Here is a 115,343-nt window from a genome sequence, read left to right on the forward strand (position 1 = left end):
GGCGATGACGGAGCTGCTCGCCGCCCACCCCGGCGTGGACGCGGTCTTCGCGGGCTCGGACGTGATGGCCGCGGGCGCCCGCCAGGTCCTTCGCGAGGCGGGGCGCCGTATACCCGACGACGTGGCGCTCGTCGGCTTCGACGACTCGGCGATCGCCCGCCACATGGATCCGCCGCTGACGAGCGTGCGCCAGCCGATCGAGGAGATGGGCCGCGCGATGATCGACCTCCTCCTCGCCGAGATCGCCGACGACCGCCCGGCATCGGCCCGCCGCCTGGAACACCGCCAGCTGGTGCTGCCGACGGAACTGGTGGAGCGGGCGTCCTCCTGAGGCCCCGACGGGCCCGCCGGGCGCGGGAGGCACGAAGAAGGCCCGGTCCGCTTTCGCGGACCGGGCCTTGATCATTCAGGGTGAGTGACGGGACTTGAACCCGCGGCCACCTGGACCACAACCAGGTGCTCTACCAACTGAGCTACACCCACCATGTCCGGTCGTTTTTCTTTCTTCCGACCGGCCGAGAAAAAGTGTACAGGGTCCGAAGGGGTGCTCGCGCACGCCTTTTGCGGACCCCGTACACCGGGTGCCCGCGGAGGCTACTCCGCGGGCAGTACGTGCTTGGCCGCGATCGTTTTCGCGGTGTCCGAGTCCGGGCCCGGCTGGGGCACGAAGATCGCCTCGCGGTAGTAGCGCAGCTCGGCGATGGACTCGCGGATGTCGGCCAGGGCCCGGTGGTTGCCGTTCTTGTCCGGGCTGTTGAAGTACGCCCGGGGGTACCACCGCCGGGCCAGCTCCTTGATCGAGGAGACGTCGACGATGCGGTAGTGGAGGAACTCCTCCAGCGTCCCCATGTCGCGCAGCAGGAAGCCCCGGTCGGTGCCGACCGAGTTCCCGCAGAGCGGAGCCTTGCGCGGCTCCTTGACGTGCTCACGTACGTACGCGAGGACCTGCGCCTCGGCGTCGGCCAGCGTCGTGCCCGCCGCCAGCTCGTCGAGGAGCCCCGAGGCGGTGTGCATCTTGCGCACCACCTCGGGCATGGTCTCCAGCGCCGCGTCCGGCGGGCGGATCACGATGTCCACACCTTCGCCGAGCACGTTCAGTTCCGAGTCGGTGACCAGTGCGGCCACCTCGATAAGTGCGTCATCCGTCAACGAGAGCCCGGTCATCTCGCAGTCGATCCACACCATGCGATCGTTCATGCGTCTTACCCTACGGCGCGCTCCTCTGGCCGGGCAGTGGCGGACGTCCTGGCGCGTACAGATCCGAGTACGGCTTTCCCGCGTCCGCCGGCATCGAGGTCGAGGGACCGAACGCACTCGCGGCCGCCGTTCGCCGGGTCTGCGACGGGACGGGCCCGCCGCCCTCGGCGTTCACCGCCTGCACGGCGGGAACGGGCGCCGGCGGTTCCAGCAGGGCCCGATCGCCCCCCTGCGGCCTGCGGGCGCGGTAAGCGGCCCGGTAGGCGGCGGGCGAGGAGCCCAGCTGCCGGCGGAAGTGGCCGCGCAGGGCCACCGGCGAGCGGAAGCCGCAGCGGCCCGCGACCTCGTCCACGGAGTAGTCGGAGGTCTCGAGCAGCCGCTGTGCCTGCAGTACGCGCTGAGTGATCAGCCACTGCAGGGGAGCGCTCCCGGTGAGCGAGCGGAACCTGCGGTCGAAGGTGCGCCTGCTCATGCTACGCGCGCGCGGCCAGGGTCTCCACGTCGAACTGCTCGTGGAGATGTTCCAGGGCCCAGGCGACGACCTCGGCGAGCGGGTCGGCGCCGATTTCCTCAGGTAAAGACCTGTCGAGATAGCGCTCCTGGCCGCCGGCCCTGCGCGGAGGCACGACGAGCCTGCGGGCGAGCGCGCCCGCCGCTTCGTTGCCGTGATCCGTCCGCACGATGTGGAGGCACAGATCAATTCCGGCCGCGGTCCCCGCGCTCGTGAGCACGTCTCCGTCGTCGACGAAGAGCTCGCGCGGGTCCACATGGACGGATGGGTACCGCTTGGCCAGCGTCGGCGCGTACATCCAGTGCGTGGTCGCCGGGCGGCCGTCGAGCAGGCCGGCCGCGGCGAGCACGAAGGCTCCGGTGCAGAGCCCCACGATGCGGGCGCCCTCTTCGTGTGCGCGGCGCAGCGCGTCGAGTGCTTCCGGCGGCGGCGGCGAGGTGATCGACCGCCAGGCCGGCACCACGACGGTGCCCGCGCGCCCGATGGCCTCGAGGCCATGCGGCGCGGTGAGTTCGAGCCCCCCGGTCGTCCGCAGCGGACCCTCTTCACCGGCGCAGACGAGGAGCCGGTAACGCGGGACCCCGGCGTCCTGCCGGTCGATCCCGAACACGGAGAGCGGTATGGAACTCTCGAAGATGGGGCCACCGCTGAACAGCAGCACCGCGACAATCTCCCTGCGGCGGCGTCCGGAAAGCTTCCGCGACGCGGCTTCTTGCACGGCAGTGGAGTCGTGGCTCATGGTGCTAAGCCCCCCTCGGTCGTCGCGGCTCCCTGTTCTTTGCCTGTTCTGATTTTTCTGTGTGATGTGCGGTCTCTGCGTTCCCGGCGCTCTTGGCGTTCCTGTCGGACCTGTCGCTCCTGCACGTTTCCCCTCGGTCCTCCACCAGTCCCCCGCCGTAATACAGTCATGATCGAATCTACTGCGTCCCGTGCTGCCGGGGTGACCAGTTAAGGACCCGGCACTATGTCGACATGGCAACTTGGCGTGAAGCAGTCGATCACGAAGCGTTGCACTCACGGGCGTTGCTGGGAAGTGCGCCTCGCCTCCGTGGCCGGTCCCCGTAGGGTTCAGACGGCCTCCACATGCCTTTCAGCCCTGGTGGGACCGGGGTTGAGTACCCCTTCGGCCAAGAAATGCATGGCCATAGGAAGTTGGCTGAAAAGCAACGGGGGAGTACGTGCGAATCGGTCAGTCCCCCGGCGTAGACCCACCAGCATGCCGACCGCCCCTGTGCGCCCCCGCGCCCGTCCGCCCGTGCCGTCCGCGGCGGCCCTCGCCCGGCGCCCCGCCCGGCCCCTCTGAGAGCCGCACCGCCCCCCGTTCCGACTGCCGCAGCAGCAGCCGGCAGACCCCCGTCACGGCCGCGAGGCCCAGGGCCGCCCCCGCGGCTCCGGCCAGCGACGTCCCGTAGCCCACCAGGACGACGGGCACCAGGACACAGCTGAACGCGGCCCAGCGCACGACATCGCTCGCCGAGTCCTGCGCGGGCGTGAGACGCGACCCTTCGGCGCGCGGCGGCGGGACAGCGCCGCGCGGACGCTCGTGCGCCCCCTGCGGTGCCCGTCGGTGGCTCTGCATCGTGGCGCGTGAGGACGACGTGACTTGTGAGGACACTGACGGCAGTCCAGGCACGGCGGGCTCCCTGTGGCGGTGGCGTACCGGAGTTCAACGCGCGGTCGCCCGGCCGGTCACTGGCGTAGACCTTGTGGCCGATGCGGGCCCACGCGGGTGGCTCATGCGATGGCTCATGCGGGTGGGTGCCCAAACCGCCTGTACGGGGCAGCAACCATTGCCATACGGGCGCCGCTCATGCATGCTCCGGTGAACGCCGTGAGGCTCCCGCAGGGCTGACAGCAAGCTCTGGGCAGGAGAGGAGTGTCGCCGTACCCTTGGGGGTATGGGGTTGGGAAGATGATTCCCGGACACAGCTCCGGTGATTGTCGCCGCTCCCGACTCTGCCTGCCCGATCCTGTCCGATCCTGTCCGTTCTGCTCCCTGCTGCGCCGTACGAACCGAACAGAGCCGACCCTCCCACAGAGGACTCCTTCGCCGAGACACCCATGGCCGGTCACGAATTCTCCGAACCCCCAGCGGACCGCAAGCGGCAGGTCGCCGATCCCACGGCGACCCCCGAGGCGGCGGAAGAGCGACGTCATTCCTGCGATCCGGCCTTCCGGCACGGGGTCGTCGTCGGTTTCGACGGCTCGACCTCGAGTGAGCGCGCCCTCTCGTACGCGATCGGGATGGCCCACCGCTCCGGCTCCGGCCTGATCATCGTGCATGTCGCCAACAGACTCCCCACCACCGTGTGGGCGGGCTGCGAGCCGCCGGTGTTCGTCGACGTGCCGGACCACCGCACGGAAGTGCTCGGCCTCGAACTGGCCTGTGCGGACTATCTGGCCGAGGTGCCGTGGATTCTCGTCGAGCGCGGCGGCGACATCTGCCACGAACTCGAAGAGGTCGGCCGTGAGTACTCCGCGGACGCGATCGTCGTCGGATCGACGCACGGGATCGTGGGGCGCATCTTCGGCTCGGTCGCGGGCCGGCTCGCGCGCCGCGCGCAACGGCCCGTGGTGGTCATCCCGTAACTCCTCTTCGTCCCTGGTGGGGCGAGGGTGACGGGGTGTCGGCTTCTTCCCCGTGTAGATAAATCTACTCGTGCGTAGAGGTGGGTTGTGCCCTTGTGAAGGGTACGTACAAGGGGCACGACCCCCTGCCGACCGGGGAGTGACGGCCACGGACTGAGGCAGGCGTGGGTCGGGGGAATGGGCGCCCCCGCCCCTTGAAGAACGACCCCTCGCACGTTTGGTGGCACGCGCGGGGGGTCGTTCATGCGTCGGTCCCGAACCGGCGCCTATTCGACCGTGACCGACTTGGCCAGGTTCCTGGGCTTGTCGATGTCCCGGCCCAGGGCCAAGGCCGTGTGGTAGGCGAGGAGTTGGAGCGGGATGCCCATCAGGATCGGGTCGAGCTCGTTCTCGTTCTTCGGGACGAGGATCGTCTGGTCGGCCTTCTCCTGCTTCTGGTGCGCGACCGCGAGGATCTGGCCGCTGCGGGCCTTGATCTCTTCGAGGGCGGCGCGGTTCTTCTCCAGGAGGTCGTCGTCCGGGACGATCGCGACCGTCGGCAGGGCGGGCTCGATGAGCGCGAGCGGGCCGTGCTTGAGCTCGGAGGCGGGGTAGGCCTCGGCGTGGATGTACGAGACCTCCTTGAGCTTCAGGGAGGCCTCGCGGGCGACGGGGTAGCCGCGCACGCGCCCGATGAAGAGCATGGAGCGGGCTTCCGCGTACTGCTCGGCGATCTTCTTGATCTCGTCCTCCTGTTCGAGGATCTCGGAGATCTGGCCCGGCAGCTTGCGCAGGCCGTCGATGATCCGCTTGCCGTCGGAGACCGACAGGTCACGGATGCGGCCCAGGTGCAGGGCGAGCAGGCCGAAGGCGACCGTGGTGTTGGTGAAGCACTTGGTCGAGACGACGCAGACCTCGGGACCCGCGTGGACGTACACGCCCGCGTCCGCCTCACGGGCGATCGCCGAGCCGACGACGTTCACGACGCCGAGGACGCGGGCGCCCTTGCGCTTCAGCTCCTGGACGGCGGCGAGCACGTCGTACGTCTCGCCGGACTGGGAGACCGCGATGTAGAGGGTGTCGGGGTCCACGACCGCGTTGCGGTAGCGGAACTCGGACGCGGGCTCCGCGTCGGCGGGGATGCGGGCCAGCTCCTCGATCATCTGGGCGCCGATCATGCCCGCGTGGTACGAGGTGCCGCAGCCGAGGATCTTGACGCGGCGCACCTTGCGGGCGTCGTGCGCGTCGAGGTTCAGGCCGCCGAGGTGCACGGTGGAGAAGCGGTCGTCGATGCGGCCGCGCAGGACGCGGTCCACCGCGTCGGGCTGCTCGAAGATCTCCTTGTGCATGTACGTGTCGTGGCCGCCCATGTCGTACGACTCGGCCTCCCACTCCACGGTGGTCGGCGAGGCGGTCGTGCGGGAGCCCTCGGTGGTGTACGTACGGTAGTCGTCGGCCTTGATGGTGGCCATCTCGCCGTCGTCGAGCGTGACGACCTGGCGGGTGTGCGAGACGAGCGCGGCGACGTCCGAGGCGACGAACATCTCCTTCTCGCCGATGCCGAGGACGACGGGGGAGCCGTTGCGGGCGACGACGATGCGGTCGTTGAAGTCGGCGTGCAGGACGGCGATGCCGTACGTGCCCTCGACGTGCCGCAGGGCCTCGCGGACCTTCTCCTCCAGCTTGTCCGCCTGCGAGCGGGCGATGAGGTGGGTCAGGACCTCGGTGTCGGTCTCGGAGAGGAACTCGACGCCGTCAGCGGAGAGCTTGGCGCGCAGCTCGGCGGCGTTGTCGATGATGCCGTTGTGGACGACGGCGACCTTGTCGTCGCCCGACATGTGCGGGTGGGCGTTCTCGTCGGAGGGGGCGCCGTGGGTGGCCCAGCGGGTGTGGGCGATGCCGGTGGTGCCCTTGAAGCGGGAGGGCACCTTGGCCTCCAGGTCGCGCACGCGGCCCTTCGCCTTGACCATCTTCAGGCCCGAGGCCTTGGGGCTGGTGATGACGACGCCCGCGGAGTCGTAGCCGCGGTACTCCAGGCGCTGGAGGCCTTCGAGGAGGAGGGGGGCCACGTCACGCTTGCCGATATAGCCGACGATTCCACACATAGAGGGTTTCCTAGCCGTAGATGATGCGGCGCAGCTGCCGGAGCGAGAGCTCGGGTGGTGCTACCGCGCGGTATTCGAGGTCCGCCGAGATCTGTTCGAAGATCGCCGCGTTCAGCAGGCCCTGACCCTGCAGCTCGCGGTGGCGGCGACGGACGAACTCTTCGGTCGTCTCGTCGAAGTAGGCGAGCACGTCCTGGACGACCCGCAGCGCTTCGCCCCGCTGGAGCGGGGTGCTGCGGGTCAGGTGGTCCACCAGGTCGTCGTGCATTCGTTGATCCTGGAGGAATAGCCCTCCGGGTGCAACAATCCTGCCCGGAATCGGGCAGGGTCGCGGCGAAAATGAGCCCCGGCGGCGTACCTGCGCTTCGGGGTTGTCCTACATGCGCTTCAGGATCGCCTGCTTGGCGAGGGAGAACTCGTCGTCCGTGAGGACCCCGGCCTTGTGCAGTTCGCCCAGCTCGCGCAGCCGGCGCAGCAGCGCGTCGTGATCGTCCTCGGCAGGCGCCGGCGCCAGAGCCCCGGCCGCCGTCAGGGCCGCCGGGCCCTCCGCGGACTCCGCCTGGCCCGGCGCCCCCGCCGGGTGCGGAAGACGGACCTGCACGGCCGCCGCCACCAGCGCCATCAGCGGGTCCTTCTTGAAGCCCCACAGCTCGACCGAGTTCGGGTCGTACTTCGGCGGGGCCTTGGTGGGCGAGTGCCGTACGGCGAAGCGGAGGTAGCCGTTCTCCAGGCCCACCGCGGGCTGCCACTCCACCGCCGCGACGTCGGCCAGGGCCAGCATGCGGGTGCCGGACGCCGACTTCGCCTCCTCCGTCTTCCAGTTCCACTCCAGGCGTATGTGCTCGCCGTCGAAGCTCGCCGTGCCGTCTCCCGCCGACACCGAGAGCGGCACCGAAGGGCCCGGAAGGAGATAGCTGTCGCAAGGACCCGGCGGCACCTGTTCGATGAGGAGGGCGTTGCGGACCTCGTCCACGACGTACTCCGCGACGCCGTAGCGATCCGACTCCACCGTCAGCTGGTACGGATCATCCGATTCCCCCAGTTTGCCGCCGGCGGCCTGGAGGAGCGGGTCCGCGCCGTCCCGCAGACGCAGTCTCAGACGCCCCGTCTTCTTGCCCTGTTCGAAGGCGATGCCCGCCAACGCGGCCAGCGGCACGGCCAGTTCTCCCAGCGACTTGCGCAGCAGAGACACGTTCTTGTCGCGTCCCGGCACAAGGCGCAGCATCTCTCCGTCGAAGGTCCAGGTCCCGTCGCGCTGGATGATTTCCGCCATGGGACGATTCTTCCATCGGAGGGCGTCCGAAGTGGTCTACACCCTTGACCCGCCTCGGGGCGCAGGGTACGCATGGTGACCGTTCGATTGCGTTGCACCACAGTGACGGCCCGTCGAAGGGACCCGCTCGTGAGACAGCACCACAGATCGACCCGTCTGTTCGGCTCGCTGCTGCTCGTCGCCGCGGCCGGATTCTCGTCCGTGGCCGCTGTGCCGGGCGGCGGCAGCGGCGTGAAGGAGGCAGCCACGGCCACCACCCCGACCCCGCTCGGCCAGGTCATCCCGGCGCCCGCGTCCGCGGAGCCCGGCGGATCCCCGTACGAGATCAACTCCAAGACCCGCATCCGGGTCGGCGAATCGCGCGACGCGCACCGGATCGGTGGTTATCTGGCGGACGTCCTGCGTCCCTCCACCGGCTACTCCCTCAAGGTCACCGACGACGGGGGCCGCGACGGCATCCGGCTGCGGCTCGACTCCAAGGACAAGTCGCTGGGCGGCGAGGGCTACCGCCTGGAGTCGAAGCGCGGTTCCGTCACCATCACGGCCCGCAAGGCCGCGGGGCTCTTCTACGGCGTCCAGACGCTGCGCCAGCAACTGCCCGCGGCCGCCGAGAAGAAGACGAAGCAGAAGGGCCCCTGGCTGGTCGCCGGCGGCACCATCGAGGACGCGCCCCGCTTCGAGCACCGCGGCGCGATGCTCGACGTGTCACGGCACTTCTTCTCGGTCGACAAGGTCAAGCGCTACATCGACCAGATGTCGCTCTACAAGGTCAACAAGCTGCACCTGCACCTGAGCGACGACCAGGGCTGGCGCATCGCCATCGACTCCTGGCCCAGGCTCGCGACGTACGGCGGCTCCACGCAGGTCGGCGGCGGCAAGGGCGGCTATTACACGAAGGCCCAGTACAAGGACATCGTCCGGTACGCGGCATCGCGGCAGCTCGAAGTGATCCCCGAGATCGACATGCCGGGCCACACGAACGCCGCACTCGCCTCGTACGCCGAGCTGAACTGCGACGGCGTCGCCCCGCCGCTCTACACCGGCACCGAGGTCGGCTTCAGCTCGCTGTGCGTGGGCAAGGGCGTGACGTACGACTTCGTGGACGACGTCATCCGCGAGATCGCCGCCCTGACGCCCGGCAAGTACATCCACATCGGCGGTGACGAGGCGCACTCCACCAGCCACGAGGACTACGTGACCTTCATGAACAAGGTCCAGCCCGTGGTCGCCAAGTACGGCAAGACCGTGGTCGGCTGGCACCAGCTGACCGGCGCCACGCCCGCCAAGGGCGCTCTCGCGCAGTACTGGGGCTACGACGCCACCGGCGCCGCCGAGCGCGAGCAGGTCGTGAACGCGGCGAAGAAGGGCACGAAGCTGGTCCTCTCGCCCGCCGACCGCTCCTACCTCGACATGAAGTACGACAAGAACACCCCGCTCGGCCTGTCCTGGGCGGGCTACGTCTCGGTCCAGCGCAGCTACGACTGGGACCCGGGCACGTACCTCGCGGGCGCACCCGAGGATTCGATCAAGGGTGTCGAGGCCGAGCTGTGGTCGGAGACGCTCTCGACCTCGGCGCACATCGAGTACATGGCGTTCCCGCGGCTGCCCGGTATCGCGGAGCTCGGCTGGTCGCCCGCGTCGACGCACGACTGGGACACGTACAAGGAGCGGCTCGCCGAGCAGGGGCCGCGCTGGGACGCGCTCGGCATCGGCTACTACAAGTCGCCCGAGGTGCCCTGGCCCGGCGAGTAAGCGCGTACGCACACGAGAGCGGGCTCCCGGGGACCGTCCCGGGAGCCCGCTCGGCTCATGTGCGACCGCCTACGCGATCGGGTTCTCCAGCGTCCCGATCAGTTGCAGCGCGCCCGCCGGATCGGCGAGGTCCACCATCTGTTCGTTGTCCCGCAGCTGGAGCCGGTTCAGGCAGGACCGGGCGAACTCGGGGGCGAACATGTCGTACTGCTTGAACTTGTCGGCCAGTTGGGGCGTGGCCTCCTGGTACGACGTCACGCATTCGGCGACGGCGTTCCAGAACGTCTCCTCGTCCACCAGGCCCTCGGTGACGAGGTTCGCGGACAGGAAGCGGAAGAAGCAGTCGAAGACGTCCGTGAAGATCGACAGGAGCTTCTGGTCGTCGGGGACCTCGACCCGCAGCCGCTCGACCGCGGGCGGAAGGACCGCGTCCGGGTCCATGACCGCGATCTCCTCGGCGATGTCCTTGAAGATCGCCCGCTGTACGACGCCGTCCTTCAGGACCAGGATGACGTTCTCGCCGTGCGGCATGTAGACGAGGTCGTACATGTAGAAGCTGTGCAACAGCGGCGTCAGGTAGGCGTGCAGGTAGCCGCGCAGCCACTCGGCGGGGGTGAGTCCGGAGCGCTCGATGAGGGCGCCCGCGAAGGACGCGCCGTCGAGGTCCGTGTGCAGGAGCGAGGCCATCGTGGCCAGCTGCTCGCCCTCCGCGAGGGACGGCACGGGGCTTTCGCGCCACAGGGCCGCGAGCATTTTGCGGTACGGGGAGTAGCGGTCGGTCGCGGCCTCGTACTCCAGGTGGCGATAGCCGACGGCCGCGCGCTCGCGGATGATCGTGAGGCCCGTCGACTTCAGGGTCTCGTCGCTGTCGATGAGGCCCGCGAGCCAGTCGTTGATCGCCGGGGTCGCCTCCATGTACGCGGCGGAGAGCCCGCGCATGAAGCCCATGTTGATGACCGAGAGGGCCGTTTTGACGTAGTGCTTGGCCGGTTCGCTCTTGTTGAAGAACGTACGGATCGACTGCTGGGCCAGGTACTCGTCGTCGCCCTCGCCCAGGCACACCAGGTGCCGCTGGGCGACCTCCGCCGCGAACGTCACGGAGAGCTTGTTCCACCACTGCCAGGGGTGGGCCGGGATCAGGAGGTAGTCGTCCGGGTCGAGGCCCTGGTCACGGAGCGTGCGGTCGAAGCGGTCCAGGGTCTCCTGACCCAGCTCGCCGCGCAGGAACGACTCGTAGTCGATGCCGGCGCCCGCGGTGAACGCGGCGCGCTCCTTGCTCGCCGCCAGCCACACGAGCCGTACGGGGCTCGCGGTCTCGGGAGCGTACGAGAGGTACTCGTGCACGCCGAAGCCGAGCCGCCCGTTGTTGGCGACGAAGCAGGGGTGGCCCTCGGTCATGCCGGTCTCGATCTCCTGGAAGCCGGAGCGGGAGAGCTCGGCGGCGGGGATCGCGGGCTTGGTCAGTTTGTAGCAGGTGCCGGAGAGGGTGGAGGAGATCTCCTCCAGGTAGACCGGCAGGATCTCGTCGCTCAGGCCGAGGGCCGTGCGCAGCTCGATGAAGAATTCGAGGGCGTTCAGCGGGAGTTCGGTGCCGTCGCGGTGCCGGGATATGGAGTCGGCGTCGACCTGCCAGTGGTCGAGCCGAAGACGCTTGGCCGTGAAGCGGTAGCGGGTCAGGGCGTCGTCGCTGCGGATGACGTATTTGTCCTCGCCCAGTGGCTCCGGGGTGAAGAGTCGCTCGTGGGAGAACTCGGCGATGGCTTTGCGGATGAGGAGGCGGTTGGCCTGCTCCCAGCGCTCGGGGGAGAGGTGCGCCGTTGCGTCGGACAGGGTCATATCGCCGATTCCCTTTCGCGTACTGCTGTTTCGAACTGTTCGCGGGTGCAGAAGCTCAGCAGAGCTCTTTTCTCCGGCTTCTGGATGACTTGGGAGGCGCGGAACCCGACGGCTTCGTTGAGGGCGTGCACGGCCGTGTTGTCGATGTCGGGTTCGACCACCACGCGGGCCGTCTCCGGGTCGGCGAAGAGCGTCGCCATGACCTTGGTGATCACGGCCCGGGTGAAGCCGGGGACGCGGACGTCGGACGGGGCGGTGAGGAAGTGCATGCCCACGTCGCCGGGCTCGGGGTCGTAGAGGCCGACCAGTTCGACGTACCGCGGGTCGTAGCGCTCCATCAGGAAGGCGGGGACGCCTTTGTGCAGGCCGATGAACGCGTCGTGGTGCTCGTGGGCGGCGATCGCCATGTACTCGCGCTCGACGTCCGGGAGCGTCGCGTCCTGCATCATCCAGAACGAGGCCTTGGGGTGCGTGACCCAGCCGTGCAGGAGTTCGGCGTCCTTCAGGGGGTCGAGGGGGCGCAGGGTCAGGTCTGCGGTATTGCCGGGGGTGCCGGGGGTGCTCGGGTCGGTCATACGGCGAACTCCTGGAACGCGATGGACTTCTCGACGGGGTAGTACTCCGCGCCGAGCAGCTCACCGATGATGTACGCGTTGCGGTAGGGGCCCATGCCCAGGTCGGGGCTGGTCAGGGAGTGGGCGTGCACGGCACCGTTCTGGAGGAAGATGCCGCGCCCCGTGGTGTCGATCGAGTAATTGCGGGCGACCTCGAAGCGGCCCCGGCCGTCCCAGCGGATGCGGTCGCGCACCGGCTCCAGGAAGTCGGGCGTCGCGTACTGGTATCCGGTGGCCAGGATCAGGCCCTCGGACTCCAGCTCGAAGTCCTTGCCCTGCTCGTCCTGGCGCAGGCCCAGGGTGTAGGTGCCGTTCTCGTGACGCGCGCTCTGCAGCGAGGAGTTGGTGAGCAGGCGCGTCGGCACCGGGCCGTCGAGGTTCTTCTGGTAGAGCAGGTCGAAGATGTCGTTGATCAGGTCGCCGTCGATGCCCTTGAAGAGGGTCTTCTGCTGATCCTGGAGGCGGTAGCGGGTGGCTTCCGGCAGCGCGTGGAAATAGTCGACGTACTCCGGAGAGGTCATCTCCAGGGTCAGCTTGGTGTACTCCAGGGGGAAGAAGCGCGGGGAGCGCGTGACCCAGTTGAGCTTGTAGCCGTGGACGTCGATCTCGCTCAGGAGGTCGTAGTAGATCTCGGCGGCGGACTGGCCGCTGCCGACGAGCGTGATCGACTTCTTGCGCTGGAGCTCCGGCTTGCTCTGCAGATAGCGGGAGTTGTGGATGAAGTCGCCGCCGAGGTCCGCGCACGCCTCGGGGATGTGCGGCGGCGTGCCGGTCCCGAGGACGAGGTGGCGGGCGCGCAGGGTGTCGCCGGTGGAGGTGTGGACGACGTAGAGGTCGTCGGCGTACGTCACCTCGGTCACCGTCGTACTGAAGCGGACCGAGGAGAGCTTGGCGGCGGCCCAGCGGCAGTAGTCGTTGTACTCGGTGCGCAGCGGATAGAAGTTCTCGCGTATGTAGAACGAGTACAGCCGTCCCGCTTCCTTCAGGTAGTTCAGGAAGGAGTACGGGGACGTCGGGTCCGCGAGCGTGACGAGGTCCGACATGAACGGGGTCTGGAGGTGTGCGCCCTCCAGGAACATGCCCGAGTGCCACTCGAAGTCCGGCTTGGACTCCAGGAAGAGGCCGCTGAGCTCCTCGATGGGTTCGGTCAGACAGGCGAGGCCGAGGTTGAAGGGGCCGAGGCCGATACCGATGAAGTCCAGCGGTTCCACCGGTCCCGCCGATTCCAGGGGCTCTCGGTGATCAGGAAGCGCGGTCAAGGGTCTCTCCCGGGTACTGCTCGGCGTGGCCGGCGATCAGATCGAGGACGGCCGTGATGTCGGCGACCGTGGTCTCGGGATTGAGCAGGGTGAACTTGAGGTACTGGCGCTCGCCGACCTTGGTGCCCGCGACGACGGCGTCACCGGAGGCGAAAAGCGCCTTGCGGGCGTAGAGGTTGGCGCGGTCGATCGCGGTGGGGTCGCAGATCGATTCGGGGATGTAGCGGAAGACGAGCGTCGACAGCTGCGGCTCCACGACGACGTCGTAGCGCGGGTCGGCGGCGAGCAGCCGCCAGCCCTCCTGCGCCATGTCGCACACGGAGTCGAAGAGCTCGCCGACGGCGTCGGCGCCCATCACCCGCAGCGTCATCCACAGCTTCAGGGCGTCGAAGCGCCGCGTCGTCTGCAGGGACTTGTCGACCTGGTTGGGGATACGTTCCTGCACCATGCGGCGCGGGTTGAGGTACTCCGCGTGGTACGTCGCGTGGCTCAGCGTCGTCCGGTCCCGGACCAGGACGGCGGAGGAGCTCACCGGCTGGAAGAAGGACTTGTGGTAGTCCACGGTCACGGAGTCGGCGCGGTCGATGCCGTCGAGCAGGTGGCGGTTCTTGAGCGAGGCGAGCAGCCCGCAGCCGTACGCCGCGTCGACGTGCATCCAGGTGCCGTACTGCTCGCAGAGTTCGGCGATCTCGGGGAGCGGGTCGATGGAGCCGAAGTCGGTGGTGCCGGCCGTGGCGACGACCGCCATGGGGGTGAGGTCGTTGTCGCGGCAGCGCTCCAGCTCGCGGGCGAGTGCGACGGTCTGCATGCGCTTGTCGTGATCGGTGGGGATGACGATCACGGCGTCCTCGCCGAGGCCGAGCAGCGTCGCGGCCTTCTGGATGCTGAAGTGGCCTACCTCGGAGGCGAAGATGCGCAGCTCGGAGGCGGGCTTGCCGGCTTTGGCGGCCTCTTCGCGGGCGAGCAGCATGGCTTGCAGGTTGGACTGCGAGCCGCCGCTCGTGAAAACGCCGTCGGCGGCCGGGCCGAGCCCGATGCGTTCGGCGGTCCAGTCGATGAGACGGCGCTCGATCAGTGTGCCGCCGGCGGATTGATCCCAGGTGTCGAGGGAAGAGTTGACCGCGGAGAGCACCGCCTCGCCGAGCACGGCCGGAATGACGACCGGGCAGTTGAGGTGCGCGAGGTAGCGGGGGTGGTGAAAGTACACGGCGTCGCGCAGGTAGAGCTCGTCGAGCTCGTCCAGGGCGGCGATGGTGTCGTGCAGGGGTTCGTCCAGGTCGACGGCCTCGATGCGGGGCGCGAGGTCGTCGACGGAGACGCCGGTGAAAGGGCGTGAGGTGGTGGCGATTCTGGCCGCCACCCGCTCGACTCCTTCGGTCACGGAGCTGCGGTAACGCTCCGCGGTGGTGTCGTTGAGCAGGTGCGAGCGCATGGACTTCCTCTGGGTGAGGGGACTTGGGGGAAGTGAGGTAAGCCTAACCTAACTACCCCCCTGCTTAAACACAGGGGGTCCCTCTGGTCACCAAGAGGCAGAAAAACGGAACAGCCCTCTCCGGAATGCGGAGAGGGCTGTGCTGCGAGGCCTCCGGGGAGGCCTTGTGGGGTTGCCTTCGAGGGCCGGGGGTCAGCTGACCTTCTTCGCCTTCTCGATCGCGTCGGCGAGGTCCTCCAGGATCGGGGCGCACTTGTCGTACGAGTAGATGGGCTCGGTGACGCGCGGGATGACCTGGCCGGCCTTGACCGCGGGGAGCTTCGCCCAGGTCGGCTTGGACTTGTCCAGGGCGTCGGGCTGCAGGGCGGAGGTGCGGTTGTCCATCATGATGACGTCCGCGCCGTGCTTGTTGACGTTCTCCCAGCTCAGGTTCTCGAACCAGCCGCCGCTTTCCTTCTTCGAGGCCTCGGACGGCTCGACGAAGTTCACGCCGAGGGACTTGAAGTACTCCAGGTCGGCGGAGAGGTTCGTCCCGGAGACGTAGAAGATGTCCTGGCTCGCCGAGCCGACCATGACCTTGATGTCCTTGTTCGCCTTGGCGACCTTGCGCAGGCGCTCGGCGGCGTCCTCGAAGCGCTTCTTCGCCTTGACGACCTTCTCGGACTTCACGTCCGCGCCGAGCGACTCGGCGAGCGAGAGCAGGCGCTGGAGGGGCTGGGTCATCTGGCGGTCGTAGACGCTGATGCCGACGCTCGGGGCGAGCTTGAGGATCTTGTCCTTGCTCTCCTCGGGCACGTACCAGAGGGTGCCCGCGTCGTCGAACATCGTGGAGACGAGGAGGTCGGGGGCGAGGCCCGCGTACTTCTCGATGTTGAACTGGCCCCATTCGTTGCCGAGGACAGTCAGCTTGCTGACGTCCATGTCGCCGGCCTGGACGTCGGCCTTGCCGTCCTTGGTCTTCGTCGGGCCGAAGACGCCCTTGACCTCGACGCCGTAGTCGAAGAGGGCGGCGGCGACGCCGGTGAAGGCCACGATGTTCTTCGGGGTGCCCTTGCTCTCGGCGGTCTTGCCCCGGTCGTCCTTGAAGCTCCAGGGGCCGGAGTCCCCGGAATCCGCCGCGCCCGAGCCGTCCTTCTTCTCGTCGCCGCAGGCTGCCAGCAGGGCCGTGAGGCCGAGGGCACCGCCTGCGGCGAGGATGCCGCGGCGGGAGGGCTGGGGGAGGCGGGCGTTGGGCATGGGATCTCTGCTTTCGTGAGGACGGCGGCGGGCGGCCACTGGCCGGAATCAGCGCTTAGGCTAACCTAACCTAAGCGGAAGTCCAGCGGCCGTTCGCCGTCGCCTTCCCCGGCGCGGTAGTGGTTATCCGGCCGTTTTCCGGGGCGGTGTCCGCGCAGCCCCCCGGCTATCCCGCGAAGCCCAGCTCCCTGGCGATCAGCATGCGCTGCACCTCGCTGGTCCCCTCGCCGATCTCCAGGATCTTGGAGTCCCGCCACATCCGGGCCACCGGATACTCGTTCATGAAGCCGTACCCGCCGTGGATCTGCGTGGCCTCGCGGGCGTTGTCGACGGCGACCGTGGAGGAGTAGAGCTTCGCGATCGCGGCCTCCTTCTTGAAGGGCTCGCCGCCGACCAGCCGTGACGCCGCGTCGCGCCAGCCGACCCGGGCCATGTGCGCCCGCATCTCCATATCGGCGATCTTGAACTGGATCGCCTGGTTCGCCCCGATCGGCTTGCCGAAGGCGTGCCGCTCACGGGCGTACTTCACGGACTCGTCCACGCAGCCCTGCGCGAGGCCCGTCGCGAGCGCGGAGATGGCGACCCGTCCCTCGTCGAGAATCCGGAGGAACTGGGCATATCCGCGCCCCTCTTCGCCGAGGAGGTTGGCCACCGGCACCCGTACGTCCGAGAAGGAGAGCTCGCGGGTGTCCGAGGCGTTCCAGCCGACCTTCGAGTACGGCGCCGCGACCGTGAAGCCGGGCGTCCCGGACGGCACGATGATCGAGGAGATCAGCGGACGGCCGTCCTCCTTGCGGCCGGTGACGGCCGTGACCGTGACCAGGCCCGTGATGTCCGTGCCGGAGTTGGTGATGAAGCACTTGGAGCCGTTGATCACCCACTCGTCGCCCTCGCGCACCGCGGTGGTCCGCGTGCCGCCCGCGTCCGAGCCGCCGTCCGGCTCGGTCAGGCCGAAGGCGCCGAGCAGTTCACCGGAACAGAGCCGGGGCAGCCACTCGCGCTTCTGCTCGTCCGTGCCGAAGAGATGGATCGGCATGGCGCCGAGGGAGACGCCCGCCTCCAGGGTGATCGCCACCGAGGAGTCGACCCGCGCCAGCTCTTCGAGCGCGATGCCGAGGGCGAGATAGTCACCGCCCATGCCTCCGTACTCCTCGGGGAAGGGCAGGCCGAACAGGCCCATGCGGCCCATCTCACGGACGATCTCGTACGGGAACTCGTGGCGCTCGTAGAGGTCGCCGATCTTCGGGGCGACGACCTCGTGCGCGAACTCCTCGACGGTGCGGCGGAGTTCCTCGTGCTCGGGGGACAGACGGTGGTCCATCGTTCTTCACTGCTCCTGGTGGGAGGTGCCCGTCAGGGCACGGACGGTGCGGGACGGGCTGGGTCGGCCCAGTTGTTCGGCCATCCACGCGCTGGTGGCGGTGAGGCGGCCGAGATCGACGCCGGTCTCGATGCCGAGGCCGTCGAGCATCCATACGAGGTCTTCGGTGGCGAGGTTGCCGGTGGCGCTCTTCGCGTACGGACAGCCGCCGAGGCCGCCCGCCGACGCGTCGACCGTGCGCACGCCGTGCTGGAGGGCGGCGAGGGTGTTGGCGAGCGCCTGGCCGTACGTGTCGTGGAAGTGCACGCCGATGCGGTCCGTCGGCACGCCCGCTTCGTTCAACCCGGCGAGCAGGGCGAGGACGTGGCCCGGTGTGGCGACGCCGATGGTGTCGCCGAGGCTCAGCTCGTCGCACCCCATGTCCAGGAGGGCCTTCGCGGTGCGGACGACCTGCGCGACGGGCACCGCGCCCTCCCATGGGTCGCCGAAGCACATCGAGAGATAGCCGCGCACCCGCACGTCCTGCTCGCGGGCGCGGGTCACGACCGGCTCCGACATCGCCAGGGCCTCGGCCATCGTGCGGTTGAGGTTGGCCTTGGCGAAGGACTCCGTGGCGCTGACGAAGACGGCGACGTTGCGGGCGCCGAGCGCCAGCGCGCGGTCGAGGCCGCGGTCGTTCGGCACCAGGACCGGGAGCTGTGCCTCCGCGTCCTGTTCGAGGTCCCGCACGAGGGGGAACAGCAGCTCGGAGTCGGCCAGTTGGGGCACCCACTTGGGGTGCACGAAGCTGGTCGCCTCGACGGTCGTGAGGCCCGCGGCGGCGAGACGGCGGATGAACTCCGCCTTGATCTCGGTGGGGACGACCGCTTTCTCGTTCTGCAGGCCGTCCCGTGCGCCCACCTCGTAGATCCGGACGCGGGGCGGGAGCGCCGGGGCGGGGACGGTCATCGGGAGCGCCGTGGGGAGCGTCACTTCTCCTCCTGCGGGGTCTCGTCGGGGATCACCACGGCCAGGATCTGGTCCATGGCGACGGTCGCGCCCGGCGCGACGTCGAGTTCGCTGACGGTGCCCGCGTGCGGGGCGGAGATGACGTGCTCCATCTTCATGGCCTCCACCACGAGGAGGCTCTGCCCCCGGTCCACGTGATCGCCGGTGGAGACCTTGACGACCGTGACGGTGCCGGGCATGGGGGCGGCCAGCGTGTCGGCCCCGCTGTGGGCGGCGCCGGTGAGGCTTGCCGCCACGGGGTCGTGGTCCATGACGTGCCAGGCGTCGCCGTCCCTGCCCAGCCAGTCGGCGGCGCGGTGGAAGGTGTGGGTGAGGCCGTCCACGTGGACCGTGACGCGGCCGGGCTCCACGGTGCGCGGGCCCGCGCCCGCGACGTGCGCGACGGGCTCGTGTCCCGGCACTCGCAGGTGGTGCGTCAGCGGGGCCGGGGTACCGCCCATGCGCCAGCCGCGCGGAACCGAGAACGGGTCGCGCCAGCCCTCGCCGGTGGGTTCCAGGGCGGCGGCGCGCACGGCCGCCGCGGCTTCGTACACCTCGTCGGGCACTTTGGCGGGGACGAGGCCTTCCGCCTCGCGCTCCACCAGGCCCGTGTCCAAGTCGCCGGCCACCACCGCCGGGTGGGCGAGCAGGCGGCGCAGGAACCCCGCGTTGGTCGGCACTCCCAGGGTGACCGTCTCCGCCAGGGCGGCCCGCAGCTTGCGCAGGGCGGTGGGGCGGTCGGGGCCGTACGCGATGACCTTCGAGAGCATCGGGTCGTACAGGCTGCCGACCTCCGTGCCCTCGCTCAGCCCGGAGTCGGTGCGCACACCGTCTCCCTGCGGCTCGCGCAGGGCGAGCACGGTGCCGCCGGACGGCAGGAAACCGCGCGCGGGGTCCTCGGCGCAGACGCGGGCCTCGATCGCGTGGCCCGTGAGCGCGATGTCCTCCTGCCCGTACGGCAGTTGCTCCCCGGCGGCGACCCGCAGCTGCCACTCCACCAGGTCGATGCCGGTGATCAGCTCCGTCACCGGGTGCTCCACCTGGAGCCGCGTGTTCATCTCCATGAAGTAGTACGAGGACGGGTCCTTGCCCGGCACGATGAACTCCACCGTGCCCGCGCCCGCATACCCGCAGGAGCGCGCGGCCTGTACCGCCGCCTCGCCCATCGACGCGCGCGTGGCCTCGTCGAGCAGGACGCTCGGCGCCTCCTCGATGATCTTCTGGTGGCGGCGCTGGAGCGAGCACTCGCGCTCGCCGAGATGGATCACGTTCCCGTGGCCGTCCGCGAGGACCTGGATCTCGATGTGCCGGGGGCGGTCGACCCACCGCTCCACGAGCAGCGTGTCGTCACCGAAGGACGACCGCGCCTCGCGTCGCGCGGCGGCGATCTCGTCCGCGAGCAGGGCGGCGTCCCGCACGAGCCGCATGCCCTTGCCGCCGCCGCCCGCGGAGGGCTTGAGCAGCACCGGCATGCCGATCTCCCGCGCCGCGTCGGCCAGTTGCCCGTCGGTCAGGCCGCTGCCCGAGGAGCCGGGGACGACCGGGACCCCGGCCGCCTTCACCGTCTCCTTGGCGCGGATCTTGTCGCCCATCAGGTCGATCGCCGATGCGGGCGGCCCGATGAAGACCAGGCCGGCGTCGGCGCAGGCCTGCGCGAACCCGGCGTTCTCCGCGAGGAAGCCGTACCCCGGATGGACCGCCTGAGCGCCGCTGCGCGCCGCCGCTTCGAGCAGCCGCTCGGCCGACAGATAGCTCTCCGAGGCCGGTGCGGGGCCCAGGCGCACGGCTGTGTCGGCCTCGCGCACGTGGCGGGCGTCCGCGTCCGCGTCGCTGAACACGGCGACCGAGCGCACGCCGAGCGCGCGCAGCGTCCGGATCACGCGGACCGCGATCTCGCCCCTGTTGGCGACCAGAACCGTGTCGAACATCGTCCCTCTCCCGGGAGTGGTCCCTTGCTGGAAGTCGCTCATCGTCCGCCCCTCACATCCGGAAGACGCCGAAGCCGGGCGCTGCGGAGTCCCTTGGGGGAATTGGCGCCTCAGCACACGCGGTCAGGGCGAGGCCGAGGACCTGCCGGGTCTCCATGGGGTCGATCACGCCGTCGTCCCACAGCCGCGCGGTGGCGTAATAGGCGTTGCCCTGCTCCTCGTACTGGGCGCGGACCGGGTCCTTGAAGGCCTGCTCGTCCTCCTGCGACCACTCCTCGCCGCGCGCCTCGAGCTGGTCGCGCTTGACGGTCGCGAGGACCGACGCGGCCTGCTCGCCGCCCATCACGGAGATCTTGGCGTTCGGCCACATCCACAGGAAGCGGGGGGAGTAGGCCCGGCCGCACATGGAGTAGTTGCCCGCTCCGTACGAACCGCCGATGACGATCGTCAGCTTCGGTACGCGGGTGCAGGCCACCGCGGTCACCATCTTGGCGCCGTGCTTGGCGATGCCGCCCGCCTCATAGTCCCGGCCGACCATGAAGCCGGAGATGTTCTGCAGGAAGACGAGGGGGATGCCGCGCTGGTCGCACAGCTCGATGAAGTGGGCGCCCTTCTGGGCGGACTCGGAGAACAGGATGCCGTTGTTCGCGACGATGCCGACCGGGTGGCCGTGCACGTGGGCGAAGCCGGTCACCAGCGTCGTGCCGTACTCCGCCTTGAACTCGGCGAAGCGCGAGCCGTCGACCACGCGCGCGATCACCTCGCGGACGTCATAGGGGGTACGGGAGTCCGTCGGCACCGCTCCATAGAGCCCGAGGGGGTCGACCTTCGGCTCCTCGACCGGGCGGATGTCCCACGGAATTGCGCCGCGCTCCGGGAGCGTGGAGACGATCGTCCGCACGATCCGCAGCGCGTGCGCGTCGTCCTCCGCGAGGTGGTCCGTCACCCCGGAGACCCGCGAGTGCACCTCGCCGCCGCCCAGCTCCTCGGCCGTCACGACCTCACCGGTCGCCGCCTTCACCAGGGGCGGGCCGCCGAGGAAGATCGTCCCCTGACCGCGGACGATCACCGCTTCGTCGCTCATCGCGGGGACATACGCCCCGCCCGCCGTGCACGAGCCGAGTACGGCCGCGATCTGCGGGATGCCCGCCCCGGACATCCTCGCCTGGTTGTAGAAGATCCGCCCGAAGTGCTCGCGGTCCGGGAAGACGTCGTCCTGCATGGGCAGGAAGGCGCCGCCCGAGTCCACCAGATACAGGCAGGGGAGGCGGTTCTCCAGCGCGACCTCCTGGGCGCGCAGATGCTTCTTCACCGTCATGGGGTAATACGTGCCGCCCTTGACGGTGGCGTCGTTGGCGACGATCACGCAGGTGCGCCCGGAGACCCGGCCGATCCCCGCGATGACTCCGGCGGCCGGTGCGTCCCCGCCGTACAACCCGTCGGCCGCGAGCGGTGCCAGCTCCAGGAAGGGCGAACCGGGGTCGAGCACGCCGTCCACGCGGTCGCGGGGGAGCAGCTTGCCGCGTGCGACGTGCCGGGCGCGGGCCCGCTCGCCGCCGCCGAGCCTGGCCGCCGCGAGCTTGGCCCGCAGGTCTTCGACGAGGGCGGTGTGTGCCGCCTCGTTCGTCCGCCATGCCTCGGACGCGGGATCAGCCGCGCTCGTCAGCACCGGTGCCTGCAGCATCAGTCGAGCCCCCTTGCTCGGTTAATGAGCGTTAACGCGTTTCCTTCAGGTTAACGAGCGCTAACCGCTCTGTCTAGAATTGATTCCATGGCCACCAGAACCGACGCCCCCACCCGTCGCGAGCAAATCCTCAGGGAAGCCGCCCGGCTCTTCGCCGAGCGCGGCTTCCACGGAGTCGGAGTGGACGAGATAGGGGCGGCCGTCGGCATCAGCGGGCCCGGTCTCTACCGCCACTTCGCGGGCAAGGACGCGATGCTCGCCGAGCTGCTCGTCGGCATCAGCGGACAGCTCCTGACCGGCGGCAAGCGGTGCGTGGCCGACGCGGACGGGTCGCCGGAACAGGCGCTCGACGCCCTCATCGACGGGCACATCGACTTCGCCCTGAACGACCGCTCCCTGATCACCCTGCACGACCGTGAGCTCGACCGGCTGCGGGACACCGACCGCAAGCTGGTCCGACAGCTCCAGCGGCAGTACGTGGAGATCTGGGTCGACGTCGTGCGCAAGGTCTATCCGGACCTCGCGGAGAACGCGGCCCGCGTCTGCGTGCATGCCGTCTTCGGCCTGCTCAACTCCACGCCGCACCTGAGCCGCCGCGACGTACTGCCCAGCCGCACGGCCATGGCCGAGCTGTTGCACGGCCTCGCCCGTGGGGCGTTCGCGGCGGCCGTGGCGTGACGGGAGCGACAGAACTTCTCTCTGGACGACCCGGTGACCGGCGGGTAACGTTTGTCTGAGCAAGCGCTTAGTCGTGTTGTGTCCGCTTGCGTCCGCCCGAGCCTGGTGTCGTATCGAAGGAGTCCCCCCGTGCGCCGTACCGTTTTCAATGAGGACCACGAGGCGTTCCGGGAGACCCTGCGCGCCTTCATCGAGGCCGAGGTCGTCCCGGTCCACGAGGAGTGGTTCGCCGCGGGTCAGGTGCCGCGCGAGTTCTACTACAAGCTCGCCGAGCTCGGCCTCTTCGGCATCAACGTCCCCGAGGAGTTCGGCGGCGCGGGCCTGGACACCCACAAGTTCGAGGCCATCCAGTACGAGGAGACCGCCCGCGCGGGCGTCACCTTCGGCGGCTCCGGCGTGCACGTGCTGCTCGCCCTGCCCTACATCAAGGCGCTCGCCACCGACGAGCAGAAGAAGCGCTACCTCGAGAAGTTCGTCTCCGCCGAGGAGATGTGGGCCCTGGCGATGACCGAGCCGGGCACCGGCTCCGACCTCGCGGGCATGAAGAGCACGGCCAAGCTCTCCGAGGACGGCACGCACTACGTCCTCAACGGCTCCAAGACCTTCATCACCGGCGGCGTGCACGCCGACCGCGTGATCGTCTGCGCCCGGACCTCCGCGCCCACCGCCGAGGACCGCCGCTACGGCATCTCCCTCTTCGCCGTCGACACCAAGTCCGAGGGCTACTCCATCGGCCGCAAGCTCGACAAGCTCGGCCTGAAGACCTCCGACACCGCCGAGCTGGCCTTCGTCGACGTCAAGGTCCCCGTCGAGGACCTCCTCGGCGAGGAGAACAAGGGCTTCTACTACCTCGGCAGCAACCTCCCCTCCGAGCGCTGGGGCATCGCCTACGGCGCGTACGCGCAGGCCAAGGCCGCCGTCCGGTTCGCCAAGGAGTACGTCCAGGACCGCACGGTCTTCGGCAAGACGGTCGCCTCCTTCCAGAACACCAAGTTCGAGCTGGCCGCCTGCCAGGCCGAGGTGGACGCCGCCGAGGCCGTCGCCGACCGCGCGCTCGAAGCCCTGGACGCGGGCGAGCTGACCGCCGCAGAGGCCGCCTCCGCGAAGCTGTTCAACACCGAGGTCGCGCACCGCGTCATCGACAAGTGCCTCCAGCTCCACGGCGGCTACGGCTTCATGAACGAGTACCCCATCGCCCGTCTGTACGCGGACAACCGCGTCAACCGCATCTACGGCGGCACCAGCGAGGTCATGAAGATGATCATCGCCAAGAACATGGGCCTGTAGGAACACGCGCCTGTAAGAACACGGGCCTGTAAGGACGTGGCCTTGTAAGGACATGGTCCTGTAAAGACCGCCCTGTAGAACTGGATCCATGAACAAGGCACTTGAGTCACTCCTCGATCTGCTCGACCTGGAGCAGATCGAGGAGGACATATTCCGGGGCGAGAGCCGCTCGGCGCTCGTCCCGCGCGTCTTCGGCGGCCAGGTGGCCGCCCAGGCGCTGGTGGCGGCGGGGCGCACCGTCCCCGCCGACAGGCCCGCCCACTCCCTGCACGCGTACTTCCTGCGTGCGGGAGACCCGGGCGCGCCCATCGTCTACACCGTCGACCGGATCCGCGACGGCCGCTCCTTCACCACGCGCCGCGTCGTCGCCGTCCAGCACGGGCAGCCGATATTCCACCTCTCCGCGTCCTTCCAGACGTACGAAGAGGGCCTTGAGCACCAGACGGGGATGCCGGCCGCGCCGGACCCGGAGACGCTTCCGACCGCCGCCGAGATGCTGCCGCGCCATCTGCCGCAGCACGTCGCCGACCGTCTGATCGAGGCCCGCGCGGCCGTCGATCTGCGCTACGTGGACGCGCCGCCCTGGGCCACGGTCGGGCAGCCGCGCGAACCGCGCTCCCAGGTGTGGTTCCGCACGAACGGCAAGCTCGACGTCGACGACTCCGCCCACCACACGGTCGACTCCCTGCTGCACGTCTGCCTCGCCACGTACGTCTCCGACATGACGCTCCTCGACTCGGTGCTGCTCGCGCACGGCCGCGGCGGCTGGGCGGTCGGTGACGTCGTCGGCGCCTCGCTCGACCACGCGATGTGGTTCCACCGCCCCTTCAAGGCGGACGAATGGCTCCTGTACGACCAGGAGTCGCCGTCGGCGTCCGGCGGGCGCGGACTCGGACAGGCGCGGATCTGGACGCAGGACGGGCAGCTCGCGGTGACGGTGATTCAGGAAGGCGTCGTTCGCGTTCCCCGGTGAACCGAGAGGGCGTCGTTCGCGTTCCCCGGTTGAACCGAGAGGGCGTAGTTCGCGTTCCCCGGTGATCGGACATACCGTCAGATACATGAGCGAGCAGGTCGACAGAGTCCAGCCCGAGCCGCCCGGGGGCGGCGGCGAGAGCACCTTCACCGTCATCGTCGCCGCCGTCGCCAACCTCGGCATCGCCGTCGCCAAGGCCGTCGCCGGTCTCATCAGCGGGTCGAGCGCGATGCTCTCCGAAGCGGCGCACTCCCTGGCCGACACCGTCACCGAGCTGCTGCTCCTGACCGCCCTGAAGCGCAGCGAGAAGCCGGCCGACGAGGAGCACCCGCTCGGCTACGGTCCCGAGCGCTACATCTGGGCGATGCTCGCGGCGGTCGCCACCTTCGTCGGCGGCGCCGTCTTCTCGATCTACGACGGCATCCACACGCTGGTGGCCGGCGAAGAGCTCGGCGACCCGCTCATCTCGTACATCGTGCTCGCCGTCGCCCTGCTCCTGGAGGGCTACTCGCTGCGCACCGGCGTCAAGCAGGCCCGGGGCGAGGCGGATCGTTTCGGGGCCTCCTTCGGGCGCTATCTGCGCTACACGCCCGACACCGCCGTGAAGGCCGTCGTCTTGGAGGACTCCGCCGCCATCGCCGGCCTCGTGCTCGCCGCCCTCGGCCTGCTCGGCGGGCAGCTCACCGGCTCCGGGGTGTGGGACGGCGTGGCCTCCCTCTGTATCGGCGCCCTGCTCCTGTACGTCGCCTGGGTGCTCGGCCGCAGCAACGCGCAGCTCCTCATCGGCCGCCCGCTGCCGAAACCGATGCGCGAGGAGATCCGCGACGAACTCCTCGCCTCCGAGCACGTCGAGGCCGTGCTCGAACTGACGACGCTGCTCCAGGGGCCGCGCGAGGCGCTCGTCGCCGCCAAGGTCGACTTCCGGGACGCGTCGACCGCGGCACAGATCGAGTGGGCCTGCGAGCAGGCCGAGCGGCGGGTGCGGGAGCGGTTTCCCGGCGTACGACGGGTCTACCTGGACCCGACGCCGGGGTACGCCCAGCGCCGCGAGGAAGGGCTCAACCCGTGGCCGTGAGGCCCGCGGCGTCCAGGAGGTAGGCCGTCATCGGGTCGTAGTGGCGCGGGCTCGTCACGTGGTCGTCCAGCGGCACCGTCACCTGGACGGTGCCCTCGGCCTCGCCGATGAAAAGGGCGGGGTCGTTGCAGTCCGCGTACCCGACGGAGTCGATGCCGCGCTGGCCCGCCCGGCCGGCCCAGCCGTGGTCGGCGACGACCAGGTCGGGCAGCGGGCGCCCCTCGCGCTCCAGGCCGTCCAGGATCGCGTTCATCGGCTCGGGGGAGTGCGTGTGCCACAGGGTCGCGCCGCGCTCCAGCATCGCCACGTCGGCGAACTGGAAGACCATGCCCTCGTCCGCGGTGAGGCCCTCCGGGATGACGACGATCTCGCAGCCCGCCGCGCGCAGGGCGGCGGCCGTCGCACGGTGCACGTCGAGCAGGCCTCCGGGGTGGCCGGTGGCGAAAAGGACCCTCTCCTTGCCGGCCGCCGCCTTGCGCAGGCGCGCCGCCATCCGCTCCAGGGCGTCGACCGTCAGCTCCGGGTCGATGGTGTCCTGCCCGTAGCGGAACTCCGCGTCGTCGACCACGCCGCACCGCTCGGCCATCACCGCGAGGACGTCCTGCTCGTCGGTCCAGCGGTCGCCGAGCTCCAGGCCGAGCCAGTAGTGGCGGTCGCCGTTCGCGAGCTTCCTGTAGTGACTGAGGTTGTTCTCGCGGGGCGTGGCGACGTCACCGGCGATGCGGGAGCGGACTAGGTGGTCGACAAGTGCGGCACGGCTGGGTATGGGCATGGGTCCCATTCTGCCGTCGGTAACCGGCTGGTGGCGGGCAGTCCCGAAGCCTGGACTGTGAAGTGCGCTGCACTGCGTTTGGCTTGAGCGGCTGGGGCTTGTTTCTCCGGCTGCGGGCCGCCTGTGGCTTGTCGCGCCCACGCGGCGGAGCCGCACATGTCACAGCCCCGCGCCCTTACGGGGCGCCCCCTAGTGCCCGCTGCCCAGTGCGAACCACAGCTCCATCCGTACGTCCGGGTCGTCCAAGTCCGCCCCCAGAAGCCCCGCGCACCGCGTGATGCGCTGTCTGACCGTGTTGCGGTGGACGCCCAGTGCCGTTGCCGTGCGGTCCCAGTTGCCGTGCAGGGAGAGCCAGGTGCGCAGGGTTTCGGTGAGTGCCGTGCTGCCGCCGAGCGGGGCGAGCAGCACGCGCGCGTGGGCGGCGGCCTCCGCGGGCGCGACGAGGGCGGCGATGCCCGTCTCGCGGTGCCGGACGAGCGGTGCGCGGGTGGCCTCGGCGCGGCGCAGGGCGCGGTCCGCGCGGGCGTCGGCCGCGGGGAGGTCGCAGGGGGCCGCGGGAGCGGAGGCGCCGAGGGTCCAGCCGGGCTGTGCGGTGAGCGCGCGATCGGCGGGGAGCAGGAGCCGTACGAGGTCGTGGTCGGGGTCCGTGTCGACCAGGCCGCTGCCCAGCGCGGCGGCGAGCGCGGACGCGGCCACGGAGTGGGCCACCGGGTCGTTGCCCGCGTCCCCGCGCGCGTGCACCACGATCCACTCCTCGGCCCCCAGGAGAGGGGTGACATCGCCCGCCGCCGAACCCAGAAGCAGCCGCACCAGCGCCGCCGAGCGCACGGAGTCGGCGGCCCCCTGGTGTTTACCGGTCAGGAGCGAGAGCAGCACGACGGCCACCCCGGTGATGGTGTGGTCCCCCGGCTCGCGCTGCTCGGCGGCGACCCCGAGCGCGAACCCCTCCCCGCCGCCGAGCCCGTACGCGGTGAGGCGGGTGCCGCCCACGGAGTCGGTCGCCGAAGCGGGGACGGGGCCGGGCCGCCCCGCCGTACGTACGACTCCGGAGAGGTCGTGCACGGCCTTGCGCACCCCCGGACCCGGAGCCGTGCCCGCCGTGTGGAGCACCGCGCCGTCCGGTGCGTAGAGCACCGCCCAGCCGCCCAGGCGGGCCGCGAGCTGACGCAGCACCGCCGGTACGGGATCGGGGCGCGCGGCGGCCGTGGCGAGCCCCTGCTGGGCCTCCGTGACGCGGCGCAGTTCGGCGTGCCTGGCCTCCGCCACCAGCTGCCACACCGCGCGGGCGACCCCGCTGAACGTCGTGCGCGGCGGCACTTCGAGGAGCGGAAGGCCGTGGTGGTCGCAGGCGTTCACCAGGGCGCGCGGCACCGTGTCGTGCACGGGGGCCACGCCGAAGCCCAGGGCCGCGCCGCCCGCCTCGACGATCCGCGCCGCGTAGTCGTCCAGATAGACCCCAGCCCCCGCCGGGTCCGAGATGTGCACGCCCGCCGTCAGGAGCAGCTCGCCTCCCAGGAGGTACGGGTAGGGGTCCGCCATCTCCGAGGTGTGCACCCACTGGACGGCCGCCCCGCTCTCCCCGGCGTCGGGCCCCGCGATCTGACGCAGCCCGAGATCCTCCCGGGCGAGCAGGGCGGTGAGCGGGACCGGTGGCGTCGGCGGGGAGACGGAAGGGCTGAGAGGGTCCGGCACGGTGGATGTTCCATCCATATCGATCACGGGAAGTGGATGAAACGTACACTTCAGCGTTGCTTTCCGGCCACCTAAGGTCGTGCCGATCCCGGGCCGCGGGTACGGGCGGATGTCCCCGCGGCCGATTGCTACCCCCTCACCCCCATCTGCACGACACGCCACCGAGGTGCGCGAAGGAGGGCCCTATGGCCGTCGACTACACAGTGATCGTCGTCTATCTCGCCGGCATGCTCGCCATGGGCTGGTGGGGCATGCGCCGCGCCAAGTCCAAGAGTGAGTTCCTGGTCGCCGGACGCCGCCTCGGACCGTGGATGTACTCCGGGACCATGGCCGCCATCGTCCTCGGCGGCGCGTCCACCATCGGCGGCGTCGGCCTCGGCTACCAGTACGGGCTCTCCGGCGCCTGGATGGTCTTCACGATCGGCCTCGGCCTGCTCGCGCTGAGCGTCTTCTTCTCGGCGCGCATCGCACGCCTGAAGGTCTACACCGTCTCCGAGATGCTCGACCTGCGCTACGGAGGGCGCGCGGGCGTCATCTCCGGAGTCGTCATGTGGGCGTACACCCTCATGCTCGCGGTCACCTCGACCATCGCGTACGCCACGATCTTCGACGTCCTGTTCGACATGAACCGCACGGTCGCGATCATCCTCGGCGGTTCGATCGTCGTCGCGTACTCGACGCTCGGCGGCATGTGGTCCATCACGCTCACCGACATGGTGCAGTTCGTGGTGAAGACCATCGGCGTGCTGCTCCTGCTGCTGCCCATCGCGGTCGTCAAGGCCGGCGGCTTCAGCGAGATGAAGGCCAAGCTGCCCACCGAGTACTTCGACCCGCTGGGCATCGGCGGCGAGACGATCTTCACGTACGTCCTGATCTATACGTTCGGCATGCTCATCGGGCAGGACATCTGGCAGCGCGTCTTCACCGCGCGCAGCGACAAGGTCGCCCGCTACGGCGGCACCGTCGCCGGTACTTACTGTCTCGTCTACGCGATCGCGGGCGCCGTCATCGGCACGGCAGCCAAGGTCATGTACCCGAAGCTGCCGAGCGCGGACGCCGCCTTCGCGACCATCGTCAAGGACGAACTGCCCATGGGCGTACGGGGCCTCGTCCTCGCCGCGGCGCTCGCCGCCGTGATGTCCACGTCCTCCGGAGCGCTCATCGCCTGCGCCACCGTGGCCAACAACGACATCTGGTCGCGGCTGAGGGGCGCCGTGAAGTCCGACGGGGCGGGCGACGAGCCGCACGACGAGGTGAAGGGCAACCGCCTCTTCATCCTGATCATGGGCGTCGCCGTCGTCCTCATCGCCATCGCCCTGAACGACGTCGTGCAGGCGCTCACCGTCGCCTACAACCTGCTCGTCGCGGGGCTTCTCGTGCCGATCCTCGGCGGGCTGCTGTGGAAGCGCGGCACCGCCGAAGGCGCCCTCGCCGCCATCGCCGCGGGCGGTCTCTCCGTCATCGGGCTCATGTGGGGCTACGGAATCCTCGCCAACGAGCCCATCTACTACGGCCTGCTGATCTCCCTGGCCGTGTACGTCCTCGTCTCCCTCGCCACCAAGCCCACGGACGCCGGCGTCCTCGCGGCCTGGCGCGAACGGCTCGCGGGCCGGGGGGCCGCCGAGGCGGAGCCGGATACCCCGGTGGCCGTCTAGTTCTCCCGCGCGGCCCGCTGCCGCCACCACTGTCAGTGGGCCGCGCGACACTTGTCCCAGCAGCACAGCAACACTCGTACCAGCAGGAGGAAACCGACCATGAGCAGCGCCGAGACCCCGACCCCCCGCGGCCCGGTCGACTCCTCCCGCATTCCGAGGTACGCGGGCCCGGCGACCTACGCCCGGCTGCCCCGTCTCGACGAGGTGGGCGGCAAGACGGACGTCGCCGTGGTCGGCGTCCCCTTCGACACGGGCGTCTCGTACCGCCCGGGCGCTCGCTTCGGCGGCAACGCCATCCGCGAGGCCTCGCGCCTCCTGCGTCCGTACAACCCCGCGCAGGACGCCTCGCCCTTCGCGCTTGCGCAGGTCGCCGACGCGGGCGACATAGCCGCCAACCCGTTCAACATCAACGAGGCCGTCGAGACGATCGAGGCCGCCGCCGACGACCTCCTCGGCTCCGGCGCCCGCATGATGACGCTCGGCGGTGACCACACCATCGCCCTGCCGCTGCTGCGTTCCGTCGCCAAGAAGCACGGCCCGGTCGCCCTGCTGCACTTCGACGCGCACCTGGACACCTGGGACACGTACTTCGGCGCGGAGTACACCCACGGCACGCCGTTCCGCCGGGCCGTCGAGGAGGGCATCCTCGACACCGAGGCGCTCAGCCACGTCGGCACGCGCGGTCCGCTCTACGGCAAGCAGGACCTCACCGACGACGAGAAGATGGGCTTCGGCATCGTCACCTCGGCGGACATCTACCGCCGAGGCGCCGACGAGGTCGCCGACCAGCTGCGCCAGCGCATCGGCGACCGGCCGCTGTACATATCCATCGACATCGACTGCCTGGACCCGGCCCACGCGCCCGGCACGGGCACCCCGGAGGCGGGTGGCATGACGTCGCGCGAACTCCTGGAGATCCTGCGGGGGCTCTCCTCCTGCAACCTCGTCTCGGCCGACGTCGTCGAAGTCGCCCCCGCCTACGACCACGCGGAGATCACGGCCGTCGCCGCCTCGCACACCGCGTACGAGCTGACGACGATCATGTCCCGCCAGATCGCGGAGGCCCGCCGGACCACCGAGGGGAGCGCGGCCAAGTGACGCACGACCACGACGTAGTACTGCGGCCCACGGAGGCCCAGACGGAGGCGGCCCTGAACCCGCCCCCGGGGCGCAACGGCGGCGACCTCGTCGTGGAGACCCTCCAGGGCCTCGGCGCGACGACGGTCTTCGGCCTGCCCGGCCAGCACGCGCTCGGCATGTTCGACGCCCTGCGGCGCTCGTCCTTGTCGTACGTCGGCCTGCGCGTGGAGAACAACACGGGCTTCGCGGCGGACGCGTACGGCCGGATCACCGGTGAGGTGGCCCCGCTGCTGCTCTCCACCGGGCCCGGCGCCCTGACCTCGCTCGCCGCGCTCCAGGAGGCGGCGGCCGGCTCCTCGCCCGTGCTCGCGATCGGCAGTCAGATCCCGGTGGCGGGCCTCGGCGGCGGCCGGCACGGCTACCTCCACGAGCTGCGCGACCAGCAGGCGTCCTTCCGCGACGTCGTGAAGTCCGTCCACACGGTGCGCACGGCCTCGCAGATCCCCTCCGCGATCGCGGCGGCCTGGGAGTCGGCGCTCACCGCCCCGCACGGCCCGGTGTGGGTGGAGATCCCGCAGGACGTCCTGCTCGCGGAGACCACCCTGCCCGTCGTCACGGCGATGGACGCGACCCCGGACGAGGTCGTCCCGCGCCCCGAGCTGACCGCCGTGGCGGCCGATCTGCTGATCCACGCCGAGCGCCCGGCGATCATCGCGGGTGGCGGAGTCGTGCGGTCGGACGCGAGCGGCAAGCTCCTCGCCCTCGCCGAGCTGGTGAACGCGCCCGTCGTCACGACCTTCGGCGGCAAGGGTGCCTTTCCCTGGGAGCACCCGCTTTCGCTCCAGTCCTGGCTGGAGGACCGGTACACCACCGACTTCCTTGAGGACGCGGACGTCCTTCTGGTGGTCGGCTCGGGGCTCGGCGAGCTCTCCTCGAACTACCACACGTTCAAGCCGCGCGGCCGGGTCATCCAGATCGAGGCGGACGCCGGGAAGCTGGAGTCCAACCACCCGGCGCTCGGCATCCACGCGGACGCGCGGCTCGCGCTCTCCGCCCTCCTGGAGACGATCGACGGCCCCCGCGAGGACCCCTCGGCCCCCGAGCGGGTGCGCACGGTCCTCGCGAAGGTCAAGGAGCGGATCGCCGCCCAGGAGCTCACCCTGGAGCAGCAGGTCCTCGCCTCGGTGCGCGAGGCCCTGCCGGACGCGGCGCCGTCCTTCTGGGACATGACGATCCTGGCGTACTGGGCCTGGTCCGCGTTCGACGCGCGGCGCCCCAACACGATGCACTCGGCGCAGGGCGCGGGCGGCCTCGGGTACGGCTTCCCGGCGGCCCTCGGAGCGGCGGCGGCCGACCCGACGAAGCCGGTCCTTGCCGTGTCGGGCGACGGCGGCGCGATGTACTCGATCGCGGAACTGGCCTCCGCCAAGCAGCACGACCTGCCGGTCACCTGGCTGATCGTGGACGACGGGGGCTACGGAATCCTCCGCGAGTACATGTCCGACGCCTTCGGCGAGCCCACGGCCACGGAGCTCTCCCGCCCCGACTTCGTCGCCCTCGCGGAGTCCTTCGGGGTGCCGGGCGTCCGGACGACCCCGGAGGCCCTGAAGGACGACCTCGCGAAGGCGCTCGCGGAGCCCGGCCCCTCGGTGGTCGTCCTCCCGGCGGTCCTCCGGATGTTCGAGCCCACGCACCTCTGACCCCCGCCGCTCCCGGCCCGCCCGCACTCACTGCGGAAAAGTCCCGGCGTCACACACTTCACACGGTGTGACGCCGGTACTTTTTTGCGATCAACGGACGATTTCGTGCAACCTCTACCGATGCCCGTGGGTCAAGCGGGGTGAGTGTGCCGGGGGGTGCGCTCGTACGGGCCCTCAAGCGGCTCGTACGGACCAACAGGGATGGGAAGACTCCGTGACACACCCGATATCCGGGATATCCAGGCGTGCCCGCATACTCTCGGCGGGCCTCGCCGCCGGAGTGCTCGTGCCGCTCGGCACCGCAGCTACCGCCACGCCCGCAGTCGCCGCGACGGCACCACAGGTGACCTGCACCTCCGCGCAGGCCGGCCTGGCGACCAAGCTCAAGAAGGACATCACGACCGCGCTGAAGAACCGCAAGGGCACCGTCGCGGTCGGTCTCCACGACCGCACCACGGGCACCACCTGCACCCTGCGCCCGACCACCTCGTTCGACTCGGCCAGCGTCGTCAAGGCGACCGTGCTCGCCACGCTCCTGTGGGACGCCCAGAAGACCGGCCGCGCGCTGTCGTCCCGCGAGAAGTCCCTGGCGACCGCCATGATCACCAAGTCCGACAACAACGCCACCAGCACGCTCTGGCGCCAGCTCGGCGCGGCCAAGGTGAAGGCCTTCCTCAGGGCCGCCAAGATGACGAAGACCGTGCCCGGGTCCGGCGGCTACTGGGGTCTGACCAGGATCAACGTCACCGACGAGCAGAAGCTGCTCGCCCTGTTCACCGGCAAGAACACCGTCCTGACCGACGCCTCCCGCGCCTACGTCCTCAAGCTGATGGGCAAGGTCGTCTCCTCGCAGCGCTGGGGCACCCCCGCGGGCGCGCCCTCCGGTGTCGCGATACACGTCAAGAACGGCTGGCTCCAGCGGTCCACGCACGGCTGGCGGGTGCACAGCATCGGCGCGTTCAAGGGCGGCGGCCACGACTACACGATCTCCGTGCTCACCCACGGCAACAGCTCCATGAACTACGGCGTCGCCACCATCCAGGGCGTGGCCAAGGCCGTACACAAGGACCTGGCGCCCCGGACCTCCGCGGCCGAGCGCTACGCCCCGACGACGGCGCCGCGAGAGGCGTTCGTGTCGGTCCCCGGCAGCTGACGGGGCCCGCAGGGGGGCCCGGATGTTCGGGTCCCCCCACCTCTGGGTGGTCCTAGGACCTGCGACCCGTCTTTGTTGCGGTGGGATGAAAATCTCGTCCCACCGCGTTGGGCCTCTCGGCAGGTCAGGTCGACGGGTCGACGGGATGAGGCAGCACGTGGTGGAGCAACGGGGCGGGGCCGAGCCGGAGAAATCCGGCGGGGCCGAGGGGCGGAAACCCGGTGGGGGCGAGCGGCAGAAATCCGGCTGGGGCAGACGGCTCACCGGGTACGCGTGGCGCTACCCCAAGGACGTCGTGCTCGCGCTCGGCGCCTCGCTCGGCGGCATGGCCGTCATGGCACTCGTCCCGCTCGTCACCAAGGTGATCATCGACGACGTCATCGGCGACAAGACGCGCTCCATGGGTCCCTGGGCGGGCGCCCTGATCGGCGCCGCCCTCCTCGTCTACGTCTTCACCTACATCCGCCGCTACTACGGCGGCCGCCTCGCCCTCGACGTCCAGCACGACCTGCGGACCGAGATGTACGGGACGATCACGCGGCTCGACGGGCGACGGCAGGACGAGCTGTCCACCGGACAGGTCGTCGGCCGCGCCACCAGCGACCTCCAGCTCATCCAGGGCCTGCTCTTCATGCTGCCGATGACCATCGGCAACATCCTCCTGTTCGTGATCTCCCTGGTGATCATGGCGTGGCTCTCCGTGCCGCTCACCCTCGTCGCCCTCGCCGTCGCCCCCGCCCTCTGGTTCATCGCCAAGCGCAGCCGCAGCCGCCTGCACCCCTCCACCTGGTACGCGCAGGCCCAGGCCGCCGCCGTCGCCGGAGTCGTGGACGGCTCCGTCTCCGGCGTACGCGTCGTGAAGGGGTTCGGCCAGGAGGAGCAGGAGACCGGGAAGCTCAGGGAGGTCGGGCGCAAGCTCTTCGCCGGGCGGATGCGCACCATCCGGCTGAACTCGAAGTACACCCCCGCCCTCCAGGCCGTGCCCGCGCTCGGACAGGTCGCGATGCTCGCGCTCGGCGGCTGGCTCGCGGTGCGCGGACAGATCACGCTCGGTACGTTCGTCGCCTTCTCCACCTATCTCGCCCAGCTCGTCGGGCCCGTGCGCATGCTCGCCATGGTCCTCACCGTCGGCCAGCAGGCCCGCGCGGGCGCCGAGCGCGTCCTGGAGCTCATCGACACCGAGCCGACGCTGAAGGACGGCACGAAGGAGCTGCCCGCCGACGCCCCGGCCACCGTCGAGTTCGACGACGTCTCCTTCGCCTACGAGGACAGCCGCCCCGTCCTCGACGGCCTCTCCTTCGAGATCAGGCCCGGCGAGACCCTCGCCGTCGTCGGCACCTCCGGCAGCGGCAAGTCCACCGTCTCGCTGCTGCTGCCCCGCTTCTACGACGTGACGCACGGCGCCGTCCTCGTCGGCGGGCACGACGTGCGCGAGCTGACCACCGACTCGCTGCGGGCCGCGATCGGCCTCGTGCCCGAGGACTCCTTCCTCTTCTCCGACACCATCCGCGCCAACATCGCGTACGGAAAGCCGGACGCCACCTCGGAGGAGATCGAGACCGCGGCCCGGGCGGCCCAGGCCCACGGCTTCATCTCCGAGCTGCCCGACGCTTACGACACCACGGTCGGCGAGCACGGACTCACCCTCTCCGGCGGTCAGCGCCAGCGCGTCGCCCTCGCCCGCGCCATCCTCACCGACCCCCGCCTCCTCGTCCTCGACGACGCGACCTCGGCGGTGGACGCGCGCGTGGAGCACGAGATCCACGAGGCCCTGCGCGGCGTCATGGCGGGCCGCACCACCCTCCTCATCGCCCACCGCCGCTCCACCCTGAACCTCGCCGACCGCATCGCCGTACTCGACGGCGGCAAGCTCGCCGCGATCGGCACGCACGAGGAGCTGACCGAGCGGTCGGCGCTCTACCGGCGCCTGCTGACCGACCCGGACGAGCTCGGCGGCGTCTCGCCGGGCCGCACGGTCCCGGTCGAGATGCCCGAGGACACCTCCGTACGCGAGGAGCTCGACGCCGAGTTCGACGCCGAGCGCGGCATCACTCCGCAGCTCTGGGTGGGCGACCGCGAGACCAAGGCCGCCAAAGATCCAGCCATGTCCGGGATGCCCGCGACGCCGGAACTCCTCGCGCAGGTCGACGCGCTGCCCCCGGCCACCGACACACCCGGCATCGACGAGGCGCGCGCGGTCACCCCGGAGGAGTCGTACGGCCTGCGCCGTCTGCTCGCCGGGTTCGGGAAGCCCCTGCTGCTCGCGCTGCTCCTGGTCGCCGTCGACGCGGGCATGGGCCTGCTGCTCCCCGTGCTGATCCGGCACGGCATCGACGAGGGCGTCTCGCAGCTCGCGCTCGGCGCCGTGTGGGCGGCATCAGGACTCGCGCTGCTCGCCGTGCTCGCCCAGTGGACGGCGCAGATCGGCGAGACGCGGATGACCGGACGGACGGGCGAGCGGGTGCTCTACTCACTCCGCCTGAAGATCTTCGCCCAGCTCCAGCGGCTCGGACTCGACTACTACGAGCGGGAGCTGACCGGGCGCATCATGACCCGGATGACCACGGACGTGGACGCCCTGTCCACCTTCCTCCAGACCGGCCTCGTCACCGCCTTCGTCTCCGTCGTCACCTTCTTCGGCATCATGGTCGCGCTCGTCGTGATCGACGTGGAGCTCGCGCTCGTCGTCTTCGCGACGCTGCCGCCGCTGATCATCGGCACGTTCTTCTTCCGCCGCTCCAGCGTCAAGGCGTACGAGCTGGCGCGTGAGCGGGTCTCGGTGGTCAACGCCGACCTCCAGGAGTCCGTCGCCGGGCTGCGCATCGTGCAGGCCTTTGGGCGCGAGCGCTCGGGCCGCGAGAAGTTCGCCAAGGGCAGCGCCGACTACCGCAGCGCCCGCATCCGCGGGCAGTGGCTGATCTCCGTCTACTTCCCGTTCGTGCAGCTGCTCTCGGCGGTCGCCGCGGCCGCGGTCCTGATGGTCGGCGCCGGGCGGGTCGAGGCGGGGACGCTGACGACCGGCGCCCTGGTCGCCTACCTCCTCTACATCGACCTGTTCTTCGCGCCCGTCCAGCAGCTCTCCCAGGTCTTCGACGGCTACCAGCAGGCCACCGTCTCGCTCGGCCGCATCCAGGAACTGCTGCGGGAGCCGACGTCGACCGAGACCGCGGACGAGCCGCTCGACGTCCTGTCCCTGCGCGGCGAGATCGCCTTCGAGGACGTCGACTTCGCGTACGGCTCCGCAGACGAACCGGAAGAGGCGCTGAGCGACGTGCGCCTGCGCATCCCCGCGGGCCAGACCGTCGCCTTCGTCGGCGAGACCGGCGCGGGCAAGTCGACCCTCGTCAAGCTCGTCGCCCGGTTCTACGACCCGACCGGCGGCCGGGTGACGGTGGACGGCACGGATCTGCGCTCCCTGGACCTCACCTCATACCGCCACCGCCTCGGTGTCGTGCCGCAGGAGGCGTACCTCTTCGCGGGTACGGTCCGCGACGCGATCGCCTACGGGCGGCCCGAGGCCACCGACGCGCAGGTGGAGGCCGCGGCCCGCGCGGTCGGCGCGCACGACATGATCGCCACCCTGGACGGCGGCTACCTCCACGAGGTCTCCGAGCGCGGCCGCAACCTCTCCGCGGGGCAGCGCCAGCTGATCGCCCTGGCCCGCGCGGAGCTCGTCGACCCGGACATCCTGCTCCTCGACGAGGCGACCGCGGCGCTCGACCTCGCCACGGAAGCACAGGTCAACCAGGCAACCGACCGCATCGCGGGCAAGCGCACGACGCTGGTGGTCGCCCACCGCCTCACCACCGCCGCCCGCGCGGACCGGGTGATCCTGATGGACCAGGGCCGGGTCGCGGAGGACGGCACGCACGAGGAGCTGCTCGCGCTCGACGGGCGGTACGCGACGCTGTGGCGGACGTTCGTCGGGGAGACCGAGCCGTCGGCCGCCTAGCCCGGTGAACGAATCGGGGCGGTTTCGCAACCGGGGGCCCTACGGTCGGCGTCCGTACATCAGTACGCTGATGCGGGAGTGTCGGGAGGGAAACCGGTGAGCAGTGGTCGAATACGGCGGAGCCTTGCGCTCGGCGCCGTCGTCCTTGCGGCTGCCGTCCTGCTCGGTGTCGCCGGCGCCGGTGCCGCGCAGGCACAGGCGCAGGCCGGACGCTGCGCCGGGCACAAGGTGCGCACCCTCTCCTTCAGCACGGGCAAGGTCCTCGTCTACAAGAAGCGCGGCTACGTCTGTGCCGTCACCGTCGCCAAGCGCCCCGGTGCCCGCAAGTCGATGTCGGTCAGCGTCCAGGCCCGCGGCAGCCGCCCGGCCAGGGACAAGGGGCGTTACACGCACCACGCGGGCCCGGTGACGGTGCACGCGGGACACCGGTGCGTGTGGGTCAAGGGGAAGGTGGGCGGCGGGAGCACCAGTTCGGGCTGGATCCTGTGCTGAGTCCGATGCCCCGTTTGTGACGTACTGCGTCGTACTGCGTTCTGGTGTGACGCAAGAGCCCCTAGTAGTGAGCGAGTTGCTCCGATAAGTTCCGGCGGACGCAATCGCGAACTTAGGGGAGAGTGCATGCGCAAGGCGCTCAGATGGCTGCTGTCGCTCGTGGTGCTGATAGGCATCGGCACCGCGGGCACAGTGAGTGCGGCAGGGGCGGCCACCGCCGCCGAGCCGCAGGCCACCGACATCAAGGACCGGCTCCTGGCGATACCGGGCATGAGCCTGATCGAGGAGAAGCCGTACACCGGCTACCGCTACTTCGTCCTCAGCTACACCCAGCCGATCGACCACCGGCACCCCTCCAAGGGCACCTTCAGGCAGCGCCTGACGGTCCTGCACAAGGACACCGCCCGCCCCACGGCCTTCTTCACCAGCGGCTACAACGTCTCGACGAATCCCAGCCGCAGCGAACCGACGCGGATCATCGACGGCAACCAGGTCTCCATGGAGTACCGCTTCTTCACGCCGTCCCGGCCCGAGCCCGCCGACTGGTCCAAGCTCGACATCTGGCAGGCCGCCAGCGACCAGCACCGCATCTTCAAGGCGCTCAAGCCGATCTACGACAAGAAGTGGGTGGCGACCGGCGGCTCGAAGGGCGGCATGACCGCCACGTACTACGAGCGCTTCTACCCGCGTGACATGGACGGCGTCGTCGCGTACGTCGCCCCGAACGACGTGGTGAACAAGGAGGACTCGCGCTACGACGAGTTCTTCGAGACCGTCGGCACCAAGGAGTGCCGCGCCAAGCTGGAGGCCGTGCAGCGCGAGGCGCTGGTGCGCCGCGAGCCGCTGGAGAAGAAGTACGCCGCGTTCGCCGAGGCGGGCGGCTACACCTTCAAGACGGTCGGCAACCTGGACAAGGCCTACGAGGCCGTCGTGCTCGACCTGGTGTGGGGCTTCTGGCAGTACCAGCCGGAGTCCGCGTGCGCGGACGTCCCGGACGCCAAGTCCGCCTCCGACCAGGTGATCTTCGACTACGTCGACCAGGTGGGCGGCTGGACCTCCTACACCGACCAGGGCCTGACCCCGTACACGCCGTACTACTACCAGGCCGGCACGCAGCTGGGCTCGCCCGACATCAAGCAGCCCTGGCTCGGCGACCTGAGCCGCTACGGCTACCAGCCGCCGCGCAACTTCGTGCCGCGTGAGATCCCGATGAAGTTCCAGTCGGGTGCCATGGCGGACGTGGACCGCTGGGTGCGGCACAACGCGACGCGCATGCTGTACGTCTACGGCGAGAACGACCCGTGGGGCGCCGAGCCGTTCCGTCCCGCCAGGGGCGCGAAGCACGACTCCCACGTCTTCACCGCGCCGGGCGCCAACCACGGCGCGAACGTCGCGGGCCTCGTCCCCGCCGAGAAGGCCAAGGCCACGGAGCGCATCCAGGCCTGGGCCGGGGTCTCCACCTCCGCGTCCCCGAAGCCGCTGGCTCCGTACGACGCGAAGCTCGACCGCAAGGACGAGCGGAAGGAACTGACCCTGCGCCCGTAGGGACGGTTCAGCGCGCCGGCCGGGCCGCGACTTCAGCCCGGCCGGCGTTCGCGGCGGACCCGCTCACATCCGCACCGCGCACCCCACCGGCTCTTTGCCGCCCAGCGACACGTACAGCTGCGTGGTGGCGGGACACAGGGCGCGCTCCGGGACAGCGGAAGTCACGCGGTACTCCGGGGCCTTGGTCCCCGACCCGTCGCAGGCGGTCTCCCGGACCTCTCCCTCCCCGGCGCCGTAGACGCAGTCGCCCACCACGGTCCGGGGCCCGCCCCCGCCCCCGGGGTCCCCGGGATGCGGCAACTCCAGATTCCGCATGCACGCGTACCCGCGAGGCACCTCACCGTCCCCGTTCTCGTCCCCCGTGGGCCGCCCCTCGCTGATGTGGAGCACGAAGTCCGTGCGGGCGGGGCAGGCGGGACCCTCCGTGACCTTGCCGTCGTAACGCGCGATGACCCGCGCCGCCGCCCGCTCGCTCGTGCACGACACCTCGGTGAAGGTCTCGCGCCCCCGCGAACCGCACTCGTCCACCGCGAGGAAAACGGCTCCGTACCCGGACGGCCCCGACGAGGACGGCTTCCCGTCAGGCGACCGCGATCCGGAGGACGAGGAATCCTGGCAGCCGGCCACGCCGGCGAACACCGCGAGGAGCGCCCCCGCACACCGCAAGCCCAGCATGGCAACCATGGCAGAACCCCCCGAACGTGCACCCAGCGTGACCCGCTGGGGCGGGCGCACGCCAGGTGCGTGGGGGGCTTTGGGCCAGATGGAGGTGGCGCGACGGCGGAGCGCCGGTGGAGCGGCGTAGGGATCAGTACGTCAGGCCGTACCCGACCGGGTACAGCACCTGCGCCGGATCGTCCGCCCGCTGCACCGGCACGGGCAGCTTCCCGTGCGGGTGGACACGCCCCGCGATCACCCGTACCGCGGCGCGCAGTTCGACGTCCGTCCAGCAGTAGGCGGCCAGGGACGCGCCCACGGCCGGGAGCCGCGCCACGTCGTACGGATTGCGGATCGCCAGGGTGACGACCGGGACCCCAGTGCCTACCAGCGCCTCGACCAGCGCGATCTGCGCGCTCCCGGCCGCCACGTTGTACGTGCCCACGAGCACCGCGTCCTTCCCCGCGGCAGCCGCCACCGCCTCGGCGATCTTCGCGGCGGAGGGGGCGGTGCCCGTCGGCAGGACCGTCGGCGTGAAGCCGAGGTCCGTCAGCTCCCGCCCGATGACGGTCGTCGGCGGGCCCGTCGTCCCCGACGGCGACGCGGGATCCGCGCCCACGACGAGCACGTCGCGCCGCGTACGCCGCGAGAGCGGCAGCAGCTCGCCCTCGTTGACCAGCAGGGTCGTCGTCTCGTCGGCGATCCGGTCGGCGGCGGTGAGATGCGCTCGTGTGCCGACGGACCGGTCGACGCCGCGCGAGGTGACGTACGGGTCGGAGAACAGGTCGAGCTTCGCCTTGAGGCGCAGGATGCGCAGGATCGATTCGTCAAGCCGTGCCTGCGTCAACTCCCCGTCGCGCACTGCCTGGAGCACCGCGTTCCAGGCGATCTCCGGCTTCGGCGGGTTCAGGAGCTGGTCGACGCCCGCCTTCAGGGCGAGCACGGGCACACGGTCGTCGCCGTACTTCGTGCGGACGCCCTGCATGCCGAGCGAGTCCGTCACCACGACGCCGTCGTAACCGAGTTCCTCGCGCAGGATGCCGGTGAGGATGGGTCGGGAGAGCGTGGCGGGGTCCTCGGCGGGGTCGAGCGCAGGGACCACGATGTGCGCGGTCATGATCGAGTCGATGCCCGCGGCCACCGCGGCCCGGAACGGCGGCGCGTCCAGGGTCTCCCACTGCTCGCGGGTGTGGTGGATGTACGGCAGCTTGGAGTGGCTGTCGTCCTTGGTGTCGCCGTGGCCGGGGAAGTGCTTGGACGTCGAGGCGATGTCCGTGCCCTGGTAGCCCTTGACCTGCGCGGCGACCAGCTCGGCGACCGCTTCGGGGTCCGAGCCGAAGGACCGTACGCCGATGACGGGGTTGGCGGGATTGACGTTCACGTCGGCCACCGGGGCGTAGTTCTGCCGGATGCCGAGCGCACGGAGTTCGGTGCCCGCGATGCGGGCCGCCTTGCGCGCGGTGGAGCGCGAGCCGGCGGCGCCCAGGGCCATCGCGCCGGGCAGGAGCGTGGCGGGGACGCCCACGCGGGCCACGGCGCCGTGCTCCTGGTCGGTGGAGATGAGCAGCGGGATGCGGGCGGTCGGCGAGTCCTCCGGGTCGAGGGCCGCGTGCTGGATGCCGTTCGAGAGGTCGGCGATCTGGTGCGGGGCGCGGGTGTTGTGGGCCCAGCCGAAGTAGATGATGCCGCCGAGGTGGTACTTGGCGACGGCCTCCGCGGCCGTACGGACGCCGAGTTCCTTGAGGTTGGAGTCGATGTCCGCCTGGTCGGGCTCGGTGGCGGAGTGGCCGTACACATGCATCACGAAGAGCTGGCCGACCTCTCTTCGAGGCTCATGCGGGAGATGAGCTCCCGCAGCTTCCGGTCGCGGCCGCGTTCGCCGCCGCCCGCCGCCCGGGCTGCGGAGGGCGCGGCGAGGGCCGTCGCCGCGACGGCCGTGGCGGTGAGCAGGGTGCGTCTGGAGGCGTTGCGGTGGGACATGTGCGCTCCTTCGGGGACGTCCTTCGCGGACGGATGCCGGACCGGAGCCGGACTGGGGAAACCGGCTGAAGGAAACTTTCCGAGAGTCACGGATATCCCGAAGATTTCTGCCGGTCAAGGGAGTCGGCAGCCACTGTGGAGGAGAGTCGGCAACCGCGGCGCGGCCGAGGGGCCGTCACCGGCGCTGGTGGAGGGGCGCACCGGTGACGGCATGCTGCCGGCCGCGGACGGCAGAGAGGGTGGTCAGCGTTCGCAGCCAGCAGCGATGCCGACACCGTCCCGCGGAGACTCACCCGACAGCACGTCGTTCTGACGGTGGTGTCCGCGCGTGGGTTCCCGGCAGGGGGCGATTTCCGGAAAGTGGTACGAAGGGGATTCCCGGGACTCAGGAGGCCGTCAACGGGGGGCCGCGTCGGGCCAGTGAGCCTGGAGCGTCCGTACGGTCTCGGCGATCGCGGGACGCCGCGAGGCTCCGTCGCGCCACAGTGCGTAGAGCCGCCGCACCGGCAGCGGATCGAGCCGCACGGTCACCGCGCCGTCCGGGAGGGGACCGCGGCCGAGCCGGGGGATCAGCGCGATGCCGAGCCCCGCCGCGACCAGCGCGACCAGGGTCGGGTTCTCCTCCGCGTGGTGCGCGATGTCCGGCTCGCAGCCCGCCTCGCGCAGGGTGCGCACCAGCCACTCGTGGCAGACGAGTCCCGGCGGCTGCGTGATCCACCGCTCGCCCCTCAGCTCCTCGCGGCGCACGGACGCGCGCCCCGCGAGCCGGTGTCCGACCGGCACGATCAGATCGCAGAGGTCGTCGCCGATGACGGCCTGCCCGATGCCGGGAGGCGTCGGCAGCGGCGCGATGTCCCAGTCGTGCACGACGGCCATGTCCACCGCGCCCTTGGCCACCAGGTCGATGGAGAGATGCGGGTCGACCTCCGACATCCGGGTGTCGAGCGCGGGATGCCGGCGGGCGAGGTCCGCGAGGACGCCGGGCAGCAGGCCGCGCGCCGCCGAGGGGAACGCGGCGATGGTCAGCCGCCCCGCGGGCAGCCCGCGCCGCTCTTCGAGCTCCGTCTCCGCGCGCTCCACGATCGCCATCAACTCCTGTGCGGTGGCGGCGAGGTGGCGCGCTTCCTCGGTGAGGGCGACGCCCCTGCCCCGCCGTTCCAGGAGGGTGGTGCGGGTCTCGCGCTCCAGCTTGGCTATCTGCTGGGAGACGGCGGAGGGGGTGTAGCCGAGAGCGGTGGCGGCGGCGCCGACGGTGCCGTGCACGGAGACGGCGTGCAGGGCGCGGAGCCGGGCGAGATCGAGCACGGAAGGGCCTCCTCAAGTACCGGCGGCATCCGCCGGCATTACTCGATCCGTAAGCGTTGCTTCATCCCATCATGCCGATCTCCGCGCTGGTCCTGCATGGTCGGGCCGGGTGACCCCCGCCGCGTGCGGCCCGCGGTCCGGGAGCCGCGGCCGGTGTCAGGCGTGACGGTTCAGGAGGCGGGACAGGAAGTCACTGCCCGCGCCCAGGAGTTCGGGCAGCGGAGCCGCGTTCTCGTACCACCGCTTCTCGTACTCCCAGCACAGCCAGCCGTCCCGGTGCTCGCCGCCGATCAGCGCGTCCACGCACTCGGTGAGCGGCAGCACGCCCTCGCCGAGCCCCAGCGGTGTCTTGTCGTCGGCCGACGCGATGTCCTTCACCTGGACGTAGCCGAGGTACGGGGCGAGCGCCGCGTGGCTCTCGGCCGGGGACTCGCCGCCGAGCCAGGTGTGCATCACGTCCCACAGGGCGCCCGCGTGCCGGTGCCCGACCGCGCCGAGCACGCGGGTCGCCGCGGCGCCCGTGCGGTGCGAGTCGTGGGTCTCCAGGAGGATGCGCACGCCGTGGTCCGCGGCGAACTCGGCCGCCGTGCCGAGCCGCCGGGCGGCCGTCGCGTCGGCCTCCTCCGCGCTCTGCTCGGTGCCGCCGCCGGGGAAGACGCGGATGAAGGGGGCGCCCAGGTCGCGGGCCAGGGTGAGCAGGGAACGTATGTCGTCGAGGACGGGCTCGTCGTCGCCGGGCGCCGCCACGCGCGCGTACCCGGAGATTCCGAGGATCTCGACGCCCGCCGCCTTGAACTGGGCGGCCACGTCGGCCCGTTCGGCCAGGTCGATACCCGGATGGACCGGTTCCTCGGGATGCGCGCGCAGTTCGACGCCGTGATAGCCGTGGGTGGTGGCCAGGTGCAGCACGTCGGCGACGGGGAGGCCGGGCACGCCGAGGGTGGAGAAGGCGAGTTTCATGGGGCAGACCTTAGGGGGTGCACGACGCGGGCCTCAGGGGGTGTCCTCGCCGGCCAGGTGCAACTGCCAGTCCTGCCCGACCAGGTCGACGCCGAAGGAGCGGTGCGGCTTCTCGTCGACGAGGACGAATCCGTGCCGCTGGTAGATGGCGCGGGCGGCGCCGAGGATGTCGTTCGTCCACAGGACCATCTCGCGATAGCCCACGCCGCGGGCGAAATCGATGCACGCGGACACGAGTTGGTCCCCGATGCCATGCCCCCGCGCGTCCGGCTCGACCAGCAGCAGCCGCAGCCTGGCGGTCCCCGGCGCGTCGTCGCGCACGCACATCACGCACCCCACGCGCCGCCCGTCGAGCTCGGCGATCCAGGTCCGCTCCAGGTGGGGGTCGTGGTCCTCGGCGAAGTCGGCGACGATCCGGGCGACCAGGCCTTCGTAGTCGATGTTGAACCCGTACTCGGCGGCGTACAGGGCGGCGTTGCGCTCCACGATCCACCCGAGATCGCCCGGCCCGGGCTCACGGAGGAAAGGGCGCGAGCGCGCTGCCCCGTCCTCGGCCCCGCTCAGGATCTCCCGCACCGTGCGCATCGCCTCCGCGAGGCGGGGCCGCTGGGCGGCCGGGACGTCCGAGAGCAGCGAACCGACGGCCTCGCTGGACCGCTCGTCGAGGAGCGCGGCGGTCTCGCGCCCCCGCGCGGTGAGGGTGATGCGCTGGCGCCGCGGGTCGCGCGTGGAGGGCGCGCGCTCGACGATCCCGTCCTTCTCCAGCTTGCCGAGCAGACGGCTCAGGTACCCGGCGTCCAGGGTGAGTTCGGCGCGCAGATCGGCCGCGTCGAGATGCCGCGCGTGGTTGAGCTCGTAGAGGACGCGGGCCTCGGTGAGGGTGTACGGGACGTAGAGCCGGCGACTGTAGTCGAGGGCGCCGATGAGGTTCGTGTAGAAGCGGTTGAAGGCGCGGATCTCTTGGACGGGCCGGGCGGCGGCGTGCGGCATCGCGGATCACTCCAGGGGGCATCGAGGCGAATTACCCTTGACTGAGTCAACGGTACGCCGGGGCCGCGCATGACCGCCATGCCTTGCGGCGGGAAATCCGTCTGGGGTGGCGCGGCTCAGTCGAGGTCCCCGGCCTTCGGAAAGCCGTCGGTGGTCGAAGGCTCAGCGGCACGGCGGCGCCGTGGACCCCCGCACCATCAGCTCCGCCGCGATCGTCGCCACGCCGCCGGGGGGCGCCTCCTCCGCGCCCGTGGCGAGGCGGCCCGCGCGGGCGCCCGCCTCGTACAGCGGCAGTCGTACGGTCGTCAGGGCGGGGACGGCGTCCACCGAGAAGGGCAGGTCGTCGAAGCCCGCCACCGAGATGTCATCGGGAATGCGCAGGCCGCGGTCGCGCAGGGCAGCTGCCGCGCCCAGGGCGACCGTGTCGTTGGCGGCCACGATCGCGGTCAGGTCGGGGGCGCGGCGCAGGAGTTCGAGGGTGGCGTCGTAGCCGGACGCGCGGGTGTAGGGGCCGTGGACGGTCAGTTCGTCCTGGTCGGCGTCCCCGGCGTGCCCGGTGTTCCCCGCGCCCGCCGCCGCGAGCGCGTCCCGGTGTCCTTCGAGCCGGTGCCGGGTGGTCGTCCGCTCCACCGGGCCCGCCACGTAGCCGATCCTGCGGTGCCCCAGCGCCAGCAGATGCTCCGTGAGCCGCCGACCGCCGCTGCGGTTGTCGAAGGTGAGCGTGGCCACCGCCGCGCCCGAGTCCTCCAGGGGCGGCCGCCCGCAGAGCACGATCCGGGTCCCCGCGTCCGCCAGCCGGGCCAGCTTCGCGGACATCGCGGCGGCGTGGGCGGGGTCCTCCAGGGCGCCGCCGGTCAGGACGAGCGCGGCGGCGCGCTGGCGCTGGAGCAGGGTCAGATAGGTCAGTTCGCGCTCCGGGGAGCCGCCCGTGTTGCAGACCACGGCCATCCGCTCGCCGCCGGCCCGCCCGCCGGGCCCGCCGATCTCGGACTGGACGGCGCCCGCCATGATCCCGAAGAAGGGGTCGGCGATGTCGTTCACGAGGATGCCGACCAGGTCGGAGGTGGCCGCGGCCAGCGAGCTCGCGGGTCCGTTGAGGACGTAGTCGAGATCGTCCACGGCCTTCAGGACGCGCTCGCGGGTGGCCGCCGCCACGGGGTAGTTGCCGTTCAGTACGCGGGAGACGGTAGCGGGGGAGACCTGGGCGCGGGCCGCCACATCCGACAGGGTCACGGTCATCTCGTCGTCCTCCGGTCACGGCTCTGGTCCGAAGCCCTTGTCCGAACCTTGTGCGGCAGGCTAGCTTCTTCCTGGATAGAAAGCGCTTGCTATCCGCTTACCTGCGTACGGAGGGACCCCTGTGACTCGCAAGACGGTGCGCATCGCCATGAACGGTGTGACGGGACGGATGGGCTACCGCCAGCACCTCGTCCGCTCCCTGCTCGCCCTGCGGGAGCAGGGCGGGCTGCCTCTCGGTGACGCCGAGGGCACGGTGCTGTGGCCCGAGCCGGTCCTGGTGGGCCGCAGAGAACACGCACTGCGGGAGATCGCGCGGCGCCACGGACTCGACGCCGAGACGAGCGTCTCGACCGACCTGGACGCGGTGCTCGCCGACCCGTCCATCGACATCTACTTCGACGCGCAGGTCACGTCGGCCCGTGAGGAGGCCATCAAGCGGGCCATCGCGGCGGGCAAGCACATCTACACCGAGAAGCCGTCCGCGACCGGCCTCGCCGGAGCCCTGGAACTCGCGAACCTGGCCAAGGCTGCCGGCATCAAGCACGGCGTCGTCCAGGACAAGCTCTTCCTGCCGGGGCTGCTCAAGCTGAAGCGCCTGATCGACGGCGGCTTCTTCGGCAAGATCCTGTCCGTACGCGGCGAGTTCGGCTACTGGGTCTTCGAGGGCGACTGGCAGAGCGCCCAGCGCCCCTCCTGGAACTACCGCGCCGAGGACGGCGGCGGCATCGTGGTCGACATGTTCCCGCACTGGGAGTACGTCCTGCACGAGCTGTTCGGCCGCGTCCGCAGCGTCCAGGCGCTTGCCGCGACGCACGTACCGCAGCGCTGGGACGAGCAGGACAAGCCCTACGACGCCACGGCGGACGACGCCGCCTACGGCATCTTCGAGCTCGAAGGCGGTGCGATCGCGCAGATCAACTCCTCCTGGACGGTGCGCGTGAACCGCGACGAACTGGTCGAGTTCCAGGTGGACGGCACGGAGGGCTCCGCGGTCGCGGGCCTGCGCAACTGCCGCGTGCAGCACCGCGCAGCCACCCCCAAGCCGGTCTGGAACCCGGACCTGCCCGTCACGCACTCCTTCCGCGACCAGTGGCAGGAAGTGCCGGACAACCAGGAGTTCGACAACGGCTTCAAGGCGCAGTGGGAACTGTTCCTGAAGCACGTGTACGCCGACGCGCCCTACCACTGGGACCTGCACGCGGGCGCACGCGGCGTGCAGCTCGCGGAGCTGGGCCTGAAGTCGTCGGCGGAGGGACGCCGCATCGAGGTGCCGGAGATCGCACAGTGACGCTCCTGCTCCCGCGCGCGGACGGCACGACGTACGTGTACGAACCGTGCCGCACCCCGCTGCCCGCCACCGCCGGAACCTCCCCTCTCACCTCCCGCACGGTCTTCTCGGCGGCACACGTGGTCGCGGACCCTTACGTTGACATCTCCCCGGACTCCCCGGCGGCCGTCGACTGGGACGCGACCCTTGCCTTCCGCCGCCACCTGTGGGCGCAGGGCCTGGGCGTGGCCGAGGCGATGGACACCGCTCAGCGGGGCATGGGCCTGGACTGGAAAGGCGCCGCGGAACTGATCACGCGTTCCGCGGCCGAGGCGAAGTCGGTGGGCGGCGCGATCGCCTGCGGCGTGGGCACGGACCAACTCACGGACGCGGCCGACCTCCTGACGGTCCGGGCCGCCTACGAGGAGCAACTGGCCCTGGTCGAGTCGAGCGGCGCACAGGTCATCCTGATGGCGTCGCGTGCGCTCGCCGCGACGGCGAAGTCGCCGGACGACTATCTGGAGACGTACGGCCACCTCCTGCGGCAGGCGAGCGAGCCGGTGATCCTGCACTGGCTCGGCCCGATGTTCGACCCGGCGCTCACCGGCTACTGGGGGAGCGAGGACCTGGACGCGGCGACCGAGACCTTCCTCGAGGTCATCTCCGCGCATCCGGACAAGGTCGACGGCATCAAGATCTCGCTGCTCGATCCGAAGCGCGAGATCGCCCTGCGCCGCCGCCTGCCGAACGGCGTGCGCTGCTACACCGGCGACGACTTCAACTACCCCGAGCTGATCGCCGGCGACGAGCGGGGCTTCAGCCACGCGCTCCTCGGCATCTTCGACCCGCTGGCACCGCTGGCGGCGCAGGCGGTACGGCACCTCGACACGGGCGACACGAAGGCGTTCCGCGCCTGCCTCGACCCCACGGTCGAACTGTCCCGGCACCTCTTCCAGACGCCCACCCGCTTCTACAAGACCGGGGTGGTGTTCCTGGCCTGGCTCGCGGGCCACCAGAGCCACTTCACGATGGTGGGCGGCTTCCAGTCGGCACGCTCGCTGCCGCACTTGTGCCGGGCGTACGAACTCGCCGACGCCCTCGGTCTGTTCCCGGACCCCGCCCTGGCCGAGTCCCGCATGAAATCCCTGCTCACGGTGTACGGAGTCCAGCAATGAGCAATGACGGCGAGGGCCTGGCGCGCTTCTCCATCAACCAGATGACGGTCAAGCAGCTCCCGCTGCCGGAACTGGCCGCCGCGTGCACGGACCTGGGCGTCCCCGGGGTGGGCCTCTGGCGTGAGCCCGTCCAGGCCTACGGCCTGGAGGCAACCGCGAAGCTGATGCGAGACGCGGGCCTGACGGTCACCACGCTCTGCCGGGGCGGCTTCCTGACGGCGATCGATCCGCACGCGCGCGTGCGGGCCATCGACGACAACAAGGCGGCGATCGACGAGGCGGCCACGCTGGGCACGGACACGCTGGTCCTGGTCTCCGGTGGGCTCCCCGAGGGCAGCAAGGACCTCCACGGAGCGCGCTCCCGCATCGCGGAGGCACTGTCGGAGCTGGGTCCGTACGCGGAGTCCCGCGGCATCCGCCTGGCCATCGAACCCCTGCATCCCATGTTCGCCTCGGACCGCTGTGTGGTCTCCACGCTGGCCCAGGCGCTCGACCTGGCGGAGCAGTTTCCGGCTTCGCAGGTCGGGGTCTGCGTGGACACGTACCACGTGTGGTGGGACGACAGGGCGCCGGCGCAGATCGACCGCGCGGGGCGGGGCGGGCGCCTGCACGCGTTCCAACTGGCGGACTGGGTGACCCCGTTGCCCGAGGGCGTACTGAACGGGCGGGGGCAGTTGGGGGAGGGGTCGGTCGACCTGCGGACGTGGCGGGCCCTGGTGGAGCGGGCGGGCTACGGGGGGCCCATCGAGGTCGAGCTCTTCAACGAGGCCCTCTGGTCGCAGCCCGGCGCAAAGCTCCTCACGCAAACAACCCACAGCTACTTGCAACACGCCTGCTAGCCCCGGCGGAAAATGGATGGGTCACAGGAAAGTCCCGCGGGGGACGCCGCTCGACGGCGTGTCGGCGGGACTTTCCCGCAACTGGTGAGTTCGGAGAGCGAACACGCGCCCACCAGCGGATGGCGAGGACGGACGCTACTTCTTACGGGCAGACCTCCTGGCCCGCTTCGTCACCACCGTCAGCACCACCGGAATCAGCAGCTCGACCCCACGGGCCACAGCAGTCACCGGCAGCCCCGTCTTCTTCGCCACAGCCCTCGCCACCGGCCTGCTCACCTTCGCAAGCACCCCGGACGCCACCCCGCCCGCCGCGAGCCCGCCGAGTCCGCCGAGCCCTCCGAACGCCCCAGTCTTATTGCTCATGACCCAAACGCTACTTCCGCCCCACCGTGGCGGCACCCCGAAAACTCGTGGCGCAACCCGTGCAACCCTTCCCGCCCTACGCGGGTCGTACTTTGCGTCGGGACTTCCGCAGGGGGGATCTGGGGGGATCGCGGGGTACCGGCAGGGGAGGGGGAGACCCGAGGGGGCCCGGTCGTCAAGACCGGGCCCCCTCGAAGTTATCCACAGGCCCCCCCGCGCTGTCGGCGCAGGGCGATAACGTCAGCTCATGTCGAGTCCAGCAGCGGCAGCAAAGACAGCGGCGGCAGTGGTCGAGGGCGTCCTGGAGCGGATCACCTACGCCAACGAGGAGAACGGGTACACCGTCGCCCGTGTGGACACGGGCCGCGGCGGCGGCGACCTCCTCACGGTCGTCGGCGCGCTGCTCGGCGCGCAAGTGGGAGAGTCCCTGCGCATGGAGGGCCGCTGGGGCTCCCACGCGCAGTACGGCAAGCAGTTCACGGTGGAGAACTACACGACCATCCTCCCCGCCACCATCCAGGGCATCCGCCGCTATCTGGGCTCCGGCCTCATCAAGGGCATCGGCCCCGTCATGGCGGACCGCATCACCACGCACTTCGGCGTGGACACCCTCGACATCATCGAGAAGGAACCCAAGCGCCTCGTCGAGGTCCCGGGCCTCGGGCCCAAACGCACCAAGATGATCGCCGCGGCGTGGGAGGAACAGAAGGCCATCAAGGAAGTCATGGTCTTCCTCCAGGGCGTCGGCGTCTCCACCTCCATCGCCGTCCGCATCTACAAGAAGTACGGGGACGCCTCCATCTCCGTGGTGAAGAACGAGCCCTATCGCCTCGCCGCCGACGTCTGGGGCATCGGCTTCCTCACCGCGGACCGCATCGCCCAGTCCGTGGGCATCCCGCACGACAGCCCGGAACGGGTCAAGGCGGGCTTGCAGTACGCGCTGTCCCAGTCCACCGACCAGGGCAACTGCTACCTCCCGGAGGAGCGCCTCATCGCCGACGCGGTGAAGCTGCTCCAGGTCGACACGGGCCTGGTCATCGACTGCCTCGCCGAGCTGGCGAAGGAGGAGGAAGGCGTCGTACGCGAGACCGTCCCCGGCCCCTCCGGCGAAGAAGACGTCACCGCGGTCTACCTGGTCCCCTTCCACCGCGCGGAACTCTCCCTCTCCGCCCAGCTCCTGCGCCTCCTCAGAACCCCAGAGGACCGCATGCCCGCCTTCCAGGACGTGGACTGGAGCAAGGCACTCTCCTGGCTGGCCACCCGTACGGGCGCCGACCTCGCCCCCGAGCAGAAGCAGGCGGTGAAGCTCGCTCTGACGCAGAAGGCCGCCGTCCTCACCGGCGGTCCCGGCTGCGGCAAGTCCTTCACGGTCCGCTCCATCGTGGAGCTGGCCCGCGCCAAGAAGGCCAAGGTCGTCCTCGCCGCCCCCACGGGCCGCGCCGCCAAGCGCCTCGCCGAGCTGACCGGCGCCGAGGCCTCCACGGTCCACCGCCTCCTGGAGCTGAAGCCGGGCGGGGACGCGGCCTACGACAGGGACAGGCCGCTCGACGCCGACCTCGTGGTGGTCGACGAGGCATCCATGCTGGATCTGCTCCTGGCGAACAAGCTGGTGAAGGCCGTCGCCCCGGGCGCCCACCTCCTGTTCGTCGGAGACGTGGACCAGCTGCCGAGCGTCGGCGCCGGCGAGGTCCTGCGCGACATGCTCAGCGAGCAGAGCCCCGTGCCCGCGGTCCGGCTCACCCACATCTTCCGCCAGGCCCAGCAGTCCGGCGTGGTCACGAACGCCCACCGCATCAACTCAGGGGTGCCCCCCATCACCCAGGGCCTCAGCGACTTCTTCCTCTTCGTGGAGGACGAGACCGAGGACGCGGGCCGGGTCACGGTGGACGTCGCCGCGCACCGCATCCCGGCGAAGTTCGGTCTCGACCCGCGCCGCGACGTCCAGGTCCTCGCGCCCATGCACCGCGGCCCGGCGGGCGCGGGCAACCTGAACGGCCTGCTCCAGCAGGCCATCACCCCCGGCAGGCCGGACGTACCGGAGAAGAGGTTCGGCGGCCGGGTCTTCCGCGTCGGCGACAAGGTCACCCAGATCCGCAACAACTACGAGAAGGGGCAGAACGGCGTCTTCAATGGCACCGTCGGAGTAGTCACCTCGCTCGACTCCGACGAGCAGCGGCTCACGGTCCTTACGGACGAGGACGAGGAGATTCCGTACGACTTCGACGAACTGGACGAACTGGCGCACGCGTACGCCGTCACCATCCACCGCTCGCAGGGCAGTGAGTATCCGGCGGTGGTGATTCCCGTGACCACGGGGGCATGGATGATGCTGCAACGCAATCTGCTCTACACGGCGGTCACGCGCGCCAAGAAGCTGGTCGTCCTGGTCGGTTCGCGCAAGGCTCTCGGACAAGCGGTGCGCACGGTGTCCGCGGGCAGACGCTGTACGGCCCTGGACTTCCGGCTCGCCGGAGGCCGCGGATCCGCCCCCGGATCGATACGCGGATCGGCCTCCGGGTCGACCCCCGGAAATTTTGATCGATCAAACGAGTAGGAAAGGTCACACACTACTTCCGCAACCGGGGCGAAGAGGGGCAGGATGAGTAGGTTGGCGGCACTGAGTGCCGCCAATAGGCCCAATGGTCGACCCCGAGTGCACTCTCCAGGGCCAAATGGGGGATGGTAGAGACAGTCAGGGCACCTCGAAGAAGAGGCACAACGTCGGTGAGGGATGACGTGAGCGACAACTCTGTAGTACTGCGGTACGGCGATGGCGACGAGTACACCTACCCGGTGATCGACTCAACCGTCGGCGACAAGGGCTTCGACATCGGGAAGCTCCGCGCCCAGACCGGTCTGGTGACCCTGGACAGCGGCTATGGCAACACCGCCGCCTATAAATCCGCCATCACCTACCTCGACGGCGAGCAGGGCATCCTCCGGTACCGCGGCTACCCGATCGAGCAGCTGGCCGAGCGCTCCACCTTCACCGAGGTGGCGTACCTGCTGATCAACGGCGAACTGCCGAAGGTCGACGAGCTCGCCAGTTTCAAGAACGAGATCACGCAGCACACCCTGCTGCACGAGGACGTCAAGCGGTTCTACGACGGCTTCCCGCGCGACGCCCACCCGATGGCGATGCTGTCCTCCGTGGTCAGCGCGCTGTCGACGTTTTACCAGGACAGCCACAACCCGTTCGACGAGAAGCAGCGTCACCTTTCGACGATCCGCCTTCTCGCCAAGCTTCCGACGATCGCGGCCTACGCGTACAAGAAGTCGCAGGGTCACCCGGTCGTCTACCCGCGCAATGACCTCGGCTACGTCGAGAACTTCCTGCGCATGACCTTCTCGGTGCCGGCCGCCGAGTACGACCTGGACCCGGTCGTCGTCTCCGCCCTTGACAAGCTCCTGATCCTGCACGCGGACCACGAGCAGAACTGTTCGACCTCCACCGTGCGTCTGGTGGGCTCGTCGCAGGCGAACATGTTCGCCTCGATCTCCGCCGGCATCTCGGCCCTCTGGGGCCCGCTGCACGGTGGCGCCAACCAGTCCGTCCTGGAGATGCTCGAGGGCATCAAGCAGGACGGCGGCGACGTCGACACCTTCATCCGCAAGGTGAAGAACAAGGAAGACGGCGTGAAGCTCATGGGCTTCGGGCACCGCGTCTACAAGAACTTCGACCCCCGGGCGAAGATCATCAAGGCCGCGGCGCACGACGTCCTCTCGGCGCTCGGCAAGTCCGACGAGCTCCTGGACATCGCGCTCAAGCTGGAAGAGCACGCGCTGGCCGACGACTACTTCGTCGAGCGCAAGCTGTACCCCAACGTGGACTTCTACACGGGCCTCATCTACCGCGCCATGGGCTTCCCGACCGAGATGTTCACCGTGCTGTTCGCGCTCGGCCGGCTGCCGGGCTGGATCGCGCAGTGGCACGAGATGATCAAGGAGCCCGGCTCCCGCATCGGTCGTCCGCGCCAGATCTACACCGGTGAGGTTCTCCGGGACTTCGTCCCGGTCGAGGGTCGCTGACTCTTCTTCGGAGCCGCGGGCCGGCTGTGGCCGGTCGCGCAGTTCCCCGCGCCCCCTCAGGGGCGCTCCTCACGCAGCGAAAAGCGCCCCGCCGTCGATCCCCCCACGGGTCGACGGACGGGGCGCTTTCCTGTTTCCCGGTGCGGATTCCCCCCACGGGATCCGGCCGGGCGTCTGTGGTGGCAGCGCGCCAGTCGTAGTACTCGTACTGCCGTTGTGCTCGTCGTGCTCATACCGCGATGCGATCTGCCGGGACGCGTACGTATCGGGAGGGCCGCTCAAAGCTCCCCGGTGTACGTGCCCCGGCCAACGCATTCCTAGGAACATCCCCCAAGATGTCCCCGATGTCTAGAGACGTCCCCCAAGACGTCTCTCGCATCGCCTCTTAGACTCGCGAACCCCCCGGATGGTTACGTTGGGATCGCTGTGATCTGCGTCTCTTGCATATGTCCTGTACATGCGCAACAGGCCCGATATGCCGATCGGGACTCATGAGTGAGGATACTGCAACTGGTATGTGAAGGGACTATGTAAACGCTCTGAGACGAAGGCTGTTGGTCACCACGAAGACCGAAGAGAACGCCATCGCGGCCCCGGCGATCATCGGATTCAGGAACCCGGCAGCGGCCAGCGGCAGCGCGGCGACGTTGTAGCCGAAGGCCCAGAAGAGATTGCCCTTGATGACGGCGAGGGTCTTACGGGAGAGCCTGATCGCGTCGGCGGCCCCGCGCAAGTCCCCGCGCACCAGCGTCAGATCGCTCGCCTCGATCGCCGCGTCCGTACCCGTGCCCATCGCGAGCCCCAGATCGGCCGTGGCGAGAGCGGCGGCGTCGTTCACCCCGTCCCCGACCATCGCGACGACCTTGCCCTCGCCGCGCAGCCGCCGTACGACATCGACCTTCTCCTCGGGCAGGACCTCGGCGTACACCGCGTCCGCGTCGATGCCGACGGATTCGGCGACCGCCAGGGCGACGGCCCGGTTGTCCCCGGTGAGCAGCACCGGAGCCAGACCGAGGGCGCGCAGCTCGCGCACCGCTTCGGCGCTGGTGTCCTTGACCGTGTCGGCCACGGCGAGGACGCCGCGCGCGATGCCGTCCCAGGCGACGAGAACGGCCGTACGCCCCGCTGTCTCGGCCTCCGCCCTGAGCGAGGCCACCGCGGCCAGTTGCCCGACTCCCGCGTCCTCGAGGAGCCGCTCACGGCCCACCAGCACGGCATGCCCTTCCACCGTGCCGCGCACGCCGGACCCCGCGACGTTCTCGAAGCCCTCCACGGCGGGCAGAGCGCCCGTCTCGAGCCCCAACTCCGTGGCGGCGCCCTCGGCCACCGCCCGCGCCACGGGATGCTCCGAGGCGCGCTCCAGGGCCCCCGCGAGCCGCAGCAGCTGCTTCTCCTCGGTCTCCCCGACGGCGTACACCTCCCGCAGCGTCATGCGCCCGGTCGTGACCGTCCCCGTCTTGTCCAGGACGACGGTGTCCACCCGGCGTGTGGACTCCAGGACTTCGGGCCCCTTGATGAGGATGCCGAGCTGCGCGCCGCGCCCCGTGCCGACCATCAGGGCGGTCGGTGTCGCGAGGCCCAGGGCGCACGGGCAGGCGATGATCAGGACGGCGACGGCCGCGGTGAAGGCGGCGGTCACGTCACCGGTGGCGCCGAGCCAGGCGCCGAGCGTGGCGGTGGCGATGAGCAGGACCACCGGCACGAAGATCCCGGCGATCCGGTCGGCCAGGCGCTGCACCCGCGCCTTGCCGGTCTGCGCGTCCTCGACGAGCTTGGCCATCCTGGCCAGTTGGGTGTCGGCGCCGACGCGCGTGGCCTCGACGATGAGCAGCCCCGAGACGTTCGTCGTCGCCCCGGTGACCGCGTCGCCCGCGGTCACGTCCACCGGCACGGACTCGCCGGTCAGCATCGACGCGTCGACCGCCGATACGCCCTCGACGACGGTGCCGTCGGTCGCGACGGCCTCGCCCGGCCGTACGACGAAGCGGTCGCCGACTACGAGACGCGCGACCGGAACGCGGACCTCCGAGCCGTCGCGCAACACGGCCGCTTCCTTGGCGCCCAGTTCGAGCAGGGCGCGCAGGGCCGTTCCCGCCTTCCGCTTGGAGCGGGCCTCCAGCCAGCGGCCGAGCAGGATGAAGGAGATGACCCCCGCGGCGACTTCGAGGTAGAGCGTCGATCCGGCGTCCGCGCGCGAGACGGTGAACTCGAAGCCGTGCCGCATCCCCGGCATCCCCGCGTCCCCGAGGAACAGCGCCCACAGCGACCAGCCGAACGCGGCGAGCGTGCCCACCGACACCAGCGTGTCCATGGTCGCGGCGCCGTGCCGCAGGTTCGTGAACGCCGCCCGATGGAAGGGGTACCCGCCCCACACGACGACGGGCGCGGCCAGGGTCAGCGAGAGCCACTGCCAGTTGTCGAACTGCAACGCGGGGATCATCGCGAGCAGCACGACGGGCAGGGAGAGCACCGCCGAGCCGATGAGGCGCCTGCGCAGGGTGTCGGGCTCGGTGATGTCGGCCGTGGTGGCCGGCGCGTCCGGCTCTGGGGGGTCCGGCACGATCTCCCGCGCGGTGTAGCCCAGCTTCTCGACCGTCGCGATCAGCTGCGCGACCTCGACGCCTTCTCCGTACGAGACCTTCGCCTTCTCCGTGGCGAGGTTGACCGACGCTCTCACGCCTTCCACGCGGTTCAGTTTCTTCTCGATGCGGGCGGAGCAGGAGGCGCAGGTCATTCCGCCGACGGCGAGTTCGACTTCGTTCATGGCTCTCTCGTACGACTGGGGTGCAACGGCGGCAGGCCCTGTGACGGTGTCACAGGGCCCGGGGTACCCGGCTGGGGCGGGGTCAGGCCTTGCTGACACCGACGAGTTCGTAGCCCGCCTCGTCGACGGCGGCGCGGACAGCGGCCTCGTCGAGCGGGGCGTCGGAGACCACGGTCACCTGGCCGGTGGCGGCCACCGCCTTGACCGAGCTGACGCCGGCGATCTCGGAGATCTCGCTGCTCACGGCACCCTCGCAGTGACCACAGGTCATGCCGGTCACCTCGTACACGGTCGTCGCCGTCTCGGTCGTCATGTCTTCTCCTCGGTCAGGTGCGGCGTGTGCGGTCGTATTCATGCGTCGTAATGTGCAGGAGGGGTCCCGGTGTCCCCGGGAGGCCCCCTGATACTCACCACACTATACCCCTAGGGGGTACTCCGCCAAGGCGGGGGCCGCGGCGGCGGCCGGGCGTGGTGATCCATCGCGGCGGTCAGTCCGTGCGTCCGCGGTTGCGCGGCCTCGACGCGACCCAGGCGCGGACCGTGTCCGCGTACCAGTAGGGCTTGCCGGACTCCACGTGGTCGGGGTCCGGAAGCAGGCCGTGCTTGCGGTAGGAGCGCACGGTGTCGGGCTGCACCCGGATGTGCGCGGCGATCTCCTTGTACGACCAGAGCCTTCTGTCGGTCATCAGTGGCACCTCCTCGCGGGGCGCCGCAGGGGCGACTCGGGAGGAGTCGTCGGGGGAGCTGCGGCGCGACGCCGGCGATCACTCAGCCTGTGCCCGGTGAACGACGCTGAGTGACCGCGCGGCGGCGGCTGTCGACCGGCTGTTACGGATCACCCGCGTATACGGGACATGTGTGACAAGGGGGTGTTGTTTGTGACGCTTGTGATGCAAGGGTCAGCGGTGAACGAAAGCGAGCTGGACCGCCTGCGCTCGGCGGGACCGCCTACGCTCCGCAGGACTGCCTGGGCTCCGCGGGGCTGCCTGGGCTCCGCGGGGCTGCCTAGGCTCCGCAGGACCGCAGAAACGACCGTGTCCGGCGGGCGATGGGCAGGGGCTGGTCCGGCGGGCACGGGTACATGTCCTGCTCGACGATGGCGAACAGGTCGACGCCCAGCTTCTGCGCCGCCGCGAGGACGGGCTCGATGGCCGGCACGCCGGTCGGCGGCTCGCACATCACGCCGCGGGCGACGGCGGGCCCGAACGGCATCTCCTGCGCGCGCACTTCGGCGAGGACGGCGGGGTCGACCTGCTTGAGGTGCAGATAGCCGATGCGCTCGCCGTACGTCTCGATCAGCTTGACGCTGTCGCCGCCGCAGTAGGCGTAGTGGCCCGTGTCCAGGCAGAGCGAGACGAGCGCGGAGTCGGTCGCGTCGAGGAAGCGGGTGACGTTCTCCTCGTCGTCGATGTGCGTGTCGGCGTGCGGGTGGACGACCACGCGCAGCCCGTACTGCTCGCGCACCTCGTACGCCAACCGCTCGGTCTGGCGCGTGAGCTGGCGCCACTGCTCCGGGGTGAGCGTGCGGTCCTCAAGGACCTCGCCGGTCTTGTCGTCGCGCCAGAAGGCCGGGATGACGACGAGGTGCCCGGCGCCCATCGCCTGCGCGAGCGCGGCGTTGTCGGCCACGTGGGCCCAGGTCTTCTCCCAGACGGAGGGCCCGTGATGCAGGCCGGTGAAGACCGTTCCGGCCGAGACCTTCAGGCCGCGCCGCTCGGTCTCGGCGGTCAGTACGGCCGGATCGCTGGGCAGATAGCCGTACGGGCCGAGCTCGATCCACTCGTATCCGCAGTCCGCCACCTCGTCGAGGAAGCGCCTCCAGGGGACCTGGGCCGGATCCTCGGGGAACCACACGCCCCACGAGTCGGGTGCCGAACCGATCCGGATGCGTGACAGCGTCGTCATGTCCGCCAGCTTTCAGGTCGCCGCGGAACGATGTCAAGCAGTGGTCCGAATGTAAGGACAATGTGTTGACAGGGGTCGTGAGGCGGAATAGACCTAGGGGCTGGGCTCAGGGGTGGGCTCAGGGGGCGAGGCCGGGAGCGAGAGGGAGTGCAGGGTGTCCGATCCGTACGACGTCATCGATCCGTACGACGTCATCACCATGGGCCGGATCGGGGTGGATCTGTATCCGCTGCAGGCCGGGGTGTCCCTCGCCGACGTCAGCGAGTTCGGCAAGTTCCTCGGCGGTTCGGCCTCGAACGTCGCCGTCGCGGCCGCCCGGCTCGGCCGCCGCGTCGCGGTCGTCACGCGCACCGGCGACGACCCTTTCGGGGTCTATCTGCACCGGGAGCTGCGGGAGTTCGGGGTCGACGACCGCTGGGTGAGCGCGGTCGACGGCTTGCCGACCCCGGTGACCTTCTGCGAGGTCTTCCCGCCCGACGACTTCCCGCTCTACTTCTACCGGCAGCCGAAAGCCCCTGACCTGGAGATGTACGAGAAGGAACTCGACCTCGGCGCGATCGCTTCCGCACGGGTGTTCTGGATGACGGGTACGGGGCTCTGCGCGGAGCCCAGCCGGTCGGCGACGCTCGCCGCGCTCCGTGGCCGGGCGAAGGCCGGGCTCACCGTCTTCGACCTCGACTGGCGGCCGATGTTCTGGGAGCGGGCCGAGCAAGCGCGGGGTTTCTACGCGGACGCGCTCGCGCACGCCACCGTCGCGGTCGGCAATCTCGACGAGGTCGAGGTCGCCACGGGAGTGCGCGAACCGGAGGCCGCCGCCCGCGCGTTGCTGGACTCCGGCGTCGGACTCGCCGTCGTCAAGCAGGGCCCCGAGGGGGTCCTCGCCATGAACAGCGAGGGCGAGCGCGCCGAGGTGCCGCCGCTGCCCGTGACGGTGCTCAACGGCCTCGGGGCCGGGGACGCCTTCGGCGGGGCCCTGTGCCACGGGCTGCTCGAAGGCTGGGACCTCGAACGGATCATGCGGTACGCCAACGCGGCGGGGGCGATCGTCGCGTCGCGCCTCGAGTGCTCCTCCGCGATGCCCTTCCCGGACGAGGTCGAGGCGGCGCTCGCCGCGGGAGCCGTGCGGGGCGGGAACCATGACGGCGGGAGCAGGGCGGGCGGGGGAGAGGAATGACCGACCTCGCCGAACTCATCCGGATCCGGGCCAGGCACCCCGAGGCCATCGCCGAGGCCGCCGCCCGGCGGGCCGGACGGCCGCTCCTCGGTGACACGGGGCGGCTGATGATCATCGCTGCCGATCACCCCGCCAGAGGGGCGCTCTCCGTCGGCGGGGACAAGCTGGCCATGGCCAACCGCGGGGACCTTCTCGAACGGCTCTGCCTGGCGCTCTCCCGGCCCCGCGTGGACGGTGTGCTCGCCACCGCCGACATCCTGGAGGACCTGCTCCTGCTCGGCGCCCTGGAGGGCAAGGTCGTCATGGGCTCGATGAACCGGGGCGGGCTCGCGGGGGCCTCGTTCGAGCTGGACGACCGGTTCACGGGCTACCGGGCGGAGGACATCGACCGGCTCGGCTTCGACGCGGGCAAGCTCCTGCTGCGGGTGGACCACGACGACCCCGGCTCCCTGGCCACCCTGCACTCCAGTGCCCGCGCGATCGACGCCATGGCCGCACGGAAGCTCCCCGTGTTCGTCGAGCCCTTCCTCAGCAGACGCCCGCCCGAGGGCGGTCCGCCGCGCAACGACCTGAGCGCGGAGGCCGTCACCACGTCCATCGCCATCGCCTCGGGGCTCGCCGGGACATCCGCGTACACCTGGCTGAAGGTCCCCGTGACCGAGAATCCGGACGACATGGCGCAGGTGATGGAGACGTCGACGCTGCCCGCCGTCCTCCTCGGGGGTGACATCGGGGACGACGGCGACGCCGCCTACGAGAAGTGGCGGGGCGCGCTCCAACTGCCCACCGTGCACGGCCTCGTCGCCGGGCGCACGCTGCTGTACCCGGCGGACGGGGACGTGGCGGGCGCCGTCGACACCGCCGTCGGACTGCTGTAGGAGGGCCACATGACGTACGTACCGAAGGGCAGCGCGGCCGAGGGGCCGTACGCGCTGGAACTCGATCCGAAGCGGTCCGGTCTGGTCTATTCCGCGCTGCGGGTCATCGACATCGAACCGGGCGCCACACACTCGTTCGTCACCGGGGAGAGTGAATGGATCGTGCTCCCGTTGACCGGCGGCTGTACGGTGCACGCGGAAAACGAGATCATCGAACTGCTGGGCCGCGAGGACGTGTTCAGCGGAGTGAGCGACTTCGCCTACGTGCCCCGTGACGCCCATATCCAGATCGCCTCCGGCGCGGGAGGCCGCTTCGCCCTGGCAGGAGCGAAGTGCGAGCGTCGACTCCCCGCCCGCTACGGCTCCGCGCCGGAGGTTTCCGTCGAGCAGCGCGGCAGCGGCAACTGCGCCCGCGAGGTCCGCAACTTCGCGTCCGCCGAAGCCTTCGAGTGCGACCGCCTCATCGCCGTCGAGGTGATCACCCCCGGCGGCAACTGGTCCTCGTACCCGCCGCACAAGCACGACGAGCACCGCCCGGGCGTCGAGGCCGAGCTCGAAGAGATCTACTACTTCGAGATCGAGGCGAGCGCGGAAGGGCGGGAGGGCTTCGGCTACCAGCGGGTCTTCCCCTCCCGGCCCGGCGGTACCGACGTCCTGGCCGAGGTCCGCACGGGTGACGCCGTGCTCGTCCCCGACGGCTGGCACGGCCCGTCGATCGCCCAGCCGGGGCACAGCATGTACTACCTGAACGTGATGGCCGGTCCCGGTCAGGAGCGGGAGTGGCGCATCTGCTTCCATCCCGACCACACGGAGGGGTACCGATGACCGTGCAGGAACAGCGATGACAGCGGAGGCAAAACGATGACCTCGACGATCAGGCTGACCACTGCGCAGGCCCTCGTCCGCTTCCTGTCCCGGCAGTTCACCGAGCGCGACGGCGAGCGGCAGCGGCTCATCGGCGCCACCTGGGGCATCTTCGGGCACGGCAACGTGGCGGGCATCGGTCAGGCCCTCGTGGAGTACGGCGACGAGATGCCCTTCCACCAGGGCCGCAACGAACAGGCGATGGTGCACGCCGCCGTCGGGTACGCCCGCCAGTCGGGCCGCCTGTCCACGCACGCCGTCACCACGTCCATCGGCCCCGGCGCGACCAACCTCGTCACCGGCGCCGCGCTCGCGACGATCAACCACCTCCCGGTGCTCCTGCTGCCCGGCGACACCTTCGCGACCCGCCCCGCCGACCCGGTGCTCCAGCAGCTCGAAGTCCCTTACGCGGGCGACGTGTCCGTCAACGACTGCCTGCGCCCGGTGTCGAAGTACTTCGACCGGATCACCCGGCCCGAGGCCCTGATCCCGGCCGCGCTCGCCGCGATGCGCGTGCTGACCGACCCCGCGGGCACCGGCGCCGTCACCCTCGCGCTGCCGCAGGACGTGCAGGCGGAGGCGTATGACTGGCCGGAGGAGTTCTTCGCGGAGAGGGTGTGGGGCGTACGCCGGCAGACGCCCGATCCGCGGGAACTGGACGCCGCAGCACGGGCCGTGCGCGCGGCGCGGCGACCGCTGATCGTCGCGGGCGGCGGAGTCCACCACAGCGCCGCCGAGGAGGCGCTGCGGGAGTTCGCGGACGCGACCGGCATCCCCGTAGCCTCCACCCAGGCGGGCAAGGGGTCCCTGCGCTTCGACCACCCGGCGGACGTCGGCGGCATCGGGCACACCGGCACCGCCACGGCCGACGAACTCGCCCGCACCGCCGACCTGGTGATCGGCGTCGGCACCCGCTACAGCGACTTCACCACCGCCTCCGGCACGCTCTTCGAGACGCCGGACGTCCGCTTCCTGAACCTCAACGTCACCGCGTTCGACGGCCACAAGATGGCGGGCACGCCCCTGGTCGCCGACGCGCGCGCGGGCCTGGAGGCGCTGGCCGGCGCCCTTGAGGGGTGGCGGGTCCCGCCCGCGTACGTAGCCGAGTACACCGGGGACAAGGCGCGCTGGGAGCGGCGGGTCGACGCCGCCTACGCCACCGACGAACCCGATGTGCGGCCCACGCAGCTCCAGGTCCTCGGCCTGCTCGACGGCCTCGTCACGGACACGGACGTGATCATCAACGCGGCCGGGTCGCTCCCCGGAGATCTCCACAAGCTGTGGAGGACGCGCTCGCCCCGGCAGTACCACGTCGAGTACGGCTACTCCTGCATGGGATACGAGATCCCCGCCTCGATCGGCGTCGCCCTCGCGGCACCCGACCGCCAGGTCTGGGCGCTGGTCGGCGACGGGACGTATCTGATGATGCCCACCGAGATCGTCACGGCGGTCCAGGAGAACATCCCGGTCAAGGTCGTGATCCTGCAGAACCACGGATACGCCTCCATCGGCGGGCTCTCCGAGTCCGTGGGCGGCGAGCGGTTCGGCACCGCCTACCGCTTCCGGGAGCCCGACGGCACGTACACGGGCGCCCCGCTGCCCGTCGACCTCGCGGCCAACGCCGCCTCGCTCGGGATGCGCGTGATTCGCGCCAGAACAGTCGCTGACCTGCGCGACGCGCTCGCCGAGGCGCGCGCCGCCGACGGTCCCACATGTGTCTACGCGGAGACGGAAACGGCAGACACAGTGTCGCCCCCGCCCCCGGCGCAGGCGTGGTGGGATGTGCCCGTGGCCGAGACGGCGGACCGACCGTCCGCGATCAAGGCCAGGAAAGAGTACGACCGGCACGTCTCAGCCCGACGCCGCCACCTGTGAGAGTAGGGATGCTTGTCATGACGAAGACCGTCAATCACTGGATCGGCGGGAAGACGGTCGAGGGTGCGTCGGGGACGTACGGTCCCGTGACCGACCCCGCGACCGGCACCGTCACCACGCAGGTCGCCTTCGCGAACGTGGACGAGGTGGACGCAGCCGTCGCCGCCGCGCGCGAGGCGTACGCCACGTGGGGCAAGTCGTCGCTCGCCAAGCGCACCTCGGTCCTCTTCGCCTTCCGCGCGCTGCTCGACGCCAACCGTGACGCCATCGCCGAGCTGATCACCGCCGAGCACGGCAAGGTGCACTCGGACGCGCTCGGCGAGGTAGCCCGCGGTCTGGAGATCGTGGACCTCGCGTGCGGGATCACGGTCCAGCTGAAGGGCGAGCTGTCGACGGAGGTGGCCTCGCGCGTCGACGTGGCGTCCATCCGCCAGCCGCTCGGCGTCGTCGCGGGCATCACGCCGTTCAACTTCCCGGCCATGGTGCCGATGTGGATGTTCCCGCTGGCCATCGCGTGCGGCAACACGTTCGTCCTGAAGCCCTCCGAGAAGGACCCCTCGGCGTCGGTCAAGATCGCTGAGCTGCTCTCCGAGGCGGGGCTCCCGGACGGCGTCTTCAACGTCGTGCACGGCGACAAGGTCGCCGTCGACCGGCTCCTCGAACACCCGGACGTGGCGGCCGTGTCCTTCGTCGGCTCCACGCCGATCGCCCGCCACATCCACGCCACCGCGTCCGCCAACGGCAAGCGCGTGCAGGCGCTCGGCGGCGCCAAGAACCACATGCTGGTCCTGCCGGACGCGGACCTCGACGCGGCGGCCGACGCGGCCGTCTCGGCGGCGTACGGCTCCGCGGGCGAGCGCTGCATGGCCATCTCGGCCGTGGTCGCGGTCGGCTCCGTCGGCGACGAACTGGTCGCGAAGATCAAGGAGCGGGCCGAGAAGATCAAGATCGGCCCCGGCAACGACCCCGCCTCGGAGATGGGCCCGCTGATCACCGCGGCCCACCGCGACAAGGTCGCCTCGTACGTCACCGGCGCGGCGGCACAGGGCTGCGAGGTCGTCCTCGACGGCACCGGCCACACCGTCGAGGGCTTCGAGAACGGCCACTGGGTCGGGCTCTCGCTCCTGGACCGCGTGCCGGTCACGGCCGACGCGTACAAGGACGAGATCTTCGGCCCCGTCCTGTGCGTCCTCCGCGTCGACACGTACGAGGAGGGCGTGGCGCTGATGAACGCCTCTCCCTTCGGCAACGGCACGGCGATCTTCACGCGTGACGGCGGCGCCGCGCGGCGCTTCCAGCTGGAGATCGAGGCGGGCATGGTCGGCGTGAACGTCCCGATTCCGGTGCCGGTCGGCTACCACTCCTTCGGTGGCTGGAAGGACTCGCTCTTCGGAGATCACCACATCTACGGAAATGACGGGACGCACTTCTACACGCGGGGCAAGGTCGTCACCACCCGCTGGCCGGACCCGTCGGACGCGCCGGCGGGTGTGGATCTCGGGTTTCCGCGCAACCACTGAGGGCACACGGAAGACCCGCGTACCGCGCCTGCGGTACGCGGGTCGTGTTGTCTACTCCCCGGGTAGGCAATCGGGTTCAATCCACCGGCTGCCTCGGATGTCAGCCCTCGCCCGTACGGTTGACGCATGGATCTACGACTGCCGAAGCTGCCCAAGCGCAGACTGCCGGCCGCAGTGGCCGCCCTCGCGCTGCTCGCGGGCGCGGGCACCTGGACGGCGGCGGCGGCGTCGGACGACGGCCCCGCCGTGCACCGCCAGGACCGGATCATGCGGATGACCGGCGCGGGCGGCGCGAAGATCGACACCTCGTACTTCACCGCGGGCGACCCCTCGGTCAAGCGTCCCGCCGTCCTCATCGGCCACGGCTTCGGCGCCAGCAAGGACAAGCTGCGCGCCCAGGCGGAAGACCTGGCCGGACAGGGGTACGCGGTCCTGACCTGGTCCGCCCGCGGCTTCGGCAAGTCCACCGGCAAGATCGGGCTCAACGACCCGAAGGGCGAGGTCGCCGACGCGTCGCACCTGATCGACTGGCTCGCGAAGCGGCCCGAGGTGCAGCTGGACAAGAAGGGCGACCCCCGCGTCGGCATGACCGGAGCCTCGTACGGCGGCGCGATCTCCCTCCTCACCGCCGGTCACGACGACCGTGTGGACGCCATCGCCCCCCAGATCACGTACTGGAACCTCAGCGACGCCCTCTTCCCGAACGGCGTGTTCAAGAAGCTCTGGGCAGGCCTCTTCATCAACACCGGCGGCGGCTGCGAGCGCTTCGAGAAGCAGCTGTGTGAGATGTACAACCGCGTCGCGGTGAACGGAAAGCCCGACGAGGCGGCCCGCAAGCTGCTCACCGAGCGCAGCCCGCAGGCCGTCGGCGACCGCATCAAGGTGCCCGCCCTGCTGGTGCAGGGCCAGACCGACTCCCTCTTCCCGCTCGGCCAGGCCGACGCCACGGCCAAGGCGATCCGCGGCAACCACGCGCCCGTCTCCGTCGACTGGATCGCGGGCGGCCACGACGGAGGCAACGCGGAGACGAGCCGGATCGAGGGCCGCATCGGATCGTGGTTCGACCGCTACCTGAAGGACGACAAGAGCGCGGACACCGGCCCCGGCTTCCGGGTCACGCGCACCGGAGGCATGGACTCCACCAACGGCTCCGCGCAGCTGCGGGGCGCGAGCGGCGACCGGTACCCCGGCCTGGAGAGCGGGCTGCGGGACATCCCGCTCAGCGGACGGGAGCCGCAGCGCGTCGAGAACCCCGCGGGCGCGGCGCCGCCCGCCATCTCCGCGCTTCCGGGTGCGGGCGGCGGCGGGCTCGACCAGCTGTCCTCGCTGGGCGTCGGCGTCTCCCTCGACTTCCCCGGCCAGCACGCCGCGTTCCAGTCGGCGCCGGTCGGGGACGACCTGCGGATCACCGGGTCACCGAAGGTGCGGGTGCACGTCAAGTCCGACAGCGAGGACGCCGTGCTCTTCGGCAAGGTGTACGACGTGGGGCCCGGCGGCGGCCAGAAGGTGCTGCCCTCGCAGCTGGTCTCGCCGATCCGGGTGGAGGGCGCGAAGGCAGGCAAGGACGTCACCCTCACCCTGCCCGCCGTCGACCACGACCTGCAGAAGGGACACCGCCTGCGTCTCGTCCTCGCCTCGACGGACCTCGGCTATGCCTCTCCGGCGCAGCCCGCCACGTACACGGTGTCCGTGAAGAGCGACCTGAAGGTGCCCACGGCGCCCGGCGTGAAGACCGCGGCGACGCCGCTGCCCGCCTGGGTGTGGTGGCTCCCGGCGTCCGGAGCCGTGCTCGCGGTGCTCCTCCTGGTCACCGCGCGGCGGCGGACGGCGACGCCCGCGCCCGACCCGGACCTCGAAGAAGTGCCGCTGAGCATCACGGACTTGAGCAAGCGGTACGCCAAGTCCGTGGACCGGTACGCCGTGCGTGACCTCTCCTTCAGCGTCGAGAAGGGCCAGGTGCTCGGCCTCCTGGGCCCGAACGGCGCGGGCAAGACGACGACCCTGCGCATGCTCATGGGCCTCATCAAGCCCGACGCGGGCGAGATCCGCGTCTTCGGCCAGGCGATCAGGCCGGGCGCCCCGGTGCTCTCCCGGGTGGGCGCGTTCGTCGAGGGAGCGGGCTTCCTGCCGCACCTCTCCGGGCGCGAGAACCTGGAGCTGTACTGGAAGGCCACCGGGCGCCCCGCCGAAGACGCCCGCATGGACGAGGCGTTGGAGATCGCCGGGCTCGGCGACGCGCTCGCCCGCGCGGTGCGGACGTACTCACAGGGCATGCGGCAGCGACTCGCGATCGCCCAGGCCATGCTCGGCATGCCGGACCTGCTGATCCTCGACGAACCGACGAACGGCCTCGACCCGCCACAGATCCGCGAGATGCGCGAGGTGATGATCCGGTACGCGCGGGGCGGACGCACGGTCATCGTCTCCAGCCATCTCCTCGCCGAGGTCGAGCAGTCCTGCACGCACCTGGTGGTCATGGACCGCGGACGGCTCATCCAGGCGGGCCCGGTCGCCGAGATCGTCGGCTCCGGCGACACGCTCCTGGTGGGGCTCGCGGACGACGTCTCCGAGCCGATGGTGGACAAGGTCGCCGCGCTGCCCGGCGTCGCGTCGGCGGTCCGCGCGGACGGCGGCCTCCTCGTACGCCTCGACGGCACGGAGGCGGGCAGCGCCGCACGGCTGCTGCCCGAACTGGTGCGCCTGGAGCTGCCCGTGGAGTCCATGGGCCCGCACCGCCGCCTCGAAGACGCGTTCCTGACCCTGATCGACGGAGGCAACGCATGAGCGCCACAGCCACTGAGCCGGGCGGGGTGCCCGGCAGGGATCCGGGCGGGGTGTCCGGCGGAGATCCGGGTGGGGTGCCGAACAAGCGGCCGGGCACGGAGCGCGTCACGGCCCCCGGCTACCGCCCCGGCCGTACGCTCCCGCTGCGCGTCGAGGCGGTCCGCCAGCTGAAGCGGCGCCGCACGCTCGTGATGGGCGGGGTGATGGGCCTGCTGCCCTTCGTCCTGCTCATCGCGTTCGCCGTCGCCGGTTCGCCGGAGTCCCGCAGCGGCCGGGTGACGCTGATGGACACGGCCACGGCGTCCGGCGCGAACTTCGCGGCCACGTGTCTGTTCGTGTCGGCGGGCTTCCTGCTCGTCATCCCCGTCGCGCTGTTCTGCGGGGACACGGTCGCCTCCGAGGCGAGCTGGTCGTCCCTGCGCTATCTTCTCGCGGCGCCGGTGCCGCGGGCCCGCCTGCTGTGGTCGAAGCTGGCGGTGGCGCTCGGGCTCAGCGCTGCGGCGATGGTGCTGCTGCCGCTGGTCGGCCTGGTGGTGGGGTCGATGGCGTACGGCTGGGGGCCGCTGCACATTCCCACCGGCGGCGTCATGCCCGCGGGCACCGCGGCGCAGCGTCTCGTCATCGTGGTGGCGTACATCTTCGTCTCCCAACTGGTGACGGCCGCGCTCGCGTTCTGGCTCTCGACGAAGACGGACGCGCCGCTCGGCGCGGTCGGCGGCGCGGTGGGCCTGACCATCGTCGGCAACGTGCTGGACGCCGTGACGGCACTGGGCAGCTGGCGCGACTTCCTGCCGGCGCACTGGCAGTTCGCCTGGGCGGACGCCATCCAGCCCCGCATGGAATGGGGCGGCATGATCCAGGGCTCGGCGGTCTCGGTGACGTACGCACTGGTGCTGTTTGCTCTGGCGTTCAGGGGGTTTGCGCGGAAGGACGTGGTGTCGTAGGGGGTTCAGTCCTCAACCTTCGGCCGGGCTGGGTGATCCCAGCCCGGCCGAAGGTATGTCAGCCCGTCCGGCGTTTGAGGACGAACTCGGCGAAGCCGGTGAAAACCCCCGCCCAAGGCCCAGGGGCCCGTACCCGCATTGAGACTCTTCCGCAACGGTTTCGAGCGAGCGTTCGCGGTGCCCCGCGCGTCACAGTCATGTGAACCGACGACGCGAGGGGGCCAGGATGCGGACCTGGAAAATACGGCGGGGGCTGCTCGCCGGAGCCGTGGCCGGTGGGCTGCTGCTCACCGGATGCAGTGGTGGCGGCAACACGGACCGGGCTGTCGACAACAGCGGGAAGGACCGCCGCGGCACCGCCCCGCTGCCCGCGCCGGGCCCCGCCTCGCCCGGCACCGGCGACGCCGCCACCCCTGACGGGCAACAGGAAGGCAGGGAACGCGACTTCGCCCCGCCCCCCGACTACCTCTCCACGTTCGCCCTCGACGTGGACACCGCGTCGTACGGCTTCGCCCGCCGCACCCTCGCCGAAGGCCGTCTGCCGGACCCGGCGACCGTACGCCCCGAGGAGTTCGTCAACAGCTTCCGCCAGGACTACCCGCGCCCCGACGGCGACGGCTTCTCGGTGAACGTGGACGGCGCCCGCACCGACGAGGACGGCTGGTCCCTGCTGCGGGTGGGGCTCGCGACCCGCGCGGAGGGCTCGGACCGCGAACGCCCGCCCGCGGCCCTCACCTTCGTGATCGACGTCTCCGGCTCGATGGCGGAGCCCGGCCGCCTCGACCTGGTCAAGGAGTCGCTCGGGATCATGACCGACAAGCTGCGCGACGACGACTCCGTCGCGCTCGTCACCTTCAGCGACAGCGCGGAGAAGGTGCTGCCCATGACCCGCCTCGGAGGCCACCGGGGCAAGGTGCACTCGGCCGTCGAAGCGATGGAGCCGACCCAGTCCACCAACCTCGAAGCAGGCATCCGTACGGGGTACGACACCGCGGTGGGCGACCGGCGCGACGGGGCCACCAACCGTGTCGTGCTCCTCTCCGACGCCCTTGCCAACACCGGCGAGACCAGCGCCGACGGCATCCTGGAGCGCATCTCCGACGCCCGCCGCGAGCACGGCATCACCCTCTTCGGGGTGGGCGTCGGCAGCGACTACGGGGACGCGCTGATGGAGCGGCTGGCCGACAAGGGCGACGGCCACACCACGTACGTGTCCGACATCGAGGAGGCCCGCGAGGTCTTCTGCGAGCAACTCCCCGCCCACATCGAACTGCGCGCCCGCGACGCGAAGGCGCAGGTCGCCTTCGACCCGGAGACCGTCAAGCAGTTCCGGCTCATCGGCTACGACAACCGCGCGGTCGCCGACGACGACTTCCGCGACGACAGCGTGGACGGCGGCGAGGTCGGTCCCGGACACACCGTGACCGCGCTGTATGCCGTACGGATGAAGCCCGCCACGAGCGGGCATGTGGCGACGGCGAGCGTCCGCTGGCTCGACCCCGACAGCCGCGTCCCGCACGAGGAGTCGAACGAGATCGAGTCGGGTGACCTGGAGGACGGCCTGCCGGACGCCGACCGCGGTCTGCGCACCGCGGCGGTGGCCGCGTACTTCGCGGACGCGCTGCGGCAGGGGCCCTACGGCACCGCTTCGGGGCCCGAGCCGATGTCTTCCGACACATCCGGCGACACCTCCGGCGACAGCTCCACCGCTTCCCCGGTCCGCCGGTTTCTCCCCGGCGCCCCGACGCTGGCCGAACTGGCACAAGAGGCCGAGGTTCTGTCTTCGGCCGGGGACGGCGACAAGGCCCTGAGCGACCTCGCGACAGCAGTCCGCCAGGCGGACCGTCTCAGCGGCGGATACGAGGGGGACGGGGCCGGGGGAGAGGAGGAGGGCGAGCTGAAGGGCTGACAGACCCCCGCTCCCCGAGCGCTAGTCGCCGCAGAGCTGCCGTTCGGCCAGCACCGGGTCATTGGGGAAGCGGAACGTCGTCCGCTCCCACGCCCCGGCGGCATTGCGCAGGAACCGCTTCGGGGTCAACGGGTCCCGCGTCGCCGCCCGCAGCTCGGCCAGCGCCCCGCAGTCGAGCGCACGCCGGGCGGCGGCGACCCCCGCCGGGTCAAGGCCCTCGGGGAGAGGGCCGTGGCCGCGGTCGGCGAAGATCCACGTATCGGGGAGCCGCTTGTCGTGGCCCACCCGGCTGCCCTCGATGCGCTCGGAGTGGGCGGCAAGGGGGTAGGCGAGACCGATCGGGTCGAGGGCGACGCCGCTGAGGGGGACCACCGTGCCGCTGAAGCCGAGGGTGTTGTAGACGCCGGTGACCGTGGGGGAGTTGGTGCCGGCCGGCGTCCTGGCCAGGAAGAGGGTAGGCGTGCCCTCGCGGTCGGCTTCGCGTACGAGACGTGCGTAGTCGACGTTGCTCGGATAACCCGCGAAATCGTGGTGGAGGGGGTGCGGGGCCGCGTTCTGCCGGACGTACACACCGCGCTCGTCCGCGACGCCGCCTGGCCCGATCCGCCCCTCGTACGGAATCCGCAGCCAGCTCGCGCAGGCGACGGCCCAGATGCCGATGCCCACCGCGGCGATGGTCCACGCGCGCGTGAGGGGCACGAGGAAGACCGGCAGGAGCATGAGCAGGAGCCCCGGCAGGAACATCCGGCCGTGCATGAAGTCGCCGCCCACCTTGATCACGTAGGCCCAGCAGAGAAGCCCGGCGACGACGGGCGCGAGCGCGGGGATCAGCGGGGGCGCGTCCCGCCGGTCCATCGATGCCGCCGATGCAGCCGATGCAGCCGATGCAGCCGATGCCGCCGACGGCAGCAGGGCCGCGAGCAGGAACAGCGCGGGCACCCACAGCAGATAGGGCTCCCCGAAGTCCGCGAGGTAGCCGAAGCCGCGCCGCCACAGACTCTCCGAGGCCTCCTTGGTCACGCCGGGCAGCGGCATCAGCTGCCCGTAGTACCCGACCCGGAAGATCTCGTACGCGACCGGCAGCGCGAGGGCCGCTCCGAGTCCGCCGAAGGTGGCCCGCCGCGAGGGATGGACCGCCAGCCACTGCGCTACGAGGAAGACGGCGGTCACGAGCGCCAGGTCGGGACGTACGAGGGGGCCGAGCCCGATGATCACGCAGGTGACGAGTGAGCGCGCCCGCGTGACGAGCAGCAGCCAGGCCCCCGCGATCCAGCAGGTCGCGAGGCCGGTCTCCAGACCGGAGGTGGCGAAGTCCCAGACCGGCGGCAGAGCGAGCAGGACGAGACAGCCCAGGGGCAGTACGGCCTTGTCCGCGTAAAGCCGCAGCGCCCCGAGCGAGGCCAGCGCGAACCCGGCGGCGGTCAGCAGCAGCCCGCCGTACATCGCCGCCCGCGCGATGTCGATCCCCGGCAGCCCCGCGAGCACGAGGAGCCACTGCCAGAGGGTGCCGGTGGAGGACTCGGCGCGTTCGCCCGCGTTGAAGACGGGGCCGTTGCCCGCCAGGATCTGGCGGACCGTGCGGACGTAGATGTGCCCGTCGTCGGACATCCAGCGCCGCTGGAACCCGGCGAACACGATGACGCAGGCAGGCAGCAGACAGAGGACACAACGCCGGAGGACTCCCGCGGCGTCGCGTCGGCTGTTCATCAGCCCGAGGACGGCGTCGGGCTCGCGGAGGAAGGGTTGCGTCGACGTCATGCTTCTTTTGTCGGCGCAGGTCAGGTGTGGCTTGAGGGGTTTTCGGTCTGTTTGGTGGGGTTTGGGGGTACGGCTGGGTGCGCAACACCGCCGGTGGGCTGCCCGCTCTGCCTGCGGCTGCTCCGGCGGGTCTGCCGCTCTGCCTGCGGCTGCTCCGGCGGACCTGCCGCTCTGCCTCCGGCGGGTCTGCCTCTGGCTGCTCCGGCCGCTCCGGCGAATCTGCCGCTCTGCCGCTCTGTCTCCTCGCCCTACCGAATCTGCCGCCCCGAGATCGCGCGGGCGATCACGAGTCGCTGGATCTCGCTGGTCCCCTCGAAGATCGTGTAGATCTTCGCGTCCCGGTACATCCGCTCCACCGGGTGCTCCCTGCTGTACCCCGCGCCCCCGAGCACCTGCACGGCCTTCTCGGTCGCCGAAACGGCCAGCTCGCCGGCGCGCAGTTTGGACATGGAGCCCTGCCCCGCGTCGAACGCCTTGTCGTTGCGTGCCATCCACGACGCCTGCCAGATCAGCAGCCGTACCGCCTCGATCTCGGTCCGCAGATCGGCGAGCGCGAAGGCGATGGACTGGTTCTCGATGATCGGCCTGCCGAAGGCCTCCCGGGAGCCCGCGTAGTCGAGCGCGTACTCGTACGCGGCCCGCGCGATGCCGAGCGCCTGCGCTCCCACCGTCGGCCGGCTCACCTCGAAGGTGGCCATGGCGGCCTGGCCGCGGCCACCGGAACCCGCCTTGCCGCCTTCGCGGGCCCGCGCGAGCCGGGCGTCGAGACGCTCCTTGCCGCCGAGCAGACAGTGCCCCGGCACACGTACGTCGTCCAGGAACACATCCGCGGTGTGCGAGGCCCGCAGCCCCAGCTTCTTGATCTTCTTGGCGCCTTCGAGCCCCTGCGTACCGGGCGGCACGATGAACGCCGCCTGACCGCGCGAGCCGAGGGCCGGATCGACGGACGCGACCACCACATGGACGTTCGCGATGCCGCCGTTCGTGATCCACGCCTTCTGGCCCGACAGCTTCCACTCGTCCCGCGCCTCGTCGTACGTCGCACGCGTCCGCATCGCCGACACGTCCGAGCCCGCGTCGGGCTCCGAGACGCAGAACGCCGCGACCTTAGGGTCGTCCTCGTCGCCGAAGCACTGCGGTACCCACTCGGCGAGCTGGTCGGGCGTGCCCGCGGAGAAGATGCCGGCCACCGCGAGCGACGTGCCGAACAGGGCCATTCCGATGCCCGCGTCGCCCCAGAACAGCTCCTCGTTGGCGATCTGCAGCGAGAGCCCGCTGGGGTCGCCGAACAGATCGGCCAGGGACTCGAACCCGTACAGGCCGATCTTGGCGGCCTCCTGGATGACGGGCCAGGGCGTCTCCTCGCGCTCGTCCCACTCGGCGGCGGCGGGCCGCACCACGTCGGCGGCGAAGCCGTGCACCCAGCCGCGCAGGTCCCGCTGTTCCTCGGTCAGTTCGAGCGAGAAGGCCATGATGAGTTCCTTTCGGGAGTCCGGTGCCGGGGGGTCAGGCCTTCGGGATGTCGAAGTAGCGGGTGAGGCCCGCGGCGAGCGCCACATCGCCCGCGATCTTGAGCTTGCGCATCATGAACATCGTCACGGGGTTGGCGTTGCCGGAGACCAGTTTGAGGAACTCGGCGTCGGCCATGACGAGCGTCACGCGCGGCTCGGCGTCCGAGCGCCCCTCGCGCACGACACAGGTGCCCTCCGAGATGTCGGTCTCGTAGACCGCCTCGTCAATCCCCGTGATCTTCCAGCGGATCAGGGCCTTGAGCGTGCCCGCCGCCTCCGGCTTGAACTGCCGGCCCATCCGTCCGAACACTTCCTGGAGCACGCGGGTGCGCAGCTCCGCGTCCTGCGCGATCTCGGTGATCTCCTTGCCGGACAAGCCCTTCACGATCTTCGCGAACTCCTCCGGGGTGACGCTCGCGAAGTCAAGCCCGGCCACACCCTCGGCCCCGCCGACACCGTCCGCCATGGCAATCTCCTTACCGAGTAGTAAACTTACTAGAGGGTAAGGTAGCCCCGAGTCTGGGAGGCTGCAAGGGTGACGGTCAACGGGAGAACTGAGGGACGGCGGAAGCGCGTTCCGCGCCAGGAGCGCGAGCAGCAGATCATCGATGTGGCGGTGACGGTCTTCGCCAAGCGCGGCTATCACGCCGCGTCCGTGGACGAGATCGCCGAACTGGCCGGCATCTCGAAACCGATGGTCTATCTCTACCTCGACTCGAAGGAGGGCCTCTTTCTCGCCTGCCTGCGACGTGAGGCCGACCGGCTGGTGGCCGCGTTCCAGAGCGCCGCGAAGGCGGGCGGCGGCGCGCCCGAACTGCGCCTGCACGCGGGCCTCTCGGCGTTCTTCGCCTTCGTCGCCGAGCATCGCGACAGCTGGATCGTCCTGCACCGCCAGGCGTCGGAGCTGAGCGAGGCGATCGCGTCCGCCGTCGCCGACGCGCGGCGCGCGGTGATGGCGGAGGTCGCGGGCCTTGTCTGGGACGGCATCGCGGAGAGCGACGGCGGCGCGCGACTCGACGACGAGGACGCCGATTTCGTCGCACACGCGCTGGTCGGCGCGGCGGACTCGCTCACCGACTGGATGGGCGGCCACCCCGGCCAGTCGCCGGAAGGCGTCACGCTGCGGCTCATGAACATGGTGTGGGTGGGGATGGGCCGGGTGCTCGAAGGTGAGGTGTGGGTTCCGGCTGCGCCTCCTTCGCGGGAGGGGTAGGGGCTTCTGTCCCGAAGTGATGATCGCCCGCTGATTTCTTCGCTGCACGCCCCATTGAACTTTCCCTACGCTTGAGTAAGTTGACCTCCCAGTAAGTACGCATGCACCGCTGGTAGTTCATGAGTGGGGAGCCGGGAAGCGTCATGGGCGTACGCAAGGATCTGAAACGGGCGCAACGCCACAGCGAGCTGGCGGAACGGGCCGCGGTGGAGCTCGTCCGGGACGAGCACGGCGTCGTACGCGAGGCCCGTACCGCCCGGCTCGCGGCGAAGGCGACGACGGGCAGCACCGCCGACATCCCCTTCACCAACGCCGCGGAGGCGCCCGACGCGGTGGTCATGCGCCGCAAGCAGGGCGACCGGTGGCGGCCGGTCACCGCGGCGGCCTTCGCGAGTGAGGTCACGGCCACGGCCAAGGGGCTGATAGCCGCCGGCCTCAAGCCCGGCGGCCGGGTCGCGCTGATGTCCCGTACGCGGTACGAGTGGGCCGTACTGGACTTCGCGATCTGGTCGGCGGGCGGGCAGACCGTGCCGGTGTACGCCACATCGGCGGCGGACCAGATCGAGTGGATCGTGCGGGACTCCGGCGCGACGCTGCTGATCGCCGAGACGGCGGAGAACGTCGCGACGGCCGGCGCGGGGGTCGCGGACCTCGCCGAGCCGCCGCGGGTGCTGTGCGTCGACGACGGCGCACTGGCCGAACTCACGGCGCTGGGGCGGGAACTGTCCGACGAGGAGGTGACCAAGCGGAGGTCCGCCCTCACCCCGGACTCCATCGCCACCATCTGCTACACGTCGGGCACGACCGGCAAGCCCAAGGGCTGCGTACTGACCCACGGCAATCTGCACGCAGAGGCCGCGAACACGGTCGACCTGCTGCACCCCATCTTCAAGGAGATCACGGGCCAGGTCGCCTCCACGCTCCTCTTCCTGCCGCTCGCCCACATCCTGGGCCGCACCATCCAGATCGCCTGCATGCTCGCCCGCATCGAGCTCGGCCACTGCCCGAGCATCAAACCGGACGAGCTGCGTCCGGAACTGCGTTCGTTCAGGCCGACGTTCGTCGTCGGCGTCCCGTACCTCTTCGAGAAGATCCACGACACGGGGCGCGCGACCGCGGAGAAGATCGGGCGCGGCGCGTCCTTCGACCGGGCCGAGAAGATCGCGGTGCGGTTCGGGGAGGCGTACCTGGACAAGTTCCTCGGGAAGCGCGGCCCCGGCCCCTCCCTCGGGCTCTATCTGGGCTGGGGGCTCTACGAACTGCTCGTCTACCGCCGCATACGCAAGGAGGTCGGCGGCAGGCTGCGGTACGCGATCAGCGGCGGCTCGCCCCTCGACCGGCGCCTCAACCTCTTCTTCTACGCCGCCGGAATCGTCATCTACGAGGGCTACGGCCTGACGGAGACCACGGCCGCCGCGACGATCACGCCGCCGCTGAAACCCCGCCCCGGCACGGTGGGTCTTCCGGTGCCGGGCACCGCCGTACGCATCGCCGACGACGGGGAGGTGCTGATCAAGGGCGGCATCGTCTTCGGCTCGTACTGGAACAACCCGGAGGCGACGGACGCCGTGCTGCGGGACGAGTGGTTCGCCACCGGTGACCTGGGGGCGCTCGACGAGGACGGCTATCTCACGATCACCGGGCGCAAGAAGGACATCCTCGTCACGTCCGGGGGCAAGAACGTCTCCCCGGCGGTCCTGGAGGACCGGCTGCGCAGCCGGGCGCCGGTCGGCCAGTGCATCGTCGTCGGCGACAACCGTTCGTACGTCGCCGCGCTCATCACCCTGGACCCGGAGGCCGTCGAGCACTGGCTGGCCGTGCGCAAACGCCCGAAGACCACCCCGCTCGCGGAACTGTGCCGGGACCCGAAGATGATCGCGGAGGTGCAGAAGGCGGTGGACTACGCCAACGAGGCGGTTTCGCGGGCCGAGTCGATCCGCAAGTTCTCCCTGGTGGAGGGCGAGTTCACCGAGGACAACGGCCTGCTCACACCGTCCCTGAAGATCAAGCGGCATGCGGTGACGGCGGCGTACGAGGCCGAGATCGAGGCGCTCTACGGTGGGTGAGGGCTTTACGGTGAGCGAGGGGACGCGGCCAGCGGGCGGGGCGGAGTCTGCTCAGGAGACGCACGACTACGACGTACTGGTGGTCGGTTCAGGCTTCGGCGGTTCGGTGGCGGCCCTGCGCCTGACCGAGAAGGGTTATCGCGTCGGCGTACTGGAGGCGGGGCGTCGCTTCACCCGTGAGGCGCTGCCCCGGCACTCCCGGGATCTGCGCAACTACATCTGGGCACCGGCCATCGGCCTCTACGGCATTCAGCGCATCCATCTCCTTCGCAATGTCATGGTCCTTGCGGGCGCAGGGGTGGGCGGCGGCTCGCTGAACTACGCGAACACCCTCTACGTACCGCCGCGGGCCTTCTTCCAGGACAAGCAGTGGGCGGGCATCACGGACTGGCGGGCGGAACTCGCCCCGTACTACGACCAGGCCCGGCGCATGCTCGGCGTACGCCAGAACCCGACCACGACCGAGGCGGACGAGCATCTGCGGGCGGCGGCGGACCGGATGGGTGTGGCGGACACCTTCCGGCTGACGCCCGTGGGGGTGTTCTTCGGCGACGGGAGGGACGCGGGTGGGTGCGGGGGCGGCGGTGACGAGTGTGGGGGCGGTGACGGGCGTGCAAGCGGTGGCGGTGAGGAACGTGCAACCGGTGGCGGTACCGGCGGCGCCACCGGTTCCATCCCTGCAACGGGCGGCGTACGCCCGGAAGTTCCCGACCCGTACTTCGGCGGCACCGGCCCCGCGCGAACTCCCTGCACCGAGTGCGGCTCGTGCATGACGGGCTGCAAGGTGGGCGCCAAGAACTCACTCACCGAGAACTACCTGTACCTGGCCGAGCGGGCGGGCGCGGAGATCCGCGCGATGACGACCGTGGTGTCGGTGCGCGAGGTCGCCGGCGGCCACGAGGTGGTGACCGTACCCACCGACAAGCGCCGCAGGGGCCGCCGCACCGTCCTGCGGGCCCGCCACGTGGTGCTCGCGGCGGGCACGTACGGCACCCAGACGCTCCTGCACCGCATGAAGGAGGACGGAGTCCTTCCGCACATCTCCTCCCGTCTCGGCAGACTCACCCGCACCAACTCCGAGGCGCTGGTGGGCGCGGTGACCTTCCCGCGCCGCTACCGCAAGAAGCACGGCGACGGCCGCCCTCTGGACTTCACCCGGGGCGTAGCGATCACCTCCTCCATCCACCCGAACCCGACCACCCACATCGAGAACGTCCGCTACGGCAAGGGCTCCAACCTGATGGCGCTGATCTGCGTCCCGCAGTACCGCCGGAACCTCCCCAAACCGCTGGCCGCCGTACTCGCCTTCGCCACCCACCCCGTACTCGTGGCCCGGGTCGCGTCGACGCACCGCTGGTCGGAGCGCACGATCATCGGCCTGGTCATGCAGACCCACGACAATTCCCTCACCACCCGCCTGGGACGCCGCCGCCTGCTGACGGCGGAACAGGGGCACGGTGCGCCCAACCCCGTGCACATCGCGGAGGGCTGGGAGGCGGCGGGCCTGGTGGCCGAGCGCATCAACGGCTTCGCCGGCACGAATCTGGGCGAACTCCTCAACAGGCCGCTGACGGCACACTTCCTGGGCGGCTGCCCGATAGGCGCTTCGCCGGAAACGGGAGTGATAGACCCCTACCACCGCCTGTACGGGCACCCCGGCATCTCGGTGGTGGACGGCTCGGCGATCTCGGCGAACCCGGGCGTGAACCCGTCCCTCACGATCACGGCCCAGGCGGAACGGGCGATGGCGCACTGGCCCAACAAGAACGCCCCGGACGCCCGTCCACCGCAGTCCACGCCCTACACCCGCGTACCGGCCGTCGCGCCCCGCGGGCCGGTGGTGCCGAAGGGCGCATACGGGGAACTGCGCCTACCGGAGTAAGCCCCCGCGTCCTGGCGGTCGCCGCATGACGTAGAGGAAATGCGTCGCTCCCTTCCGTTCCGCACCCGGCTACGGGAGGAGGCTGGAGGGCAGGGCGTACCGCCCGCGCTGAGCTCCCCTCCACGGCCGGTACTGCCCGCCCATGGGCGTCGACTCCGCGGGAATGAGTCGGCGCCCGTGGAGCGGTCCGGGCGCGGGGCCGGAGCGTGGGGCCGGAGCGTGGGGTCCCGTCAATCGACACAGAACTCATTGCCCTCGATGTCCAGCATCGGGATGCATGAGTCCTCGCCGTCGTACAGCGTGCGCAAGTGGACCGCGCCGAGCGGGATCAGCCGCGCGCATTCGGCCTCGAGCGCGGCGAGACGCTCTTCGCCCACGAGCCCGGTGCCGACGCGCACGTCCAGGTGCACGCGGTTCTTGGCGGACTTCCCTTCGGGGACGCGCTGGAAGTACAGCCGCGGCCCCACGCCCGAGGGGTCGCTGCAGGAGAACGACGAGTCCCGCTCCTCGGCGGGCTGCGAGAGCTTGAACTCGTCCCAGGTGGCAAACCCCTCCGGCGGCGGAGGCACGACATAGCCCAGCACCTCGCACCAGAAGCGTGCGAGACGTTCGGGTTCCGCGCAGTCGAAGGTGACTTGAAACTTCTTGGTCGTCGTCATCGCGCCACCGTATTCGCCGGCCGCCGAACCCCATGTCGGAGGGGGTTTCACGACGTGGCCACTGTCATGTCACGAACGTGTCTTGAGAACGATCAAGAAGCAACCGAGGCAACCACGCCGGACATCTGCGAGGACAGAAACCCACACGGACGACCACACGGACGACCACGCGGAGGAACAGCCCCCACCGCATTCGCCCGCCGGCCCCACGCACACACAGAGGACAGACACGCCATGCGCACTCGGAAGATCTCGGTACTGACCATGACCGCAGTGGCCCTCGGCCTGGCGCTGACGGCATGCAACAACGACGGTGCCGACAACGCGTCCCCTTCCGAGACCTCCGCCAACTCATCGGCGGCGACGACAGCCGAGAGCACCCCGAAGCCCGACGCCTCCACCAAGAGCGCCAAGCCGGCAGGCACCCCCGCAAAGCCGGACACGAAGTGCACGGACCAGGTCGACTACGCGGGCGACTCCCGCTCGAACGCCGAGATCAACTCGATCGGCGCGGACACGGGCACCTGCCCGCCGGTCCAGAAGTCCCCCTCCGACACGAAGTGCACGGACCAACTGGACTACGCGGGCGACCCGCGCTCGAACGCCGAGATCAACTCCATCGGCGCGGACACGGGCACCTGCCCGCCGGTCAAGAACTCCGACGCGGCGTCGGGCACGCCGAAGGACCCCGACACGAAGTGCACGGACCAGGTCGACTACGCGGGCGACTCCCGCTCGAACGCCGAGATCAACTCGATCGGCGAGGACACGGGCACGTGCCCTCCGGTCAAGCAGAAGTAGACCGCTGCCCGTCCTCGGCCATCCGGCCATGAAAGAGCCCCTCACGCGCTACCGCAGGTGAGAGGCCGCTAGCGCCCCCGGCAGGACTCGAACCTGCGGCCAAGCGCTTAGAAGGCGCCTGCTCTATCCACTGAGCTACGGGGGCCGGATGGTGGCCGGTGGCCTGGAGCCCGGGTGGGTCGAGCCGTGACCTTGCCGGGGACAAGGATAGGGCTCCCGGGTCCTTGTCCCTGGCGCTTCGCCTCCGAGGCGCTATGTGGAGGTTCAGTGAAGCGGTCCTGATAATCGCAGGCAGGTGCGAATCCCGCATCGCTTTTGGCGCCTCACGCCTCGGGTGTTGTGCACTCGTTATGCCTGCGCCCCAGTCGCCCCTTCCGCCCCAAGTGTCCGATCGGCGCGCAGGCGGTGCCCATATGCTTCAGAATGCCGTCAAAATTGGGCATTCTTCACATGTGGTGACCTTGGACGTACGGCCTCAACTGCTCGACGCACTCTCCGCCCTGCGCGAGCGTGTCGCCGCCGCACGCTTTCCGCTCCCTCTGGTGGGGGCGCCACGCGCGCGTGCCAACCGGGACGAGCTCCTTGCCCAGCTCGACGACTATTTGGTGCCCCGCCTGCAGGCACCCGAAGCGCCGCTGCTCGCCGTGATCGGGGGTTCCACCGGGGCGGGCAAGTCGACCCTGGTGAACTCCCTCGTGGGGCGGCGGGTCAGTGAGGCGGGAGTGCTGCGCCCGACGACCCGGACCCCGGTCCTCGTATGCCATCCGGAGGACCATCACTGGTTCGCCGACATGCGCGTACTGCCCGACCTCACGCGCGTGTGGGTGCCCCGTCCGGAGCCTTCCGGCCAGGACGGCGAGGGGGAGGACGGGCACGACGACCGCAGCGACGACCTGCTGCCGATCGAGCCCGGCGGCGAACGCGCGCTGCGCATCGAGACCTCGGAGACCCTGCCCCGGGGGCTCGCGCTCCTGGACGCCCCCGACGTCGACTCCCTCATCTCCGACAACCGCAACCTCGCCGCCGAGCTGATCTCCGCCGCCGACATCTGGGTCATGGTGACCACGGCCTCCCGGTACGCGGACGCCGTGCCCTGGCATCTGCTGCGTACCGCCAAGGAGTACGACGCCACCCTCGTCACGGTCCTCGACCGGGTGCCGCACCAGCTGGTGGCCGAGGTGTCGCGGCAGTACGGAGCGCTGCTCGCCAAGGCGGGCCTGGGCGACGTGCCGCGCTTCACCGTGCCCGAGCTGCCCGAGTCCGCGGGCGGCGGCGGGCTGCTCCCGTCCACCGCCGTCGCGCCGCTGCGGACCTGGCTGACCCACCGGTCCCAGGACCCGGCGGCCCGTGCGCAGGCCATCGCGCAGACGGCGTACGGCGTCATCCAGTCCCTCAACGTGCGCGTCCCGGAACTCGCGGGCGCCGTCGCCATGCAGTACGCGGCCGCGCTGCGGCTGACCTCCGCAGTGGACGAGGCCTATGGACACGAGCACGCGCGCGTGCGGGAGCGTTTGCAGGCCGGAGCCGTCCTCGCGGGCGACGCGCTGAAGCGGTGGCGCAGCTACCCGCTGGACTGCGGCGCCGGCGAGCTCCTCGACGCCGTCGCGGAAAGCCTGGAGGCGCTGCTGCTGTGCGCGGTCACCGCCGCCGACGAGCGGATCGACGAGGCGTGGCGGCGTGAGCCCGCCGCCGCGGCCCCCGGCCTCGGTGACCGCGACCGGGACGCGGAGAGCGCCGAGCACCGTATCGGCATGGCGGTACGGCGCTGGCGGCGCGTCCTCGAGGAGTACGCCGAGGACGAAGTACGCGGACTCGAAGGCGTCGAGAAGAACTTCCTGCCCGACCCCGAGGTGGTGGCCGCCCTGCTCGCCACCGCCCTGCTCGGCGGGGGCCGTGGCCGTTCGGCGGGCGAGACGCTCGCCGAACGGATCGGCGCCCAAGGAGCGCTCCGGCTGCGGGACAGGGGCGGACGCCTGCTCAGCACCTACCTGGACAACGTCCTGGGCGCGGAGCGCGAGCGGCGCCTCGCCCCCCTCGACGCCCTGGACGTGAACCCCGAACCACAGGCCGACCTGATCGCCGCGCTGTCCGTACTGCAGAAGGAGAGGTGACCGCGGTGACTGCCGTCACTGATCACACCGAACACGAGGGTCGTCCCGAGGGTGCCTCCGGCGACACCGGCGGCGACTCCGGAGAGGGCGCGGACGCCCCCGGCCCCGGTCCCGGCCCCGGCTCCGAAGGTGTCTGGGACGACGGGCTGATCGCGCGGCGGGGCAGCGGCACGCGCGTGGACGCCGCTCAGGGGGCGGGCGGGGGAGAGGGCGCGGGAGGCGGGGCCGTCTCCTACGTCCCTCCGAGCCCTTCCGTTGCGCCGTCCGTGGCCCCTTCCAGTACGCCATCCGGCGCTTCTTCCGGTACCTCTTCCGGTGTTTCCACCGCGTACGAAGGGCCGCTGCGCGCCCGGCTCGACGCCCTGCGCGAACTCGTCGGACTCTCCCGCACCCGCCTCGACAGCGCCACGCTCGCCGAGGCGGGCCGGGTCCTCGACGAGGCGGCGGCCCGGCGCAGGCTCTCCGGGCGGCACACGGTCGTCGCCATCGCGGGCGCCACGGGGAGCGGCAAGTCGACGCTGTTCAACGCCCTGGCCGGGGTGACGATCTCGGAGACCGGCGTTCGCAGGCCGACTACCGCGGCCCCCATCGGATGCAGCTGGACCGACGGCGCGGCGGGGCTCCTGGACCGGCTCGGCATTCCCGGCCGACTGCGCAGGCGCCCGCTCCAGGGTCCGGACACGAGCACGCTAGAAGGGCTCGTACTGATCGACCTGCCCGATCATGACTCGGCGGTCGGGGAACACCGCGCGCACGTGGACCGGATCCTCGGGCTCGTCGACGCGGTCATCTGGGTCGTCGACCCCGAGAAGTACGCCGACGCCATGCTGCACGAGCGCTATCTGCGGCCCATGGCGGGGCACGCCGAGGTCACGTTCGTCGTGCTCAACCAGGTGGACCGGCTGCCGGGGGACGCCGCCGACCAGGTGCTCGACGATCTGCGGCGGCTGCTCGACGAGGACGGCATCGCTCTCGGGGAGCACGGCGAACCCGGCGCCATCGTGCTCGCCATCTCCGCGCTGACCGGCGAGGGGATCGGGGAACTCCGAGATTCGCTGGGTCAGTTCACCAAGGAGCGGGGCGCCGCCGCCCGGCGCATCTCCGCCGACCTGGACGCGGCGGCCGACGAGCTGTGGCCCGTGTACGCGGCCGGGGCCGGTGCGAACAGGGGCCGGAACAGAGGGCGGATCGGGCTCAGCGAAGAGGCGCGCGAGGACTTCGCGGGCCGGCTCGCGGAGGCGGTGGGCGCGGCGGCGGCCGGGCAGGCCGCCGAGCGGGCCTGGCGGCGTCACGCGGGCAAGGCGTGCGGGACACCGTGGCTGAGGCTCTGGCGCTGGTACGAGGCCCAGCGCTCGCCGCAGGGTGTCGGCTGGCCCGTGGGACAGGCCCCGGCGGACGAGGAGGCCACGGCTCGGCAGCGCGTCGAACACGCGGTGCGCACGGTGGCCGACGAGGCCGCTGCCGGGCTGCCGCAGCCCTGGGGGCAGGCCGTACGGGAGGCGGCGGTGCGCGGTGCCGAGGGGTTGCCCGAGGCGCTCGATCAGCTGACGTTGACGGTCGGGGTTCCGGAGGGCCGGCCGCCGCGGCCCGGTTGGTGGCCGGCCGCCGTCCTCGCGCAGGCGGCGATGACGATGCTGCAAGTCGTGGGCGGGCTCTGGCTCGTGGCGCAGATCATCGGGATCGCCGAGCCGAACCTGGGCGTGCCGGTGCTGCTGATGTCGGCGGGCATCGTGGGCGGGCCCTGCGTGGAATGGGCGAGCCGGATGGCGGCACGGGGTCCGGCGCGGCGTTACGGCCTGGACGCGGAACGGCGGCTGCGGGAGGCGGCTGCCGGGTGCGGGCGGGCGCGGGTGCTTGATCCGGTGGCGGCGGAGTTGTTGCGGTACCGGGAGGTGCGGGAGCAGTACGTGCGGGTGACGGGGGCGGTGGTGGGCTGAACGCCGGGCGGCCCACCTTCGGGTGAGGGAGTTGTCCACAACTGGCCGGTAGGACACAGGGCTCAGCGGGATTCCGCCGACCGGTCCACTCTGAGATCGACGCCGCGGGACCGAACGCCGCGGCGGCGGAAGCCAAGTGGGCGAGGGAGGGGTTCGGCATGAACGAGACCTTGGTGACGGTGGTGGGGAACGTCGCGACGACGCCGGTGTTCCGGGAGTTGGCCTCCGGGCCGGTGGCCCGGTTCCGGCTCGCGGTGACGGCGAGGTACTACGACGCCGTGCAGAACGTCTGGGCGGACGGGCACACCAACTTCTTCACGGTGTGGGCGAAGCGGTCGCTGGGATCGAACGTGCAGGGTTCTCTGGCCATCGGTGAACCCGTCATCGTGCAGGGGAGGTTGAAGGTGCGCGACGAGGAACGGGGCGGCCAGCACTGGACGTCGGCGGACATCGACGCGATCACCATCGGCCACGATCTCTCGCGCGGGACGTCGGCGTTCCGGCGCGTGCTCAAGGCGAACACGGCGCTGACGGAAGCGGCGGGTGCGCGTGAGCCGGAGCGTGATCCGGAGCCGGAGCCTGTGGGGTGAACCGGTGACGGTGCGTCAGGGAGCGGGCGTCAGGCCGCCGCCGGGCGAGGGTGACCGATGTGCGGCTTATCGGCGAATGGGCGGCGTTGATTTGTCGATAAGCCAAGTTAAAAAAGGTTGTTGGCGATAACGATTCCGAGTCGGATCGGTTATCGAACGGCAGTACTGGGGACCGTCGTCTGCCGCTTCCCTAGGATGCCGGACATGGCTAGCGGGGCAGTTGGTAGTTGATGCCACGCAGGTGGCAGGTGATTCTGCCCCTTTCAATCTGCTGGCGGGATCACCCCCCTCGAAGTGAACGGGTCCCGTCCGGAGGGGAATTCTGTGTCTTTTGCGCGTTCTGTGTTCTCTGCGTTCTCTGCGTTGTCCGCTCTCTCCGGGGGGCGCGCGTGCTCTGCGCCGTCCGGGCGGAGACGGGGCGCAGCGCGCCTCACCGCGCTGACGCTGGCGACCGGAGCCCTCGCAGCGGGCGCGATAGCCACCGCGGGTCCCGCCGCGGCGGAAGAGGCCCCGCAGAACCGGGGCGGAGCCGTCGCGACACTGGGCGGGCTCCAGACGTACGGGCAGGCCGTCATCCGTGACAACGGGACGAGCCAGCAGGTCCCGGCCGGACTCTTCGAGATGTCCGTGGACGGCGGCGGCACCCTCCAGACGTACTGCATCGACATCCTCAACCCCACGCAGAAGGACGCGAAGTACCAGGAGACCGCCTGGAGCGGCACTTCGCTGAACGGCAACAAGAACGCGGGCAGGATCAGCTGGATCCTCCAGCACTCGTACCCCCAGGTGAACGACCTCGCCGCGCTGGCCCGCAAGGCGGGCGCGCGGACGCTCACCGAACAGTCGGCGGCTGCCGGTACGCAGGTGGCGATCTGGCGCTACTCCGACGGCGCCGAGGTGGACGCGTTCGACCCGCAGGCCGAGAAGCTCGCGGACTACCTCTACAAGAGCGCGCGGGGCGCGGCCGAGCCCAAGGCCTCGCTGACCCTCGACCCGCCTGCGGTCTCGGGGCACGCGGGGGAGCGGCTCGGTCCGGTCACCGTGCGGACGAACGCGGACGCCGTGTCGGTGACCCCGCCCGCCGACTCGGTGGCGAGCGGCGTGGAGATCGTCGGCAAGGACGGGAAGCCCGTCACCTCCGCGGCCAACGGGAGCCAGCTGTTCTTCGACGTCCCCAAGGACACCCCGGACGGCTCGGCGGAACTCTCCGTGCAGGCGTCGACCACGGTGCCGGTCGGCAGGGCCTTCACCTCCGAGAGCCGGAGCCAGACGCAGATTCTGGCGGGCTCCAGCGAGTCGACGGTCTCCGCGACGGCGAGCGCCAGCTGGGCCGAGGAGGGCGCGATACCGACGTTGTCGGCGGATAAGAACTGCGCCAGGAACGGCGTGGACATCACGGCGGGCAACAAGGGCGACGAGCCGTTCTCCTTCCGCCTCATGGGCCTCAAGCACACCATCGCGGCCGGCACGTCGCGCACGGTGACGATCCCTCTTCAGGAGGACCAGCCCTACGACTTCACGATCAACGGGCCGAACGGCTTCGAGAAGCGGTTCAAGGGCGTGCTCGACTGCAAGACCGAAGGCAGCACGATCGGCAGCAAGACGGAGCCCGTGGCCGACCCGAGTCCCGCGTCGGCAGGCGGCACCGGTACCGGCGGCGGTGACCTCGCGGAGACGGGCGGCTCCAGCGCGACGCCGATGATCGCCGGTATAGCGGTCCTCATGGTCGTGCTTGGTGCGGCGGCGATGTTCTTCCTCCGCAAGAAGGAGGACCCGGCGGGCCCGGCGGGCGCGGAGACGTCCGGCGAGGAGTGAGGCGGTAGCGCGGGTGGGCGGCCCCTGCGACGGGGCCGCCGCTCCATAACGGCGTCCGCTTCCTGTCTGCCTGTCTACCGGTCGGCGTCTCGGTGAGCGTCCCGGTGAGCCGTGCCCTCGGCGCTCGCGGCGTTGGCGTAACGCGCGGCCAGTTCGGCGAACGCGCTGGTCAGTTCCGGTGGGCCGATGACGTGGATGTCGGTGTCGAAGTGGCCGATGGTGGCGGCCAGGCCGGTCCATGACCAGGAGCCGAGGGTGAGACGGCAGCGTTCGGGGCCGATCTCTTCGACGATTCCGTCCTGTACGAAGGGGGCCACGGCCTGCGCGGGGAGGCTGAGGACGACTTCTCCGCGGCAGGGCCAGTCGGTGGTGGAGCCGTCCGTCCCACGGAACCGGCCGGTGATGAACGCGGCCACGTCGCTGCCCTGTCCGCCGTCTCTGCCGTCACCGCCGCCTCTGCCGCCTCCGCCCCCGGCGCCCCCGCCGGGGAGTCGGCGGGGGGAGAAGCGCGGGCCGGTAGGGGTGCGGGGGCGCATCCGGTCGGCGCGGAAGATGCGCCAGTCGTCGCGGTCGAGGTCCCAGGCGATCAGGTACCAGCGGCCGCGCCAGGTGACGAGGTGGTGGGGGTGCACTCGGCGAGGGCGTTCGGCGGGGGCGGTGCTGTCGCAGGGGTGGTTCGCCTCGCGCCCGCGATCGGCGTACTCGTAGTCGAACTGCCGGTAGTCGAAACGCAGTTCCTCACGGGCGTGAATCGCACGGCTCAGCTCGACGAGGACCTCCGTGCCGACGGGTGAGGCGTTGCCGCCGGTCTCCGGTGCCTGGACGGCAGTGACCTGCAACATGTCGATGCGCTGACGCAGCCGAGGCGGCATGACCTGACGGACGGTGGACAGAGCCCGTACGGCATCGTCACCGATCACGCTGCTGGTGGCCGCGGACTGCAGGGCGAGGGCCAGGGCGACGGCCTGGTCGTCGTCGAACAGCAGCGGGGGCAGTTGCGAACCGGCGTCCAGACGGTAGCCGCCGAGGGGGCCCTTGAAAGCGCGGATCGGATAGCCGAGGTCCCGTAGCCGGTCGATGTCCCGGCGCACCGTGCGCGGGGTGATGCCGAGCCGCTCGGCGAGATCGTCACCGGACCAGTCGCGGTGCGTCTGGAGCAGCGAGAGCAGCGCGAGCAGCCGGGAGGACGTCTTCTGCATGCTCTCCACTCTGCCCGAAGTACAGGACCCGACCTGTCCGCTACTCCTGGAATGGTGGCCCATGGTGGCCCATGGTGGCTCTCACCGAACCACCCCACCCCACCCCACCCCACCCCACCCCCGAACGAGCAGCAGGAGACAGCCATGCCCATCACGACCACCACCCACCTGAACTTCCGGGGCGACGCGCGGGCGGCGCTGGACCACTACCAGTCCGTATTCGGCGGGCGCGTCGCAGCAGTCACGTACAAGGACATGGGCAACGTGCGGAACGAGAACGAGGCGGACTGGGTGGTGTGGGGCGAGGTGGCGGGCGACAACGGCTTCCACGTCATGGCCTACGACGTGCCCTCGCACTTGCCCTGGGACCGGGGCAGCAATTCGTTCTTCGTCTCCGTGCGCGGTGACGACACGGACGAGATCACCGCTCTGTGGCAGAAACTGGCGGAGGGATCGACGGTGGTGCAGCCGCTGGAGCCGTCGCGGTGGGCACCGCTGTACGGGATGCTCACCGACCGCTTCGGCGTGACCTGGGTCCTGGACGTAGCGACCCCTTACAACGGGGACGTAGCGACTCCGTACAGCGGGGACGTAGCGACCCCGGACAACGGCTGACCGGCCCACGAACGAACGGCGGTCTCAAGACCCCAATGGCTCCCCCCAACCTCAACCCCAACCCCGTCCCCAACTCCAACCCCAACCCCGTCCCCAACTCCAACCCCAACCCCGTCCCCAACTCCAACCCCACCCCCGTCCCCAACTCCAACCCCAACCCCGTCCCCAACTCCAACCCCACCCCCGGTCAGACCCTCACCTCACGCGCCCTCAACCGCGCCACCCTGGCCCGCCAGTACCTGCTCGACCGCACCACCACACCGGTCAGGGAAGCGGTGGCGCACCTTGCCGGACTGCAAGCTCAAGAGCCGCAGGAACCCTTCATCGGCCTGTGGTCGAGGCTGCGCGCCTTCACGCCCGACCAGCTCGACCGGGCGCTGACGGACCGGCACGTCGTACGCACCCACCTGATGCGCCGCACCGTCCACCTGGTCACCGACGACGACGCTCTCGCCTGGCGGGCCCGCCACGACAACATGCTGCGCCAACGAGTGCTTGCCACCTACCGGCGCGAACTCGACGGCATCGACCTCGACGAACTTGCCGCGGCGGGCCGAGCGGTCATGGCCGATCGCCGGCCCCGCACCATGGCCGAGCTCGTCCAGGCAGTGCAGGACCGCTGGCCGGACCCACCGCGCCGCGCCCTGGGCGAACTCCTCGTGGCGGCCCTCATCCCGATGGCGCAGCTGCCGCCACGCGGTCTGTGGCAACAGAAGGCAGGCGTAAGAAACCTCCCATTGACCACATGGCTGGAACGAGACACCACCCCGACCACCCCCACCGCCCCCACCACCCCGACCATCCCCACCACCCCTGTCACCGTCCCACCCGAAGCCGAGGACCCTGCCGGACAACAACTGGTACGCCGCTACCTCGCCGCGTACGGCCCCGCGGCCACCGCGGACATCCGGGCCTGGAGCGGCCTGGCCGGTCTGCCCGCGGCGGTCAAGGCCATGCGGAACGAGCTGATCACCTTCCGCGACGAGCGCGGACGCACTCTCCTCGACCTGCCCGACGCACCGCGCCCGTCCCCGGACACCCCCGCCCCCGTCCGCTTCCTCCCGGCCTTCGACAACGCGATCCTCGGCTACCAGGACCGCAGCCGCATCATCGACGACCCCCACCTGGGCCTGTCCGTCGCGGGCCAACGCGCGGTACTGGTCGACGGCCGGGTAGCCGCCACCTGGACCACGCACGACCACCAACTCCGCGTCACGCCCTTGCGCCCCTTCTCCTCCCCGGAGCGGGAAGCCATCACGGAAGAGGCCAACGCCCTGGCCGTCTTCCTCGACCAGGACATCACCCGCGTCGAGATCACGACGGCGCCGCAGTGATCGTTAGGAGGCGGGCCCGCCGGTCAGCGTCCTCTCCCAGAACATCTCGTCGCGCCACGCGCCGTCGGCGTAGAAGTGGTCATGGGCGATCCCCCAGGAGCTGAAGCCGTGCTTGCGGAGAACGGCCTGCGACGCGAGCCCGACGGCGCGGCTCGTGTGCCCGAGCCCTTGGTGGAGGGAGGAGATCCAGTAGTCGAGATACCCCTATGGCGCCCGGCGGGGCCTTGGGGGTTCGGCGCTTGTGGAGCGCCTCCCGTGGTCCTGCGAGATTGCCCGGCAGCGACTACTGATAACAGTCAGTCGCGGGTCGACTACCCAAGTGATCAGTGAACGTCCAGGTCACGGGCGCCCGCCCATACTGGTTTCCTCCGAGAGGTGGCCGTCAGGCAAGATGGGGTGTATCTGCCCACTCACTGATTGCCGGACGGTTTCTCTTGGCTGAGTACATCTACACCATGCGCAAGACGCGCAAGGCGCACGGCGACAAGGTGATTCTTGATGACGTCACCCTGAGCTTCCTGCCTGGCGCCAAGATCGGTGTCGTGGGCCCCAACGGCGCCGGTAAGTCCACGGTGCTGAAGATCATGGCCGGGCTCGAGCAGCCGTCCAACGGTGACGCGTTCCTCTCGCCGGGCTACAGCGTCGGCATCCTCATGCAGGAGCCGAAGCTCGACGAGTCGAAGACCGTCCTGGAGAACGTCCAGGACGGCGCCGCCGAGATCATGGGCAAGCTCAAGCGTTTCAACGAGGTCGCCGAGCTCATGGCGACCGATTACTCCGACGCGCTCATGGACGAGATGGGCAAGCTCCAGGAGGACCTGGACCACGCCAACGCCTGGGACCTCGACGCCCAGCTCGAGCAGGCCATGGACGCGCTCGGCTGCCCGCCCGGCGACTGGCCCGTCGTGAACCTGTCCGGTGGTGAGAAGCGCCGCGTCGCGCTCTGCAAGCTCCTCATCGAGGCGCCCGACCTGCTGCTCCTCGACGAGCCCACCAACCACCTCGACGCCGAGTCGGTGAACTGGCTGGAGCAGCACCTCGCGAAGTACGCGGGTTGCGTCATCGCCGTCACCCACGACCGGTACTTCCTGGACAACGTCGCGCAGTGGATCCTCGAGCTCGACCGCGGTCGCGCCATCGCCTACGAGGGCAACTACTCCACGTACCTGGAGAAGAAGCAGTCCCGCCTCAAGGTCGAGGGGCAGAAAGACGCCAAGCGGGCGAAGAGGCTCAAGGAAGAGCTCGAGTGGGTGCGGTCCAACGCCAAGGGGCGGCAGGCCAAGTCCAAGGCGCGTCTGGCTCGCTACGAGGAGATGGCCGCCGAGGCCGACAAGATGCGGAAGCTGGACTTCGAGGAGATCCAGATCCCGCCGGGCCCGCGACTCGGTTCGATCGTCGTCGAGGTCGAGAATCTGTCCAAGGCCTTCGGCGACAAGGTTCTTGTCGACGATCTCAGCTTCTCGCTGCCGCGCAACGGCATCGTCGGCATCATCGGTCCGAACGGCGCCGGCAAGACCACGCTGTTCAAGATGATCCAGGGCCTGGAGCAGCCGGACTCCGGCAGCATCAAGGTCGGCGACACGGTCAAGGTCAGCTACGTCGACCAGGGCCGCGCCAACATCGACCCGAAGAAGACCCTGTGGGCCGTCGTGAGCGACGAGCTCGACTACATCAATGTCGGCCAGGTGGAGATGCCCTCGCGGGCCTACGTCTCCGCCTTCGGCTTCAAGGGCCCGGACCAGCAGAAGCCCGCCGGTGTCCTCTCCGGTGGTGAGCGCAACCGTCTCAACCTGGCGCTGACCCTCAAGGAGGGCGGAAACCTCCTCCTCCTCGACGAGCCGACGAACGACCTCGACGTCGAGACCCTCTCCTCGCTCGAGAACGCGCTCCTTGAGTTCCCCGGTGCCGCCGTCGTGATCTCCCACGACCGGTGGTTCCTCGACAGGGTCGCCACGCACATCCTCGCCTACGAGGGCGACTCGAAGTGGTACTGGTTCGAGGGCAACTTCGAGTCGTACGAGAAGAACAAGATCGAGCGTCTCGGTCCGGACGCGGCCCGTCCGCACCGCGCCACCTACAAGAAGCTCACCCGAGGCTGACATGGCCCGCCATATTTACAGCTGCCCCCTCCGATGGTCGGACATGGATGCCTTCGGGCACGTCAACAACGTCGTCTTCCTGCGGTATCTGGAAGAGGCGCGGATCGACTTCATGTTCCGGCTCGCACCGGGGGACGGCAGCCCGTCGTTCTCGGGCGGGTCCGTCGTGGCCCGCCATGAGATCGACTACGTACGGCCGTTGGTCCACCGGCACTCGCCGGTGACCATCGAGTCGTGGGTGACGAAGATAGGCGCTGCCTCGCTCAGCATCTCGTACGAGGTCAAGGACCCCGACCAGGTGTACGTGCGGGCCTCGACGATCGTGGTCCCGTTCAACCTGGAGGCGCAGCGACCGCGGCGGATCACCGCCGAGGAGAAGGCCATGCTGCTGACGTTCATGGACGACGAGGGCGAAGACGGCGATGCCACCGGCGGTTCGGAGGCGCTCGTCGCATGACGGCGCAGCTGCACTTCGCCGACGCCGGGGAGGCGGGGGATCTCGCCGCCTTCCTGGCGAGGCTGGTCCACTACGACAAGGCTGCCGCGGTCCGGCTGCAGGCGGCGGGCGACACGCTCGCCGTCTTCGGCCGGCCGCCGTCGTTCGAAGTGCTCGCCATCCGTACGGCCCGGCTCGTGAAGCCGTACGAGTACGGGCTCGACTCCTCGCTCGACGTCACCGTCTCCGCCGGTGAACTCCTCGAATCCGTGGCGGAGTCGGCGGAGTCCGTCGAGGCCGCCGGTCTGGCCTTCGTGCCACAGGCCGTCACCGGGCCGCCATGGGCCGGAGTACTCCCGCCGCGCGGCGGCTGGCAGCCGGAGGCGGGGCTTCCGCCGGTGGACTCGGTGCGGGGTCTCGTGGCGGCCGCTGTCGCCGAATTCAAGGCGCGGGTCGAGGAGTTGCCGCAGGAGCGGCGGATCAGGGCCGAGCTCGACCAGCTCGGCCGGGAGATCTGGTCCCGGACCGTCGCGGACACCGGGCTTCCCGTGCGGGCCGCGCACGCCGCGCAGGCCCTCGGGTTCCTGCGGGGCGACTCGCTGGACCTGCTGTCGTCCGGGCCGTGGCTGCGGCTGCGTACGAACTACGGGTCGATCGCCGTGCGCCGCGCCGGCGTCGGAGGGCTCTCCGTCACCCCTGCGTGAGCATGCCCGGATGGCCGGATGCCCGTGTTCCCGTCACCCCTGCGAGCTCAGCTCTCGACGTCCCGTCCCGTCCGGCCCCGTGGTCGCGGTCGCGTACACCTGCGTGCGGCACGGGGCCTTCGTACGGCCGTCAGCCCTCGGAGTTGACCATGGACGCCGCCGCGTACGTCAGGTAGTTCCACAGCGTCCGCTCGTGCTCCTCGGAGAGCTTCAGCTCCTCGACGGCGGCCCGCATGTGCTTCAGCCAGGCGTCGTGCGCGGCCCTGTCGACGGTGAACGGGGCATGGCGCATCCGCAGCCGGGGGTGGCCGCGGTTGTCGCTGTACGTACGGGGGCCGCCCCAGTACTGCATGAGGAACAGCGCGAGGCGTTCCTCGGCGGGGCCCAGATCCTCCTCCGGGTACATCGGTCGCAGCAGCGGGTCCTCCGCGACCCCCTGGTAGAAGTGGTGCACCAGGCGCCTGAAGGTCTCCTCGCCGCCGACCTGTTCGTAGAAGGTCTGCTCCTGAAGCGTGCCGCGCGGGATCTCTATCACGCCGTCCATGGTCTCAGACGGCGCGGCCGAGGACGGAAGACTTAGGACCGTCGTCTTCCGGAGCGGGTTCGACCGGGGCCCGCTGCGATTGCCGACTCGGGTCCGATCCGGGTCCGATCCGGGTCCGATCCGGGTCCGAACCGGGTCCGAACAGGGACCGATCTCCTCCGGATCCGTACGTTCTGCCGCTCGCATCGCGGGCAATCCCGCAGCACAGTGGCTCTATGGGACCCACAGTCGACCCCCTGGACGCCGCGGAGGCCAAAGCCGCCCTGGTCCGCGATATCGAGGCCGGCGGCGCCCTGGCGCGGGACCCGGGGCTGCGAGCCGCGTTCGAACAGGTGCCGCGCCATCTGTTCGTGCCGTACTACTACGTCACGTCGTCGGGCGGCGGCCACGAACGGCTGTGGGGCGAGGACCCCGACCCCGCACGCCGTGCACGCTGGCTGAACGGCGCCTACGCCGACGTCCCGCTCGCCACCCGCGTACGGGACGGCGAGCTGCTCTCCTCCAGCAGCCAGCCCTCCCTGATGGCGAAGATGCTGGACGAGCTCGACCTGCGCGACGGGGACTGCGACGTACTGGAGATCGGCGCGGGCACCGGCTACAACGCGGCCCTGCTCTCGCACCGGGTCGGCGACGGGCACGTCACCACCGTCGACCTGGACCCGGAGATCACCGAGTCGGCACGCCGGCATCTCACGGCCGCCGGCTACCACCCGGCCGTCGTCACCGGGGACGGTGCCGCGGGGTGCCCCGAGCGGGCTCCGTACGACCGGATCATCGCGACCTGCACCCTGGACTCCGTGCCGCGTTCCTGGCTGGCCCAGTGCCGCCCCGGCGCCCGCATCCTGGCCCCGCTGGCCTTCGGCCTCATCGCGCTGACCGTGCGGGACGCCGAGCACGCCGAGGGCCGTTTCCTGCACACCCCCGCGTACTTCGTGCCGCTGCGGGGCGGCGCCCGAAGGGGCCCGCACGAGCAGAATCTCGGCGGGCTGCCGCGCACGGCCTTGCAGAACGACCTCTTCCGCTTCCTCCTGGAGCTAACCGCGGGCACCCTCGACCCCTACGAGGCCCTCGCCCTGTGGCAGCGCGAGGACAGGCCGGTGCGCGAGCGCTACGGGGTCACCGTCAGCGGGCCGCACGAGTGGGCCTGGCTGGACGACCCCGAAGGGCCGTACGCCTGGCCACTCGCGTGAGCCCGCGTGTGACGGTCTTCAGCTGTTCCTCAGCTGTTCCTCAGCTGTGCCGGATCGTGATCGTCGTCCAGGCGCCCACGTGCACCCGGTCGCCGTCCTGGAGCGGCACCGGGACGAACGGCTGGATGGGCTCCTCGCCGTTGTTGACCGTGGTGCCGTTCGTGGAGTTCTGGTCGACGACCGCCCAGCTGCCGTCCGGCTGCTGGACCAGGACCGCGTGCTGGTGCGAGACGCCGGGGTCCTCCGGCGGCACCGAGAGGTCGATGTCCGGGGTGTCGCCGGTGGAGTGCCTGCGGCGGCCGATGGTGATCTGATTGCCGGCCAGCGGGCGCTGCTGCTCGGGCGAGTACGCGGGCAGGTTCAGGCCCGACGCCTCGGGACCGCTGCGGTGCATCATCGCCATGAAGTACTCGCGGTCCGGACCGATCGTCGCCGACCAGGAGACCGTGCCGGTGCTGGGACCGGGCACCGCCTGGAAGCCCGGAGGGCCCTGCGGAGCCTGCGTCTGCTGGCCGGGCTGCGGAGGCTGCTGCCCCTGCTGCTGACCCCAGTCGCCCTGCTCGGGAGCCTGCGGAGCGCCGTGACCGGGAGCACCGTGGCCCGGAGCGCCGTGACCCGGAGCAGCGGGCGGAGCCGACGACGAGGGCGGCGAAATCACCCAGTCGTCGCCACCGCCACTGCCACCGAAGGACGGGCCACCGGGACCACCGGGACCGCCGGGGCCACCGGGACCGGGCTGCTGCGGCTGCGAGGGCGGCGGCGGAGTGCCCGTCTCCTGCGGGAACGCGGACGGCGCCGGCGGACCCTGCTGCTGGAACGCCTGCGGAGGCCGACCCTGCTGGTCACCGCCGCTGTACGGCGGCGGGACCTGACCGGGAGCGTTGCCGCCGTTGCCCCCATGGCCGCCGTTGCCCCCGTTGCCGAACGGCGGGATCGGCTCCGCGGGGCGGTTCATCTGCGAGGGCCGCGAGCCCTGGTACCCGAACGGGTCCTGACCCGGCTGGGTGCCCGCGGGCTGCTGGAACTGCTGCGCCGGGTTCGGCGTGGGCGGGTGCGGGGCGGCCGGGGTGTACGAGGTCGCCGTGTTCGTCAGGAAGTTCCAGCGGCACTCCTCGCAGAACGGCGCGTTCGCCTCGCGGGGCGTGCGGCACTGCGGGCAGAGCTGGGCCTCGGCGGCCTGGTCCGGGACGGCCGACAGGTGCGGGCGGCCGGGACCGGGCGGCGGGTAGCCGTAACCGGGGTCCTGGCCGGGTCCCGGCGGCGGATAGCCGTAGCCGGGAGCGGCCGGGGGCGGCGGCGGGGGCGGCGGTACGGCACCGGCCATGCGGTGACCGCAGACCTCGCACCAGTCGTCGGAACCCGACTGGTGTCCGTTCGGGCAGGTCGGCATGTCGGCGCTTCCCCCTCTCCTTCTCCGGCCCTGAGGGCCGTACGTGCTGCTGTGGGGCTGTCTATGGGTATGGGTGCTGCTACTTCTTCACGCGAACGGTCTTCGTGGACCGGGTCTCGAGAGTCATCTCGTCGGCCTCGGCAACCCTCGCCTTCAATCGAACAGTACCTGCCACGGCATCGACCACGTCGACCACCTTCGAAAGCAGCTTCGCGGTGTCCTCGTTGCCCGAGGCGCTGGCGAGCTGGACGGCGCGGCCCAGTTTGGCCGTTGCTCCGTCCATATCGCCCGACTTGCGTGCGTCGAGGCCCTGCTGGATCACCTGGGCCAGTTCCGCCTGGCCCGTGTAGTGCGCCACCTGCGGGTTGATCGACGTCGACGCGGCCATGTCGTCCGTCCACACGGCCCGTACGAGCCCCTGCGAGAGCGTCTGGGCGCTGCCGTCCGGCTGCGGCACGATCAGCGAGACGCGGGCCGCGAGCATCTCCTGGCCGAGCTCTGCGTTCGGCACCTCGACACAGATGTGGTAGTCGCGGGACTCGTCGCCCCAGGACCCGGTGGGGTAGTCGCCGGCGCGGGGTCCCGCCTCCGTGCGGCGGTCGGTCAACTCCTCGACCGTGGGCGCCACCTGCTTGACGAACTTGATCTCCGCGCCCATCGGTGTCCAGAGCCGCAGGCTGACGTCGGCGACCTCCTTGCCCATCGCCGCCTCCATCATCTGCGTGAAGTCGGCGGACAGGCCCGCGGGGTCGGCGACGATGTCGGCGGTGCCGAGGAGGGCGGAGGCGATGCTCGTGACCTCCTTCACCTCCCAGTCGGTGCCCACGCCGCGGGCGTCGCAGGTGAAGCGGCCCGCGCAGGCGTCCAGCGAGGCCTGGAGGTCCTCGGCCGACTCGTGTTCGTTGCGGCCGTCCGTGAGCACGATCCCGTGCCGGATCGACACGTCGGCAGAGGAGAGCAGCCGGTCGACCAGGCGCAGCCAGGTGCCGATCGCCGTGCCGCCGCCCGCGCTGAGCTTGCGCAGGGCCTGCTTGGCCTGCGCCCGGGTCTGCGAACCGGCGACCGCGAGGCGTCCGTCGCCCGGATAGACCTCTTTGGCGACATGGGTGCCGCCGATCACCGCGAAGTGGACTCCGTCACGTACGGCGTCGATCGCGGCGGCCGTGGCGTCCCTGGCGCCGCGCATCTTCGTGGGCGGGTAGTCCATCGAGCCGGAGCAGTCGACCATGATCGCCACGGCCGCGTCCGGGGTCTGCCCCGCCGAGTAGAGATGCGGGGCGCTCACCGCTGACCCCACCGTGCCGCCGCCGGTCGAAGTGACCGTGGCGATCGCGTTGACCTCGCGGCCGCCTTCCGGGAGGTACTCGTTCTGGTACACGTCGACCGAGAACTGCGGCACGTTCGATTTCGAGAAGTTGGCCATGGATTTCTGCTCCCCCTAGACGTTCCCGCCGGCTTCCCCAAGCCGGCGGGTGACACGTGCGCGTGACCGGCCCCCGTTCGGGGGGCGTCACTAGGCGGATCCTGCCCCTTGCGGCACGACACGGAACGGCAGAATCGCCACTGTTACGTTGTCGTGGCCCCCGCCGTCCAGTGCGTGGCCGACCAGGACCTGGGCGCTGTGGAGCGGGCGCAGGGCGGAATCGGCGGGCACGGCGCGTGCCATCTCCTCCGCCGATTCCGCGTAGTTCCAGAGCCCGTCCGTGCATACCACCACTACACCCGCACGGTCCGGCTTGAAGGAAGCGGTGTGCGGCTCCAGTTCGTACGCGTCGGCGCCGAGCCAGCCGGTGATGGCGTGGGCGCGCTCGTCGGCGTACGCCTCCGCCTCGTTCATCAGGCCCGCGGCCACCATCTGCGCGGCCCACGAGTCGTCCTCCGTGAGCCGGACGGTGGGGCCGCTGCGGTCGTCGGGCACCCAGTAGGCACGGCTGTCGCCGATCCAGCCGACGACCAGGAGACCGCCGGCGACGATCGAACCGACGAGGGTGCACGCGGGTGCGTTCTGGTGCGGGGTGTGCTCCCTCGCCTGCGTGGGCTCGGCGGCGAGGGCGTTGACGGCGTCGGACGCCGAGAGGATCGCGTCGTGCATGGCCTGCTGCGGGTGCGTGCCCCGCGGCAGGGCGTCGAGCAGCGATTCGCTGGCCGCGCGCGACGCGGCGAGCGAGGCCTCGTCGGGGCGGGTCGCGGACGAGACACCGTCGCAGACGATCGCGACGACGGCGGGGGAACCGTCCGGCAGTGCGGCCGACGAGATCGCGAACGCGTCTTCGTTGCGGTGGTGGCGCAGGCCCCGGTCGCTGACCGCGGCGACCGCGTCGAGTTCCTGCTCCATGTGGTCGCGCTCGCGGGGCTGTGCGTGCCCGCAGTTCTCGCAGTAGCCGTCGGGGTCGACGCGGCCCGAACGGCACGCCACGCAGAGCTTGGTGCCCGCGGGCGGGGTCGGGTCGGTCAGGACCGTCCGGGGGTCGGCGGGCTCGGGCTCCGGGCGGGCGCCGGGGGCGGGCAGGGGGTACTCGTCCGGTTCGGCGGAGGGCCCGGCGGAGGGCCCGGCGGAGGGCCCGGCGGGCTGCTCGAAGGGGGCGTCGGTGCGCACGTCCGGTGTTTCTCCCGCGTTCGCGTTCGGGTTCGCGGTCGAGTTCACATTCGCGTTCGGGCTCGCGTTCACATGCGCGTTCGGGGAGAGTTCACCGCCCGCCGAGTCCGTGCCCGGCAGATCGGTGGGCAGGTGCGCGGGCACCGGCATGTCGGAGCTGTCCGCGTCCGGGGCGACGGGCCACGGCGACGACGCGGCGGGCGACGCGGCGGGCGGGGGCGCGGTCGGTGGCGCGGTTGGTGGCGCGGACGGTGAGCCGTTCATCGCGATGGTGGGACGGTCGTCCGGCGCGGCCGGCTGCGCCGAAAGGTCGTATCCGCACGCCCCGCAGAACAGGTCACCCGCTTCCAGCGGTTCTTCGCAGCCGGGGCACGTGCCCGCCCCGGCAGTCTGCTGGTGCATCTGCGACATCTTCACACCCACGTCCGAGGGCGGAAACGGTTTGCCCGCTCCACCAGTTCGATCCTTTCCTCGCCACCCTGTGCGAGCCGGGCAAGCGTCCGGTACGAGCGCTCCAGGCCGTACCGGAGGCCGCGCTCGTCCAGGTCGCTGCCGAGCAGCACGGTACGCGTGCCGCCCGCCGGTGCAGCGGGTGCTGCCGGTGGAGCGGAGGCGCGACCAGAGTGCCTACCGGAGAGTACCCAGTCCAGCGCGCTGCCGAGGACCTCGGTGGAGAGCCGCTCGCGGCGCACCGCGTCGAGGCCGAAGCCCGCGAGCGCCTCCACCTGGCCCGCGGCGGCCGTCAGGTCGTCGAGGAAGAGAGCGCCGGGAGACGGCGCGGTGGCCGACGTCATACGGTGCCGCAGCCTGGCCCGCACCGCCGCGACGCGGGCCGCGGTGTAGTGGATGGAGGCCTCGGGCACCGACTCCAGGGTGTGCACGGCGCCGCGCCGGTCGTCCGAGGCGAGTTGCACCCGGGCCAGACCGAACGCCGCGCTGACATAGCTCGGGTCGGTGGCCCATACGAGGCGGTAGTACTCCGCGGCGTTGTCCAACTGCTCCAGGACCTCCGCGCAGACGCCCAGGGCCAGCTTGGGGGCGGGCTCGCCGGGGAACGCGTCGTAGACGGCGTCGAAGGACAGGGCCGCGTTCTCGTGGTCGCCGGTCGCGAGCGAGGCGATGCCGCGGTACCAGACCACCCGCCAGTCGTCCGGATGCTGTACTTCGAGCTCCGCGATCGCCTGCGCGGCGGACTCCGCCTCGCCCATGGCGAGGCGGGCCCGCAGGCCGCGCAGCCGCAGTTCCACGGAGTCGGTCGGCGCGGCCCGCAGCGCGGTGATCAGCTCGGCGGGCGCGGAGGCCATGAGCCCGGCGAGGAACCCCGCGTTCGGGTCGTTCGGGTCGACGCGCGGCACCGGAAGGGCGAGGGCCGTCGCGGGGGCGTCGAGAGGGCGGACGATCCGGGCGGGCGGAGCTGCCGGGGGCACCGGAGGCGCGCTCGCCGGGGCGCCGTTGACCTGACCGTTCCCCGTCCCGGTCACCTGCCCGTTGCCCTGCCCGTGTCCGTTGCCGTGCCCGTTCCCCGCCGCCAGTTCGGCGCGCGCCTTCCGCCGGCCGACGGGCAGGACCCGTACGCCGAACTGCGATACGTCACCGGTCAGCTCGGCGAACAGCTCCGTGTCCGTGACCTTCACCTCGGGCCCGAACAGCGTGGAGAGCGCGGGTCGCGGACGGCCCGTCTGGAGCGCCACGACCTCCCGCAGGACGCCCGTGAGCTGCTCCGCCATCTCCTGCGCCGAGGCGAACCTGCGCGCCGGGTCGGGGTCGGTGGCGCGTACGAGGAGGCGGTAGAACGACTCGTACTTGCGGAAGACCTCGATGTTGTCGGGGTCCGGAAGGGAGTCCACGAAGACGTTCGTGTACCCCTGGAAGTCGAAGGTGAGCACGGCGAGAGTGCGCGCCACGGTGTAGAGGTCGGAGGCCACCGAGGGGCCGAGCTCGGCCACTTCGGGGCCTTGGTAGCCGACCGTGCCGTAGATCGCCGACTCTTCGTCGTCCATGCGGCGGACCGCGCCCATGTCGATCAGCTTGAGCTGGTCCTCGGTCTGGATGGCGTTGTCGACCTTGAAGTCGCAGTACAGGAGATTGCGGCTGTGCAGGTGGCCGAGGGCTTCGAGGGCCTCGATGCCGAACGCGCACGCCTGCTCCACGGGCAGCGGGTCGCGCTTGCCCTGCGGAGTGCGGCGTTCGTTGGCGATCTCCTTGAGGGACTTGCCGCCCACGTACTCCATGACGATGTAGCCGTCCATGGAGCCCGTGCGCTGGTCGAGGTGCTCGACGAAGTTGTAGATGCGCACGATGTTGCTGTGCTCGATCTCGGCGAGGAAGCGGCGCTCGGAGATCGCGGCGGCCATCGCGTCCTGGTCGCCCGTGTCGAGCAGGCCCTTGAGTACCACCCAGCGGTCGGAGACCGCGCGGTCGACGGCGAGATAGACCCAGCCGAGCCCGCCGTGCGCCAGACAGCCCACGACCTCGTACTGACCGTGCACGATGTCGCCGGGGTTCAGCTTCGGCACGAACGAGTACGGGTGGCCGCACTTGGTGCAGAACCCTTCCGTGCGGCCCGGCCGGTCACCGCGCGCGCGGCCCACCGGCGCCCCGCAGTCGGAGCGCGAGCAGAAGCGCTTGCGCTCGGGGACCTCGGGGTTCTCCTGCACCGCCTGGCGCGGGTCGGGGCGCGGCACCTCGGGCACGAGGACCAGGCCCACGCCGAGCCTGCTGCGGGCGGACGTGCCGGAGGAGGGCCCGGAGCTGCGCACCGAGACCGAGCGGGACGTCGAGCCGCCGGAGAGCGAGCGCGAGAGCCGCCCCGACACCGACCTGCGCGAGAACTGGGACCGCGACGAGCGAGCCGACCGGGACGACGAGCGCGAACTCGACCGGGAGCTGCTGCTGTTCGACCCCTTGCCGCCGCCGGTGATGCCGGTCGGGGGAGAGGACACCATGCCCGTGGGCGAGACGACCGGGGCCAGGCCGCAGGTGTCGCAGTACAGCTCGCCGCCGCCCACGTCCTCGTAGGACCCTGTGCATCCGGGTCGCTGGCACTTCCGCTGCTCACTCATGCTTCCCCCCTCCGGTCGGTGGGACCGCCCTGTTGCGGGACCCTCGGTGCAAGGACTTCGGCGGCCGCCTGCTGATAACGAAGCACGGCCTGCTCGGCGACGCGCAGATCGCAGGGAGCGCTCCACAGCATGCGGCGCGCGGCGTCGTACCGCTCGATCAGGAAGGGGTCCTCCGCGTGGCCGAGCCGCGAGACCTTCGCCTTGTACGCGTCCAGGCGTCCGCGCAGCTCCGCGCGGACGGCCAGGGGCTGGGTGACGGCGGTCAACGACTCGCGGGCCCGCATCAATTCGTCCTCGGCCTTCTGCTCCAGGGACTCAAGGAGCGGGGAGAGGCGGTGCCACTGGGCGTGCCTGCGGTACTCGGAGGCCATCGCCAGCTGCTCCTGGAGCGCGGTGGAGGGGCCGCTGACGGCGGGCACCTCGGACGCGGCGATCTTGGCGAGGACCTCGCCGCGCGCGGAGCGTGCCTCGGCCAGCGTGCGGTCCGCGCGCGAGAGCACGTCGCGCAGCCTGCCCAGCCGCAGCTCCGCGTCCTGCCGGACGGTGAGCACCGCGTCGATCTCACGGCGCACGTCCTCCAGGGCACGGGCCTCGCGGTCGTACCGCTCGGTGTGCGGACGGCCGCCGCCGGGGGCCGAACTGCCCTGCGCGGGCTGCCAGAAGGCCAGCGGATCGGACACCACCTGCTCGCGCAGGCGCGTCAGCTCGGCCGTGATCCGCTCCAGGTCGTCGCCCGCCGGGTGCTCGCCAGGGCGTACTCCCACGGAGTGCGCGAGCTGGCGGGTGCGGTGCAGCTCGGCGGCCAGGAGGTCTATCCGGGCGGGCAGCGCCGACCAGACCGCGTCGGCGGCGACGACCATGTCGAGCGAGTGCGCGTACAGGTCGTTCATCCGTGAGACGAGGTCGATGAGGGTGAAGCGTTCGGTGAGTTTGGCCGGTCCGGTGATCGAGGACGACGGCGCGGGGGCGGCGCCGCCGGCGACGGTGACGCTCTCACCGCGCAGCAGCTCGGTCAGCTCCACCAGGTCGTCCCTGTTGGGCCACCGTCTGCGCATCCGCACCTCGTGGGCCGCGCGCAGGGCGGCGGCGTACGCGTCGAAGTACGCCCACAGGAGCGTGATCTGCTGCTCGGTGGACTGCCAGCGCTCCTGCGTGACGCCGGTGAGACCGGCACCTTCGAGGAGTCGGCGGCCGGCGTGATCCTGAAGGGCGAGGAGCGAGGTCTCGATCGCCTCGTGCTCGGCGTCGAGCCGCGCCAGCGCACGGTCCACCTCGTCCCGGTCCATCACAGGACCGGGGGGTCCCGCGACGCTCATCGATCACCTCTCCGCTCTGGGTTGCTGTGCACGTCCGGCGTCAGTCCTCGTACTTCGGCGCGGGGGGTCCCGCCGATTCGCCGAGCGCCGCCTTCAGCCACTTGTCGTACGACTTCTGCCAGCCGCTCTCGCGATAGTCCTCCAGAACCTTGTTGACCCGCCGCACCAGGTCGTCCTCGCCCTTCTCGGGCTTCTTCATCGCCACGCCGTAGTACTCGGTGTTGAGCGGTGCGTCGCCCTTCAGCTCGATCGTCGGGTCCTGCGCGGCCTGGCTCGCGGCGAGCGCGCTGTCGGTCACGACGGCGTCCACCTCGCCGAGCTGGAGCCTTACCAGGCAGTCGAGTTGGTTCGGGACCGTAGTACCGATGTCGGCACCGAGGCCCTTCTTCTTGAGCTCCTCCAGCTTGGTCAGTGCCGTGGAGCCCTTCGCGGAGCAGACCTTCTTGCCGTCGAGGGACTCGTCGAACCCGGTGATGTCCGAGGACTTGGGGGCGAGCACCTGCTGGCCGGTCTTGAAGTAGGCGGTGGAGAAGGAGACTTCCTTCTCGCGGTCGCAGGTGATCGTCATGGTCCGTACGACCATGTCGACCTGGCCGCTCTGTATCGCCTTGACGCGCTGGTTGGTGGGGATGGCGCGGAAGAGGACGGCGTCGCGGTCGCCCAGTATCTCCTCGGCGATCTTGTGCGCGAGGTCGATGTCGAAGCCTTCGAGCGTGGCCGTCTTCTTGTTCGGGTCGCGATATCCCCAGCGGTAGCTGTTCTGGTCGACGCCGACGATGAGCTTCTTGACCTCGCGGTCGCGGATGGCGTCGATCGTCGGGCCGTCCTTGTCGGCGGGCGACAGGCTCTGCTCGGGGGTCGTGCACTCCTCGGCGCGCGCGGGGGCGGCCTCGGCGGCCCCTTGTGCGGACCGGTCCGCGCTCCCGGCCGACCCGGCCGCGCCGCCCGCCTCCGGCAGAGCGAGCACGAGGGAGCCCGTGAGCGCGCAGGCCACCGCCATGGCGGCAGCTCCGCCCCAGCCGCGCAGCCGCGCCAGTCCTTGCGTACGCATCGTCCGCTCGCCCCCTCTCACCTGTACTCCGACAGCCTGCGCCCGATGCCGAGCACGGCGCCCGCGGCGGCAAGGACCGCGAGTACGGCGGCGCCCACCGGGAGGCCCGTCATCGCTCCCTTGCCGTCCTTGGCCGCCTGCTTGAATTCGCCGCGCTCGTGCGTGAGCGCCGTTTCGAGAGCGCTGTCGACGTTGTCGAAGCACTCGCCGGTGGGCTCGTCGCTCTTGTCGCCGACGACCTTGGCGAGCGCGCCCTTGTAGTCACCCGCGTCGTCGCTGTCCCGCGCGGTCTTGTGCCGGTCCTTCCAGACCGAGACGTTCTCCGCGGCCGCCTTGACGGGATTCTTGCCCTCCGCGTCCTCGGCGATGGCCGCGGCCTTGCCGAGCAGCCCGCTGTCGGCGCTGCCGAGCTGCTTCATCTGTGCTTGGTAGTCGACGTCGAACTTGTCCTTGATCTCCTTGTCCGCGCCCACCTCGACGGTCTCCGCGCCGCGGCTGACCAGCGTGAGGTTTTCGTTGCTGCGGGCCTTGAGCGAGCTGATGCGGGCGTCGTTCAGGACGTTCAGGGACTTCACGCCGTGGTCGTAGGAGTCGCCGAGGCCCGAGCGCGCGAAGCTGTGCCCGGCGACCAGCCAGAGCAGCACGACCGTGGACGCGGCGGTGGCCGCGACGAGGCCGTGGTTCAACACGCGGTTCGTACGGCGGTAGTTGCGGCGCTGGGCCCAGAAGAGGGCGCCGAGCGCGAGCAGGCCGAGGGCGATGGCGAACCAGGGATAGGGCTTCGCGTCGGCGTAGTCGCTGTTCAGGCGCTGCTTCTCCGCGGTATAGAGCTGCTCGGCCGCCGGGAGCATCTGGTTTTGCATCTTGTCGTTCGCGTACCGCAGATAGGCGCCGCCGAGCGGGAGGCCCTGGCGGTTGCTCGCGCGGGCCCGCTCGATCAGGCCGGTGTACTCCGGGAGCAGCTTGTTCAGCTTGCTCACCGAGTCGGCGGCCGACGAGCCCGAGCCCGCGTTCGACGCGGCGTTGGCCAGCTTCTCGGAGGCAACGTCGATGTCGCGGTTGTACCGGTCGCGCACCTGGGCCGGTTCCTGTCCGCCCGCCAGGAAGCCGCTGGAGGCCGCCGTGTTGGCGTCGGCGAGGGAGCGGTAGATGGCCGCCGCGTCGTCGCTCAGCGGCTGGCTGCGGTTCAGGACGCTGTTCGCGGCGGCCGAACGCTCCGACATCTGCCAGGTGGTGACCGCGCCGAACGCGACGACGAGCAGCGCGAGGACGGCGCCGATGATGCGCAGCCTGCCCGGTTCGGTCGTCGCCGCCGCACGCAGCCGGTCCCGGCTCTCCACCCACGCGGGACGCCGGGGCGGCGCACCCGGCACGGCCTGTGCGGGCGCGGCGGAGCCCGGACCCGCCTGCGGCGGGACGGCCGGCATGCTCGGCGCGGCCTGTCCCGGCGGCGCTGCGCTGCCGTTCGGCGGGTATGTCACCTCGACCTCGACCTCCCCCTCGGTCATCGGACGTCCACTTCCGCCCGGCGTGCGCGGTGCGGGAAGAAGTGCACGGCCGCAAGTATTGCCGCAGGGACTGACATCCGCACAGGCATTGACCTGATCTTGTGCGGATCATCGTGTCCGGATCACTGTGTCCGGATCTTTCCCGTCACCCCGTCCGGATCATGCAAGATCGCATGCCTCCCCTGCCCTTGAATACGCGATTGAGGGGGGTTCGGTTCCCTTCCGGGCCCATGAACCCGGCCGCGCGGGCCTCCCGTGTCACCCCCGTGCCGGGCCCGCGCCCTCGTAATGGGCCCGCACGCGCGCGTGCACCTCGGTGGAGGAGCCCACCTGGTCAAGGCCGAGCAGCGCGGCGCCGAGCACGGGCCGGGCCACCACGACACGCGCCTCCGCCTTGGGCGCCCGTTCGGCGAGCAACGCGCGTATGCGATCGTCCAGTTGCGGATGCCGGGCGGCAAGGACGCTGCCGCCGAGCAGCACCGGGGCCTCCTCGCCGAGCAGGCCGAGCCGGTCGAGGGCCACGGTCGACATGGCCACCACCTCGTCGGCCATCCGGTCCACGAGCGAGCGCGACACCGGGTCGCCCGCCGCCGCCGCGGCGAAGAGCACCGGCGTCAGCTCATGCCGCCGTACCGCGGGTATGGAGCCCAGGTGCAGCGCCTCGATCAGCGCGTACATGGAGGGCAGGCCGAAGTGCGCGGGCAGCGCCTCGCGCAGCGCGGTGGCCTCGCCGCGGCCGTCCTCGGCCCGCGCCGCGTACCAGAGCGCCTCCTCGGCGAGGCCGCCACCGCCGCCCCAGTCGCCGGAGAGGCGGCCGATCGCGGGAAAGCGCGCGGTGCGCCCGTCGGGCAGCATGCCCACGCAGTTGATGCCCGCCCCGCACACCACGGCGACACCCCGCGGCTCGGCGTCCTCGAGGAGCCCCGCCCGCAGGATGGCGAAGGTGTCGTTGCGCACGTCCACCGACGGGCCCCACGCGCGCCCGCGCAGCGCGCCCGCCAACTCCCGCTCCTCCACCGGCAGATCGGCGTTGGCCAGACAGGCGGAGACGTGCCCCACGGAGTCGGTGCCCGCCTGCGCCAGGGCCCGCGTCACCGCCTCCTGCAGGATGTCCACCGCGGCCTCTACGCCGACCCGCGGCGGCTGGAACCCGCCGCCGCGGGCCGCGCCGACGACCTCGCCGTCGGCCGCGACCACCGCGACATCGGTCTTGCTGTTGCCCGCGTCGATCGCGAGCACGCTCGTGCCTACGCCCACGCCAGGTGCTCCCGGTTGTGCGCGACGAGGCTGTCGGTGAGCTGCTCCGCGTACGCGTACTGCCCGACCAGCGGGTGGGCGAGCAGCGCCTTGAAGACGCGCTCGCGGCCACCGTGCAGCGCCGCCTTCAGCGCGAGGTCCTCGTAGGCGGTGACGTTGGAGATGAGCCCGGCGTACAGCGGGTCGAGCTTCGGCACCGCGAGAGGCTTGGCGCCCGAGCCGTCCACCGACGCCTGCACCTCGATGACCGCGTCGTCCGGCAGGAACGGCAGCGTGCCGTTGTTGACGGTGTTGACCACCTGGTGGGGGCTGCCGCCGTTGCCGAGCAGCGAGGCCGCCAGGTCCACGGCGGCCTCCGAGTAGAAGGCGCCGCCGCGCTTGCCCAGCAGGGCCGGCTTCTCGTCGAGCGCGGGGTCGCCGTACATCTCCAGGAGCTCGCGCTCCATCGCGGCGACCTCTGCGGCCCGCGACGGCTTGGTCCGCAGTTCCTCCACCACGGCGTCGTGCTGGTAGAAGTAGCGCAGGTAGTACGAGGGTACGACGCCGAGCCGGTCGACGATCTCGCGCGGCATGCGCAGGTCCGCGGCGACCGCGTCCCCGTGCTCGGCGAGGAGCCCCGGCAGGATGTCGTCGCCGTCCGGGCCTCCGAGACGTACGCCTGTCTCCCACGTCAGGTGGTTGAGCCCCACGTGGTCGAGGTGCACCTCGCCCGGCGCCACGTCGAGCAGCTTGGCGAACTTGCGCTGGAAGCCGATCGCCACGTTGCACAGGCCGACGGCCTTGTGACCGGCCTGGAGCAGCGCCCGCGTGACGATGCCCACCGGGTTGGTGAAGTCGATGATCCAGGCGTCCGGGTTCGTGCGCCGTACGCGCTCGGCGATGTCGAGGACGACCGGGACCGTGCGCAGGGCCTTGGCGAGGCCGCCCGCGCCGGTGGTCTCCTGGCCGACGCAGCCGCACTCCAGGGGCCAGGTCTCGTCCTGCTGACGTGCCGCCTGCCCGCCGACGCGCAGCTGGAGCAGCACGGCGTCGGCGTCGGCGACGCCCGCGTCCACGTCGGAGGTGGTGACGATGCGGCCGGGGTGGCCCTGCTTGGCGAAGATGCGCCGGGCGAGGCCGCCCACCAGCTCAAGACGGTCGGCCGCCGGGTCCACGAGGACGAGTTCCTCGATCGGCAGGGTGTCCCTCAACCGTGCGAATCCGTCGATGAGTTCGGGTGTGTAGGTCGACCCTCCGCCGACCACTGCGAGCTTCATTTCGGTTCTCAGCCCTTTACTCCGGTGAGGGTGACGCCTTCGACGAAGGCCTTCTGTGCGAAGAAGAAGATGATGATGACGGGGGCCATGACGAGCAGCGTCGCGGCCATGGTCATGTTCCAGTTGACCGCGTGGGCGCTCTTGAACGACTCCAGGCCGTAACTCAGTGTCCAGGCACCGGGGTTCTGGGCCGCGTAGATCTGCGGTCCGAAGTAGTCGTTCCAGCAGTAGAAGAACTGGAAGAGCGCGATGGCCGTGATGCCGGGCTTGGCCATCGGCACGACGATCTTGATCATGGTGCGGAACTCTCCGCAGCCGTCGACCTTCGCCGACTCGATGTACTCCTTGGGAATGGTGAGGAGGAACTGCCGCAGAAGGAAGATCGAGTACGCGTCACCGAACGCCATCGGGATGATCAGCGGCCACAGCGTGCCCGACAGGTGGAACTGCTGGGCCCACACCAGATACATCGGAATCACGATGACCTGCGGCGGCAGCATCATCGTCGAGATGACGAGCAGCATCGCGGTGCGCCGGCCGCGGAAGCGGAACTTGGCGAGCGCGTAGGCCACGGGGATCGCCGAGCAGACGGTGAAGAGGGTGCCGAGACCCGCGTACATCAGGGAGTTGCGCCACCAGTCGAGGAAGCCCGGGGTCTCGAACACGGCCTTGTAGTTCGACCAGTTCCAGGAATCGGGCCACAGGTCGCCGCTCATCGCCTGAGAGTCGCTCATCACCGACGTCAGGAAGACGAAGACGAACGGCAGGACGAAGAGCAGCGCGACGGCTATCGCCACACTGTGCACGGCGATCCAGTGCAGGATTCGCTTGCGGCGGGCACGGGCGGCGGCGGGCCCTCCGGGCCCGGGAGCGGTGTGTTCGGGCGCCGCGGCGGGCGCGGCGAGAGTCGTGGAAGTCATCGGGAGTCCTCAGTCCTCCGCCGCGAGCAGCCCGGAGCGCTTGCGCATCAGGAGCAGCGTGACGGCCATGGCGATGGCGAAGAGCACGAGCGAGAGCACGCACGCGGCACCGGTGTTGAAGTTCTGGAAGCCCATCTGGTAGACGAGCTGGGGAACCGTGAGGGTCGAGTGGTCCGGGTAGCCGGGCTGGATCACCGAGCCGGGGCCGATGTTGACGCCGGAGGCGACCTTCCCCGCGACCAGGGCCTGCGTGTAGTACTGCATGGTCTGCACGACGCCCGTGACCACCGCGAACATCACGATCGGCGTGATCGCGGGCCAGGTCACGTAGCGGAATTTCGCCCACGCCCCCGCGCCGTCCAGATCGGCGGCCTCGTACTGCTCCTTGGGCACGTCGAGCAGGGAGGCCATGAAGATGACCATAAGATCGCCGATGCCCCAAAGGGACAACAGCACGAGCGAGGGCTTGGCGGTGTCCGGGTCGTTGAACCAGTTCGGCCCGGAGATCCCGACCGCTTCGAGGATCTCGTTCACCGGCCCCGTGCCCGGATTGAGCAGGAAGACGAAGGCGACGGTGGCGGCGACCGGCGGGGCGAGGTACGGGATGTAGAAGGCGGTGCGGAAGAAGCCGGCGCCCGTCTTGATCTTCGTGATGAGCAGCCCGAGCGAGAGCCCGAAGACCACGCGCACGGCCACCATGATCACGACCAGCCAGAGGGTGTTCCACAGGGCCGGGCCGAACAGGGGCATCTGCTCGAACACGTACTTCCAGTTCCGCAGGCCCACGAAGGTGGGCTCCTTGATCTGGTTGTAGTGCATGAACGAGAAGTAGACGGTCGCGATCAGCGGGTACGCGAAGAAGACGCTGAACCCGACCAGCCAGGGGGACAGGAACCCGAGCGTGCGCAGTCTGCGGCGCGCGGGGTTGGAGAGGGAAAGTGCCATGGCGGTGTCCTCGGCTCAGCTCTTCGACTGGAGGGTGTCGGCGTCGATCTGCTCGTCGAGCTTCTTCAGGCCCTTGCGCAGATCGGGGACGCGTCCGGACTCGACGCCGTACGCGAAGTCCATCAGCGAGACGACATAGGCGCCGCCGTTGACGGAGGGCGGCAGGGCCTTGCTGTGCTTGTTCTCCAGGATGTCGAAGAAGGTCCGGAAGGTCGGATCGGCGTCCAGGTCGGGCGACTTGAGCGCCGCGAACGTGGAGGGCACGTTGTGGATGGCGTTTGCGAAGGCCACGACCTGCTTCGTGTCCGCGGTCAGGAACCGCACCAGCTCCCAGGCGGCGTTCTGGTGCTTGCTGCTGTGCGCGATCCCGGCGACGGTGCCGGTGATGAAGCCGCGTCCGTACGTGTCGGCCTGGTCGTCCGGGACGGGCAGCGGGGCCACGCCCCAGTCGAACCCGGCCTTCGCCTCGTCCAGCATCAGACCGCGCCACTCGCCGTCCAGATGCATGGCCACCTTGCCGGTGAGGAAGGCGTTCTGGTTGGACATCTCGTCGCCGAACGACATCCGGAACTTCTCCAGATCCCTGAACCCGCCCTGTGCCTCGGCCAGTTGCCGCGCGGTCTTGAAGAACTCGTACGTCGAGGGCTCGTCGGCGAGCCGCGAGTCACCGTCGGCGTCGAAGTACCGGGGACCCCACTGCGCGAAGAGCCGGTCCGGACTGTTCTGGTAGAAGCGGAAGTTGGGCATGAACCCGACCTGCTTGTACGAGTCCCCGCCGCTGCGAATCGTCAGCTTCTCCGAGACCTCTTCGAACTCGGACATGGTGCGCGGCGGCCGCTCGATGCCCGCCTTCTTGTAGGCGTCCTTGTTGTAGTACATCCCGAAGGCGTCCGCGAGCAGCGGCAGGGCGCACTGACTGCCCCGGTAACTCGTGTAGTCGAGCAGCGTCCGGGGAAAGGTCTTGCGCTTGTCGAGACCGGTCTTCCTCATGAACGGATCGAGGTCCGCCCACATCCCGGAGTCGCAGTACTGGCCCACGTTGTTGGTGGTGAACGAGGACACCACGTCGGGGGCCTTGTCGCCGCCCGCCCGCAGGGCCTGGTTGACCGTCTCGTCGGATACGTTCCCGGTGGCCCGCACCCTGATGTTCGGGTGGAGCTTCTCGAAACGGTCGATGCTGTCATCGACGGCCTTGACCTCGCCGGGCGTCGACCAGCCGTGCCAGAACTTCAGGGTGACGGGTTTCGTCGGGTCGTCGTTCGCGCTGCCGACGCTCGGATTGGCGCAGCCGGAGAGCAAGAGGCCGGCTGCGGCGAGCGCCGCGGACGCGCAGATGGGCATGCGCCATCGCGGCATGGCGGACTTCCTTTACGGAGTACGGGGAGAAAGGGGTGCTTCAGTACGGGGAGAAGGGGGTCTTCGTGCGTGGAGGTGGAGCTCAGGCCGTGTCGAAGACCTGGTCGCGGGCCCGGGTGAGGGCCGAACGCAGGGCGCCGGAGAGGATGGGGTCGCCGTCGAGCTCGCTGATGCGGATCTGCGGGCGCGGCAGCGCGAGCCCCGTCAGCTCCTCCTCGACCCTGAGGCACAGCTTGTCGCCGCCCGCCCGGGCCACCGAGCCGGAGAGCACGACGAGTTCGGGGTCGACGACGGCGACGACCGCGGCGATCCCGGTGGCGAGGCGGCGTGCGACCTCGGCGAGCACGGCGTCGTCGGCGAAGGCGTCCGCCAGCGTCGCCGCGCCGCCCGCGAGTTGCCGTACGACCGGCGCGGAGACCAGGCTCTGGAAACCGCCGCCTCCGTCAGGGCCGCGCGTCGCCTCGGGCCCGCCGTGCGCCAGCGGGGCGCCCGGCAGCGGCATGTAACCGATCTCGCCCGCACCGCCCGTCGCGCCGCGCAGCAGATTGCCGCCGAGCACGATGGCGGCGCCGACACCGTCGTCGAGCCAGGTGAGGACGTAGTTGTCGTGGTCCTGGGCGGCGCCTTCGTACTGCTCGGCGACCGCGGCCAGATTGACGTCGTTCTCGATGTCGACGGGCGTGCCGAGGACGGCGGCGAGATCGTCGCGCAGCGTCCGCGAGTGCCAGCCCGGCAGATGCGGGGCGTACCGCAGCTCGCCGGTGTGCGGGTCGATGGCGCCGGGGGTGCCGATCACCGCGGCCCGCAGGTCGTCGTGGCCGAGACCCGCCTGGCGCAGCGCCGCGTCGACGGCCTCCGCGACCAGTTGGGCGGTGCGGTGGCGCACGTCCTCGTCCACGGCCTCCGCCTCGACGCGGGCCCGCCCGATGACGGTGCCGGTGATGTCGGCGACGAGCGCGGTGATCCCGGTGGGGTCGGCGGAGAGGGCGGCGACATGTCCGGCGCCCGGATGGATCTCGTACAGCAGGGCGTTGGGCCCGGGGCGTCCGCTGAGGCTGCCCGTGGTGTGCACGAGGCCCGCGGCTTCCAGGCGGCCGAGCAACTGCGAGGTGGTGGGCTTGGAGAGTCCGGTCAGCTCACCGATGCGGGTGCGGGTGAGCGGGCCGTGCACGACGAGCAGGTCGAGCACCGCCCGGTCGTTCATGGCGCGCAGGACGCTGGGCGTGCCCGGGGTCCCCGGAGTGCTGCCTGCTGCTGCCATGACGACACCTGCTCTTCCAGTGACCGCTAACTGTTAGGAAACTTTCCAATTCGTGAGGACCGTACGACCGGCGTGAATCGGCCGTCAATAGCGGACGGCCCCGCGGCAACCAAGTCGTTACCTGGCGGGGTCCGGCGTTGCACGGAGTGCTCCTACCGGGGTCGGGCCGCCGATCTTGTCCGACTGGATTTCTATTAATCCCAACGGGTGGCACGAATTCAGATTGTCGGCGCCGGGCCACGAGAATGACGAGCCTTACGGCTGTTGGAGGTCCGGTGTCCCGCTCCATCTCGTCCCCACCGAACATGACCACCCTGGGGTGTTCCCTCTTCGCGACCCGCTGGCTCCAAGCACCCCTGTACTTCGGCCTGGTGGCCGCGCAGGGCGTGTACGTCTACAAGTTCTTCAACGAGCTGTGGCACCTCATCCACCACGTCGTCAGCGGGCACGCGGACGAGACGCACGTCATGCTCGCCGTCCTGAAGCTCGTCGATGTGGTGATGATCGCCAATCTGCTGATCATGGTGATCGTCGGCGGCTACGAGACCTTCGTCTCGCGGATCGGACTCCAGGGCCACCGGGACCAGCCCGAGTGGCTGTCGCACGTGAACTCGAACGTCCTCAAGGTCAAACTGGCCACGGCCATCGTCGGGATCTCGTCGGTGCACCTGCTCCAGATGTTCGTCAACGTGCACCACACACCGCGGCACGACCTGCTCTGGGGCACGGTCATCCACATGGCGTTCATCGCGTCGGCGGCGATCCTCGCGTACATGTCCGGGCCCATGGCGGCGCAGGAGGCGCGGGCGCGCAGTGTGCACAGGGAAGAGGACTCGCGGGCCGTGGTCATCCCGGTGCAGCGGGACGGCGGGGCGGCGGACGAGTCGTGTGCCGAAGGCGGCACGGGGACGGAGGAGCGGATCGAGGCCGCGGGGTTCCCCGCCAGGAAGGTCCTCGAGATGTTCGACGAGGGGCGTCTGCGGGCCCCCGAGCCGCAGGTGATCGCCCGCCTCGGCAAGGCCGACTTCGTCACCCGCAAGTCGAACGTCGTGCTGCTCGGCGGCCCGGGCACGGGCAAGACGCACCTGGCGATCGGCCTCGGCGTACGGGCCTGCCAGGCCGGACACCGGGTGCTGTTCGCGACCGCCGCAGAGTGGGGCGCCCGGCTCGCGGACGCCAAGGCGGCGGGCCGGCTCGGCAAGGAGCTCTCCCGCCTCGACGCGTATCCGGTGCTCGTCGTGGACGAGGTCGGCTACGTGCCCTTCGACTCCGAGGTCGCACGCCTCCTCTTCCAGCTCGTCTCGCACCGCTACGAGAAGGCGTCGGTGATCGTCACCAGCAACCTGGCCCTCGGACGCTGGAGCGAGGTGTTCGGGGACGGTGCGACGGCCACCGCGACGGTGGACCGCCTGGCCCACCACGCGGAGATCGTCGCCCTCGACGCCGACAGCTACCGGACGCGGCACCCGGGGCACCTGGAATCCGCCGGGCGCCCGCACTGACCCCGGGGACACCGACCCGGGGACGCACCGGACGTACCGCTACTTCGACAGATTCGGCGGCGGGGTTATCGGCGAGGCCGCGAGCGACTGCGGCGACGTCGTGGACGCGTACGCAGAGGGAGCCGCCATGCCCGCCGACGGGTCCGCGGCCGCCTCCTCCGTCGCCTGGAGCGGCAGGCCGCCCACGATACGGATGCCCGCCGCGTCGAAGGCCCGCTTGATGCGCCAGCGCAGCTCGCGCTCCACGCCGAGCGCGTTGCCCGGCATCGTCTTCGCGGAGA

Annotated in this window: 89 protein-coding genes, 2 tRNA genes and 2 pseudogenes (2 of these 93 only partly in view); 43 read left to right on the forward strand and 50 right to left on the reverse strand. The window is 70.6% G+C overall.

What is annotated here, in order from left to right:
• Positions 1 to 331: the 3' portion of a LacI family DNA-binding transcriptional regulator gene (locus IE226_RS07965; protein WP_190080322.1), read on the forward strand. Its footprint begins 725 nt before the window's first position; the window shows 331 of its 1,056 coding nt (coding positions 726–1,056); the start codon falls outside the window, past its left edge; its stop codon occupies positions 329 to 331.
• A 79-nt stretch (positions 332 to 410) separates the two neighbouring features.
• Here IE226_RS07965 and IE226_RS07970 read toward each other — a convergent pair.
• The 4 genes and pseudogenes from IE226_RS07970 to IE226_RS07985 all read right to left on the reverse strand — a co-directional run bounded on the left by IE226_RS07970 (position 411) and on the right by IE226_RS07985 (position 3,287).
• Positions 411 to 483, reverse strand: a tRNA-His gene (locus tag IE226_RS07970).
• A 111-nt stretch (positions 484 to 594) separates the two neighbouring features.
• Positions 595 to 1,197, reverse strand: coding sequence for an oligoribonuclease (gene orn, locus IE226_RS07975; RefSeq protein WP_190080323.1), 603 nt, complete (start codon positions 1,195 to 1,197; stop codon positions 595 to 597).
• A 10-nt stretch (positions 1,198 to 1,207) separates the two neighbouring features.
• A pseudogene (locus IE226_RS07980) lies at positions 1,208 to 2,447 on the reverse strand (GlxA family transcriptional regulator).
• 450 nt (positions 2,448 to 2,897) lie between these two features.
• Complete coding sequence (locus tag IE226_RS07985; RefSeq protein WP_229870673.1) at positions 2,898 to 3,287, reverse strand: hypothetical protein; 390 nt, start codon at positions 3,285 to 3,287, stop codon at positions 2,898 to 2,900.
• A 482-nt stretch (positions 3,288 to 3,769) separates the two neighbouring features.
• Here IE226_RS07985 and IE226_RS07990 point away from each other — a divergent pair, with 482 nt between their 5' ends.
• Positions 3,770 to 4,297: a universal stress protein gene (locus tag IE226_RS07990; RefSeq protein WP_190080324.1), complete on the forward strand. Its 528-nt coding sequence runs from the start codon at positions 3,770 to 3,772 to the stop codon at positions 4,295 to 4,297.
• 266 nt (positions 4,298 to 4,563) lie between these two features.
• On the opposite strand, the gene glmS is transcribed toward IE226_RS07990, so the two are convergent.
• The 3 genes from glmS to IE226_RS08005 all read right to left on the reverse strand — a co-directional run bounded on the left by glmS (position 4,564) and on the right by IE226_RS08005 (position 7,654).
• Positions 4,564 to 6,381, reverse strand: coding sequence for a glutamine--fructose-6-phosphate transaminase (isomerizing) (glmS, locus tag IE226_RS07995; RefSeq protein WP_190080325.1), 1,818 nt, complete (start codon positions 6,379 to 6,381; stop codon positions 4,564 to 4,566).
• 10 nt (positions 6,382 to 6,391) lie between these two features.
• The gene (locus IE226_RS08000; protein WP_190080326.1) at positions 6,392 to 6,649 is read right to left on the reverse strand and encodes a hypothetical protein; all 258 of its coding nucleotides are present in this window, start codon (positions 6,647 to 6,649) and stop codon (positions 6,392 to 6,394) included.
• 108 nt (positions 6,650 to 6,757) lie between these two features.
• On the reverse strand, positions 6,758 to 7,654 hold the full coding sequence (locus IE226_RS08005) for a DUF4429 domain-containing protein (protein ID WP_190080327.1): 897 nt from the start codon (positions 7,652 to 7,654) through the stop codon (positions 6,758 to 6,760).
• A gap of 129 nt (positions 7,655 to 7,783) precedes the next feature.
• Between IE226_RS08005 and IE226_RS08010 the strand changes: the two genes are divergently transcribed.
• The gene (locus IE226_RS08010) at positions 7,784 to 9,406 is read left to right on the forward strand and encodes a beta-N-acetylhexosaminidase (protein ID WP_229870614.1); all 1,623 of its coding nucleotides are present in this window, start codon (positions 7,784 to 7,786) and stop codon (positions 9,404 to 9,406) included.
• A gap of 69 nt (positions 9,407 to 9,475) precedes the next feature.
• Here IE226_RS08010 and IE226_RS08015 read toward each other — a convergent pair whose 3' ends face one another.
• From IE226_RS08015 to IE226_RS08055, 9 genes are all read right to left on the reverse strand, one after another.
• Positions 9,476 to 11,242 carry an IucA/IucC family protein gene (locus IE226_RS08015; RefSeq protein WP_190080329.1) on the reverse strand — a complete coding sequence of 589 codons (1,767 nt, stop codon included), beginning with the start codon at positions 11,240 to 11,242 and terminating at the stop codon, positions 9,476 to 9,478.
• Positions 11,239 to 11,817 (reverse strand): GNAT family N-acetyltransferase, encoded by a 579-nt coding sequence (locus tag IE226_RS08020; protein ID WP_190080330.1) that lies wholly within the window; start codon positions 11,815 to 11,817, stop codon positions 11,239 to 11,241. Before IE226_RS08020 ends, IE226_RS08015 begins: the two co-directional genes overlap by 4 nt.
• Entirely contained in the window at positions 11,814 to 13,115 is a 1,302-nt protein-coding gene (locus IE226_RS08025; RefSeq protein WP_373306903.1) for a lysine N(6)-hydroxylase/L-ornithine N(5)-oxygenase family protein, read from the reverse strand. Before IE226_RS08025 ends, IE226_RS08020 begins: the two co-directional genes overlap by 4 nt.
• Positions 13,099 to 14,547, reverse strand: coding sequence for a pyridoxal phosphate-dependent decarboxylase family protein (locus tag IE226_RS08030; protein WP_190080331.1), 1,449 nt, complete (start codon positions 14,545 to 14,547; stop codon positions 13,099 to 13,101). The genes IE226_RS08025 and IE226_RS08030 overlap by 17 nt, the downstream gene beginning before the upstream one ends.
• Before the next feature lie 192 nt (positions 14,548 to 14,739).
• The gene (locus tag IE226_RS08035) at positions 14,740 to 15,783 is read right to left on the reverse strand and encodes an ABC transporter substrate-binding protein (RefSeq protein ID WP_190080332.1); all 1,044 of its coding nucleotides are present in this window, start codon (positions 15,781 to 15,783) and stop codon (positions 14,740 to 14,742) included.
• A 166-nt stretch (positions 15,784 to 15,949) separates the two neighbouring features.
• Positions 15,950 to 17,104 (reverse strand): acyl-CoA dehydrogenase family protein, encoded by a 1,155-nt coding sequence (locus tag IE226_RS08040; RefSeq protein WP_190080333.1) that lies wholly within the window; start codon positions 17,102 to 17,104, stop codon positions 15,950 to 15,952.
• 6 nt (positions 17,105 to 17,110) lie between these two features.
• On the reverse strand, positions 17,111 to 18,052 hold the full coding sequence (locus tag IE226_RS08045; RefSeq protein WP_190080555.1) for a hydroxymethylglutaryl-CoA lyase: 942 nt from the start codon (positions 18,050 to 18,052) through the stop codon (positions 17,111 to 17,113).
• A gap of 20 nt (positions 18,053 to 18,072) precedes the next feature.
• A complete protein-coding gene (locus IE226_RS08050; protein ID WP_190080334.1) occupies positions 18,073 to 20,019 on the reverse strand; it encodes an acetyl-CoA carboxylase biotin carboxylase subunit in 1,947 nt (648 codons plus the stop codon).
• A 52-nt stretch (positions 20,020 to 20,071) separates the two neighbouring features.
• A complete protein-coding gene (locus tag IE226_RS08055; RefSeq protein WP_190080335.1) occupies positions 20,072 to 21,703 on the reverse strand; it encodes a carboxyl transferase domain-containing protein in 1,632 nt (543 codons plus the stop codon).
• Positions 21,704 to 21,790: 87 nt separating this feature from the next.
• Between IE226_RS08055 and IE226_RS08060 the strand changes: the two genes are divergently transcribed.
• From IE226_RS08060 to IE226_RS08075, 4 genes are all read left to right on the forward strand, one after another.
• On the forward strand, positions 21,791 to 22,381 hold the full coding sequence (locus tag IE226_RS08060; protein ID WP_190080336.1) for an SACE_7040 family transcriptional regulator: 591 nt from the start codon (positions 21,791 to 21,793) through the stop codon (positions 22,379 to 22,381).
• A gap of 129 nt (positions 22,382 to 22,510) precedes the next feature.
• On the forward strand, positions 22,511 to 23,668 hold the full coding sequence (locus IE226_RS08065; RefSeq protein ID WP_190080337.1) for an acyl-CoA dehydrogenase family protein: 1,158 nt from the start codon (positions 22,511 to 22,513) through the stop codon (positions 23,666 to 23,668).
• Positions 23,669 to 23,756: 88 nt separating this feature from the next.
• Positions 23,757 to 24,641: an acyl-CoA thioesterase gene (locus IE226_RS08070; protein ID WP_190080338.1), complete on the forward strand. Its 885-nt coding sequence runs from the start codon at positions 23,757 to 23,759 to the stop codon at positions 24,639 to 24,641.
• Between the two features lie 85 nt (positions 24,642 to 24,726).
• Positions 24,727 to 25,716: a cation diffusion facilitator family transporter gene (locus IE226_RS08075; RefSeq protein ID WP_190080339.1), complete on the forward strand. Its 990-nt coding sequence runs from the start codon at positions 24,727 to 24,729 to the stop codon at positions 25,714 to 25,716.
• On the opposite strand, the gene IE226_RS08080 is transcribed toward IE226_RS08075, so the two are convergent.
• Positions 25,700 to 26,497, reverse strand: a complete 798-nt coding sequence (locus IE226_RS08080) for a phosphatase (protein ID WP_190080340.1) — start codon at positions 26,495 to 26,497, stop codon at positions 25,700 to 25,702. The genes IE226_RS08075 and IE226_RS08080 overlap by 17 nt on opposite strands.
• Before the next feature lie 180 nt (positions 26,498 to 26,677).
• Positions 26,678 to 28,198 (reverse strand): PucR family transcriptional regulator, encoded by a 1,521-nt coding sequence (locus tag IE226_RS08085; RefSeq protein ID WP_190080341.1) that lies wholly within the window; start codon positions 28,196 to 28,198, stop codon positions 26,678 to 26,680.
• Positions 28,199 to 28,365: 167 nt separating this feature from the next.
• Here IE226_RS08085 and IE226_RS08090 point away from each other — a divergent pair, with 167 nt between their 5' ends.
• From IE226_RS08090 to IE226_RS08120, 7 genes are all read left to right on the forward strand, one after another.
• Positions 28,366 to 29,835: a sodium:solute symporter family protein gene (locus tag IE226_RS08090; protein WP_190080342.1), complete on the forward strand. Its 1,470-nt coding sequence runs from the start codon at positions 28,366 to 28,368 to the stop codon at positions 29,833 to 29,835.
• Positions 29,836 to 29,934: 99 nt separating this feature from the next.
• The gene (gene speB / locus IE226_RS08095; protein WP_190080343.1) at positions 29,935 to 30,933 is read left to right on the forward strand and encodes an agmatinase; all 999 of its coding nucleotides are present in this window, start codon (positions 29,935 to 29,937) and stop codon (positions 30,931 to 30,933) included.
• Positions 30,930 to 32,615: a thiamine pyrophosphate-binding protein gene (locus tag IE226_RS08100; protein WP_190080344.1), complete on the forward strand. Its 1,686-nt coding sequence runs from the start codon at positions 30,930 to 30,932 to the stop codon at positions 32,613 to 32,615. The genes speB and IE226_RS08100 overlap by 4 nt, the downstream gene beginning before the upstream one ends.
• A gap of 253 nt (positions 32,616 to 32,868) precedes the next feature.
• Positions 32,869 to 33,768, forward strand: a complete 900-nt coding sequence (locus IE226_RS08105; RefSeq protein WP_373306913.1) for a serine hydrolase — start codon at positions 32,869 to 32,871, stop codon at positions 33,766 to 33,768.
• A 157-nt stretch (positions 33,769 to 33,925) separates the two neighbouring features.
• A complete protein-coding gene (locus IE226_RS08110; protein ID WP_229870616.1) occupies positions 33,926 to 37,720 on the forward strand; it encodes an ABC transporter ATP-binding protein in 3,795 nt (1,264 codons plus the stop codon).
• A gap of 96 nt (positions 37,721 to 37,816) precedes the next feature.
• Positions 37,817 to 38,212, forward strand: coding sequence for a hypothetical protein (locus IE226_RS08115; protein WP_190080347.1), 396 nt, complete (start codon positions 37,817 to 37,819; stop codon positions 38,210 to 38,212).
• A gap of 126 nt (positions 38,213 to 38,338) precedes the next feature.
• Complete coding sequence (locus tag IE226_RS08120; RefSeq protein ID WP_190080348.1) at positions 38,339 to 39,757, forward strand: S28 family serine protease; 1,419 nt, start codon at positions 38,339 to 38,341, stop codon at positions 39,755 to 39,757.
• A gap of 63 nt (positions 39,758 to 39,820) precedes the next feature.
• Here the strand turns inward: IE226_RS08120 and IE226_RS08125 are convergent, their stop codons facing one another.
• From IE226_RS08125 to IE226_RS08150, 6 genes and pseudogenes are all read right to left on the reverse strand, one after another.
• A complete protein-coding gene (locus IE226_RS08125; protein ID WP_373306905.1) occupies positions 39,821 to 40,441 on the reverse strand; it encodes a hypothetical protein in 621 nt (206 codons plus the stop codon).
• Between the two features lie 124 nt (positions 40,442 to 40,565).
• Positions 40,566 to 42,394 (reverse strand): annotated as a pseudogene (locus tag IE226_RS08130) (glycoside hydrolase family 3 protein).
• A gap of 396 nt (positions 42,395 to 42,790) precedes the next feature.
• Complete coding sequence (locus tag IE226_RS08135) at positions 42,791 to 43,699, reverse strand: LysR family transcriptional regulator (RefSeq protein ID WP_190080349.1); 909 nt, start codon at positions 43,697 to 43,699, stop codon at positions 42,791 to 42,793.
• Between the two features lie 156 nt (positions 43,700 to 43,855).
• Positions 43,856 to 44,659, reverse strand: coding sequence for a sugar phosphate isomerase/epimerase family protein (locus IE226_RS08140; protein WP_190080350.1), 804 nt, complete (start codon positions 44,657 to 44,659; stop codon positions 43,856 to 43,858).
• A 33-nt stretch (positions 44,660 to 44,692) separates the two neighbouring features.
• Positions 44,693 to 45,649: a bifunctional helix-turn-helix transcriptional regulator/GNAT family N-acetyltransferase gene (locus IE226_RS08145; protein WP_190080351.1), complete on the reverse strand. Its 957-nt coding sequence runs from the start codon at positions 45,647 to 45,649 to the stop codon at positions 44,693 to 44,695.
• Between the two features lie 162 nt (positions 45,650 to 45,811).
• Positions 45,812 to 46,888 (reverse strand): LacI family DNA-binding transcriptional regulator, encoded by a 1,077-nt coding sequence (locus tag IE226_RS08150; protein WP_190080352.1) that lies wholly within the window; start codon positions 46,886 to 46,888, stop codon positions 45,812 to 45,814.
• A gap of 121 nt (positions 46,889 to 47,009) precedes the next feature.
• Between IE226_RS08150 and IE226_RS08155 the strand changes: the two genes are divergently transcribed.
• Genes IE226_RS08155 through IE226_RS08165 form a run of 3 tightly spaced genes read left to right on the forward strand, consistent with a single transcriptional unit; the run spans position 47,010 to position 50,169 of the window.
• Positions 47,010 to 48,176 (forward strand): Gfo/Idh/MocA family protein, encoded by a 1,167-nt coding sequence (locus tag IE226_RS08155; RefSeq protein ID WP_190080353.1) that lies wholly within the window; start codon positions 47,010 to 47,012, stop codon positions 48,174 to 48,176.
• Positions 48,173 to 49,330: a dihydrodipicolinate synthase family protein gene (locus IE226_RS08160; RefSeq protein WP_190080354.1), complete on the forward strand. Its 1,158-nt coding sequence runs from the start codon at positions 48,173 to 48,175 to the stop codon at positions 49,328 to 49,330. Before IE226_RS08155 ends, IE226_RS08160 begins: the two co-directional genes overlap by 4 nt.
• Complete coding sequence (locus IE226_RS08165; RefSeq protein WP_190080355.1) at positions 49,327 to 50,169, forward strand: sugar phosphate isomerase/epimerase family protein; 843 nt, start codon at positions 49,327 to 49,329, stop codon at positions 50,167 to 50,169. The genes IE226_RS08160 and IE226_RS08165 overlap by 4 nt, the downstream gene beginning before the upstream one ends.
• A 135-nt stretch (positions 50,170 to 50,304) precedes the next feature.
• Here the strand turns inward: IE226_RS08165 and IE226_RS08170 are convergent, their stop codons facing one another.
• Positions 50,305 to 50,532 carry a hypothetical protein gene (locus IE226_RS08170; protein WP_190080356.1) on the reverse strand — a complete coding sequence of 76 codons (228 nt, stop codon included), beginning with the start codon at positions 50,530 to 50,532 and terminating at the stop codon, positions 50,305 to 50,307.
• A 247-nt stretch (positions 50,533 to 50,779) separates the two neighbouring features.
• Between IE226_RS08170 and recD2 the strand changes: the two genes are divergently transcribed.
• Both recD2 and IE226_RS08180 read left to right on the forward strand, forming a co-directional pair.
• Positions 50,780 to 53,086, forward strand: coding sequence for an SF1B family DNA helicase RecD2 (gene recD2, locus IE226_RS08175; protein WP_229870618.1), 2,307 nt, complete (start codon positions 50,780 to 50,782; stop codon positions 53,084 to 53,086).
• 182 nt (positions 53,087 to 53,268) lie between these two features.
• Entirely contained in the window at positions 53,269 to 54,561 is a 1,293-nt protein-coding gene (locus IE226_RS08180) for a citrate synthase (RefSeq protein WP_190080357.1), read from the forward strand.
• A gap of 526 nt (positions 54,562 to 55,087) precedes the next feature.
• On the opposite strand, the gene IE226_RS08185 is transcribed toward IE226_RS08180, so the two are convergent.
• From IE226_RS08185 to IE226_RS08200, 4 genes are all read right to left on the reverse strand, one after another.
• A complete protein-coding gene (locus IE226_RS08185) occupies positions 55,088 to 57,325 on the reverse strand; it encodes a heavy metal translocating P-type ATPase (RefSeq protein WP_190080358.1) in 2,238 nt (745 codons plus the stop codon).
• A gap of 82 nt (positions 57,326 to 57,407) precedes the next feature.
• Positions 57,408 to 57,680, reverse strand: coding sequence for a heavy-metal-associated domain-containing protein (locus IE226_RS08190; RefSeq protein WP_190080359.1), 273 nt, complete (start codon positions 57,678 to 57,680; stop codon positions 57,408 to 57,410).
• 133 nt (positions 57,681 to 57,813) lie between these two features.
• Entirely contained in the window at positions 57,814 to 58,011 is a 198-nt protein-coding gene (locus IE226_RS08195; RefSeq protein WP_190080360.1) for a MarR family transcriptional regulator, read from the reverse strand.
• Positions 58,012 to 58,330: 319 nt separating this feature from the next.
• The gene (locus tag IE226_RS08200; RefSeq protein ID WP_190080361.1) at positions 58,331 to 59,230 is read right to left on the reverse strand and encodes a sugar phosphate isomerase/epimerase family protein; all 900 of its coding nucleotides are present in this window, start codon (positions 59,228 to 59,230) and stop codon (positions 58,331 to 58,333) included.
• A 154-nt stretch (positions 59,231 to 59,384) separates the two neighbouring features.
• On the opposite strand from IE226_RS08200, the gene iolC reads away from it, so the two are divergent.
• The 8 genes from iolC (at position 59,385) to IE226_RS08240 (ending at position 71,178) form a co-directional block, all read left to right on the forward strand.
• Positions 59,385 to 60,404: a 5-dehydro-2-deoxygluconokinase gene (gene iolC, locus IE226_RS08205; RefSeq protein ID WP_373306906.1), complete on the forward strand. Its 1,020-nt coding sequence runs from the start codon at positions 59,385 to 59,387 to the stop codon at positions 60,402 to 60,404.
• The gene (locus tag IE226_RS08210; RefSeq protein WP_190080362.1) at positions 60,401 to 61,282 is read left to right on the forward strand and encodes a Cgl0159 family (beta/alpha)8-fold protein; all 882 of its coding nucleotides are present in this window, start codon (positions 60,401 to 60,403) and stop codon (positions 61,280 to 61,282) included. Before iolC ends, IE226_RS08210 begins: the two co-directional genes overlap by 4 nt.
• 9 nt (positions 61,283 to 61,291) lie before the next feature.
• A complete protein-coding gene (iolB, locus tag IE226_RS08215) occupies positions 61,292 to 62,107 on the forward strand; it encodes a 5-deoxy-glucuronate isomerase (protein WP_190080363.1) in 816 nt (271 codons plus the stop codon).
• 36 nt (positions 62,108 to 62,143) lie between these two features.
• The gene (iolD, locus tag IE226_RS08220; RefSeq protein ID WP_190080364.1) at positions 62,144 to 64,021 is read left to right on the forward strand and encodes a 3D-(3,5/4)-trihydroxycyclohexane-1,2-dione acylhydrolase (decyclizing); all 1,878 of its coding nucleotides are present in this window, start codon (positions 62,144 to 62,146) and stop codon (positions 64,019 to 64,021) included.
• Between the two features lie 17 nt (positions 64,022 to 64,038).
• Positions 64,039 to 65,541, forward strand: coding sequence for a CoA-acylating methylmalonate-semialdehyde dehydrogenase (gene mmsA / locus IE226_RS08225; protein WP_190080365.1), 1,503 nt, complete (start codon positions 64,039 to 64,041; stop codon positions 65,539 to 65,541).
• Positions 65,542 to 65,667: 126 nt separating this feature from the next.
• Positions 65,668 to 68,325, forward strand: a complete 2,658-nt coding sequence (locus IE226_RS08230) for an alpha/beta fold hydrolase (protein ID WP_190080366.1) — start codon at positions 65,668 to 65,670, stop codon at positions 68,323 to 68,325.
• Positions 68,322 to 69,269: an ABC transporter permease gene (locus IE226_RS08235; RefSeq protein WP_190080367.1), complete on the forward strand. Its 948-nt coding sequence runs from the start codon at positions 68,322 to 68,324 to the stop codon at positions 69,267 to 69,269. Before IE226_RS08230 ends, IE226_RS08235 begins: the two co-directional genes overlap by 4 nt.
• A gap of 226 nt (positions 69,270 to 69,495) precedes the next feature.
• Positions 69,496 to 71,178 (forward strand): vWA domain-containing protein, encoded by a 1,683-nt coding sequence (locus IE226_RS08240; RefSeq protein WP_190080368.1) that lies wholly within the window; start codon positions 69,496 to 69,498, stop codon positions 71,176 to 71,178.
• Positions 71,179 to 71,199: 21 nt separating this feature from the next.
• Here IE226_RS08240 and IE226_RS08245 read toward each other — a convergent pair whose 3' ends face one another.
• From IE226_RS08245 to IE226_RS08255, 3 genes are all read right to left on the reverse strand, one after another.
• On the reverse strand, positions 71,200 to 72,936 hold the full coding sequence (locus IE226_RS08245) for an arabinofuranosyltransferase AftB family protein (protein ID WP_190080369.1): 1,737 nt from the start codon (positions 72,934 to 72,936) through the stop codon (positions 71,200 to 71,202).
• A gap of 248 nt (positions 72,937 to 73,184) precedes the next feature.
• Entirely contained in the window at positions 73,185 to 74,411 is a 1,227-nt protein-coding gene (locus IE226_RS08250; RefSeq protein ID WP_190080558.1) for an acyl-CoA dehydrogenase family protein, read from the reverse strand.
• 31 nt (positions 74,412 to 74,442) lie between these two features.
• Positions 74,443 to 74,913 (reverse strand): SCP2 sterol-binding domain-containing protein, encoded by a 471-nt coding sequence (locus IE226_RS08255; protein WP_190080370.1) that lies wholly within the window; start codon positions 74,911 to 74,913, stop codon positions 74,443 to 74,445.
• A 69-nt stretch (positions 74,914 to 74,982) separates the two neighbouring features.
• On the opposite strand from IE226_RS08255, the gene IE226_RS08260 reads away from it, so the two are divergent.
• From IE226_RS08260 to IE226_RS08270, 3 genes are all read left to right on the forward strand, one after another.
• Positions 74,983 to 75,660, forward strand: a complete 678-nt coding sequence (locus IE226_RS08260) for a TetR/AcrR family transcriptional regulator (protein WP_190080371.1) — start codon at positions 74,983 to 74,985, stop codon at positions 75,658 to 75,660.
• A 143-nt stretch (positions 75,661 to 75,803) separates the two neighbouring features.
• Entirely contained in the window at positions 75,804 to 77,726 is a 1,923-nt protein-coding gene (locus IE226_RS08265; protein ID WP_190080372.1) for an AMP-dependent synthetase/ligase, read from the forward strand.
• A 10-nt stretch (positions 77,727 to 77,736) separates the two neighbouring features.
• A complete protein-coding gene (locus tag IE226_RS08270; RefSeq protein ID WP_190080373.1) occupies positions 77,737 to 79,608 on the forward strand; it encodes a GMC family oxidoreductase in 1,872 nt (623 codons plus the stop codon).
• A gap of 230 nt (positions 79,609 to 79,838) precedes the next feature.
• Here IE226_RS08270 and IE226_RS08275 read toward each other — a convergent pair whose 3' ends face one another.
• Positions 79,839 to 80,267: a VOC family protein gene (locus IE226_RS08275; RefSeq protein WP_190080374.1), complete on the reverse strand. Its 429-nt coding sequence runs from the start codon at positions 80,265 to 80,267 to the stop codon at positions 79,839 to 79,841.
• Positions 80,268 to 80,501: 234 nt separating this feature from the next.
• On the opposite strand from IE226_RS08275, the gene IE226_RS08280 reads away from it, so the two are divergent.
• Positions 80,502 to 81,068, forward strand: a complete 567-nt coding sequence (locus IE226_RS08280) for a hypothetical protein (protein WP_190080375.1) — start codon at positions 80,502 to 80,504, stop codon at positions 81,066 to 81,068.
• A gap of 72 nt (positions 81,069 to 81,140) precedes the next feature.
• Here the strand turns inward: IE226_RS08280 and IE226_RS08285 are convergent.
• Positions 81,141 to 81,213, reverse strand: a tRNA-Arg gene (locus IE226_RS08285).
• Positions 81,214 to 81,481: 268 nt separating this feature from the next.
• On the opposite strand from IE226_RS08285, the gene IE226_RS08290 reads away from it, so the two are divergent.
• The 4 genes from IE226_RS08290 (at position 81,482) to IE226_RS08305 (ending at position 87,521) form a co-directional block, all read left to right on the forward strand.
• Positions 81,482 to 83,179 (forward strand): dynamin family protein, encoded by a 1,698-nt coding sequence (locus IE226_RS08290; protein ID WP_190080376.1) that lies wholly within the window; start codon positions 81,482 to 81,484, stop codon positions 83,177 to 83,179.
• 5 nt (positions 83,180 to 83,184) lie between these two features.
• Positions 83,185 to 85,116: a YfjP family GTPase gene (locus tag IE226_RS08295; RefSeq protein ID WP_229870620.1), complete on the forward strand. Its 1,932-nt coding sequence runs from the start codon at positions 83,185 to 83,187 to the stop codon at positions 85,114 to 85,116.
• Between the two features lie 158 nt (positions 85,117 to 85,274).
• Positions 85,275 to 85,706, forward strand: coding sequence for a single-stranded DNA-binding protein (locus IE226_RS08300; protein WP_190080377.1), 432 nt, complete (start codon positions 85,275 to 85,277; stop codon positions 85,704 to 85,706).
• Between the two features lie 363 nt (positions 85,707 to 86,069).
• Complete coding sequence (locus tag IE226_RS08305; protein WP_229870621.1) at positions 86,070 to 87,521, forward strand: Cys-Gln thioester bond-forming surface protein; 1,452 nt, start codon at positions 86,070 to 86,072, stop codon at positions 87,519 to 87,521.
• A gap of 74 nt (positions 87,522 to 87,595) precedes the next feature.
• Here the strand turns inward: IE226_RS08305 and IE226_RS08310 are convergent, their stop codons facing one another.
• Positions 87,596 to 88,720: a helix-turn-helix transcriptional regulator gene (locus tag IE226_RS08310; RefSeq protein ID WP_190080379.1), complete on the reverse strand. Its 1,125-nt coding sequence runs from the start codon at positions 88,718 to 88,720 to the stop codon at positions 87,596 to 87,598.
• 144 nt (positions 88,721 to 88,864) lie between these two features.
• Here IE226_RS08310 and IE226_RS08315 point away from each other — a divergent pair, with 144 nt between their 5' ends.
• The 5 genes from IE226_RS08315 (at position 88,865) to IE226_RS08335 (ending at position 93,908) form a co-directional block, all read left to right on the forward strand.
• Complete coding sequence (locus IE226_RS08315; protein ID WP_190080380.1) at positions 88,865 to 89,335, forward strand: VOC family protein; 471 nt, start codon at positions 88,865 to 88,867, stop codon at positions 89,333 to 89,335.
• Between the two features lie 35 nt (positions 89,336 to 89,370).
• Entirely contained in the window at positions 89,371 to 90,669 is a 1,299-nt protein-coding gene (locus IE226_RS08320) for a winged helix DNA-binding domain-containing protein (protein ID WP_229870622.1), read from the forward strand.
• Between the two features lie 434 nt (positions 90,670 to 91,103).
• Positions 91,104 to 92,768 (forward strand): energy-dependent translational throttle protein EttA, encoded by a 1,665-nt coding sequence (ettA, locus tag IE226_RS08325; protein ID WP_190080381.1) that lies wholly within the window; start codon positions 91,104 to 91,106, stop codon positions 92,766 to 92,768.
• Position 92,769: 1 nt separating this feature from the next.
• Positions 92,770 to 93,225, forward strand: coding sequence for an acyl-CoA thioesterase (locus tag IE226_RS08330; protein WP_190080382.1), 456 nt, complete (start codon positions 92,770 to 92,772; stop codon positions 93,223 to 93,225).
• Complete coding sequence (locus IE226_RS08335) at positions 93,222 to 93,908, forward strand: DUF8185 domain-containing protein (protein WP_190080383.1); 687 nt, start codon at positions 93,222 to 93,224, stop codon at positions 93,906 to 93,908. Before IE226_RS08330 ends, IE226_RS08335 begins: the two co-directional genes overlap by 4 nt.
• 130 nt (positions 93,909 to 94,038) lie before the next feature.
• Here IE226_RS08335 and IE226_RS08340 read toward each other — a convergent pair whose 3' ends face one another.
• Entirely contained in the window at positions 94,039 to 94,452 is a 414-nt protein-coding gene (locus IE226_RS08340) for a globin (protein ID WP_190080384.1), read from the reverse strand.
• 215 nt (positions 94,453 to 94,667) lie between these two features.
• Here IE226_RS08340 and IE226_RS08345 point away from each other — a divergent pair, with 215 nt between their 5' ends.
• On the forward strand, positions 94,668 to 95,642 hold the full coding sequence (locus IE226_RS08345; protein WP_190080385.1) for a methyltransferase domain-containing protein: 975 nt from the start codon (positions 94,668 to 94,670) through the stop codon (positions 95,640 to 95,642).
• Positions 95,643 to 95,682: 40 nt separating this feature from the next.
• Here IE226_RS08345 and IE226_RS08350 read toward each other — a convergent pair whose 3' ends face one another.
• The 4 genes from IE226_RS08350 to IE226_RS08365 all read right to left on the reverse strand — a co-directional run bounded on the left by IE226_RS08350 (position 95,683) and on the right by IE226_RS08365 (position 102,387).
• Entirely contained in the window at positions 95,683 to 97,032 is a 1,350-nt protein-coding gene (locus IE226_RS08350) for an FHA domain-containing protein (RefSeq protein ID WP_190080386.1), read from the reverse strand.
• Positions 97,033 to 97,111: 79 nt separating this feature from the next.
• A complete protein-coding gene (locus tag IE226_RS08355; RefSeq protein ID WP_190080387.1) occupies positions 97,112 to 98,455 on the reverse strand; it encodes a VWA domain-containing protein in 1,344 nt (447 codons plus the stop codon).
• 90 nt (positions 98,456 to 98,545) lie between these two features.
• Positions 98,546 to 100,039 (reverse strand): PP2C family protein-serine/threonine phosphatase, encoded by a 1,494-nt coding sequence (locus IE226_RS08360; protein WP_190080388.1) that lies wholly within the window; start codon positions 100,037 to 100,039, stop codon positions 98,546 to 98,548.
• 2 nt (positions 100,040 to 100,041) lie between these two features.
• Positions 100,042 to 102,387 (reverse strand): serine/threonine-protein kinase, encoded by a 2,346-nt coding sequence (locus IE226_RS08365; protein WP_444546071.1) that lies wholly within the window; start codon positions 102,385 to 102,387, stop codon positions 100,042 to 100,044.
• On the opposite strand from IE226_RS08365, the gene IE226_RS45450 reads away from it, so the two are divergent.
• Complete coding sequence (locus IE226_RS45450) at positions 102,359 to 102,646, forward strand: hypothetical protein (protein WP_444546072.1); 288 nt, start codon at positions 102,359 to 102,361, stop codon at positions 102,644 to 102,646. The genes IE226_RS08365 and IE226_RS45450 overlap by 29 nt on opposite strands.
• A 40-nt stretch (positions 102,647 to 102,686) precedes the next feature.
• Here IE226_RS45450 and IE226_RS08370 read toward each other — a convergent pair whose 3' ends face one another.
• From IE226_RS08370 to IE226_RS08410, 9 genes are all read right to left on the reverse strand, one after another.
• Positions 102,687 to 104,006 carry a coiled-coil domain-containing protein gene (locus IE226_RS08370; protein ID WP_190080390.1) on the reverse strand — a complete coding sequence of 440 codons (1,320 nt, stop codon included), beginning with the start codon at positions 104,004 to 104,006 and terminating at the stop codon, positions 102,687 to 102,689.
• A 40-nt stretch (positions 104,007 to 104,046) separates the two neighbouring features.
• Positions 104,047 to 105,057, reverse strand: a complete 1,011-nt coding sequence (locus IE226_RS08375) for a glutamate ABC transporter substrate-binding protein (RefSeq protein WP_190080391.1) — start codon at positions 105,055 to 105,057, stop codon at positions 104,047 to 104,049.
• 17 nt (positions 105,058 to 105,074) lie between these two features.
• Positions 105,075 to 106,538, reverse strand: coding sequence for a GlnX family signal transduction membrane protein (locus IE226_RS08380; RefSeq protein ID WP_190080560.1), 1,464 nt, complete (start codon positions 106,536 to 106,538; stop codon positions 105,075 to 105,077).
• Positions 106,539 to 106,823: 285 nt separating this feature from the next.
• Positions 106,824 to 107,822: an N-acetylglucosamine kinase gene (locus IE226_RS08385; protein WP_190080392.1), complete on the reverse strand. Its 999-nt coding sequence runs from the start codon at positions 107,820 to 107,822 to the stop codon at positions 106,824 to 106,826.
• A complete protein-coding gene (locus IE226_RS08390) occupies positions 107,813 to 109,078 on the reverse strand; it encodes a 6-phospho-beta-glucosidase (protein ID WP_190080393.1) in 1,266 nt (421 codons plus the stop codon). Before IE226_RS08390 ends, IE226_RS08385 begins: the two co-directional genes overlap by 10 nt.
• Positions 109,079 to 109,086: 8 nt before the next feature.
• A complete protein-coding gene (locus IE226_RS08395) occupies positions 109,087 to 109,998 on the reverse strand; it encodes a carbohydrate ABC transporter permease (RefSeq protein WP_190080394.1) in 912 nt (303 codons plus the stop codon).
• 9 nt (positions 109,999 to 110,007) lie between these two features.
• On the reverse strand, positions 110,008 to 110,943 hold the full coding sequence (locus IE226_RS08400; protein WP_190080395.1) for a carbohydrate ABC transporter permease: 936 nt from the start codon (positions 110,941 to 110,943) through the stop codon (positions 110,008 to 110,010).
• 15 nt (positions 110,944 to 110,958) lie between these two features.
• Positions 110,959 to 112,299 (reverse strand): ABC transporter substrate-binding protein, encoded by a 1,341-nt coding sequence (locus IE226_RS08405; RefSeq protein WP_190080396.1) that lies wholly within the window; start codon positions 112,297 to 112,299, stop codon positions 110,959 to 110,961.
• 82 nt (positions 112,300 to 112,381) lie between these two features.
• The gene (locus IE226_RS08410) at positions 112,382 to 113,560 is read right to left on the reverse strand and encodes an ROK family transcriptional regulator (protein ID WP_190080397.1); all 1,179 of its coding nucleotides are present in this window, start codon (positions 113,558 to 113,560) and stop codon (positions 112,382 to 112,384) included.
• Between the two features lie 305 nt (positions 113,561 to 113,865).
• On the opposite strand from IE226_RS08410, the gene istB reads away from it, so the two are divergent.
• A complete protein-coding gene (gene istB / locus IE226_RS08415; RefSeq protein WP_229870625.1) occupies positions 113,866 to 115,062 on the forward strand; it encodes an IS21-like element helper ATPase IstB in 1,197 nt (398 codons plus the stop codon).
• A 39-nt stretch (positions 115,063 to 115,101) separates the two neighbouring features.
• On the opposite strand, the gene IE226_RS08420 is transcribed toward istB, so the two are convergent.
• Positions 115,102 to 115,343, reverse strand: the 3' portion of a protein-coding gene (locus tag IE226_RS08420; RefSeq protein WP_190080399.1) for a mechanosensitive ion channel family protein. 841 nt of this gene lie beyond the right edge of the window; only the last 242 of its 1,083 coding nucleotides appear in the window; its start codon lies off the right edge, out of view — the gene reads right to left on this strand; it ends in the stop codon at positions 115,102 to 115,104.

The sequence above is a fragment of the Streptomyces longisporoflavus genome (genome assembly GCF_014649775.1).
Taxonomy (GTDB): Bacteria; Actinomycetota; Actinomycetes; order Streptomycetales; family Streptomycetaceae; genus Streptomyces; species Streptomyces longisporoflavus.

Coding starts and splice junctions, on each gene's coding strand:
- IE226_RS08000 (WP_190080326.1), bottom strand. CDS start 6,649: ATGCACGACGACCTGGTGGACCACCTGACCCGCAGCACCCCGCTCCAG.
- IE226_RS08410 (WP_190080397.1), bottom strand. CDS start 113,560: ATGGCAGCAGCAGGCAGCACTCCGGGGACCCCGGGCACGCCCAGCGTC.
- IE226_RS08120 (WP_190080348.1), top strand. CDS start 38,339: ATGCGCAAGGCGCTCAGATGGCTGCTGTCGCTCGTGGTGCTGATAGGC.
- IE226_RS08290 (WP_190080376.1), top strand. CDS start 81,482: ATGCTTCAGAATGCCGTCAAAATTGGGCATTCTTCACATGTGGTGACC.
- IE226_RS08330 (WP_190080382.1), top strand. CDS start 92,770: ATGGCCCGCCATATTTACAGCTGCCCCCTCCGATGGTCGGACATGGAT.
- IE226_RS08170 (WP_190080356.1), bottom strand. CDS start 50,532: ATGAGCAATAAGACTGGGGCGTTCGGAGGGCTCGGCGGACTCGGCGGG.
- IE226_RS08020 (WP_190080330.1), bottom strand. CDS start 11,817: ATGACCGACCCGAGCACCCCCGGCACCCCCGGCAATACCGCAGACCTG.
- IE226_RS08070 (WP_190080338.1), top strand. CDS start 23,757: ATGAACAAGGCACTTGAGTCACTCCTCGATCTGCTCGACCTGGAGCAG.
- IE226_RS08320 (WP_229870622.1), top strand. CDS start 89,371: ATGGCTCCCCCCAACCTCAACCCCAACCCCGTCCCCAACTCCAACCCC.
- IE226_RS08040 (WP_190080333.1), bottom strand. CDS start 17,104: ATGGACCACCGTCTGTCCCCCGAGCACGAGGAACTCCGCCGCACCGTC.
- IE226_RS07985 (WP_229870673.1), bottom strand. CDS start 3,287: ATGCAGAGCCACCGACGGGCACCGCAGGGGGCGCACGAGCGTCCGCGC.
- IE226_RS08265 (WP_190080372.1), top strand. CDS start 75,804: ATGGGCGTACGCAAGGATCTGAAACGGGCGCAACGCCACAGCGAGCTG.
- IE226_RS08190 (WP_190080359.1), bottom strand. CDS start 57,680: ATGAATACGACCGCACACGCCGCACCTGACCGAGGAGAAGACATGACG.
- IE226_RS08375 (WP_190080391.1), bottom strand. CDS start 105,057: ATGCGTACGCAAGGACTGGCGCGGCTGCGCGGCTGGGGCGGAGCTGCC.
- IE226_RS08400 (WP_190080395.1), bottom strand. CDS start 110,943: ATGGCACTTTCCCTCTCCAACCCCGCGCGCCGCAGACTGCGCACGCTC.
- IE226_RS08240 (WP_190080368.1), top strand. CDS start 69,496: ATGCGGACCTGGAAAATACGGCGGGGGCTGCTCGCCGGAGCCGTGGCC.
- speB (WP_190080343.1), top strand. CDS start 29,935: ATGAGCAGCGCCGAGACCCCGACCCCCCGCGGCCCGGTCGACTCCTCC.
- IE226_RS08370 (WP_190080390.1), bottom strand. CDS start 104,006: ATGAGCGTCGCGGGACCCCCCGGTCCTGTGATGGACCGGGACGAGGTG.
- IE226_RS08090 (WP_190080342.1), top strand. CDS start 28,366: ATGGCCGTCGACTACACAGTGATCGTCGTCTATCTCGCCGGCATGCTC.
- IE226_RS08300 (WP_190080377.1), top strand. CDS start 85,275: ATGAACGAGACCTTGGTGACGGTGGTGGGGAACGTCGCGACGACGCCG.
- IE226_RS08230 (WP_190080366.1), top strand. CDS start 65,668: ATGGATCTACGACTGCCGAAGCTGCCCAAGCGCAGACTGCCGGCCGCA.
- iolB (WP_190080363.1), top strand. CDS start 61,292: ATGACGTACGTACCGAAGGGCAGCGCGGCCGAGGGGCCGTACGCGCTG.
- IE226_RS08075 (WP_190080339.1), top strand. CDS start 24,727: ATGAGCGAGCAGGTCGACAGAGTCCAGCCCGAGCCGCCCGGGGGCGGC.
- IE226_RS08035 (WP_190080332.1), bottom strand. CDS start 15,783: ATGCCCAACGCCCGCCTCCCCCAGCCCTCCCGCCGCGGCATCCTCGCC.
- IE226_RS08350 (WP_190080386.1), bottom strand. CDS start 97,032: ATGCCGACCTGCCCGAACGGACACCAGTCGGGTTCCGACGACTGGTGC.
- IE226_RS08185 (WP_190080358.1), bottom strand. CDS start 57,325: ATGAACGAAGTCGAACTCGCCGTCGGCGGAATGACCTGCGCCTCCTGC.
- IE226_RS08060 (WP_190080336.1), top strand. CDS start 21,791: ATGGCCACCAGAACCGACGCCCCCACCCGTCGCGAGCAAATCCTCAGG.
- IE226_RS08235 (WP_190080367.1), top strand. CDS start 68,322: ATGAGCGCCACAGCCACTGAGCCGGGCGGGGTGCCCGGCAGGGATCCG.
- IE226_RS08050 (WP_190080334.1), bottom strand. CDS start 20,019: ATGTTCGACACGGTTCTGGTCGCCAACAGGGGCGAGATCGCGGTCCGC.
- IE226_RS08195 (WP_190080360.1), bottom strand. CDS start 58,011: ATGACCGACAGAAGGCTCTGGTCGTACAAGGAGATCGCCGCGCACATC.
- istB (WP_229870625.1), top strand. CDS start 113,866: ATGACCACCCTGGGGTGTTCCCTCTTCGCGACCCGCTGGCTCCAAGCA.
- IE226_RS08055 (WP_190080335.1), bottom strand. CDS start 21,703: ATGCTGCAGGCACCGGTGCTGACGAGCGCGGCTGATCCCGCGTCCGAG.
- IE226_RS08405 (WP_190080396.1), bottom strand. CDS start 112,299: ATGCCGCGATGGCGCATGCCCATCTGCGCGTCCGCGGCGCTCGCCGCA.
- IE226_RS08390 (WP_190080393.1), bottom strand. CDS start 109,078: ATGAAGCTCGCAGTGGTCGGCGGAGGGTCGACCTACACACCCGAACTC.
- IE226_RS08275 (WP_190080374.1), bottom strand. CDS start 80,267: ATGACGACGACCAAGAAGTTTCAAGTCACCTTCGACTGCGCGGAACCC.
- IE226_RS08030 (WP_190080331.1), bottom strand. CDS start 14,547: ATGCGCTCGCACCTGCTCAACGACACCACCGCGGAGCGTTACCGCAGC.
- orn (WP_190080323.1), bottom strand. CDS start 1,197: ATGAACGATCGCATGGTGTGGATCGACTGCGAGATGACCGGGCTCTCG.
- IE226_RS08310 (WP_190080379.1), bottom strand. CDS start 88,720: ATGCAGAAGACGTCCTCCCGGCTGCTCGCGCTGCTCTCGCTGCTCCAG.
- IE226_RS08360 (WP_190080388.1), bottom strand. CDS start 100,039: ATGTCGCAGATGCACCAGCAGACTGCCGGGGCGGGCACGTGCCCCGGC.
- IE226_RS08315 (WP_190080380.1), top strand. CDS start 88,865: ATGCCCATCACGACCACCACCCACCTGAACTTCCGGGGCGACGCGCGG.
- IE226_RS08080 (WP_190080340.1), bottom strand. CDS start 26,497: ATGGGACCCATGCCCATACCCAGCCGTGCCGCACTTGTCGACCACCTA.
- mmsA (WP_190080365.1), top strand. CDS start 64,039: ATGACGAAGACCGTCAATCACTGGATCGGCGGGAAGACGGTCGAGGGT.
- IE226_RS08210 (WP_190080362.1), top strand. CDS start 60,401: ATGACCGACCTCGCCGAACTCATCCGGATCCGGGCCAGGCACCCCGAG.
- IE226_RS08200 (WP_190080361.1), bottom strand. CDS start 59,230: ATGACGACGCTGTCACGCATCCGGATCGGTTCGGCACCCGACTCGTGG.
- IE226_RS08245 (WP_190080369.1), bottom strand. CDS start 72,936: ATGACGTCGACGCAACCCTTCCTCCGCGAGCCCGACGCCGTCCTCGGG.
- IE226_RS08340 (WP_190080384.1), bottom strand. CDS start 94,452: ATGGACGGCGTGATAGAGATCCCGCGCGGCACGCTTCAGGAGCAGACC.
- iolD (WP_190080364.1), top strand. CDS start 62,144: ATGACCTCGACGATCAGGCTGACCACTGCGCAGGCCCTCGTCCGCTTC.
- IE226_RS08165 (WP_190080355.1), top strand. CDS start 49,327: ATGAGCAATGACGGCGAGGGCCTGGCGCGCTTCTCCATCAACCAGATG.
- IE226_RS08085 (WP_190080341.1), bottom strand. CDS start 28,198: ATGGATGGAACATCCACCGTGCCGGACCCTCTCAGCCCTTCCGTCTCC.
- IE226_RS08335 (WP_190080383.1), top strand. CDS start 93,222: ATGACGGCGCAGCTGCACTTCGCCGACGCCGGGGAGGCGGGGGATCTC.
- recD2 (WP_229870618.1), top strand. CDS start 50,780: ATGTCGAGTCCAGCAGCGGCAGCAAAGACAGCGGCGGCAGTGGTCGAG.
- IE226_RS08345 (WP_190080385.1), top strand. CDS start 94,668: ATGGGACCCACAGTCGACCCCCTGGACGCCGCGGAGGCCAAAGCCGCC.
- IE226_RS08150 (WP_190080352.1), bottom strand. CDS start 46,888: ATGACCGTGACCCTGTCGGATGTGGCGGCCCGCGCCCAGGTCTCCCCC.
- IE226_RS08355 (WP_190080387.1), bottom strand. CDS start 98,455: ATGGCCAACTTCTCGAAATCGAACGTGCCGCAGTTCTCGGTCGACGTG.
- IE226_RS08255 (WP_190080370.1), bottom strand. CDS start 74,913: ATGGCGGACGGTGTCGGCGGGGCCGAGGGTGTGGCCGGGCTTGACTTC.
- IE226_RS08280 (WP_190080375.1), top strand. CDS start 80,502: ATGCGCACTCGGAAGATCTCGGTACTGACCATGACCGCAGTGGCCCTC.
- glmS (WP_190080325.1), bottom strand. CDS start 6,381: ATGTGTGGAATCGTCGGCTATATCGGCAAGCGTGACGTGGCCCCCCTC.
- IE226_RS08015 (WP_190080329.1), bottom strand. CDS start 11,242: ATGACCCTGTCCGACGCAACGGCGCACCTCTCCCCCGAGCGCTGGGAG.
- IE226_RS08395 (WP_190080394.1), bottom strand. CDS start 109,998: ATGACTTCCACGACTCTCGCCGCGCCCGCCGCGGCGCCCGAACACACC.
- IE226_RS07990 (WP_190080324.1), top strand. CDS start 3,770: ATGGCCGGTCACGAATTCTCCGAACCCCCAGCGGACCGCAAGCGGCAG.
- IE226_RS08005 (WP_190080327.1), bottom strand. CDS start 7,654: ATGGCGGAAATCATCCAGCGCGACGGGACCTGGACCTTCGACGGAGAG.
- IE226_RS08145 (WP_190080351.1), bottom strand. CDS start 45,649: ATGCCGCACGCCGCCGCCCGGCCCGTCCAAGAGATCCGCGCCTTCAAC.
- IE226_RS08140 (WP_190080350.1), bottom strand. CDS start 44,659: ATGAAACTCGCCTTCTCCACCCTCGGCGTGCCCGGCCTCCCCGTCGCC.
- IE226_RS08125 (WP_373306905.1), bottom strand. CDS start 40,441: ATGGTTGCCATGCTGGGCTTGCGGTGTGCGGGGGCGCTCCTCGCGGTG.
- IE226_RS08045 (WP_190080555.1), bottom strand. CDS start 18,052: ATGACCGTCCCCGCCCCGGCGCTCCCGCCCCGCGTCCGGATCTACGAG.